The sequence below is a fragment of the Pseudomonas sp. MWU12-2037 genome (genome assembly GCF_023242345.1).
Classification (GTDB): Bacteria; Pseudomonadota; Gammaproteobacteria; order Pseudomonadales; family Pseudomonadaceae; genus Aquipseudomonas; species Aquipseudomonas gingeri_D.
In genome coordinates this window covers 55,178-170,520 of record NZ_JALLIZ010000007.1, presented here as the reverse complement: position 1 = coordinate 170,520, position 115,343 = coordinate 55,178, and the positions used below count along the sequence as shown (strand labels likewise).

At 60.1% G+C, this 115,343-nt stretch carries 95 protein-coding genes (2 of these 95 running past the window's edge); 40 read left to right on the top strand and 55 right to left on the bottom strand.

Features of this window, described 5'->3' with window-relative positions:
• The 3 genes from guaB to M5B42_RS15145 all read left to right on the top strand — a co-directional run.
• Window positions 1–425 carry the 3' end of an IMP dehydrogenase gene (gene guaB, locus M5B42_RS15155; RefSeq protein WP_248746308.1) on the top strand. The gene continues 1,045 nt to the left of window position 1, outside the view, so only the last 425 of its 1,470 coding nucleotides appear in the window; the start codon falls outside the window, past its left edge; the stop codon is at window positions 423–425.
• A 105-nt stretch (window positions 426–530) separates the two neighbouring features.
• Complete coding sequence (gene guaA, locus M5B42_RS15150; RefSeq protein ID WP_152740959.1) at window positions 531–2,108, top strand: glutamine-hydrolyzing GMP synthase; 1,578 nt, start codon at window positions 531–533, stop codon at window positions 2,106–2,108.
• Between the two features lie 204 nt (window positions 2,109–2,312).
• On the top strand, window positions 2,313–3,260 hold the full coding sequence (locus M5B42_RS15145; protein WP_248746307.1) for a hypothetical protein: 948 nt from the start codon (window positions 2,313–2,315) through the stop codon (window positions 3,258–3,260).
• Between the two features lie 57 nt (window positions 3,261–3,317).
• On the opposite strand, the gene M5B42_RS15140 is transcribed toward M5B42_RS15145, so the two are convergent.
• Together M5B42_RS15140 and M5B42_RS15135 are read right to left on the bottom strand one after the other, a co-directional pair.
• A complete protein-coding gene (locus M5B42_RS15140) occupies window positions 3,318–4,148 on the bottom strand; it encodes a class I SAM-dependent methyltransferase (RefSeq protein ID WP_248746306.1) in 831 nt (276 codons plus the stop codon).
• 137 nt (window positions 4,149–4,285) lie between these two features.
• Entirely contained in the window at window positions 4,286–4,579 is a 294-nt protein-coding gene (locus tag M5B42_RS15135; protein WP_248746305.1) for a hypothetical protein, read from the bottom strand.
• 92 nt (window positions 4,580–4,671) lie between these two features.
• Between M5B42_RS15135 and M5B42_RS15130 the strand changes: the two genes are divergently transcribed.
• From M5B42_RS15130 to M5B42_RS15120, 3 genes are all read left to right on the top strand, one after another.
• Window positions 4,672–5,652, top strand: a complete 981-nt coding sequence (locus M5B42_RS15130; protein ID WP_248746304.1) for a helix-turn-helix domain-containing protein — start codon at window positions 4,672–4,674, stop codon at window positions 5,650–5,652.
• A 196-nt stretch (window positions 5,653–5,848) separates the two neighbouring features.
• Complete coding sequence (locus tag M5B42_RS15125; RefSeq protein ID WP_248746303.1) at window positions 5,849–6,127, top strand: hypothetical protein; 279 nt, start codon at window positions 5,849–5,851, stop codon at window positions 6,125–6,127.
• A gap of 4 nt (window positions 6,128–6,131) precedes the next feature.
• On the top strand, window positions 6,132–6,653 hold the full coding sequence (locus M5B42_RS15120; protein WP_248746302.1) for a DNA-binding protein: 522 nt from the start codon (window positions 6,132–6,134) through the stop codon (window positions 6,651–6,653).
• Between the two features lie 19 nt (window positions 6,654–6,672).
• On the opposite strand, the gene treR is transcribed toward M5B42_RS15120, so the two are convergent.
• Window positions 6,673–7,377 carry a trehalose operon repressor gene (treR, locus tag M5B42_RS15115; protein ID WP_152740954.1) on the bottom strand — a complete coding sequence of 235 codons (705 nt, stop codon included), beginning with the start codon at window positions 7,375–7,377 and terminating at the stop codon, window positions 6,673–6,675.
• A gap of 226 nt (window positions 7,378–7,603) precedes the next feature.
• Between treR and treP the strand changes: the two genes are divergently transcribed.
• From treP to tadA, 7 genes are all read left to right on the top strand, one after another.
• Window positions 7,604–9,046, top strand: coding sequence for a PTS system trehalose-specific EIIBC component (gene treP, locus M5B42_RS15110; RefSeq protein ID WP_152740953.1), 1,443 nt, complete (start codon window positions 7,604–7,606; stop codon window positions 9,044–9,046).
• Window positions 9,047–9,128: 82 nt separating this feature from the next.
• Window positions 9,129–10,778, top strand: a complete 1,650-nt coding sequence (gene treC / locus M5B42_RS15105) for an alpha,alpha-phosphotrehalase (protein ID WP_152740952.1) — start codon at window positions 9,129–9,131, stop codon at window positions 10,776–10,778.
• A gap of 100 nt (window positions 10,779–10,878) precedes the next feature.
• Entirely contained in the window at window positions 10,879–12,102 is a 1,224-nt protein-coding gene (locus M5B42_RS15100; protein ID WP_248746301.1) for a carbohydrate porin, read from the top strand.
• A 63-nt stretch (window positions 12,103–12,165) separates the two neighbouring features.
• Window positions 12,166–14,703 carry a phosphoenolpyruvate--protein phosphotransferase gene (gene ptsP / locus M5B42_RS15095; RefSeq protein ID WP_248746300.1) on the top strand — a complete coding sequence of 846 codons (2,538 nt, stop codon included), beginning with the start codon at window positions 12,166–12,168 and terminating at the stop codon, window positions 14,701–14,703.
• Between the two features lie 2 nt (window positions 14,704–14,705).
• On the top strand, window positions 14,706–14,996 hold the full coding sequence (locus tag M5B42_RS15090) for a PTS transporter subunit EIIB (RefSeq protein ID WP_248746299.1): 291 nt from the start codon (window positions 14,706–14,708) through the stop codon (window positions 14,994–14,996).
• 88 nt (window positions 14,997–15,084) lie between these two features.
• Entirely contained in the window at window positions 15,085–16,461 is a 1,377-nt protein-coding gene (locus tag M5B42_RS15085; protein ID WP_248746298.1) for a multicopper oxidase family protein, read from the top strand.
• Entirely contained in the window at window positions 16,461–16,952 is a 492-nt protein-coding gene (tadA, locus tag M5B42_RS15080; protein WP_103498516.1) for a tRNA adenosine(34) deaminase TadA, read from the top strand. The genes M5B42_RS15085 and tadA overlap by 1 nt, the downstream gene beginning before the upstream one ends.
• 12 nt (window positions 16,953–16,964) lie before the next feature.
• Here the strand turns inward: tadA and cmoB are convergent, their stop codons facing one another.
• From cmoB to lon, 5 genes are all read right to left on the bottom strand, one after another.
• On the bottom strand, window positions 16,965–17,921 hold the full coding sequence (gene cmoB / locus M5B42_RS15075) for a tRNA 5-methoxyuridine(34)/uridine 5-oxyacetic acid(34) synthase CmoB (RefSeq protein WP_103498515.1): 957 nt from the start codon (window positions 17,919–17,921) through the stop codon (window positions 16,965–16,967).
• On the bottom strand, window positions 17,918–18,694 hold the full coding sequence (gene cmoA, locus M5B42_RS15070) for a carboxy-S-adenosyl-L-methionine synthase CmoA (protein ID WP_248746409.1): 777 nt from the start codon (window positions 18,692–18,694) through the stop codon (window positions 17,918–17,920). Before cmoA ends, cmoB begins: the two co-directional genes overlap by 4 nt.
• A 214-nt stretch (window positions 18,695–18,908) precedes the next feature.
• A complete protein-coding gene (locus tag M5B42_RS15065; protein WP_103494382.1) occupies window positions 18,909–19,544 on the bottom strand; it encodes a lysoplasmalogenase in 636 nt (211 codons plus the stop codon).
• Between the two features lies 1 nt (window position 19,545).
• Window positions 19,546–19,938 carry a protease inhibitor I42 family protein gene (locus tag M5B42_RS15060; protein WP_103494381.1) on the bottom strand — a complete coding sequence of 131 codons (393 nt, stop codon included), beginning with the start codon at window positions 19,936–19,938 and terminating at the stop codon, window positions 19,546–19,548.
• A 257-nt stretch (window positions 19,939–20,195) separates the two neighbouring features.
• A complete protein-coding gene (gene lon / locus M5B42_RS15055) occupies window positions 20,196–22,628 on the bottom strand; it encodes an endopeptidase La (protein WP_248746297.1) in 2,433 nt (810 codons plus the stop codon).
• Between the two features lie 297 nt (window positions 22,629–22,925).
• Between lon and M5B42_RS15050 the strand changes: the two genes are divergently transcribed.
• From M5B42_RS15050 to M5B42_RS15035, 4 genes are read left to right on the top strand one after another with little or no spacing between them, the layout of a single operon-like run.
• On the top strand, window positions 22,926–23,615 hold the full coding sequence (locus M5B42_RS15050) for a methylamine utilization protein (RefSeq protein ID WP_248746296.1): 690 nt from the start codon (window positions 22,926–22,928) through the stop codon (window positions 23,613–23,615).
• Complete coding sequence (locus M5B42_RS15045) at window positions 23,599–25,956, top strand: EAL domain-containing protein (protein WP_248746295.1); 2,358 nt, start codon at window positions 23,599–23,601, stop codon at window positions 25,954–25,956. The genes M5B42_RS15050 and M5B42_RS15045 overlap by 17 nt, the downstream gene beginning before the upstream one ends.
• 5 nt (window positions 25,957–25,961) lie before the next feature.
• A complete protein-coding gene (locus M5B42_RS15040) occupies window positions 25,962–26,822 on the top strand; it encodes a DUF3034 family protein (RefSeq protein ID WP_248746294.1) in 861 nt (286 codons plus the stop codon).
• The gene (locus M5B42_RS15035) at window positions 26,822–27,244 is read left to right on the top strand and encodes a group 1 truncated hemoglobin (RefSeq protein ID WP_248746293.1); all 423 of its coding nucleotides are present in this window, start codon (window positions 26,822–26,824) and stop codon (window positions 27,242–27,244) included. The genes M5B42_RS15040 and M5B42_RS15035 overlap by 1 nt, the downstream gene beginning before the upstream one ends.
• Before the next feature lie 162 nt (window positions 27,245–27,406).
• Here the strand turns inward: M5B42_RS15035 and M5B42_RS15030 are convergent, their stop codons facing one another.
• A complete protein-coding gene (locus M5B42_RS15030; protein WP_248746292.1) occupies window positions 27,407–27,745 on the bottom strand; it encodes a DUF3077 domain-containing protein in 339 nt (112 codons plus the stop codon).
• Between the two features lie 829 nt (window positions 27,746–28,574).
• On the opposite strand from M5B42_RS15030, the gene M5B42_RS32190 reads away from it, so the two are divergent.
• Window positions 28,575–28,943, top strand: coding sequence for a Pr6Pr family membrane protein (locus tag M5B42_RS32190; RefSeq protein ID WP_349292781.1), 369 nt, complete (start codon window positions 28,575–28,577; stop codon window positions 28,941–28,943).
• Window positions 28,944–29,094: 151 nt separating this feature from the next.
• A complete protein-coding gene (locus tag M5B42_RS15020) occupies window positions 29,095–29,748 on the top strand; it encodes a Pr6Pr family membrane protein (RefSeq protein ID WP_248746291.1) in 654 nt (217 codons plus the stop codon).
• A gap of 208 nt (window positions 29,749–29,956) precedes the next feature.
• Here the strand turns inward: M5B42_RS15020 and M5B42_RS15015 are convergent, their stop codons facing one another.
• The 3 genes from M5B42_RS15015 to M5B42_RS15005 form a co-directional block, all read right to left on the bottom strand.
• The gene (locus M5B42_RS15015; RefSeq protein ID WP_248746290.1) at window positions 29,957–37,360 is read right to left on the bottom strand and encodes an RHS repeat-associated core domain-containing protein; all 7,404 of its coding nucleotides are present in this window, start codon (window positions 37,358–37,360) and stop codon (window positions 29,957–29,959) included.
• Between the two features lie 63 nt (window positions 37,361–37,423).
• Window positions 37,424–40,066: a M60 family metallopeptidase gene (locus M5B42_RS15010; protein WP_248746289.1), complete on the bottom strand. Its 2,643-nt coding sequence runs from the start codon at window positions 40,064–40,066 to the stop codon at window positions 37,424–37,426.
• A gap of 297 nt (window positions 40,067–40,363) precedes the next feature.
• On the bottom strand, window positions 40,364–42,388 hold the full coding sequence (locus tag M5B42_RS15005; protein WP_248746288.1) for a TonB-dependent receptor: 2,025 nt from the start codon (window positions 42,386–42,388) through the stop codon (window positions 40,364–40,366).
• 373 nt (window positions 42,389–42,761) lie between these two features.
• Here M5B42_RS15005 and M5B42_RS15000 point away from each other — a divergent pair, with 373 nt between their 5' ends.
• Together M5B42_RS15000 and M5B42_RS14995 are read left to right on the top strand one after the other, a co-directional pair.
• A complete protein-coding gene (locus tag M5B42_RS15000) occupies window positions 42,762–42,992 on the top strand; it encodes a VF530 family protein (RefSeq protein ID WP_103494373.1) in 231 nt (76 codons plus the stop codon).
• 17 nt (window positions 42,993–43,009) lie between these two features.
• Entirely contained in the window at window positions 43,010–43,663 is a 654-nt protein-coding gene (locus tag M5B42_RS14995; protein WP_248746287.1) for a Pr6Pr family membrane protein, read from the top strand.
• A 134-nt stretch (window positions 43,664–43,797) separates the two neighbouring features.
• Here the strand turns inward: M5B42_RS14995 and M5B42_RS14990 are convergent, their stop codons facing one another.
• Window positions 43,798–44,580: a siderophore-interacting protein gene (locus M5B42_RS14990; RefSeq protein ID WP_103498374.1), complete on the bottom strand. Its 783-nt coding sequence runs from the start codon at window positions 44,578–44,580 to the stop codon at window positions 43,798–43,800.
• Window positions 44,577–45,167, bottom strand: coding sequence for a PadR family transcriptional regulator (locus tag M5B42_RS14985; RefSeq protein WP_248746286.1), 591 nt, complete (start codon window positions 45,165–45,167; stop codon window positions 44,577–44,579). The genes M5B42_RS14990 and M5B42_RS14985 overlap by 4 nt, the downstream gene beginning before the upstream one ends.
• A gap of 233 nt (window positions 45,168–45,400) precedes the next feature.
• Between M5B42_RS14985 and M5B42_RS14980 the strand changes: the two genes are divergently transcribed.
• A complete protein-coding gene (locus M5B42_RS14980; RefSeq protein WP_103498372.1) occupies window positions 45,401–45,922 on the top strand; it encodes a C40 family peptidase in 522 nt (173 codons plus the stop codon).
• A 16-nt stretch (window positions 45,923–45,938) separates the two neighbouring features.
• Here the strand turns inward: M5B42_RS14980 and M5B42_RS14975 are convergent, their stop codons facing one another.
• Together M5B42_RS14975 and M5B42_RS14970 are read right to left on the bottom strand one after the other, a co-directional pair.
• Window positions 45,939–49,040 carry a transglycosylase domain-containing protein gene (locus M5B42_RS14975; protein WP_248746285.1) on the bottom strand — a complete coding sequence of 1,034 codons (3,102 nt, stop codon included), beginning with the start codon at window positions 49,038–49,040 and terminating at the stop codon, window positions 45,939–45,941.
• A 150-nt stretch (window positions 49,041–49,190) separates the two neighbouring features.
• Window positions 49,191–50,315, bottom strand: coding sequence for an OpgC domain-containing protein (locus M5B42_RS14970; protein ID WP_248746284.1), 1,125 nt, complete (start codon window positions 50,313–50,315; stop codon window positions 49,191–49,193).
• Window positions 50,316–50,822: 507 nt separating this feature from the next.
• Between M5B42_RS14970 and M5B42_RS14965 the strand changes: the two genes are divergently transcribed.
• The 4 genes from M5B42_RS14965 to M5B42_RS14950 are packed head-to-tail and all read left to right on the top strand — an operon-like array spanning window position 50,823 to window position 55,255.
• The gene (locus tag M5B42_RS14965) at window positions 50,823–51,203 is read left to right on the top strand and encodes a GtrA family protein (RefSeq protein ID WP_248746283.1); all 381 of its coding nucleotides are present in this window, start codon (window positions 50,823–50,825) and stop codon (window positions 51,201–51,203) included.
• Window positions 51,200–52,162 (top strand): glycosyltransferase family 2 protein, encoded by a 963-nt coding sequence (locus M5B42_RS14960; RefSeq protein ID WP_248746282.1) that lies wholly within the window; start codon window positions 51,200–51,202, stop codon window positions 52,160–52,162. Before M5B42_RS14965 ends, M5B42_RS14960 begins: the two co-directional genes overlap by 4 nt.
• Before the next feature lie 19 nt (window positions 52,163–52,181).
• Entirely contained in the window at window positions 52,182–53,663 is a 1,482-nt protein-coding gene (locus M5B42_RS14955) for a glucosyltransferase domain-containing protein (RefSeq protein WP_177102800.1), read from the top strand.
• A 26-nt stretch (window positions 53,664–53,689) separates the two neighbouring features.
• Window positions 53,690–55,255, top strand: coding sequence for a glycosyltransferase family 39 protein (locus tag M5B42_RS14950; protein WP_248746281.1), 1,566 nt, complete (start codon window positions 53,690–53,692; stop codon window positions 55,253–55,255).
• Window positions 55,256–55,294: 39 nt separating this feature from the next.
• Here M5B42_RS14950 and M5B42_RS14945 read toward each other — a convergent pair whose 3' ends face one another.
• From M5B42_RS14945 to M5B42_RS14930, 4 genes are all read right to left on the bottom strand, one after another.
• Window positions 55,295–56,914, bottom strand: a complete 1,620-nt coding sequence (locus tag M5B42_RS14945; RefSeq protein ID WP_248746280.1) for an FMN-binding glutamate synthase family protein — start codon at window positions 56,912–56,914, stop codon at window positions 55,295–55,297.
• Between the two features lie 88 nt (window positions 56,915–57,002).
• A complete protein-coding gene (locus M5B42_RS14940) occupies window positions 57,003–59,300 on the bottom strand; it encodes a glycoside hydrolase family 3 N-terminal domain-containing protein (RefSeq protein WP_248746279.1) in 2,298 nt (765 codons plus the stop codon).
• Window positions 59,301–59,305: 5 nt separating this feature from the next.
• A complete protein-coding gene (locus M5B42_RS14935) occupies window positions 59,306–60,865 on the bottom strand; it encodes a glucan biosynthesis protein D (protein ID WP_248746408.1) in 1,560 nt (519 codons plus the stop codon).
• Between the two features lie 356 nt (window positions 60,866–61,221).
• Entirely contained in the window at window positions 61,222–62,022 is an 801-nt protein-coding gene (locus M5B42_RS14930; RefSeq protein ID WP_152740927.1) for a LuxR C-terminal-related transcriptional regulator, read from the bottom strand.
• A gap of 152 nt (window positions 62,023–62,174) precedes the next feature.
• On the opposite strand from M5B42_RS14930, the gene M5B42_RS14925 reads away from it, so the two are divergent.
• Together M5B42_RS14925 and M5B42_RS14920 are read left to right on the top strand one after the other, a co-directional pair.
• Window positions 62,175–62,996 (top strand): carbon-nitrogen hydrolase family protein, encoded by an 822-nt coding sequence (locus M5B42_RS14925; protein WP_248746278.1) that lies wholly within the window; start codon window positions 62,175–62,177, stop codon window positions 62,994–62,996.
• A 226-nt stretch (window positions 62,997–63,222) separates the two neighbouring features.
• Window positions 63,223–64,548 (top strand): APC family permease, encoded by a 1,326-nt coding sequence (locus tag M5B42_RS14920; protein ID WP_152740925.1) that lies wholly within the window; start codon window positions 63,223–63,225, stop codon window positions 64,546–64,548.
• Window positions 64,549–64,607: 59 nt separating this feature from the next.
• On the opposite strand, the gene M5B42_RS14915 is transcribed toward M5B42_RS14920, so the two are convergent.
• From M5B42_RS14915 to M5B42_RS14895, 5 genes are all read right to left on the bottom strand, one after another.
• Complete coding sequence (locus tag M5B42_RS14915; RefSeq protein ID WP_248746277.1) at window positions 64,608–66,014, bottom strand: ATP-binding protein; 1,407 nt, start codon at window positions 66,012–66,014, stop codon at window positions 64,608–64,610.
• A complete protein-coding gene (locus tag M5B42_RS14910; RefSeq protein WP_152740923.1) occupies window positions 66,011–67,825 on the bottom strand; it encodes a DAHL domain-containing protein in 1,815 nt (604 codons plus the stop codon). The genes M5B42_RS14915 and M5B42_RS14910 overlap by 4 nt, the downstream gene beginning before the upstream one ends.
• Entirely contained in the window at window positions 67,822–68,742 is a 921-nt protein-coding gene (locus M5B42_RS14905; protein ID WP_248746407.1) for a cytochrome c peroxidase, read from the bottom strand. Before M5B42_RS14905 ends, M5B42_RS14910 begins: the two co-directional genes overlap by 4 nt.
• An 89-nt stretch (window positions 68,743–68,831) precedes the next feature.
• Window positions 68,832–70,706 carry a GGDEF and EAL domain-containing protein gene (locus M5B42_RS14900; RefSeq protein WP_248746276.1) on the bottom strand — a complete coding sequence of 625 codons (1,875 nt, stop codon included), beginning with the start codon at window positions 70,704–70,706 and terminating at the stop codon, window positions 68,832–68,834.
• A complete protein-coding gene (locus M5B42_RS14895; protein WP_248746275.1) occupies window positions 70,703–72,964 on the bottom strand; it encodes an EAL domain-containing protein in 2,262 nt (753 codons plus the stop codon). The genes M5B42_RS14900 and M5B42_RS14895 overlap by 4 nt, the downstream gene beginning before the upstream one ends.
• A gap of 239 nt (window positions 72,965–73,203) precedes the next feature.
• Here M5B42_RS14895 and M5B42_RS14890 point away from each other — a divergent pair, with 239 nt between their 5' ends.
• Both M5B42_RS14890 and M5B42_RS14885 read left to right on the top strand, forming a co-directional pair.
• Entirely contained in the window at window positions 73,204–74,559 is a 1,356-nt protein-coding gene (locus M5B42_RS14890; RefSeq protein ID WP_177102787.1) for an HD domain-containing phosphohydrolase, read from the top strand.
• Complete coding sequence (locus M5B42_RS14885) at window positions 74,556–74,972, top strand: NUDIX domain-containing protein (protein ID WP_152740919.1); 417 nt, start codon at window positions 74,556–74,558, stop codon at window positions 74,970–74,972. Before M5B42_RS14890 ends, M5B42_RS14885 begins: the two co-directional genes overlap by 4 nt.
• 77 nt (window positions 74,973–75,049) lie before the next feature.
• Here the strand turns inward: M5B42_RS14885 and metR are convergent, their stop codons facing one another.
• Entirely contained in the window at window positions 75,050–75,967 is a 918-nt protein-coding gene (gene metR / locus M5B42_RS14880) for a transcriptional regulator MetR (RefSeq protein WP_248746274.1), read from the bottom strand.
• 212 nt (window positions 75,968–76,179) lie between these two features.
• On the opposite strand from metR, the gene M5B42_RS14875 reads away from it, so the two are divergent.
• A complete protein-coding gene (locus tag M5B42_RS14875) occupies window positions 76,180–77,172 on the top strand; it encodes an alpha/beta hydrolase (protein ID WP_103499385.1) in 993 nt (330 codons plus the stop codon).
• A 3-nt stretch (window positions 77,173–77,175) separates the two neighbouring features.
• Here the strand turns inward: M5B42_RS14875 and M5B42_RS14870 are convergent, their stop codons facing one another.
• The 6 genes from M5B42_RS14870 to M5B42_RS14845 are packed head-to-tail and all read right to left on the bottom strand — an operon-like array spanning window position 77,176 to window position 84,442.
• Window positions 77,176–78,573 carry a sigma-54 dependent transcriptional regulator gene (locus tag M5B42_RS14870; RefSeq protein WP_248746273.1) on the bottom strand — a complete coding sequence of 466 codons (1,398 nt, stop codon included), beginning with the start codon at window positions 78,571–78,573 and terminating at the stop codon, window positions 77,176–77,178.
• On the bottom strand, window positions 78,563–80,353 hold the full coding sequence (locus M5B42_RS14865; protein WP_248746272.1) for an ATP-binding protein: 1,791 nt from the start codon (window positions 80,351–80,353) through the stop codon (window positions 78,563–78,565). The genes M5B42_RS14870 and M5B42_RS14865 overlap by 11 nt, the downstream gene beginning before the upstream one ends.
• A complete protein-coding gene (locus tag M5B42_RS14860) occupies window positions 80,353–81,477 on the bottom strand; it encodes a GNAT family N-acetyltransferase (protein WP_178129945.1) in 1,125 nt (374 codons plus the stop codon). The genes M5B42_RS14865 and M5B42_RS14860 overlap by 1 nt, the downstream gene beginning before the upstream one ends.
• A gap of 10 nt (window positions 81,478–81,487) precedes the next feature.
• Complete coding sequence (locus tag M5B42_RS14855; RefSeq protein ID WP_177102781.1) at window positions 81,488–82,354, bottom strand: alpha/beta fold hydrolase; 867 nt, start codon at window positions 82,352–82,354, stop codon at window positions 81,488–81,490.
• A complete protein-coding gene (locus tag M5B42_RS14850; RefSeq protein WP_177102779.1) occupies window positions 82,351–83,745 on the bottom strand; it encodes an aminotransferase class III-fold pyridoxal phosphate-dependent enzyme in 1,395 nt (464 codons plus the stop codon). The genes M5B42_RS14855 and M5B42_RS14850 overlap by 4 nt, the downstream gene beginning before the upstream one ends.
• A complete protein-coding gene (locus M5B42_RS14845) occupies window positions 83,738–84,442 on the bottom strand; it encodes an HAD-IB family phosphatase (protein ID WP_100944506.1) in 705 nt (234 codons plus the stop codon). The genes M5B42_RS14850 and M5B42_RS14845 overlap by 8 nt, the downstream gene beginning before the upstream one ends.
• A gap of 225 nt (window positions 84,443–84,667) precedes the next feature.
• Here M5B42_RS14845 and M5B42_RS14840 point away from each other — a divergent pair, with 225 nt between their 5' ends.
• Window positions 84,668–85,441 (top strand): MipA/OmpV family protein, encoded by a 774-nt coding sequence (locus M5B42_RS14840; RefSeq protein WP_248746271.1) that lies wholly within the window; start codon window positions 84,668–84,670, stop codon window positions 85,439–85,441.
• A 179-nt stretch (window positions 85,442–85,620) separates the two neighbouring features.
• On the opposite strand, the gene M5B42_RS14835 is transcribed toward M5B42_RS14840, so the two are convergent.
• The 13 genes from M5B42_RS14835 to M5B42_RS14775 all read right to left on the bottom strand — a co-directional run bounded on the left by M5B42_RS14835 (window position 85,621) and on the right by M5B42_RS14775 (window position 99,386).
• A complete protein-coding gene (locus tag M5B42_RS14835; protein ID WP_103494186.1) occupies window positions 85,621–86,022 on the bottom strand; it encodes an EamA family transporter in 402 nt (133 codons plus the stop codon).
• Between the two features lie 31 nt (window positions 86,023–86,053).
• The gene (locus M5B42_RS14830; protein ID WP_103494185.1) at window positions 86,054–86,428 is read right to left on the bottom strand and encodes an EamA family transporter; all 375 of its coding nucleotides are present in this window, start codon (window positions 86,426–86,428) and stop codon (window positions 86,054–86,056) included.
• Between the two features lie 168 nt (window positions 86,429–86,596).
• Window positions 86,597–86,926: a GlpM family protein gene (locus M5B42_RS14825; protein ID WP_177102831.1), complete on the bottom strand. Its 330-nt coding sequence runs from the start codon at window positions 86,924–86,926 to the stop codon at window positions 86,597–86,599.
• Window positions 86,927–86,950: 24 nt separating this feature from the next.
• On the bottom strand, window positions 86,951–88,276 hold the full coding sequence (locus tag M5B42_RS14820; RefSeq protein WP_152740910.1) for a sigma-54 dependent transcriptional regulator: 1,326 nt from the start codon (window positions 88,274–88,276) through the stop codon (window positions 86,951–86,953).
• Entirely contained in the window at window positions 88,273–90,174 is a 1,902-nt protein-coding gene (locus M5B42_RS14815) for an ATP-binding protein (RefSeq protein ID WP_177102777.1), read from the bottom strand. The genes M5B42_RS14820 and M5B42_RS14815 overlap by 4 nt, the downstream gene beginning before the upstream one ends.
• A 171-nt stretch (window positions 90,175–90,345) precedes the next feature.
• The gene (locus tag M5B42_RS14810; RefSeq protein ID WP_103494181.1) at window positions 90,346–91,080 is read right to left on the bottom strand and encodes an amino acid ABC transporter ATP-binding protein; all 735 of its coding nucleotides are present in this window, start codon (window positions 91,078–91,080) and stop codon (window positions 90,346–90,348) included.
• Entirely contained in the window at window positions 91,077–91,748 is a 672-nt protein-coding gene (locus M5B42_RS14805; protein ID WP_103494180.1) for an ABC transporter permease subunit, read from the bottom strand. The genes M5B42_RS14810 and M5B42_RS14805 overlap by 4 nt, the downstream gene beginning before the upstream one ends.
• The gene (locus M5B42_RS14800; RefSeq protein ID WP_121134291.1) at window positions 91,748–92,494 is read right to left on the bottom strand and encodes an amino acid ABC transporter permease; all 747 of its coding nucleotides are present in this window, start codon (window positions 92,492–92,494) and stop codon (window positions 91,748–91,750) included. The genes M5B42_RS14805 and M5B42_RS14800 overlap by 1 nt, the downstream gene beginning before the upstream one ends.
• A 199-nt stretch (window positions 92,495–92,693) precedes the next feature.
• Entirely contained in the window at window positions 92,694–93,608 is a 915-nt protein-coding gene (locus tag M5B42_RS14795) for a glutamate/aspartate ABC transporter substrate-binding protein (RefSeq protein WP_248746270.1), read from the bottom strand.
• Window positions 93,609–94,050: 442 nt separating this feature from the next.
• On the bottom strand, window positions 94,051–95,589 hold the full coding sequence (gene glpD / locus M5B42_RS14790) for a glycerol-3-phosphate dehydrogenase (protein WP_248746269.1): 1,539 nt from the start codon (window positions 95,587–95,589) through the stop codon (window positions 94,051–94,053).
• 299 nt (window positions 95,590–95,888) lie between these two features.
• Complete coding sequence (locus M5B42_RS14785) at window positions 95,889–96,644, bottom strand: DeoR/GlpR family transcriptional regulator (RefSeq protein WP_103494176.1); 756 nt, start codon at window positions 96,642–96,644, stop codon at window positions 95,889–95,891.
• 289 nt (window positions 96,645–96,933) lie between these two features.
• A complete protein-coding gene (glpK, locus tag M5B42_RS14780) occupies window positions 96,934–98,439 on the bottom strand; it encodes a glycerol kinase GlpK (RefSeq protein ID WP_177102772.1) in 1,506 nt (501 codons plus the stop codon).
• A gap of 95 nt (window positions 98,440–98,534) precedes the next feature.
• The gene (locus M5B42_RS14775) at window positions 98,535–99,386 is read right to left on the bottom strand and encodes an MIP/aquaporin family protein (RefSeq protein ID WP_103494174.1); all 852 of its coding nucleotides are present in this window, start codon (window positions 99,384–99,386) and stop codon (window positions 98,535–98,537) included.
• A gap of 372 nt (window positions 99,387–99,758) precedes the next feature.
• Here M5B42_RS14775 and ybaK point away from each other — a divergent pair, with 372 nt between their 5' ends.
• On the top strand, window positions 99,759–100,229 hold the full coding sequence (gene ybaK, locus M5B42_RS14770; RefSeq protein ID WP_103494173.1) for a Cys-tRNA(Pro) deacylase: 471 nt from the start codon (window positions 99,759–99,761) through the stop codon (window positions 100,227–100,229).
• Between the two features lie 13 nt (window positions 100,230–100,242).
• Here the strand turns inward: ybaK and M5B42_RS14765 are convergent, their stop codons facing one another.
• The gene (locus M5B42_RS14765; protein WP_103494172.1) at window positions 100,243–101,292 is read right to left on the bottom strand and encodes an ABC transporter ATP-binding protein; all 1,050 of its coding nucleotides are present in this window, start codon (window positions 101,290–101,292) and stop codon (window positions 100,243–100,245) included.
• The gene (gene argF, locus M5B42_RS14760) at window positions 101,289–102,209 is read right to left on the bottom strand and encodes an ornithine carbamoyltransferase (RefSeq protein ID WP_152740904.1); all 921 of its coding nucleotides are present in this window, start codon (window positions 102,207–102,209) and stop codon (window positions 101,289–101,291) included. Before argF ends, M5B42_RS14765 begins: the two co-directional genes overlap by 4 nt.
• A gap of 419 nt (window positions 102,210–102,628) precedes the next feature.
• On the opposite strand from argF, the gene M5B42_RS14755 reads away from it, so the two are divergent.
• The 3 genes from M5B42_RS14755 (at window position 102,629) to grxD (ending at window position 105,611) form a co-directional block, all read left to right on the top strand.
• Window positions 102,629–102,919: a hypothetical protein gene (locus M5B42_RS14755; RefSeq protein ID WP_103494171.1), complete on the top strand. Its 291-nt coding sequence runs from the start codon at window positions 102,629–102,631 to the stop codon at window positions 102,917–102,919.
• 135 nt (window positions 102,920–103,054) lie between these two features.
• Window positions 103,055–105,160 (top strand): molybdopterin oxidoreductase family protein, encoded by a 2,106-nt coding sequence (locus tag M5B42_RS14750; protein WP_248746268.1) that lies wholly within the window; start codon window positions 103,055–103,057, stop codon window positions 105,158–105,160.
• A 109-nt stretch (window positions 105,161–105,269) separates the two neighbouring features.
• Window positions 105,270–105,611, top strand: coding sequence for a Grx4 family monothiol glutaredoxin (grxD, locus tag M5B42_RS14745; protein ID WP_103494169.1), 342 nt, complete (start codon window positions 105,270–105,272; stop codon window positions 105,609–105,611).
• A 184-nt stretch (window positions 105,612–105,795) separates the two neighbouring features.
• On the opposite strand, the gene bfr is transcribed toward grxD, so the two are convergent.
• Window positions 105,796–106,266 carry a bacterioferritin gene (gene bfr, locus M5B42_RS14740; protein WP_152740902.1) on the bottom strand — a complete coding sequence of 157 codons (471 nt, stop codon included), beginning with the start codon at window positions 106,264–106,266 and terminating at the stop codon, window positions 105,796–105,798.
• Between the two features lie 200 nt (window positions 106,267–106,466).
• Window positions 106,467–106,685, bottom strand: coding sequence for a bacterioferritin-associated ferredoxin (locus tag M5B42_RS14735; RefSeq protein ID WP_103494167.1), 219 nt, complete (start codon window positions 106,683–106,685; stop codon window positions 106,467–106,469).
• Between the two features lie 292 nt (window positions 106,686–106,977).
• On the opposite strand from M5B42_RS14735, the gene M5B42_RS14730 reads away from it, so the two are divergent.
• A complete protein-coding gene (locus tag M5B42_RS14730; RefSeq protein ID WP_248746267.1) occupies window positions 106,978–107,580 on the top strand; it encodes a peroxiredoxin in 603 nt (200 codons plus the stop codon).
• 77 nt (window positions 107,581–107,657) lie between these two features.
• Here the strand turns inward: M5B42_RS14730 and rnt are convergent, their stop codons facing one another.
• Window positions 107,658–108,335 (bottom strand): ribonuclease T, encoded by a 678-nt coding sequence (gene rnt / locus M5B42_RS14725; protein ID WP_103494165.1) that lies wholly within the window; start codon window positions 108,333–108,335, stop codon window positions 107,658–107,660.
• A complete protein-coding gene (gene pyrC, locus M5B42_RS14720) occupies window positions 108,332–109,378 on the bottom strand; it encodes a dihydroorotase (protein WP_248746266.1) in 1,047 nt (348 codons plus the stop codon). Before pyrC ends, rnt begins: the two co-directional genes overlap by 4 nt.
• Before the next feature lie 158 nt (window positions 109,379–109,536).
• Here pyrC and M5B42_RS14715 point away from each other — a divergent pair, with 158 nt between their 5' ends.
• Both M5B42_RS14715 and M5B42_RS14710 read left to right on the top strand, forming a co-directional pair.
• Window positions 109,537–110,460 carry an OmpA family protein gene (locus M5B42_RS14715; protein WP_103494163.1) on the top strand — a complete coding sequence of 308 codons (924 nt, stop codon included), beginning with the start codon at window positions 109,537–109,539 and terminating at the stop codon, window positions 110,458–110,460.
• Window positions 110,461–110,589: 129 nt separating this feature from the next.
• Window positions 110,590–111,807 (top strand): argininosuccinate synthase, encoded by a 1,218-nt coding sequence (locus tag M5B42_RS14710; protein ID WP_100944481.1) that lies wholly within the window; start codon window positions 110,590–110,592, stop codon window positions 111,805–111,807.
• Between the two features lie 63 nt (window positions 111,808–111,870).
• Here the strand turns inward: M5B42_RS14710 and M5B42_RS14705 are convergent, their stop codons facing one another.
• Window positions 111,871–112,413 carry a hypothetical protein gene (locus M5B42_RS14705; protein WP_248746265.1) on the bottom strand — a complete coding sequence of 181 codons (543 nt, stop codon included), beginning with the start codon at window positions 112,411–112,413 and terminating at the stop codon, window positions 111,871–111,873.
• An 891-nt stretch (window positions 112,414–113,304) separates the two neighbouring features.
• Between M5B42_RS14705 and M5B42_RS14700 the strand changes: the two genes are divergently transcribed.
• Entirely contained in the window at window positions 113,305–113,931 is a 627-nt protein-coding gene (locus M5B42_RS14700) for a response regulator transcription factor (protein ID WP_040070340.1), read from the top strand.
• A gap of 187 nt (window positions 113,932–114,118) precedes the next feature.
• Here M5B42_RS14700 and M5B42_RS14695 read toward each other — a convergent pair whose 3' ends face one another.
• The 3 genes from M5B42_RS14695 to M5B42_RS14685 form a co-directional block, all read right to left on the bottom strand.
• Window positions 114,119–114,298, bottom strand: coding sequence for a hypothetical protein (locus tag M5B42_RS14695; RefSeq protein WP_100944479.1), 180 nt, complete (start codon window positions 114,296–114,298; stop codon window positions 114,119–114,121).
• A 107-nt stretch (window positions 114,299–114,405) separates the two neighbouring features.
• Window positions 114,406–115,044 carry an endonuclease III gene (gene nth, locus M5B42_RS14690; protein WP_103494161.1) on the bottom strand — a complete coding sequence of 213 codons (639 nt, stop codon included), beginning with the start codon at window positions 115,042–115,044 and terminating at the stop codon, window positions 114,406–114,408.
• Window positions 115,041–115,343 carry the end of an Rnf-Nqr domain containing protein gene (locus tag M5B42_RS14685; protein ID WP_248746264.1) on the bottom strand. The gene runs 321 nt beyond the window's last position, so the window shows 303 of its 624 coding nt (coding positions 322–624); the start codon falls outside the window, past its right edge — the gene reads right to left on this strand; its stop codon occupies window positions 115,041–115,043. Before M5B42_RS14685 ends, nth begins: the two co-directional genes overlap by 4 nt.

The following is a 115,343-nucleotide window of genomic DNA, read 5'->3' as shown; positions in this document are numbered from 1 at the left end:
CCATCGTCGCCGGTGCTTCCTGCGTGATGATGGGCTCGATGTTCGCCGGTACCGAAGAGGCGCCGGGCGAAATCGAACTGTTCCAGGGCCGTTCCTACAAGGCTTATCGCGGCATGGGTTCGCTGGGTGCGATGTCGCAGTCCCAGGGTTCCTCCGACCGCTACTTCCAGGACTCCTCCGCGGGTGCCGAGAAGCTGGTACCGGAAGGCATCGAAGGGCGCGTTCCCTACAAGGGTTCCCTGACCGCCATCGTCCATCAACTGATGGGCGGCCTGCGCTCCTCGATGGGCTACACCGGTAGCGCCGATATCGAAGAAATGCGCACCAAGCCTGAATTCGTGCGTATCACCGGCGCCGGCATGGCCGAATCTCACGTTCACGACGTGCAGATCACCAAGGAAGCTCCAAACTATCGCGTAGGTTGATAGTGATCGCCTCCTGGCCGAGGTCGGGAGGCGATTGACGAATTTGAACCGGGGCTGTTGATGACAGCCCCGTGTTGTTTCTGATTTCACTGACGAGAATGACTCATGGCCCTCGACATTCACGCCCACCGCATCCTGATCCTCGACTTCGGTTCCCAGTACACCCAGCTGATTGCCCGCCGCGTGCGTGAAATCGGCGTGTACTGCGAACTGCATCCGTTCGACATGGACGACGAAGCGATTCGCGAATTCGCTCCAAAAGGCGTCATCCTCGCCGGCGGTCCCGAGTCCGTGCACGAAGCCAACAGCCCTCGCTGCCCGCAAGCCGTGTTTGACCTGGGCGTTCCGGTCTTCGGTATCTGCTACGGCATGCAGACCATGGCCGAGCAGTTAGGCGGCAAGGTCGAAGGTTCCGAGCTGCGTGAATTCGGTTATGCCCGCGTTGATGTGGTCGGCAAGAGCCTCCTGCTCGAGGGTATCGAAGACCACGTCGACGCCGACGGCCTGTTCGGCCTCGACGTCTGGATGAGCCACGGCGACAAGGTCACCCGGATGCCGGAAGACTTCCACATCCTGGCCAGCACCCCGAGCTGCCCGATTGCCGGCATGTTCAACGACGACCTGCGTTACTACGGCGTGCAGTTCCACCCGGAAGTGACCCACACCAAACAGGGCGGTCGCATCCTGTCGCGCTTCATCCTCGATATCTGCGGCTGCGAAGCACTGTGGACGCCCTCGAAGATTGCCGAAGATGCCATCGCCAACGTTCGTGCCCAGGTCGGCACCGACAACGTCCTGCTGGGCCTGTCCGGCGGTGTTGACTCCTCGGTGGTTGCGGCGCTGCTGCACAAGGCCATCGGCGACCAGCTGACCTGCGTCTTCGTCGACAACGGCCTGCTGCGCCTGCACGAAGGCGAGCAAGTGATGGCCATGTTCGCCGAGAACATGGGCGTCAAGGTGATCCGCGCCAACGCCGAAGAGCAGTTCCTGAACAACCTGGCCGGCGAGTCCGATCCGGAGAAGAAGCGCAAGATCATCGGTCGCACCTTTATCGACGTGTTTGATGCCCAGTCCAACAAACTGGACAACATCAAGTATCTGGCCCAGGGCACCATCTACCCGGACGTGATCGAGTCGGCTGGCGCGAAAAGCGGCAAGGCCCATGTGATCAAGTCCCACCACAACGTCGGTGGCTTGCCGGAAGAGATGAACCTCAAGCTGGTCGAGCCGCTGCGCGAGCTGTTCAAGGATGAGGTCCGTCGCCTTGGCCTGGAGCTCGGCCTGCCGTACGACATGGTCTACCGTCACCCGTTCCCGGGCCCGGGCCTGGGCGTGCGGATTCTCGGTGAAGTGAAGAAGGAATACGCCGACCTGCTGCGTCGCGCCGACCATATCTTTATCGAAGAACTGCGCAAGGCTGACTGGTACCACAAGGTCAGCCAGGCGTTCGTGGTGTTCCAGCCGGTGAAATCGGTGGGTGTGGTCGGTGATGGCCGCCGTTACGCCTGGGTCGTGGCCCTGCGTGCGGTGGAAACCATCGACTTCATGACCGCCCGTTGGGCGCACCTGCCTTACGAGCTGTTGGAAACCGTCAGCGGCCGGATCATCAACGAGATCGAAGGCATCTCCCGCGTTACCTACGACGTGTCGAGCAAGCCGCCGGCGACGATTGAGTGGGAATGATGAACTGATTCCTTGTTTCTGAGGGATGCAAAGGGGCGCTTCGGCGCCCTTTTCTTTGCCGGGAAATCCAGACTGACGCAACTATTAGGGGATTCCTAATAGTTCGTCAGAGGGACGCTTGCCAGGGGCGTGCCGGCGCTGACGGCGTCATAAGGCTTTGGCCTGCTAATCTCTTCTGCTCTGTTCTATTTATTGAAGAGCCCCATGGCAGCGATTCGATTTCCATATCGTCAACTCGGGTTGATTTCTCTCGTCATTTTCCTCTCCGCTTGTGCGACACATCCAGAGATTCCGGCACCCACCGCACCGGCTCCGTACACCCGTCAACTTGACGAAGCAGATGGCATCACCGCTCCGCCACAAAAAGCCTGGCAATGGGACAGCAATCGCTGGTTCACGGCGGAGTTGGACCACCGTTGCATCGGCCCGATAAGATTTGTCGACGAGAGAAACGGCATTGATACCTATGTTGGTCGCTCGCAAGTGCCCAGGATTACTTTCTCCAGCGACGATCCAGACGTGGTACTGGCGATAGTGGCTGGTGGTTATGAGCAACTGGTTTTTTCGACTGATGGCGGCAGGCACTTCGTCCAGGAAGTGAGAGGATTTCCACAGGGGCAGATCACCCAATTCGTCATGGTCAGGAAGGGCCATGTCTACGTGGGAATGGAACTGCTCGGTCAGCATCCAGACGGATACTTCAAATGGCGCCATCCAGGATTTCGCCCGCCTTGGCAGACGGCGCCGCCAGCCGTGGAAGAGCATCAACTTGTCATTCTCGAAGCCCCGCTCGACAAAGTAAAAAACCGTATCGGCTGGTATAGCGTAGTGGCGCCCAAAGATTATCAATTTCGTAGCGAGTACGCGGACCAGGCGCAGCTAGATATCAAGCGCATCGACACTATCGAGTCCTTGGGCTTGCCGCACACGGCAGACGCCGCGCCATCGGATGCGTGTGAAAGGACACTGAAGCTGCCACCCTGGTCATCGATGATGGATAAAGAAGAGCTACTCCAGTTTTACGACTGGTATGCGACCATGAAAGCAACGCATCCTGGATGGGCGGATGCGCAAACCGATAAATTCATAGCCTGGCATCGCAACTGGCATCGCGCCGTGCTGATTCCAGGTGCCGAAACGCCTCGTCGGTGATGTGAGCGACCTCCAATGTTGCTGAGCAAGCGCTGAGTAGCAAAATGATCGCCCACATCAAGCCCTTTCAACGACCGCTTGTATAAGCCCCGCGCGCCCCTCGCGCAAATTGCGCGTGAGATTGTTGCTCATCGTGCCGAAATCCGAACCCATCACGACATGCAGTCCAAGCGCTGGCGATGCGGGTGACTGCATCTGGACCTTCTTCCGTTCTGCAAACCAGGCCGCGCCGGCTTCTGTGCAGTCGATCCAGGAGGTGATCCGGAAACCTTGTTCGATCAAGACACTGCGCATTTCGTCTGCCATGACGAGGAAACTCATCTGTGGACCGGATGCCCAGGGCACCGGGTAGTGCAAGGGCGCATCGGACGCTGCCACGACATCGTAAATAGCCAGGCGGCCACCGGGCCGCAACACCCGAAACGCCTCGGCATACAGTGTGTTGCGGTCGGCAATGTTCATGGCGACGTGCTGGGTCCAGGCCACGTCGAAAGTACCCGTAGCGAATGGCAGGGCGAGGGCGTCCCCTTGTTGATAGGTGACTTTGTCCGCCAGGGAGCATCGCTGCGCGAGAAAGGTTGCCGCATCGACAAACGACCGGCTGAGGTCTATGCCCTGCACTGAGCAGCCATAGGTGGCCGCGAGATAACGCGACGGCCCGCCGAGGCCCGAGCCAATATCGAGAACCTGCATTGTGCTGTCGATCTCAAGCGCACTCGCCAGTTCTACCGTGGCTGCCAGGCCACGGGAGTGAAATTGATCCAGCGAAGCAAGATCCTCGCAAGAGAGTGGTTTCTTGTCGAGCCCATCGGCTTTCAGCGCAATCTGCAGGCGTTCGATCAAGCTCGCCTGCCCGTAATGCTGTGTGATCTCTGTTGTTTCGGCCATCTTCCAATTCCTCCTGATGCCATCTCTTCGGGCTGACTCGCCCCTGAGTGAGAAGCGCCTGCCATGGTGGCCGGTGACGGGGCGGCCGGCGACCGGACGCGCCCCGTGGTTTTCGAAAAATTCGGCGCCGCCTGCGCTTAGCGGCCCTGCAGCAGCAAGCCGAGCGGGGCGAGTGGACCGACGTGCATCAACTCATACTCGGCAAAGCCGCCTGCCGTCAGTGGCAGCGATTCCACCGCCGCTTTGGCCTCTTCGAGGGTTTCGACGTTCATGAGGAAAATCACCCCGGGCTTGTCCTGGCGGAACCAGAATTGTTCGATCTTGCCGTCGAGATAGAGCTTGAGCGTAGCCGGTACTTCACTGGGCATGATCTGTTGGCGCTGTTCTGGGGTGAGTGGCTGGTTGATCGAGGCGATGGCTAGGACTTTCATATGTTTCTCCGATTGGTGTTCATTGCGTTGCGCAATGGAGAGCACAGTAGTCCTCGTGGGCGAAAAACCTTATTATCACAAATGACAACTTTATGGTCATTTACGCCATGCGCATTTCAGTGCTCGCTCTTGATGGGTTATTCGATACCGGGCTGGCGGTGACGCTCGATTCGCTCCGGGCGGCGAATGGGCTTGCGTCCCTCCTGGCGGGCGGAGCACCGCGTTTCGAGGTCTCAATCGTCGGTGTGAACAAAAGGGTGCGTTCCGGCCAGGGCTTCACGATTCCCGTACAGGCCATCACGTCGGACCTGAAGCCGGATTGGGTAATCGTGCCGGCACTGAATACGATCACTCCGGATCGGCTGATCCCCGCCCTTGATCGGGCCGATGTGAAACGGGCCATGGCGCAACTGCGCACCTGGCACGGCGAAGGCGTACGGATTGGCGCTGCCTGTATCGGTACCTTCCTGCTGGCGGAGGCCGGCCTGCTCGACCATCGGGAGGCGACGACCACCTGGTCGCTGGCGCCGCTGTTCCGGCAACGTTATCCACAGGTCCGGCTCGACGAATCGCGCATGCTCGTGCCCACGGACATCGGTGTGACCGCTGGCGCCGCGATGGGCCATCTCGATCTGGTCCTCTGGTTGATCCGCTCGGCGAGCCCGGAATTGTCGGCCCTGGTTTCGCGCTACCTGCTGGCCGATATTCGTTCCCTCCAGGCGCCCTACATCATCCCCAACCATCTGGCCCAGGCCGATCCGTTGATCCAGCTGTTCGAACGCTGGGCCCGCGATCATCTGAGGGCCGGATTTTCGTTGCAGGAAGCGGCGAGTGCGCTGGCGGTCAGCACACGGACGTTGCAGCGCCGTTGCCAGGAAGTGCTGGGCAAGTCACCGCTGGCCTATTTTCAGGATCTGCGGGTCGAACGCGCGCAATCGCTGCTGCATGGCAGTGGGCTCGACATTGAAGCGATTGCCACCGAAGTCGGTTACGAAGACGGAGCCACGCTACGTACGCTCTTGCGCCGACGACTCGGGCGCGGCGTGCGTGAGCTGCGTGCTGATTTGCGCTGACGGCCCGTATACGAAACAGCGTTCATCCGGCCTTCGCAACACCTCGTAAATACCTCGCTGAGCCTTGACGCCATCCCTCCCTACACTCAAGAAACCGGCACTGAATTGAAGTGCCGGGAGTGTCATTTTTTGTCGATAAATGGATTTGGTTGTCAGTTGACAACCATTGCGCATGGCGCAAGACTGGAGGCTATGGATGGCTAGAACAAGACACCCGATCAAGGAGATCGAGAACGTACTGCGTCATGCAGAGGCATTGGGTTGGCGAATCACAGTGGGTGGTTCGCATGCCTGGGGCCGGATGTACTGCCCGCTCAATAGTGAGTTGTGTCGATGCGGCGAGTTTTGCATGACGAGCGTGTATAGCACTCCACGTAACGTATACAAGCATGTCCGTAAATTGCGGCTGGTTGTTGATAACTGCGATCTGAACCGCGCCAGTGATGACCCTCTGATTGAAACGTTTAAGGAGTAGAAGCATGGAGGAGTATGAGTTCACTTTGAGATACCAGCTCTCAGAGCAAAACCGCGATCATGATGTGTTAATCGAGCTTTTGCTGGAGAACGGTTGCGATGATTCGCTGATCGGCTCCGGAATCCCCGGAAGGCTGGCGCTGATGTTCTCTCGGGATGCCGACAGCGCCGCTCAGGCACTGCTCAGTGCTTTGCAAGACGTCAAGCGCGCTATCCCCGATGCTCGACTTATCGAGGTCGTGCCGGATCTGGTCGGCCTTTCGGATATCGCCGATATCGTCGGCGTTTCGCGGCAGAATATGCGCAAGCTCATGCTCAGTCATGGCGCGTCATTTCCGTTGGCGGTCCACGAAGGCAGCGCTTCGGTCTGGCACCTGGCGGAAGTCTTGGGCTGGCTCGAAGGCCGCGGCTATGACCTTCAGCCCTTGATGATTGAAACCGCGCAGGCGGCCCAGGATATCAACCTCACGAAAGCCACCAGCAAGCTCGGCTCGGTGAACCCCGAGTGGCTGGCGCTGGTGCTATGAATCACCCGACATCAGCGGCTCAGCGCCTTGCCACATCCGAGAAGTAGAACTTGTCCAGGGTGTGCCGCGACTCGGTGTATTCGAACTGTCGGCCGTCCTGCAAAAACGTCTGGTTCTTCACCACGATCACATGGCTGGCCCCGTCCAGGTCCAGGTGCAGCACATCGTCCCGGCTGCAACGGGCCGCCTCGATGGTGCGCTGGGCAAAGCTGATGCTCAGTTGCAGGGTTTTCTCGATATAGGCATAGATCGACTGTTCGGCGATCTCCCGGGTCAGGCCGGGGATCAGGTCGGCGACGAAATAGTTGATGTCGAGGATGATCCGCTTGCCGTCGATCCGCCGCACCCGCTTGATGCGAATCACCGAACTGCCCGGTTCGGCATCCAGGCGTTCCTGAAGCGAGCCCTCAAGGGCGATCTCGCTGAACTCCACCACTTCGGTGCCAATATTGCTGCCAAGACTGGAGTGGGCCTCCTGGAAACTGACGATGCCGCCCAATTGAAACTCGATCGGGCTGCGTGACAGCACGAAGGTGCCCTTGCCATGGATCTTCTGGGCGAAACCGCGTTCCTGCAGTTGCTCGATGGCCTTGCGCACGGTGCCGCGGCTGGCCTGGTAGCTGTCCATCAGTTCGGTTTCCGACGGCAGCCGGGCGCCTTTTTCCAATTGCTCTGTGGTAATGCTGGCAAGCAGATCACTGTAGATCTGGTTGTATTTGCTCATGCTGGTCGCTCTGGATCGAAAGTACTCGCCAACAGGGTAGCCGACGCTATGTGCTGTGATCCTGAACCTTAAGGGCAGGCCGAAACTTTGTCCATTTGTCGGATCTTTTACCGATAAACCCATAACTCGTCTGTACGAGTTATTGCTTTAACTCGTACAGACGAGTATTTTTCATTCCTGTGTGCTGCCAACACCCTCCAATAACAAGAAACAGTGGAAGAAAAGCATGAGCCACGACTATCCGAATATTGCCCGCGAGCTGCTGCAAGGCCTCGGTGGCGCTGAAAACCTCGAGCAGGCCGCTCACTGTGTCACCCGTCTGCGCCTGGCCCTCAAGGACCCGAGCCTGGTCGACAAGGCCGCGTTGTCCAATATCGACCTGGTGAAAGGCACCTTCTTCACCGGCGGCTTGTTCCAGATCGTCATCGGTCCGGGGGAAGTGGAGCGGGTCTACGCCGCCTTGCGCGAAATCACCGGGCTGGCCGCCTCGACCATCGCCGACGTCAAGCAGAAGAGCGCCGACAAGATCAACGCGGTACAGCGTCTGGTGCGGGTGTTCTCCGATGTGTTCATGCCGATCCTGCCGGCGCTGATCATTGCCGGCCTGCTGATGGGGGTGAACAACCTCATGGGCGCCAAGGGCATGTTCATCGACGGCAAGACCCTGCTGGAGGCCTACCCGTCCCTGGATGGCGTGTGGAGCCTGATCAATCTGATGGCCAACACCTCCTTCGTGTTCCTCCCGGCCCTGGTCGGCTGGTCGGCGGCCAAGCGGTTTGGCGGCAGTGAAATCCTCGGCATCGTGCTCGGCCTGATGCTGGTGCACCCCGACCTGCTCAATGCCTGGAACTACGGCAAGGCGGTCGCCGGCCTGGACGGCCAGAGCCTGCCGTACTTCAACATCTTCGGCTGGTTCCGGATCGAGAAGGTTGGCTACCAAGGGCAGATCCTGCCGATCCTGATGGCCGCCTATGTCATGAGCGTCATCGAGAAATGGCTGCGGGCGCGGGTGCCGAATGCCATTCAACTGCTGGTGGTGCCGATTACCACCATCGTCGTGACCGGCGTGCTGGCCCTGGCGGTCATCGGTCCGGTGACCCGTCACCTGGGCATCCTGATCACCGAAGGCGTGGTCATGCTGTTCGATGTGGCCCCGGTGCTCGGCGGCGCGATCTTCGGCCTGCTCTACGCGCCACTGGTGATCACCGGCATGCACCACATGTTCCTCGCGGTGGACCTGCAACTGATCGCCACCCAGGGTGGCACCTTCATCTGGCCGATGATCGTCATGTCCAACCTGGCCCAGGGCAGCGCGGCACTGGCGGTGTTCTATATGAGCCGCAATGCACGGGACCGCAGCATGGCGTCGACCTCGGCGATCTCCGCCTACTTCGGCATCACCGAGCCGGCGATGTTCGGCGTCAACCTGCGCTACAAGTTTCCGTTCTATGCCGCGCTGATCGGTTCGGCGCTGGGCAGCATCTTCCTCTCGCTGAACAAGGTCCAGGCCTCGGCCATCGGCGTGGGTGGCCTGCCGGGCTTTATCTCGATCATTCCGCAATACATCCCGATGTTTATCGTCGGCATGGTCATCGCCATGGTCGTGCCGTTCGTGCTGACCTGCGGGTTGAGCCTGAAAATCGTCCGGCCCGGCTACCGCGTCGCCTGATCCGGCAGCGTCAGCGCGAGGGTGCTCGCGCTGACGCCGCAAAACACCACACAGCTACCACTGGCACTACCAAGGAATCCCCATGCAAGACTGGCAGCGTTCGGTGATCTACCAGATCTACCCGAAAAGTTTCTACAGCCACTCAGGCCAGGCCACCGGCGATCTGCTGGGGGTGGTCGACAAGCTCGACTACCTCAAGTGGCTGGGCGTCGATTGCCTGTGGATCACGCCGTTCCTGCGTTCGCCGCAACGTGACAACGGCTACGACATCAGCGACTACTACGCCATCGACCCGAGCTATGGGACCATGGCCGACTGCGACCTGCTGATCGCCGAAGCCGGCAAGCGTGGCATCACGCTGATGCTCGATATCGTGGTCAACCACACCTCCATCGAGCACGAATGGTTCCGCCAGGCCCGCAGCAGCCTCGACAACCCGTACCGGGACTTCTACATCTGGCGCGACCAGCCGAACAACTGGGAGTCGAAGTTCGGCGGCAATGCCTGGGAGTATGAGGCCCAGACCGGCCAGTACTACCTGCACCTGTTCGACCACACCCAGGCCGACCTGAACTGGGACAATCCCCAGGTGCGCCAGGAAGTGTTCAAGATGATGCGCTTCTGGCGCGACAAGGGTGTCGGTGGTTTCCGCCTGGATGTGATCAACCTGATCTCCAAGCCCGCCGACTTTCCCGAGGACGCCAGCGACGGCCGCCGTTTCTACACCGACGGTCCGAACGTGCACGACTACCTGCAGGAAATGCATCGCGAAGTCTTCGAAGGCCATGACCTGATCAATGTCGGCGAAATGTCCTCCACCAGCCTTGCGCACTGCATCCGCTATTCGCATCCGCAGTCCCGCGAGCTGTCGATGACCTTCAATTTCCATCACCTGAAGGTCGATTATCCGAACATGGAAAAATGGGTTCGCGCCGATTTCGATTTCCTCGAACTCAAGCGCATCCTCTCCGACTGGCAGACCGGCATGCAGGCCGGTGGTGGCTGGAATGCGTTGTTCTGGTGTAACCACGACCAGCCGCGGGTGGTCTCGCGCTTCGGTCATGACGGTGAATACCGGGACGTGTCGGCGAAGATGCTCGCCACCGCGTTGCATTTCCTCCAGGGCACGCCGTACATCTATCAAGGCGAAGAGCTGGGCATGACCAATCCGGGCTTCGAGTCCATCGAGCAGTACCGCGATGTCGAGACCCTGAACATCTACCGGCTCAAGCGCGAGGCCGGCGAGTCCGAAGCCCGGAGCATGGCGGCGATCATGCAGAAATCCCGCGACAACAGTCGCACGCCGATGCAATGGAATGCGCAGCCGAACGCCGGTTTCAGCACTGCCCAACCCTGGATCGATGTGCCGCCGAATGCGGCCTGGATCAACGTCGACAAGCAGTTCGACGATGCCGGCTCGGTGCTGCATCACTACCGCGCCCTGGTCGGTTTGCGGCGCAGCGAAGCGCTGATGGTGGACGGCGTCTACCGCCAGTTGTTGCCCGATCATCCACGGGTCTGGGCCTATGTGCGGGAAGGGCAGGGCGAGCGACTGTTGGTGGTGAACAACTTCTATGCCGAGCCTTGCGAAGTGGCGTTGCCCGAAGGCGTTTTCATCGACGGCCAGAGCCAGCGTCTGGTGATCGGCAACTACATCGACGACGTGCCGCGTAGCCGATATCTGTCGCTGAAACCTTACGAATCTTTTGTATTGCACCTGTCAGAAAAGTAAGACGTTTCATTCATTAAATGCCGTTCGCATCAAATCGTGCGCGGGAGAGCCGCGCCCGATAATCAACAAGCACTACACAATAAAAATAATGGGGGAGCCAATGAAAACAACAATAAATCGCGGTCTTGTGGTGTCTTGTGTATGCCTGGGGTTGCCATTCTCGGCCCAGGCCCTGGAGTTCGCCGGTTACTTGCGTAGCGGCCTGGGCGGTTCGACCGGCGGCGGCTCGCAAAGCTGTTTCCATTTGCCTGGTGCGCAATCCAAGTATCGCCTGGGTAACGAGTGTGAACAGTACGGGGAGCTTGAGTTGCGCCAGGACGTGCTGAAACTCGATGACGGGTCGGTGGTCAGCGTCGACGGGATGGCGTCGCTGTACAACAAGTACGATCACAATCCCAGTTTCGACGGTGACAACGGCACGGTGCGGATGCCGCAGATGTTCGCCAAGTGGTCGAACCTGCCCTCGCTCAATGGCGGCTCGGTGTGGGCCGGGCGGCGTTACTACAAGCGTAACGACATCCATATCTCCGACTTCTACTACTGGAACCAGAGCGCCACGGGCGGTGGTATCGAGAATGTGAAGATCGGCGACCTGAAATACAGCTATGCCTTCTCGCGCAAGGACAACCTGTACCAGAAGGACTATATCAATCGTCACGACTTCAACGTCGCCGGCTTCAAGACCAATACCGATGGCGAAGTGGAGCTCGGTGCCAGTTACCTCGATGCACCGAATCGCCGCGACACCCACCAAGGCTGGGCCATCACCGCGCAGCACGTGCAGAAGAACTTCCTCGGCGGCAAGAACAAATTCGCCCTGCAATACGGCGAGGGGCCGGGTACCGGACTGGGCTACACCGGCGATCCGAGCCTGGACACCAGCAACAAGAGCTACCGCGCGGTCGAGTTTTTCGACTGGCAGATCACCCGACAATTCGGCGGGCAGATCGAGGCCGTGTACCAGAAGGACATTCGTCCCGACGGCCAGGGCCAGAACTGGATCTCCCTGGGAGTACGTCCGACCTACGCCATTACCGAGCAGTTCAAGTTGGTGACCGAACTGGGCCATGACCAGATCGAGGCGCCGGGCGGTACCCGCAAGCTCAGCAAGTTTACCTTCGCCCCTACCTGGTCACCCAGAGGTCCGGATTTCTGGACGCGACCGGAGATACGCCTCTACTACACCTATGCCAGTTGGAATGCGGCGGCCCAGCGTGCGGCCAATCAGTTCGATGCGGGGTCGGCGTTGTCCGATACCGGTAGTTTCGGCAGCGCCCTGCATGGCTCCAATTTCGGTGTGCAGGTCGAGTATTGGTGGGAATAAGTCCTATGCTGGCGTGGCCTTCGCCGCGCCGGCGCTTCAAAGAACAATGATAAAGGTGATGTCATGACCGCAACCCCTTCCCTGGAACTGCTCGCGCCCCTGTCCGGGGTGCTGATCGAACTGGATCAGGTGCCTGATCCGGTGTTCTCCAGTCGCATGATCGGCGATGGCCTGTGCATCGACCCGACGTCTTCGGTGCTCTGCGCACCGTTGGCCGGGGTGGTGAGCAATGTCCAGGCCAGCGGCCATGCCATCAGCATTACCGACGACCAGGGTGTGCAGGTGCTGATGCATATCGGCCTGGACACCGTGCAGCTTCAGGGCAAGGGCTTCACCGCCCTGGTCCGCGAAGGTGAGCGGGTGACGGCCGGGCAGGCGTTGATCGAGTTCGATGTCGACTACATCGCCTTGCACGCCCGCAGTCTGTTGACCCTGGTGTTGGTGGTCAGTGGCGAGACGTTCACCCGGCTGGCTCCGGCCAGTGGTTTGATTGAAAGCGGCGCGCCACTGTTGCGGATCGAGCACAACGGCGCATCGGCGGGCCCGGTGGTGGAAGAGGAAGGCGAGGCGTTGTTCTCAAGCCCCGTGACCTTGCCCAACGCCAACGGTCTGCACGCCCGTCCGGCGGCGGTGCTGGCCCAGGCGGCCAAGGGTTTTGCCGCGAGCATCGTGGTGCATCGGCGCCAGGACAGCGCGAATGCCAAGTCCCTGGTGGCGATCATGGCCTTGCAGACGGTGCGTGGCGATGTGTTGCAGGTCAGTGCGGTGGGCGAGGATGCCCAGGCCGCCATCGACGCGTTGGCGGCCTTGCTGGCCGAGGGTTGTGGTGAGTCGGTCGAGCCTGCGGCGGTGATCGATATCCCCGTGGTGGTCGAGGCGTCTTCACCGAGCCTGTTGCGCGGCGTTTGTGCTTCGCCGGGTTCGGCGTTCGGTCGGGTGGTGCAGGTGGCCGAACAGCGGCTGGAAGTTCCGGAATTCGGTTCCGACGAGCCCCATGAGCGCGCATCGCTCGAACGGGCCCTGGACGAGGCGACCCAGGCCTTGCAGCGGCTGCGGGACAACACCGAGGGCAGCGCCCAGGCGCAGATTTTCCGCGCGCATCAGGAATTGCTGGAAGACCCGAGCCTGCTGGAGCAGGCCCGGGTCCTGCTCGCCCAGGGTAAAAGCGCGGCGTTCGCCTGGCGCCAGGTCACCGAGGACACCTGCGCGCTGTTCGAACGCCTGGGCAGCAGCTTGCTGGCGGAGCGCGCGCTGGATTTGAAGGACGTCGGCCAGCGCGTGCTGCGGCTGATTCTCGGGGTCGAGGAGCGGGTCACCGAGATGCCGGACGACGCCATCCTGATTGCCGAGCAACTGACCCCGTCGCAAACGGCCGCACTCGATACCCGTCGGGTCCTCGGCTTCGTCACCGTCGGTGGTGGGGCGACCAGCCATGTGGCGATCCTGGCCCGGGCATTCGGTTTGCCGGCGCTCTGCGGTTTGCCCGCCGAGGTCCTGAAGGTGCCCGCCGGTACCCAGGTGCTGCTCGATGCCGACCTCGGGCGCCTGCACCTGATGCCGGAAGAGGCGGATGTGCAACGCCTGCTGGTCAAGCGCCAGCAGCAACACCAGCGCCACCAGCGCGAGAAGGAACAGGCGTCCGAGGCGGCGCGTACCCGTGACGGTCACCATTTCGAGGTGACCGCCAACGTCGCCTCGCTGCAAGAGGTGGAGCAGTCGTTGACCCTGGGCGGCGAAGGGGTCGGCTTGCTGCGTTCCGAGTTTCTCTATCTGGAGCGTCAGAGCGCGCCGAGTGTCGAGGAGCAGGCCGCGACCTATTCGGCTATTGCCCGGGCTCTGGGGCCGCAGCGCAACCTGGTGGTGCGGACCCTCGACGTCGGCGGCGACAAGCCCCTGGCCTACGTACCTATGGATACTGAAGCCAACCCTTTCCTCGGTATGCGCGGGATTCGCCTGTGCCTGCAACGCCCGGAACTGCTGCGTCAGCAATTGCGGGGGATTCTCGCCTGTGCCGGCCTGACCCAGTTGCATATCATGCTGCCGATGATTACCCAACTGTCCGAGTTGCGGCAGGCACGCCAGTTCCTCGAGGATGAAGCCCTGGCGCTGGGACTCAAGGCGCTGCCGAAGCTGGGCATCATGATCGAAGTGCCGGCGGCGGCCCTGATGGCCGATCTGTTCGCCCCCGAGGTGGACTTCTTTTCCATCGGCACCAATGACCTGACCCAATACACCCTGGCCATGGACCGTGATCACCCGCAACTGGCGAGCCAGGCCGACAGCCTGCACCCGGCGGTATTGCGCCTGATCGCCACCACCGTGAAAGCCGCCCATGCCCATGGCAAGCCGGTCAGCGTGTGTGGCGCGCTGGCCTCCGAGGACTTGGCGGTGCCGGTGTTGCTGGGCCTGGGCGTGGATGAGCTGTCGGTCAGCGTACCGCTGATTCCGGCGATCAAGGCCGCGGTCCGCGAGGTCGAGTTGACGGAATGCCAGGTACTGGCGCAACGGATTCTTGGCCTGGAAAACGCCGGGCAGGTGCGCGAAGCCTTGCTCGATCATCAACACACCACGGCGCTGCAGCCGCGGGTCCTGGAGAACTGAACATGTTCGAGAAATTTCAGCGGGCATTCTGGAAAGCCCTGACGCCGGATCTGGTGGCGGATCAAGCGAGTGCGCCGGTTGCCACGGCAGAAGAGACGTTGCGCCCGGAGATCGTCGCGGCCCTGGGCGGCGAAGGCAATCTCAAGTCTCACCAGCGCGTGGCCCTGACCCGCCTGCGTGTGGCCTTGAATGACAGTGCCCGGATCGATCAGTCGGCATTGCGGGCGGCGGGTGTCGCCGGGGTGATGATATTGGCCGGTGGCGTGACCCATTTGTTGCTGGGCCTGGACTGATTTTCTTACTGTTTCGCAACTGCGGGTGTATCGTATTCGCCTTTTGCGCGCCCTGGTGCGCGGCTGAATAGGTGAGGTGGTTGCGTTCATGTCCTTTACCCGTCGACAGATACTCGGTGGACTGGCCGGTCTTGCAGTGGTGGGCGTTGGCGCCGGCGGTGCATCGCGTTACTGGTTGGGGAAAATGGCCGACGCCGATGCCGGCCATGACTATGAGCTGATCGCCGCGCCCCTGGACGTCGAGCTGGTGGCCGGGCATCAAACCCCGGCCTGGGCCTTCGGCCCGTCGGCGCCGGGCACCGAGTTGCGGGTGCGTCAGGGCGAGTGGCTGCGGGTGCGCTTTATCAACCACCTGCCGGTGGCTACCACCATTCACTGGCACGGTATCCGCCTGCCGCTGGAAATGGACGGCGTGCCCTACGTGTCGCAACTGCCGGTATTACCCGGCGAATACTTCGACTACAAGTTTCGTGTCCCGGATGCCGGCAGCTACTGGTATCACCCCCACGTCAACAGCAGTGAGGAACTGGGGCGCGGGCTGGTCGGCCCGCTGATCGTCGAAGAGCGGGAGCCCAGCGGTTTCCAGCATGAACGCACCTTGAGCCTGAAAAGCTGGCACGTGGATGAAGAGGGGGCCTTCGTGCCTTTCAGCATTCCCCGTGAAGCCGCGCGTGGGGGCACGGCGGGGCGCCTGTCGACCGTCAATGGCGTGTCGCAAGCCGTGGTCGACTTACCGGCCGGACAGATCACTCGGGTTCGCCTGCTCAACCTCGACAACACCCTGACCTATCGGCTCAATATCCCCGGTGTCGAGGCGCGGATCTATGCGCTGGACGGCAATCCGGTGGAGCCGCGTCCGTTGGGCAAGGAATACTGGCTGGGACCGGGGATGCGCATCTGCCTGGCGATCAAGGCGCCGGCGGCTGGTGAAGAGCTATCGCTGCGTAACGGTCCGGTGCGTCTGGCGACCTTTCGTTCTGTGGCCGACAGCGGCATGGCGACCGACTGGCCGAAGGCCTTGCCGGCCAATCCGATAGCCGAGCCGGACCTGGCGAACGCAGAAAAGCTCAACTTCAATTTCGAATGGGTTGGCTCGGTTTCGGTGAACGTCGATAATGGCCAGCCTCCGAGTCTCTGGCAGATCAATGGCAAGGCCTGGGACATCACCGACAAGACCTGCGCCGACCGACCCATCGCCAAGCTGGTGAAGGGCAAGAGCTATATTTTCGAATTGAAGAACATGACCCAGTATCAGCACCCTATCCACTTGCACGGCATGAGCTTCAAGGTCATCGCCTCGAACCGCAAGGCGATCACGCCGTACTTCACCGACACCTACCTGCTGGGCAAGAACGAGCGGGCGCGGGTAGCGTTGGTGGCGGATAACCCGGGGGTGTGGATGTTCCATTGCCATGTGATCGACCATATGGAAACCGGCCTGATGGCCGCCATCGAGGTGGCCTGATGCGTCAGATACGGCCGGCGCCGATCATCGACCGCAGCCGCGACCAGGACTTCATGCGTGAAGCCCTGGCGCTGGCCGCCCAGGGCGCGCTGTTGGGCGAGGTGCCGGTGGGCGCGGTGCTTGTGCAGGACGGCGAGATCATCGGACGCGGTTTCAATTGCCCGATCAGTGGCAGCGATCCGAGCGCCCATGCCGAGATGGTCGCCATCCGCGCCGCCGCCCAGGCGCTCGACAACTACCGGCTGCCGGGCAGCACGCTGTACGTGACCCTGGAACCGTGCAGCATGTGCGCCGGGTTGATCGTGCATTCGCGGATTGCACGGGTGGTCTATGGTGCACTGGAACCCAAGGCCGGGATCGTGCAGAGCCAGGGGCAGTTCTTTACCCAGGACTTTCTCAATCACCGGGTGTTGTTCGAAGGTGGGGTACTGGCCGAGGAGTGCGGGGCGATCCTCAGCGAGTTCTTCAAGGCGCGTAGAAGCAAGTCCTGAGTCGGGCCTGCCTTACTTGCGGGCGACCATCACCGCCCGCATCGGCGCCGGCAGCCCTTCGATGGTCTTGCTGTGATCCTCCGGATCCAGGAAGTCACTCAACGACTGATACTTCATCCACTCGGTCCCGCGCTGTTCCTGCACCGTGGTCACGCTCACATCGACACAGCGCACATCGCTGAACCCGGCGCGCCGCAGCCAGCGTTCCAGCGCCGGCACCGACGGCAGGAACCAGACATTGCGCATCTGCGCATAACGATCTTCCGGCATCAGCACCTGATGCTCGTCACCTTCCACCACCAGGGTTTCCAGCACCAGTTCGCCACCCTTGACCAGGCAGTCCTTGAGCGCCAGCAAATGCTCGATGGGCGAGCGCCGATGGTAGAACACGCCCATGGAAAACACCGTGTCGAAGCCTTCCAGCTCGGCCGGCAGGTCCTCGAAAGGGAACGGCAGGTGCCAGGCCGACGGCTCCGACAAATAGCGTTGCACCGCCTGGAACTGGCAGAAGAACAGCCAGTTCGGATCGACCCCGATCACCGTGTCCGCGCCGGCCCCGAGCATGCGCCACATGTAGTAGCCGTTGCCGCAACCGACATCGAGAATGCGCTTGCCCTTGAGGTCCAGGTGCGGGGCGACCCGCGACCACTTCCAGTCCGAGCGCCATTCGGTGTCGACATGCACGCCGAACAGATCGAACGGGCCTTTGCGCCACGGGCACAAGCCCATCAGCGCCGTGCGCATCTGCGCGCGGGTGGCCTCGTCGCAATCCGTGTCCAGGGTCAGGCCGTTGAGCAGATCGACCTGGGTCGGCTGGATCTTCGGCAGCGCATCGAGCGCACTCTGCCAGCGTTCCAGGTCGCCATGACCTTTTTCCATGCGGGCATCGAGTTGCGCTTGCAGGCCGTTGGCCCATTCGGCCAAAGGGGTGCCAGCCAGACGGCGGGCGAGAGGAGACAGATCGATCATGGCAGGGCAATCAACGAGGCAAAGTTAAGGCATTGGAACCAGGGCACGACTTTCGAGAAACCCGCGGCCAGCAGGCGTTCGCGGTGCTCTTCGAGGCTGTCGGGTTTCATGACGTTTTCGATGGCGCTGCGCTTCTGGGCAATTTCCAGTTCGCTGTAGCCATTGGCGCGCTTGAAGGCGACGTGCAGGTCGGTGAGCAGCGCGTGTTCTTCGGGATCATTGAAGCGCAGTTTCTCCGAGAGAATCAGCGCGCCGCCGGGCAGCAAGGCCTGGCGGATACGCCCGAGCAGGGCCTGGCGCTGTTCGGGAGCGATAAATTGCAGGGTGAAGTTCAGCGCCACCACCGAGGTCGGCTGGAATTCCAGGGCGAGGATATCGCCCTCGATCACGTCCACCGGCAGCAGCTCCTGGAACATCGAGTCCTGGCCGTTGAGGTATTGGCGGCAGCGTTCGACCATGGCCGCGGAGTTATCCACCGCGATCACCCGGCACCCGTCGCGGCGTACGTGACGGCGCAGGGCCTGGGTCACTGCGCCGAGGGAGCTGCCCAGATCGTAGAGCACGCTGTGGGGCTGGGCGAACTGCGCGGCGAGCACGCCGAGGTTCTCGACAATGGTCGGGTAGCCGGGCACCGAGCGCTTGATCATGTCCGGGAAGACCCGCACCACGTCTTCGTTGAAGGCGAAGTCCGGCACCTGGGCCAGGGGCTGGGCGAAAAGGCGATCGGGTTCTTTGCTCACGACGGTTCCGGCGGATGCTGAAAAGGCCGGCATTTTAGCCAAGTTGGCGCCGCGATGCGCGCTTTGTCGGATAAAACGCCAAGCCTGCACGCCCCGAAAACTAAAACTGTAGGAGCGAGCTTGCTCGCGATGGGCGTCAACGATAACGCGGGGTATCTGGATGCCAGTGGTGTCCTTGCGTTCATCGCGAGCAAGCTCGCTCCTACAGAAGGGCAGAAGGGCAGAAGAGTAGAGGAGCAGGCTGCGTTCAGCGCGGCTTCTGGCTGAAGGCCGAGGCCGCAATGCCCCATTGTCCCAGCCAGTAGGCAATGATGATCAGGTAGGGCGCGGCGGCGAACTTGACCACGAAGCGATCAATACCGATCAGGCTGTCGGAGAAGGCGAAGGTCAGGGCGCCGGCCGCCGCCAGCAGGGCGGAGCGCTTGGGCACATCGGTACCCAGTCGGGCCAGGGCGCGCCAGAGCATGGCGCTGATGGCCAGTGCGTAAACCGTGACCGGGATCAGCAGGTCGCCCAGGCCCTTGGACATCAGGATGCCGAGCAACCCGGCGCCGATCAGCAGGGCCAGCAACAAGGGCAATGGCGCCAACCGACGGCAGTCGCCCAGGTAAGCCTTGAGATAAGCCAGGTGCGCGACGAGAAACGCGCCCAGGCCGAACACGAACAGATCGCCCGGCCAGGCCAGCAGCACGTCTCCCAGCAGGGAAAAGATCAAACCCAGGCCGATCCAGCGGCGATAATCGGTCACCGGCGCATCGTGCAACCAGCCGAGCAGGACCAGTACCGGTACCGGCTTGGTCAGCAGGCACAGCATCGGCAGCTCGATGCTCACGCCATAGAGGAACGCGGCAGCCCCCATCAGGGCGAGGATCAGCCAAGGCATGTCAGTTCACCGTGATCGGGCAGTCGAAGCTCTGGGCCGGCGTGGCTTCCGGTTCCCAGGGTTGCTGGTAGGTCAGGCGCAGGCGCCCGGTGCCGGCGGCGAAGGCCTGGAAGCGCCAGGTCGATTGTCCGCCGCTGCCCACCAGGCCGTTGTCGTCGGGATTGTGGTAGACCTCCGGGCCGAGGCTTTTCAGCACGCCGCCCGCCGAGTCCTGGATGGCCCAGCGAAAACCGGTGGTGGGGTTGCTGGGCAGGCTGAGGATCATGTTCTGCCCGGTCTTGAGTTGCATCGGGCAGTCACTTTGTTTTTCCAGCGTCACGTTCTGGCGCGGTTGCTGGGCACAGGCGGCGAGCAAGGCGAGGCTTAACGGCAGCAGCAGGCGAGTCGGGGTCATAGTGTCTCCAGTTGTTACAGCGATGACCGAGCATAACCTGTGGAGCTGGGGTTGCACTAATGCCTGTGAAACAAGACCGAATATGATCCTGTAGGGGCGGTAATTGCCGCCAAAAGCTTCGCGGGCAAGCCCTGCTCCTACAGTTCATCGTCGAACGCAAAACTTGTGCACGACATAATCCTGTAGGAGCAGGGCTTGCCCGCGAAGAGGCCCGTGAGAACGCTGGAAATCTTACGGGCGAGCCAGATGCCTGCTGTTTAGAACAGAATCTTCGCCGCATCCGAGAAACGTTTGGCGAAATGCACGGTAATGCCTTCCTTCAAGTAATCCGGCAACTCCTCGAAGTGCCCACGGTTGGCTTCCGGCAGGATCAGCTCGAACAGCTTCTGCCGCCGCGCCGCAATCACCTTTTCCCGCACCCCGCCAATCGGCAGCACATGCCCGGTCAGCGTCAGCTCACCGGTCATGGCCACGCCCTTTTTCGGCGGCTGGTTGCGCGCCAGGGACAGCAACGCACTGGCCATGGTCACCCCGGCACTCGGACCGTCTTTCGGCGTCGCGCCCTCTGGCACATGCAAATGCACAAAGGCTTTATCGAAAAACTCCGGATCGCCACCAAACTGCTTCAGATGCGAACTGACGTAGCTATAGGCGATCTCCGCCGACTCCTTCATCACCTCACCCAGTTGCCCGGTGAGCTTGAACCCCCGGTTGAGCGTATGAATGCGAGTCGCTTCAATCGGCAAGGTGGCGCCACCCATGCTGGTCCAGGCCAGACCGGTGATCACACCGACCCCGGAGAGCACCTGCTCATTACGGAACACCGGCATGCCCAGCGAGGCTTCGAGATCCTTGTTGCCGATCTTGATCGCCGTGTCCGGTGCGTCCAGCAGCTTGACCACGGCCTTGCGCACCAGTTTGCCCAGTTGTTTCTCCAACTGACGGACCCCGGCTTCCCGGGCGTAGCCGTCGATCACCGCCCGCAAGGCACCGTCGCTGATGCTCAGGCTGCTTTTGCTGACACCGGCTTTTTCCAGCTGCTTGGGCCACAGGTGGCGCTTGGCGATGGCGATTTTTTCCTCGGTGATATAGCCCGACAGGCGAATTACTTCCATCCGGTCCAGCAACGGACCCGGGATCGAATCCAGGGTGTTGGCGGTGCAGATGAACAGCACTTTCGACAGGTCCAGGCGCAGGTCCAGGTAGTGGTCGAGGAAATCCACGTTCTGTTCCGGGTCGAGGGTTTCCAGCAGCGCCGACGCCGGGTCGCCCTGGAAGCTTTGGCCCATCTTGTCGATCTCGTCGAGCATGATCACCGGGTTCATCACCTCGACCTCTTTCAAGGCCTGCACCAGCTTGCCCGGCTGGGCGCCGATATAGGTGCGGCGATGGCCCTTGATCTCGGCTTCATCGCGCATGCCGCCGACGCTGAAGCGATAGAACGGCCGCCCGAGGGATTCGGCGATGGATTTGCCGACGCTGGTCTTGCCCACCCCCGGCGGCCCCACCAACAGCACGATGGAACCGCTGATCTCGCCCTTGTAGGCGCCGACCGCGAGGAATTCGAGGATCCGCGCCTTGATGTCATCCAGGCCGGCATGGTGCTGGTCGAGGACCTTGCGCGCGTGCTTGAGGTCGAGCTTGTCTTCGCCATACACGCCCCAGGGCAGGGCGGTGGCCCACTCCAGGTAATTGCGGGTGACGGCGTACTCCGGCGAGCCGGTCTCGAGGATCGACAGCTTGTTCATTTCCTCGGTGATGCGCTTTTGCGCCTGGGCCGGCAGGACCTTGCCCTGCAAGCGCTGTTCGAACTGTTCGACGTCGGCGCTGCGGTCGTCCTTGGTCAGGCCCAGCTCCTGCTGGATGACCTTGAGCTGCTCCTTGAGGAAGAACTCGCGCTGGTGCTCGCCGATCTTGCGGTTCACCTCGGCGGAGATTTCCTTTTGCAGCCGCGCGACTTCGACTTCCTTGCGCAGCATCGGCAGGACTTTTTCCATGCGCTTGAGCATCGGTACGCAGTCGAGCACTTCCTGCAACTCGTTACCGGTGGCGGAAGTCAGGGCGGCGGCGAAGTCGGTCAGCGGCGACGGGTCGTTGGGGCTGAAACGGTTGAGATAATTCTTCAGCTCTTCGCTGTACAGCGGGTTGAGCGGCAAGAGCTCCTTGATCGCATTGATCAGGGCCATGCCGTAGGCCTTGACCTCATCGGTCGGCTCGCTCGGCTGGTGCGGGTATTCGACTTCCACCAGGTACGGTGGGCGATGGTGCTTGAGCCAGGTGCGGATGCGCACCCGAGTCAGGCCCTGGGCGACAAACTGCAATTTGCCGCCTTCGCGACTGGCGTGGTGGACTTTCACCAGAGTGCCATACTCGGGCAGGGCCTTGGTGTCGAAATGGCGGGTGTCTTCGCTGGGCGTGTCCATGAAGAACAGCGCCAGGGAGTGGTGATCGGACTTGCTCACCAGTTCCAGGGTTTCGGCCCAGGGTTCTTCGTTGACGATCACCGGCAGCACCTGGGCCGGGAAGAACGGGCGGTTGTGGATCGGGATGATATAGACCTTGTCCGGCAGGTTCTGCCCGGGCAGGGCCAGGCCGGTGCCGGAGGCGCTCGCGGCGTGGGCGTCGTCAAGGGTGTGTTCGGTGTCGGCCTCTAGGGTCGGATGTTCAGGGAATTCCTGCTGCTCGCTCATGGGGCACCTGCACAGTGATATATGCCAGTTAGATGGGGCGAGCCGCCGGTGGTTTCAATGGCCGGGAGTATAGCTTTGCGAAAGTCGGCCGATAGTTGATCAATAAGCGTTGTACAGAAGTGTTTTGCATGTAAAGGTTTTGCCGATCAAGCGGTTGTTCGTCGGCTGTGCCAGGATAGTGGCTAATGGCCCCATTTGCCGCGTGCTCTTCTCCGCAACCCCCGGTAATCTGCATTCGCGGAACATTTTCATGCCAAGGTCGGCCCCCACGATCACACACTGATGAGTAGCTGCTGCATGGCCCGCCCAACTTCGTTGACCGGATTGTTTCTGTTTGTTGCATGTCTGCTGTCGAGCGGCCTGGGTGTGGCCGCCGGTTTCCAGGCCGAGATCGTCGATCAGGACGGCAAGCCCTTGCCGAACGCGGTCTTGACCTTGCAGGGCGATGCGCCGCCGCCGATCTTCAGCCTCAAGGCCGACATGGACCAGCGCGACAAACAGTACGCCCCCCATGTGCTGGCGGTACATACCGGTACCCAGATCCGCTTTCCCAACAGTGACAATATCCGCCATCAGGTCTATTCCTTCTCGGCGCCCAAGCGCTTCGAGCTGCGTCTTTACGAAGGCACGCCGTCGGACCCGGTGCTGTTCGACAAGCCGGGTATCGTGGTGTTGGGTTGCAACATCCATGACTGGATGCTTGGCTATGTCTATGTGACCGACGATCCTTGGTTCGCGGTCAGTGATAAAAAGGGCCTGATCCGTTTCGACAAACTGCCCGCCGGCCGCTACCACATAACGCTCTGGCATCCCCAGGTGGCCGATATGCTGCCGCAGCCAGGAGGCGAAATCGGTGTGTCCGCCACGGACCTGAAGCAACGCTTCAGCCTGTCGATCCAACCCCTGTCGCCGGACGAACCCACGGCGCCGGCTCCGAGTGCTTTCGGCGATGCCTTCAATAAAGCTGTCAGTGAAACTGCGAAGTAGCTTTCAGGCGCGGGTCGCCTGCGTCCTGATCCTGCTGTTGCTGGTGGTGGTCGGCGCGCTGTATTTCAGCGTCAAGGCCGCCACCAACAGTGCGATCCGCAGCCAGGCCAGTGAGCAATTGCAGCTCGGTACCCGGGTCTTCGAACGTTTGCTGGATGTCCAGGGCCGGCGCCTGAGCGATGGCGTGCAACTGTTGGCGGCGGATTTCGGCTTTCGCGATGCGGTGGCCAGTGGTGATTCGGCGACCATCCGTTCGGTGCTGATCAACCATGGCAAGCGTATCAACGCCACCGACATGATCCTTTTGAGCATGGACGGCAAGGTCCTCGCCAGTACCCTGGCCGAGGCGCCCGAAGGTTCACGGTTCCGCTATGACCAGGCCTTGCGCGAAGCGCGGCGGGTCAAGCAGTCGACCCTGATCGTGCCGCTGCAGGGCCAGCCGCATCTGTTGGTGGAGGCGCCGGTGCTGGCGCCGTTGCCGATCGCCCGGGTGGTGATGGGCTTTTCCATGGACACCGCGTTTGCCCGCGAGCTGCGTTCGTTGAGCAACCTGGAAGTGTCGTTCCTGACCGTGGACATGCAGCAACCCGGACAACTGGTGAGCACCCAGCCGCCGGCCATGGCGCAAAGCATTGAGCGCCTGATGCTCGCCAACGCCACGAAACACATACAGGAACTGACCGAATATGAGCAGCACAGCTTCCTGAGCAAGACGCTGATGCTGGCCAGCACGACCAACGCAAATGACAACCAGGTCATCGCCTTGCTGCAAAGTCCGCTGGATGCGGCGATGCAGGCGTTCGCGCCCCTCGACCAGAACATTCTGCTGATCGCCCTGATCTCGCTTGTGGCATCCCTGGCCGGTGCCTTGTTGCTGGCGCGCAGTGTATCGCAGCCGGTGCGGGCACTGGCCCAGGCGGCGGAAAGGATCGGCCAGGGCGATTACCAGACCCCGGTGCGGCTCAAGCGCAGTGACGAGCTGGGACTTCTGGCCTCCGCCTTCAACTCCATGCAAAGCGGCATCGCCGAGCGCGAGCAGCAACTGGCGCACAATGCCTTGCACGACGGGCTCACCGGGCTGCCCAACCGGGCGCTGGCCATGGAGCGCCTGGGCAGTGCGATCAGCGCCGGGCGTCCGGTGGCCCTGCTCTACCTGGAGATCGACAACCTGCGGGCGATCGGCGAAGCCGGTGGTCCCGACGCGGTGGACCTGATGCTGCAACAGGTCGGCCAACGCTTGCTGGGGGCCCTGCGTGCCGGCGATACCGTGGCGCACCTGATCGGCAGCGAGTTCCTGCTGTTGCTGCAAGGCACCGCCAGCGACGGCGCGGTTGCCACCGCGGACAAGCTCCAGCAACTGTTGCTCAAGCCCCAGCGGATTGCCGGGCATGACGTGGCCCTGGATTGCCGGATGGGGATTGCCGCCTTTCCGGGGGATGGCCTGTCCGCGGAGGAACTGCTCAGCCGCGCCGCCATCGCCATGAAAGATGCCGAACAGATTCCGGGCCGCATTCAGATTTACGAGCAAGGACGCGACCTCGCGCACCGCCGCCAGGTCACCCTGATTCGTGACCTGCGCCATGCCGCCGCCAACGGCGAGCTGCTGTTGCATTACCAACCCAAGCTGGATATCCGTGAGGGGCGCGTGCGTCAGGCCGAAGCCCTGTTGCGCTGGCAACACCCGCAGTTCGGCATGGTCTCGCCGGCGGAGTTCATCGTCCTGGCCGAACGCACCGGCAGCATCCAGATCCTCACCCACTGGGTGATCGAGGAGGGCATACGCCAGTTGTCGGAGTGGAACCAGCGTGGCCTGCGCCTGCAATTGTCGTTGAATATTTCGGCGGAGGACCTGCTCGGCCCCGACCTGACCGACCGGGTCTCGGCGTTGCTCAAGCAATACCGGTTGCCGGCCGAACAATTGATTTTCGAGATCACCGAAAGCGCCGTGATGCGCGAGCCCGAGCAGGCCCTGAAGGTCCTGCACCGGCTGCGCGAGTGCGGCATCAGCCTGTCGGTGGATGACTTCGGCACCGGTTACTCGTCGCTGGCCCACCTCAAGCGCCTGCCGGTGCAGGAACTGAAGATCGACCAATCCTTTGTCCGCGACCTGGATGAAACCAGCGAGGATGCGGTGATCGTTCGTTCGACCATCGAAATGAGCCACAACCTGGGGCTGAAGGTGGTCGCCGAGGGCGTCGAATATGCGCACAGCTTGCGTCTGCTGGAGCGCTGGCATTGCGACACCGCCCAGGGTTACCTGATCAGCCGCCCGTTGACCGCGGCAGCGTTCGAGGCCTGGGTTGCCTTACCTTTGGGTTCACCGTCCGTTGTGGTTCATTGACGGCCATGAAGCGTTTATCTCTCTTGCTCTGCGGCCTGGCCTGCCTGGGTGCGCAACCGGTTCTGGCCGACAACGGCCGTTTGATCGCCACGGGCGGGGCCAGCAGCCTCGAAGGCCCGGCGGGCGGCGGGATCACGCCCTGGGCGGTGCTGACCGGCTATGGCGAGCAGAACGAGTGGAGCGCCACCGCGTTCGCCACTACGGTCAATCTCCCGGATTATCGGCTCGATGTGGCCGGGGTCGCGGCGTCCTACGACAACCGCGTGGAGGTTTCCTTTGCCCGCCAGCGCTTCGACCTCGGGTCGCTGGTCAGCAAGCTGAGCCTGCCGGAAGATCATCTGGGGCAGGACATCCTTGGCCTGAAGGTGCGTCTCTTCGGTGACGTGATCTACGACCGCTTGCCCCAGGTATCCCTGGGGCTTGAGTACAAGCACCAGACCAACTTCGAGATTCCGCAACTGGTGGGCGCCAAGCGTGACCAGGATGTGGAGGGCTACCTGGCCGCCAGCCGCCTGTTCATGGGCGCGGCCTTCGGTTACAACCTGCTGGTCAACGGCGGCGTGCGCTACAGTCGGGCCAACGAGCTGGGGCTGATGGGCTTCGGCGGCGATCGGCGCGATACCCGCAGCCTGCTCAAGGAAGGCTCGGTGGCGGTGCTGTTCAACCCGCGCTGGGCCATGGGCGTGGAGTATCGGCAGAAGCCGGACAACCTGTCGTTCTCCGGCGAGAGCGATTGGGCTGACCTGTTTATCGGCTACTTCCCCAACAAGCATGTGTCCTTTGTCCTGGCTTACGCCAAGCTCGGAGAGATCGCGACCCTGGATAACCAGAACGGCACCTATCTGTCCGTGCAGGGGAGTTTCTGATGAGGGGACTGAAACTGCTGCTGGTGGTTCTGCTGCTGGCCGGTTGTGCCCAGCCGCCGCCCAAGGATGACAGCCTCTATCGTGACCTGGGCGAGCGGGCGGGGATTAACCGGATTGTCGAAGGCATGCTGCTGAACATTGCCCATGATCCGCGGATCGTCGAGCGTTTTCGCAAGATCGATATCCAGCGTTTGCGGGACAAGTTGGTCGAGCAGTTCTGCGTGGAGGCGGGTGGGCCTTGCGTGTACACCGGGGATACCATGGCCGAGAGCCACAAGGGCCAGAACGTCAGTCGCAGTGATTTTAATGCGCTGGTGGAGGACCTGATCGCGGCGATGGATACCCAGGGTATTCCGGTGCCGGTGCAGAATCGTTTGATTGCACGGCTGGCGCCGATGCGGGGTGAGGTTATTCAGCACTAGGGTGAGTCGCTGCGGTTGAATTTTGCATAAGGGCTACTGACCTCTTCGCGGGCAAGCTCCGCTCCCACAGTATTTGCGTTGAGCCTGGATGTTGTGCACGACACAAATCCAATGTGGGAGCGGAGCTTGCCCGCGAAGAGGCCGGCCCAGACACTACAAATCTTATGGGTGCTCTACGGCACGCTCATTCAACGCCGAATCCACCAACGCCTTCGCCAACTCGATCAGGTGCACCACGCCCAGCACCACCTTGCGGTTGGCGCCGCTCAGGTTTTCCACGGATTCATAGGCCGTCGCGGCGGCCGATTCGAGCAACTCATAGGCGGCGGTCAGCGACTCTTCCGAGCGCACATCCGTGCGGATCCGATACAGGCTTTCCGGCAGTTTGTAAGGTTCGGGCGGTTCCAGCGGCGGCAGGTTGTAATGGGCGAATACCCGGTCGCTGGTCTTGTCGTGCTTGTACAGCGGGTTGACGGGGGGATCGGGGGTAATTTTCGACATAGGTCTAGCTCTCTCAACATGGGTTGAACTGCTACCGAGTCGCGACTAAACGATGGGGGTGGCAGCTGTACGCAGGTTAGTCGACCGGCGAGCTAAGGAACCGGCGCGCCCGAGGGCGCCCTGCGCACAGCCACCATAAAGTGCAGGCAACAAAAAAGCGCCTGAACAGGACGATGGCGCTATGCGCCTTAACTCAACAGTGGGCGACTAAACCCGATCACCGAATTGGCAGTGACCAACGAAGACTAGCCACGTGTTTTGGCAGGCGCAAGCGGTCAGGATTTTCTAGGAAACTTCATACGAATGAAAGAGCAAAGTCGCATTCGGGGGTTGATCTATCAAGCCTTCCAGGGACCGCTAACGCGCTGCACCAGCCTCATCAGTCGGTAGCGCTTTTCCAAAACCCCTGCGAGCGGGTCTGCCGTTGGTCAGGACTGTCATTTCTGACAGTAGAGCCTTATCTCGCGTTCTTCTAGGGTCATGCTCAAAGGCACTGTGTTGTATCGAGTGCTCGGCCGACGGGGATCTTTGGGATCGCAAAGGTTGCGAGAGTCAGGAACCAAGCTCATGAGCGATGGCAGGGGTTGGGCTGGGATTGCCCTGAAGGGCGCGGCACTGCTGGGCTGGGCGACATTGGGCATCCAGCTCTACCAGAACTGTCAGGCCGCGGGGAGCCTGTTGGGTGGACTGGATGACTTCTTCAGTTATCTCACGGTGCTTATCAATATCCTGGCGGCGCTGGTGTTGACCTGCGTGGCAACCTCGGGAGATTCGACCCTGCGGCGTTTCTTTCTCCAGCCCTCGGTTCAGGGGGGGCGCGGCGGTCGGCATGATTCTGGTCGCCCTGGTGTACAACCTGCTGTTGCGCGTTCCATTGAGTTTCCAAGAGTTCCAGTGGGTCCCCGATGAGTTGATGCACGACGTGATGCCGATGCTGTTTTTGCTCTATTGGTGGTTCTGTGCGCCAAGGGGGGGCTTGTTATGGCGGGATGCGCTGCCGTGGCTGATCTATCTGCTGGTCTACTGCGTTTACCTCCTGGTGCGCGGATACCTGATCGGCGCCTACCCTTATGACTTCATCGATGTGGGGGAGCTGGGTTATCCCCGGATGTTTATCAATGCCGGGCTGGTGGTGTTGGTATTCGTGCTGCTGTCGGTGCTGCTGATTGCCGTGGATCGCTGGCGAGGCAGACGTTGAGCGACGATGACCGCTGGTCAGGACTGTCATTTCTGACAGTAGAGCCTTGCTCCACTTTCTTCTAGGGTCTTGCTCAACAGACAGCCTGTTTATAAGCGTCCAATCGATGGGGCTTTGCCGTCGCAGGTGCCGCGTAGCCAGGAGATAGGTTATGAGCAACGAAATGGTGTTAACGCAGAGCACGGGGGGCATTGCCGTGAAAATCGCGGCACTGCTGGGATGGTTTGCATTAGCCCTCCAGCTCTACCTGATCCTGATGTCGCGCTGGCAGGGCGACAAAAGCCTGTTGGGCGGGGTGGATATCTTTTTCAGCTATTTCACGGTGCTGACCAATATCCTGGTGGCGGTGGTGCTGACCTGCGCGGCCATATCAGGGGATTCGCCGTTTCGGCGGTTCTTTCTCAACCCCAAGGTCCAGGGCGGTGTGACCGCCGCCATCGTGCTGGTCGGGCTGGCGTACAACCTGCTGTTGCGCCATACGTGGAACCCCCAGGGCCTGCAGTGGGTGGCCGATGAATTGCTCCACGACGTGATGCCGGTGCTGTTTGTGATCTATTGGTGGTTCTGCGTGCCCAAGGGCACCCTGCAATGGCGGGATTTCTGGCCGTGGCTGATCTATCCGGCGCTCTACTTCGTTTACGCCCTGGTGCGTGGCTACTTTGTCGGCTCTTACCCCTATCCCTTTATCGACGTGGGCCAGCTGGGTTATCCCCAGGTGTTTATCAATGCCGTGATGGTGCTGGTGGCGTTTGTGGTGATATCGCTGGTGGTGATTGCCGTGGATCGGTGGCGTGGCAAGCACTGATCGGGTGATCGTGCTTGTTGCAGGTTTTTTTTTTCAATAGACAAGGCGTGTCATGAGTTCTCAAAGACTAATCAGCTTCTCCATGGTTTAGCTGGATGGGGTGGTGTGGATGTCATAAGCGTGGAGTGGTCGTTGGGGGGCTCTGTAGCAGTAGTCGCCGGTAAAAATAGACGCGCCCGGAAACCCGGGCGCGGAGCGCTAAGAGTGATTAACGCGGGAAGAAATTTACACGAATGCTGTTGTATTCATCAGTGTTTCCAAAGGCGAAACTACCTTGTTCATTGAAGCCGATTATTTTTTTGTGAGTGGGGGTGACGATTTCATATTTTTTTCCTATATACATTGCCAGTCTCTCCTGACGATTGGAGTGTTTTCCAACCTCGTCTGCCACCCACGATACGTCTATTTTGCCGATAAAAGCCTTCACCGGTTTTCTGGTGAGGGTTGAAAGGGTTTGAGCGAACGAGGCATTTCCGCCGTCGGCTGAATGGCACATTATTAGACGAACGTAATCATAGTTTTTAATGTCATAGCCAAGATTTCTTGCCAGATCTATAGCTTCAGCCGGGCCGATAAAGTTTTCTCCAACACGCATGAGCGCAGATTCTTCTCCCGGAGGAATAGCACCGTGAGCGTTGAACGTTAACCGTTTTCCTCCTTTGAACGATTCTTGGGTTAATGTAAGATTTCCTTCGTGTAGCTTTATTTTTTCTATCGGGCCTCCCATTGTTTGAGTTATTTTTTTTGCCTGCCCAAGGTGTTCGGTTGATAAAGAGGCCGCTCGTCTGAAATCACTGGCGGCGGAATAGATGGTTTTTCCGGCGCGAAATGAACCATAAGCAATACTCGAAAGTCCTAAACCAAGAGAAGCCCAGCCTAGTTGCTCTGAAAGTTTCGGGTTGCTCCTTTCGGTCAGCGCACTGGCTATACCAAATGAAGTGGCCACGATCTCTGTCCCGAGCAGCGCGCCGCCCAACAGAAGAGAGGTGCCTCCTGTCGGTATGGCCGCCATAATTGCCACACCTCCCCAGAGAATCGTACTGATTAAACTGCCATGATTGATTGAAGATTTGTGATAGTATCTTGGGTTAATCCTATAACTGGCATGTCCGGTGGGGTCGCTGTAGTTGATGGGGTCTGAGCAGTAACTGTAACTATTTATTCCTCCCGCGCCAAAAGGGCTTTGGCTATCGGGTAAATGAAAATGCAGGGTGATGGGGTTGTAGGCTCGATAACCATTGCCCAGGTGGTAGAGGCCTGTTACCGAATCCATGGGTTCGCCATTGAATCCAAGAAAAGAGCGGTTGTTATTGTTAAGTGGCCTGTAGCCGTGGGGAGTATAAGAGAAGTAAGAGGCTGTTTTGTTGGTGATATCATAGCTGGCAATGAGTGAGCCGTGTGGGTCTTTTAATTCCATAAAGCGGACGGTTTGGGTAACGCCGGTAGTGTAATCCAGGTCGGATTTAACCTGAGCGCAGCAGGCGTTACTTGAGTTGAGTTGACTGTTGGTTATAGAGTGTGTTTTTCCCTGGTTGACCGAAAATATACTTTCGGATTGTGCGAAGATAGACGAGCCTTTATAGAAAAAATTCTGTGTGCGAAGAGCGCTTTTTGTTCCTGCTATCCGGTTGTAGGCATCATAGGTATAGGTGAGTGCGATACCTTGATTAGCCGAAAAAATTTCTTTCAATTGTCCAAGGCTGTCGTAGCTGAGGGTTCGTCCTGCCTCGTCTTTAGTTACCCGGCCGGCACTGTCATATTCAAGGATGATTTGGTTGGGGTAGGTAGGGTGCGTATTGGTGATGGAACTTAACTGGGTTTTGTCATAGGGGTTGTCATAATGATATGAAGCAATGTTTGTCTTGGTGCCAAATTGGCTGGTGCAGGTTAATATGTTATCCAGCTGGTCATAAGTGAAGGACTGGGCGGTGAGGGCGTTTCCCCAAGGATCCACCGGACATTCAGTTCCGGAGTAAGAGCAGGCTTGCAGTTGCCCTGACGGTAGATAGGTGAAGACCTCCTTGCGGATTAAGGCGTTGTCTCTGCTGAATGTGATGTCACTGATTGACCAGTCGGATTGATAGTTGTAGGCTATTTTTAATGTTGGGAATCCTGCGCTAGAAAAAACACGGCTTGTTTCACGATGGTTTTCATCGTACGTGTAGGCGATTGTCATTGTCGTGCCAGATTCAGCGTCGTTCACCTCTTCTTTTATTAAAAGCCCCGAGTTGTCATGAGACAGCCGTACAGTGATCGTTGGGCTGGATGAACCTATGTAACGGCCATTCTGGTTGTAGTGATAAGTGGTTTTGTTTCCAAAAAAATCGGTTTCCGATGTTAATAGACCATTTAGGGAGTATTGATAGGTTGAGGATTTGTCAGTGTCAGTATTTAGGTTTGACAGTTTTTCTGTTAAGAGGAATCCATTCGCATTGTAGTTGCGGTTTACAAAGGTACCTGGTGTCCTGGAGGCTGTTTCAAAAGGGTTTCCGACTGTTTGATACGTATATGCTTGCTGCTGCCCGCTGGACCTCACGCTCTGCTTTATCAATTTGTTGTTGAGCTCTGCCTGGTATTCGAAGCTGATTTCTCGAGCATCGGGCAGAGTAGCCGTGGTGGCTGAATTTGACGAGGTTGCATAGGTGAAGGTATAGGTTCTTCCTCCACTGGCTGAACGGATGAGTCGATTTAGGCTGTCGTAATTTTGCTGCCCGAGGCTATAGGAAGAACGATTAGATTGATCGAGTATTGAAATTTCAGCGACTACGTTTTCTGCTGTGTGATTTGGATAGCTGTACGTGATGGTTTTGTTTCCGGAGGTTATGGTGCTGGGTCTGCCAAAATTATCATAGGTATAGGTGGTGTCGAGGGAGTTTGAGAGCGAGCGGGTTTTGTTAGTTTGAGCGGTGAGTCTTTGAAAATTGTCATATTGATAGCTTTGGCTTGCTTGTATGTTTCCTGATATGTCGGCGTTGGTGACGAGGGTTATTTCCCCGCTCGGGTTGTAAGTCGTTAGGGTTTTTCCGCAGGGAGTGCCTCCGAATTCTATCCAGTTCTCCAGTGTGTTGCTTATGGGGTCGTAGTTCGAATAGATGGTTTTTTCATTGTTGACAATTGATTTGTTTGGGTTTCCCCAGTTGTCATAGTGTGTTTCTGTCCAGGAGCTGAGCACCGAACCATTTGCAAGGTAGTCATAGAGGACCGTTTTCTCCTCTCGACCGAGAGCATCATACTGGGTAGATGTAACGGTCAGCCATTGAGAAAAGCCGGTGATATCTGTCCATATTTCTGTGCTGATAGGGCGTTGTAGCGCGTCGCTTTTTATCCATTGTTTGACTCCGGTATTGCTGGTGGTCACGACGGAGGGGCCTGTGGATGTCTGGATGTATTGGTAATCCGTTGTTTGACGGTATTGGTTGTTTTGTGAGTTTTGAGTTTTTCTGAGGGTTCGGCCAAGAGAGTCGTATATGTATTCCGTTGTATTTTTCAGCGTGTCGACCAGTTTTATGAGTCGTCCACTAAAAATGGAGGTTGTCTCTTCAGTGGTATTCGAGATGCCTTCTGATGACACGACTTCTGTTGTTTTTTTAAGGTAAGCGTCTGTAATATCGTAGGAGAAACGGGTGATGTATTTTGAGTTGGGGACAGTGTTTCCGCGGGCATCTAGGATTTCAGTGCTCATGGATTGTACCCGACCGTGATGGGGGGAAGAGGGATCTTTGATATACTCTATTTTTTCAAGAATCATAGAGCCATTTTTCCATTTGCCCAGAGAGGAACCTCCACTTGAGTCCGGGGTGTATATCGTTAGGCATAATGAAGGGCGAAGATTTCCCGCCGTTAATGAGGGCTGTTTTTTCGGTAAACGAGTATAGCTGTAAAATTTCCTAATCAGGTCAGGGAAAGAACCGTTGGGGGAGGTACGGTAGGAGTACTCCGATTCTATATGCCTTTCGGATGCATTGAATACTACATTGCTATACAGGGGTGAGTCGGAGGGTATATTATCGCTATAGTCGCCAAACGGGATAGGGTATTCTATAATAACTGGTAAGTTAAAACGTTGACTGGTGCTGGATGTGCTTGCACTTGCGTATGTCCAACGAGTGGGCGTGCCGTCTGTGTCGCTATAAATTACATTGCCGTCTGGTGAGAAGAGTGATTGTTTGGTCGGGCCTTGCCTGAAGGCTCCCGTGGTTTTGTTTTCGTAGCGGGTTTTATTAAGGTAAGGTGCAGAGCCTCGATATTCATATGTCATTGTAGCGCTGCACTCGTTAATGGTTTGGGCTTCTGAGATAAGGAGATTTTTTTCGAAGCTAAAGGTCTTGACGATGACCTGCTCGGATGTGCGGTTTGTTGAGGTTGTAATGTATGAGTCACTTGATGTTTTGGTGTAATTATAGGTCGTGATTATTTCGGGTTGCCTGCCTCCCGGAGTCAAAGTATGCTGGGTTACCCAAGGGAGTGTCTTATTATTGACAGTTACTCCGGAGCTATTATAGATAACATTCTCTCTCAGCCCTGAAGAACTGGTCACTGTGGTGAGAATAGAACCTAGCGTCGGATTGGGCTCGTAGTAAAAGCTTTGGTTGGAGGGCGTAGATGAGTCAGGGAAGGTGACAGAGCTTAATGTGTTTGATGCAGTGTTGAAATTTAAAACTACACTGTATTGTTCTGGGGTATTTGGCCATACGGTGAAAATTGCATCGTTCTCATGATAGCTTACATCGAGTAATAGGTTTTTTTCATCGCGGATGGACATGATTCTGGTTGCAATGCCTTGGTTGGTTCGTTGGTTCTCCCAGTGGATGTAAAGTGTGAAGCCGTGTGTTGTTATTATTTGGGAGGGTAATAGCACGTTGTTGTAGCCTTGGAAGTTTAACTTTTCGATACTTCCATCTTTATGGTATATCTGGATTGCTTGGGGTTGTCCGTATTCATTGTTTTCGTCGGCTGTTCCGAGTATAAAACCATATTTTCTTAAGGTCTCTCGAGGGTCTATGTCATTTGGCTTGGCAATGGACACGCCTGTCGAAAGAGTCAGGGTTTTATATAATAAGTTATAACTTGATAGGCGAAGCTTCCAACCCACGCCTATGCCCATTGCATTAAATGAGTAGGGACGGTAGAAAAAGTCAATATCTAGGTTTGGTCCTTGAGCAGCATTGGCGGTCAAGGAAGCGATAGAGAAATAGGCATTGAATAGCCCCGTTCTTGGGTCTACATAGTTTTCTTTTTTGTTTGTCGTATTGACGATTTCATTTTTCAGGAGGCTATCGTAATCAATGTCGGGCCCGGGCTGGGCGATGTACTCCTGCACGGTAAATGAAAAGTCTCGCCACTCGGAAGTCATATTGCCGAGTACCTGGCGGATGGAGACAGTAAAGGTCGTGGTGCCCTGTGCCAGATCGGCGAGTGTGATTCTCCAGCGGTTGTTGTTCTGAACCGATCCTTGGGCCAGTAGGCTGCTGTTCTTTTGCCAGATCTCGACTGTTGCACCGGGAAAGCCGGTGCCCGAGAGCGAGGGGGTCTGCCTGGTCAGGGGGCAGCCGGGGGGCGGAGTGTCTATGACGGCCACGTCCGAGGTTTTCATGGCGGGGGTGTCAGCCACTACGGTGAATGAAAAGTCCCGCCACTCGGAGACGACATTGCCGAGTACTTGGCGCACGGAGACGGTGAGGGTCGTAGTGCCCGGTGCCAGATCGGCGAGTGTGATTCTCCAGCGGTTGTTCTGAACCAGCCCTTGGGCCAGTCGGCTGCCGTTCTTTTGCCAGATCTCGACTGTTGCACCTGGAAAGCCGGTGCCCGAGAGCGAGGGTTGCTGCCCGGGTAAGTTGCTGCCAGGGGGCGGAGTATCGATAACGGCCACGTCCGAGGTTCTCATGTCAGCCACGGTGAATGAAAAGTCCCGCCACTCGGAGATGAGATTGCCGAGTACCTGGCGGACGGAGACGGTGAGAGTAGTGGTGCCCGGTGCCAGATCGGCGAGTGTGATTCTCCAGCGGTTGTTCTGAACTAGCTCTTGGGCCAGTCGGCTGCCGCTCTTTTGCCAGATCTGGACCGTTGCACCGGAGAAGCCTGTGCCCGAGAGTGAGGGCGCCTGCCTGGGTAGTGTGCTGCCTGGGATCGGAGTGTCGATGACAGCCACATCCGAAGTTTTCATGGTGGAGGTGTCAGCTACGGAGAACGAAAAGTCCCGCCACTCGGAGGTTACCGCACCAAAAATCTGGCGGACGGAGAAAGTGAAAGTAGTGGTGCCCGGCGCTAGATCGGCAAGTGGGATGGTCCAGCGATTGTTGTTCTGAACCGGCCCTTGGCCCAGTCGGCTGCCGCTCTTTTGCCAGACCTCGACCGTTGCACCGAAGAAGCCGGTGCCCGAGAGCGAGGGTCTCTGCCGGGGGAGGGTGCTGCCTGGGGGCGGAGTGTCGATGACGGCCACGTCCGAAGTTTTCATGACGGGGGTATCAACCACGGTGAATGAAAAGTCACGCCACTCAGAGGTTACCGCCCCCAAAATCTGGCGAACGGAGAAGGCAAAGGTAGTGGTGCCCGGTGCCAGATCGGCAAGTGGGATGGTCCAGCGATTGTTCTGAACCAATCCTTGGCCCAGTCGGCCACCGTTCTTTTGCCAGATCTCGACCATTGCACCGGGAAAGCCCGTGCCCGAGAGCAAGGGTGCCTGCCTGGATAGGTTACTGCCTAGGGTCGGGGTGTCGATGATGGCCACGTCCGAAGTTTTCATGGTGGGGGTGTCAACCACGGCAAATGAAAAGTCGCGCCACTCGGAGATCACCCCACCCAAAATCTGGTGGACGGAGACGGTGAGGGTCGTGGTGCCCGCTGCTAGATCGGCGAGTGGGATGGTCCAGCGATTGTTGTTTTGAACAGGTCCTTGTCCCAGTCGGCTGCCGCTCTTTTGCCAGATCTCGACCATTGCCCCGGGGAAGCCTGTGCCCGAGAGCAAGGGTGTCTGCCTGGGGAGGTTGCTGTCTGGGGCCGGAGTGTCGATGACGGCCACGTCCGTGGTTTTCATGGCCGGGGGGTCAACCACGGTGAATGAAAAGTCCCGCCACTCGGAGATGACATTGCCAAAAATCTGGCGGACGGAGACGGTGAAGGTCGTGAGTCCCGCTGCTATGTCGGCGAATGGGAGGCTCCAACGGTTGTTCTGAACCGGTCCTTGGGCCAATAGGCTGCCGCTCTTTTGCCATATCTCGACCTTTGCGCCGGAGAAACCGGTGCCTGAGAGCGAGGGGGCTTGCCGGGGTAGGTTGCTGCCAGGGGGAGGACTGTCGATGACAGCCACGTCCGAAGCTTTCATGGTGGGGGTGTCAACCACGATGAATGAAAAGTCCCGCCACTCGGAAGTTACCCCCCCCAGAGTCTGGCGGACGGAGACGGCGAAGGTAGTGGTACCCGCTGCTATATCGGTGAGTGGGATGCTCCAGCGGTTGTTCTGAACGGATACTGGCTGCCCCAGTAGGCTGCCGTTCTTTTGCCAGACCTCGACCATTGCACCGGAGAAGCCGGTGCCCGAGAACGAAGGTTGCTGTCTGGGCAGGTTGCTGCCAGGGGTTGGACTGTCGATGACGGCAATGTCTGAGGTATTCATTCTTTTTCTCCTGCAATCAGGTTGAATGAGAACAGTGCTTCATACTTCAACAACAAGCGCCCTTTAGAATTCTCTCTGGCCGAGAAGATTCATGGGGGCGGAAGGTAAACTCAGTGCAGCAATACGTTGTTGCCCGCTGGGTGTGAGAGGAATACCCCAGGCGGCAAAGAATGAGCGCAGGTCGACATTGGCGACACTGCTGGCGCACAACGCCAAATTGTCGAATGCCTGTGGGTCTGGTGGCGTACTGCCATTAGAGGGAAGGTTTTCCCGGGCGTACTTGTTCAAGCGGGGCCAGAAATCATCACCAAAAGCGAGTCTCAATTGTTCAAGAGGGCAAAGTTGTTCCACTCCCCCAAGATCGGTTACATAGTTGAGCCCCGGTCTGTTGATGTTCTCAAAAGCCACTTTCCAGTGGTCGATACCATCGAGTATCAGCAGGCGAGAACGAATACCGAAGGCTCGTTCCTGGGCTAGTGCGGGCAGGTTATTGGACACTTCATTAAAAATGTAGGCTTCGTAACACAGCATCTGGTGCTGGTGGCCAAGTTCATGAGAGACGCCCCAGGATTTTTTTAAATCGTTGGAATTAAGCAATATTTTATCATAGTAAAGTGGGTACACTGTTGCACCGTGCCAGGCGTAGCATTCCCCCGTTTTTGTGTAGTTGCCCATTATCAGATGGCGGGATAACTGAGGTGGGGCGTGTAGGGGCGTGGAGTTGTCCAGTCCGATAGTCATGTCTTGAATGTTGGATATTTTACTGTAGGTTTCCATTAACTGGTTTTGATCTGCGTCTTGATGTAATAACGCCGCCTCCCGTGTCACTGTCACCAGCAGGCGATAAGCTCTTAGTTCAACGTGTGGAGATTGTGTGTAGGTGTTGAGCGCCTGACGATATTCCGCGAGCGTGGTTTGCCCGTATATGAAGGTGGGTGCACGTACGGCTCCGCTGATGAAATTGACCTTTATACGATTGCCGACTCCGCTCAGCTTGAGGTAAAGCATCCCGCCGGCAGGGTCGGTCACCACGTTTCTACCATCGTTCAAGGGGTATTCCCGTGGATCTTTAAAACGAATGTCCGGGTTGCTATCCAACGCGCCAACAAGAAGTGTTGCTTGAGGATTGCCGATACGGCTGATGAACGTCAGGTCCAGTGTCAGTGCGGTATTGGCTGCCAGGTAAAGGCCAGTAGGTTGCCGGTCGCTGTCAGCAAGTCGCTTACCGATTCTCAGGCGTTCCTCTGTAGGGTCAATGGTTCCATCGAACTGAAACAGACCATCTGCGGCGATCACAACGAATGTCCGATTCGGTGCCCATTGTGACCATTCGGTGTTTTTAGTCTGTCTGGCTGTAATCAGGTAGGTATCAGCGGGTTGTGTAACGTTCTCGATGGTCCAGTCACCATTGTCGTTGGCGGTGGTGTCGCCAAAATGGATTCCCCCGCCTGCTCGATAGACTGAGACGGTCGCGCCAGGGGTGGCTTTTCCGGAAATTCTGAAGGGGGGGGAGAGCGTGCCGTTTGGTGCGATGATCTGAGGTGCGGCATTGATGGGGAATGAGGATTTCACGACGTTGAAAGCAAAATTTCGCCATTCGGACGTTACGCCTCCGAGAGTCTGGCGGACGGAGAACGTGTAGAGATTGAGTGGCAGATCATCGGCGAGTATCAGGTTCCAGCGTCGGTTTTGATTAACCGCTCCTTGGGCGAGCAAGCCGCCGTTTTGTTGCCAGAGCTCAACTATCGCACCGGGAAAACCGGTCCCGGAGAGCGAGGCGTTTTCCCTGGGCAGGTCGGTATTTGGTACAGGGGTATCGATGACGGCAACATCCGAGGTTTTCATGCTGGTGACGTCAGTCACGGTGAATGAAAAGTCTTGCCACTCGGAGGTTACATTGCCGAGCACCTGATGGACGGAGAAGGTGACGCTATTGGTGCCCGGTGCCAGGTCGGCGAGTGGGATGCTCCAGCGGTTGTTCTGAACCGTTCCTTGGGCCATCAGGCCGCCGTTCTTTTGCCAGATCTCGACCCTCGCACCGGAGAAGCCGGTGCCCGAGAGCGAGGGGACCTGCCTGGGTAGGTTGCCGCCAGGGGGTGGGGTGTCGATGACGGCCACGTCCGAGGTTGTCATGGCGGGGGGCCCTGACACGGTGAATGAGAAGTCCCGCCACTCGGAGATGGCACCGCCGAATACCTGGCGAACGGAGAAGGTGACGTTATTGGTGTCCGGTGCCAGATCGGGGAGTGGGGTGCTCCAGCGGTTGTTCTGAACCGTGTCCCGGTACATCAGGCCGCCGTTCTTTTGCCAGATCTCGACCGTTGCACCGGAGAAACCGCTGCCCGAGAGCAAGGGTTTTTGCCAGGGTAGGTTGCCGCCGGGGGGCGGAGTATCGATGACGGCCACGTCCGAGGTTTTCATGTCCGCCACGGCGAATGAAAAGTCCCGCCACTCGGAGACTACATTGCCGAGTATCTGATGGACGGAGAAGGTGAAGTTATTGGTGCCCGGTGCCAGATCGGCGAGTGTGATGGTCCAGCGAGTGTTCTGAACCGTTCCCTGGGCCATCAGGCCGCCGTTCTTTTGCCAGACCTCGACCGTTGCACCGGAAAAGCCACTGCCCGAGAGCGAGGGTTGCTGCCTGGGGAGGGGGAGATTGCTGTTTGGGATTGGAGTGTCGATGACGGCGACGTCTGAGGTGTTCATGCTATTTCCCCCTCAATCAGGTTGAATGGGAGTAGCGCTCGGCACTTCAGAAACACGAGCGTTTCCGGGAGTGGACGGGAGCGGGCGCCGATGCCGTGCGCCTTTTACCGTCCGGTATGGAAGCGATGCTAGGAGTCGATCAATTCAGCGGCTACTGTCAGAAATGACAGTAGCGACCAACGGTTGTCCGAACCGAGGACGTGGATTGGTTTTCAACATCTCTCTTTTATCGAGGCATTTCCCACCCAAGCCCACACGAGAGTGCGCTTGAGTGAGCCCGAAGCAGCAGGGTCGTTTCTAGAATGTGGTACGCAACCCAAATTCCACGCTGCGCCCCGGTGCCGGTGCGATATCCCGCAGGATCGAACTGGCGTAGCGCACGGTCTGGTTGGTCAGGTTGTCTCCCTTGACGAAGGCCAGCCACTGGCTGCTGCCAATGTCGAAGTGATAACCGGCGCTGGCGCCGAATGTGGTGTATCCCGAAGTGCCGGTCTCGTTGGCCGGCACCCGCCCTTGTCCCGCCGCATGCTCGACGTCGATCCGCGCTTGCCAGCGATCCAGCTCCCACAGCAGGCCGCTGTTCAGGCGCAACGGAGCGATCCGTGGCAGCGCCTCGCCGGTGTCGAGGTTGGTGGCTCGGGTGTAGTCTCCGGACAGTTCCAGAGCCAACTTGCCATAGGCGCTTTCGCCAAGTTTCCAGTGATCCTGCGCCTCGAAACCAGCGAAGCGTGCGCGTACCCCGGAGTAGCGGTATTCGGGAATCCCGGCGGGGTCATCCTGGCCTTCGTCGTTGAGGGTGCGACCGGTGCCCAGCAGGCCGATGTAGTTAGAGAAGTGGCTGTAGAACACGCCGAAGCTACCTTTGTGGGTGCCGTTGTCGAAGCGCAGGGCCAGGTCGCTGGACACGGCTTTTTCCTTCGACAGGTTGGCATCGCCCAGTTCATAGGTGCCGGTCGCCACATGGGCACCGTTGGCGTACAGCTCGTAGAAGGTCGGTGCGCGTTCGGTGTAGTTCAGGGTCGCGGCCACGGACCAGATCGGCGTCAGGCTGTAGATCGCGCCCGATGACAGGCTGCCGGCGGTGAAGTTGCTGGAACGGTCGGCGGCGGCGAAGCGTTCGTTGCCCTGGGCGTTGGGGTCGATGCTCGTATGTTCCAGGCGGCCGCCGAGGCTGAAGGTCAGGCGCTCGTTGGCCTTGAGTTCCTCCAGCAGAAACAGCGCACCGCTGTTGGTGTCGGTCTGTGGGACGAAGGCTTCTTCGCCCAGCGCCGAGAACTCGTTGCGGCTGACCTGCGCGCCGATCACCCCGTTGAACGAACCGACAGGCAGGTGCCGGGCTTCGACCCGCGCTTCGTAACCCTTGTTCTTGAAGGTGGTGCCGACTTGCCCGTCTTCGATCTCGCTGTGCTTGTACTCGGTGTAGCCGGCATCGAGTTTCACCGAGCTGAAGGGGCCTTGCAGGTTGCGTATTTCTGAGGCGAAGGCGTAATGGTCCTGCTGCATGCGAATACGCACGTCCTGCTCGGCAGGGGAGCCGTAGTTGGAGTCGTAGTTGCTGTAGGACAAGCCGGCATAGCCATCGTCCCAGGTGTAGGAACCGCCGATTGCGCCGCCATCCTGGCGTCCGTCGCTGTTGCCCAGGCGCCCCTTGCGTTGATCGGCCTCTTCGTTGGCTGGTGCGTTGCGGTCGCGGGCGAAGCCTGGAATGCGCAGGTCGTTGAACTCGCGGGCACTGGCATCCAGGTGCAAGGCGAAGGTGCCGTCACCGGTTTCCAGTTTGCCGGCGCTGCTGCGGGTGGTGTCGGCACCGCCGTAGCGCAATTCCCCGGCGCCGTGGATACCGTCGATGGCAGTGGTGGGGATGCGGTTGTCGAAGGTGTTGACCACGCCGCCGATGGCGCTGCCGCCGTAAAGCAGGGCGGCCGGGCCGCGGACGATTTCAATCCGTTCGACATTGACCGGGTCCAGTGGCACGGCGTGGTCGTAGGACAGCGCCGAGGCATCCAGCGCGCCGACGCCATTGCGCAGCAGGCGGATGCGATCGCCGTCCTGGCCACGAATGATCGGCCGGCTGGCCCCCGGGCCGAAATACGAGGACGACACGCCGAGTTGCTTGTTCAGGGTTTCGCCGAGGCTGCCTTGCTGTTGCAGGGTCAGGTCATCGCCTTCCAGTACGGTGCTGGGGGAGGCGAGTTGCTGGCTGCCCAATGGGTTGCCGGTGATGACCTGGGGTTGCAAGTCCAGGGCGTAGGCCGGGGAGACCATCAGCAAGGCGGCGGCCAGCGGTGTCAGGTGAGAACGCAGGGGAGAGGAGAGGGACATCGGTGCTTCCTTGGCAAGCGGGGCGCGAAATAGAGCGCCTTGAGTCAGATGAAAGGCTGGAACGGTAGGTGGGTGTGATTGTTAATATTTCTCATATGTTATGACATAACATATCTTTTTTATCAGGAAAACAAAACCCCGAGGGTTTCCGGTGGCAGCGCTAGACTTGAGATAGGGGGCGTTCTTGCGTTTGATCGCCAGCAAGCTGGCTCCTACAGGGACTGTGCTCGGTCGCCAGTCGTGCGTCTTGCCAGATAAGTCTTACAGTTATTTCAGATGCGGGATGCCTTGTCTTCGCCCGTGGCTCTTCCCCCCGCCCCAAGGCTCGGCTAAGGTGCGCGGCTTCTTCCATTTCCTGACCTGAAGGCCTGGCATGACGGCATCGAACAACAACCCTTTGCACGGCGTGACCCTGGAGCAGATCCTCACGGCCCTGGTGACCCATTACGAATGGGAAGGGTTGGCGCAACGCATCGATATCCGTTGCTTCAAGAGTGACCCGAGCATCAAGTCGAGCCTGACGTTCCTGCGCAAGACCCCCTGGGCGCGGGAGAAGGTCGAGGCTCTCTATATCAAGCTGGCGCGTACCAAGCGCGAGCTGTGAATACGGAAAGCGCAGCGATGCATGGCGCAGTGCAAACCTCGGGCGGTTTGCGTCGGCTGCTGTTGCTGGGCGCGGCGTTCCTGGGCTGGGGCGGACTGGCGATCCAGCTCTATCTGCTGCTGATTTTTCGCTGGCAGGTGGAGGCCAGCCTGATCGGCGGGGTGGTGAGCTTCTTCAGTTTTTTCACCGTGCTGACCAATGCCCTGGCGGCGACGGTGCTGACCTGTGCGGTGACTTCGCGGGATTCAGCGGGCAGGCGCTGGTTTCTCAAACCGGCGGTGCAGACGGGGGTGACGGCGAGCATCGTGGTGGTCGGGCTGGCCTACAACCTGTTGTTGCGCCATCTGTGGCATCCCCAGGGGTTTCAGTGGTTGGCCGATGAGTTGATGCACGACGTGATGCCGGTGCTGTTTGTGGTCTATTGGTGGTGTTGCGTGAGGAAGGGCACTTTGCGGTTGTGGGATGGAGTGCCCTGGGCGATCTATCCCGTGGTCTATTTCGCTTATGTGCTGCTGCGCGGGCATCTGATCGGGGTGTACCCGTATCCCTTTTTTGATGTGGATAAGTTGGGTTATCCACAGGTGTTTATCAATGCCGGGCAGATTCTGCTGGGTTTTTTGTTGGTGTCGGGGGTGTTGATCGGGGTGGATCGGTGGCGGGGTGGCAGGTAGAGCTGTGGTGTCCGGGTTGACGCCTTCGCGGGCAAGCCCTGCTCCTACAGTTTCGCGGCGTCCGCTGACCTTGTGTACGACACAACCCTGTAGGAGCAGGGCTTGCCCGCGAAGAGGCCCTCCCTAGCGACGAATTACTCCTCGGCGCTGTCGTCCAGTTTCCAGTAGCCGACCGCCTTGAGGAATTCCTCGTTCAAACCATGGCTGCCCAGTAGCACCTTGCGGATCTTGCGCGATAGCGCCGCTTCGGTCGCCACCCAGGCATACAGGCTGCCTTCGGGGATATTCAGCTGTTCGACGGTGCGCAGCAGATCCTGCTCCGGCGCATCGCGTCGTACCCAGGTCACCTCGACCTGTGCCGGGCTCTGCAGCACCTGCTGTTCCCCGGCATTCTCCACCTCGATCACCACCCGAGCCCGTCGATTGGCCGCCAGCCCTTCCAGGCGCCGAGCAATGGCTGGCAACGCGGTTTCATCGCCGATCAGCAGGTAGCTGTCGAAGATATCCGGGACCACCATCGAACCCCGAGGGCCGCCGATATTGAGGAACTGACCGGGCGCCGCCTGGGCCGCCCAGGTCGCGGCGGGGCCGTCGCCATGCAGCACGAAGTCGATATCCAGCTCGCCGCTTTCCAGGTCATAACGCCGTGGGGTGTAGTCACGCATGGCGGGCATCGGGCCATTGTCCTTGGCCCCCAGCACCATCGTTTCCAGCGCGGCCTGTTCGGCGGCGTTCTGTGGGAAAAACACCTTTACATGGTCGTCCGTGCCCAGGCTGATAAAGCCCGCCAGCTCCGGCCCGCCCAGGGTGATGCGGCGCATGCGCGGGGTGAGGTCGACGACCCGCAACACTTCCAGGCGGCGTCGTTTGATCTCGTGCATGACACGGTGAATCCCTTGTTGATTGACTGCATTCATTCCGGTTTCTCCGAGCAGGATGGAGCGGATACTGGCCCATCGACGATGGCCTTGGCGGTGTTGTTCAGCAGGTCGCGAACCCGAAGGATTTCTTCCGGGCTCCAGCGACCGTTGTGCAGTTGCAGGGCGTGGCGCAGGTTGTGCACTGCCTCGTGGATTTCCAGCGGCCGTTCATGGCCGCGCAGCGAACGCTTGCTGACATCGATGCGCATGCGTACGCCATCGAGGGCCACGGCCTGTTCGACCAGGGACTGACGTCCGGCGTCGGTCACGCTGTAGCTCTTTTTCCCGGCAGCCGCGTCGCCGAGGATCATTTCGCTTTCTTCGAGGAAGGTCAGGGTCGGGTAGATCACGCCGGGGCTCGGGCTGTAGGCACCGTCGAACATGCCTTCGATCTGGCGGATCAGGTCGTAGCCGTGGCACGGCTGTTCGGCAATCAACGCCAGCAGCAACAGCTTCAGGTCGCCGGGGGCGAAGACCCGGGGGCCGCGGCCGCCGCGTTCGCGACCGGGGCGACGTTCGAAGCCGTCATGGCCATCGCCGAATTCCCGGGGATGGTGACGATGGTGGGGATGTTCCTCTCTCATTTCTCTTTCTCCTGTCTAGTTAAGATATACCTTAAGATATATCTTAAGCGCTCGGCAAGAAAAAGTGACGAACGGACTCGCGGCCCGTTTGTGCTTATACGTCTCTCAGGGGGCGGTTGTGTTTTCTGTGTCGACTTGGAGTTTTTCCCTACGCCAATTGGAGAAAAGCACTCTAAGCAAGGCTGGAACAGCTCTTTACCATGCCGTCTTGTGTCAAAAAGGCGGGATTTATCATGCCCAGTTTCTTGTTCGGCGCGCTGCTGTGGGTGTCACCGGGCCTGTTCCTGTCGGCTCACGCCACCCTCGATGTGGCGAAACCTGTTTCATCGGCCAAGGTCCTGAAGGGGCTGCGGCCCAAGGCCGCGCCAGCGCCCATCGACAATGTCGTGGGCCGTGCCCATGAGTTGATCGGCACGCCCTATCGGTGGGGCGGGATGTCGGTCAACGGCTTTGATTGCAGCGGCTTGCTGGTCTATCTGTTTCAGCAGGAAGCCGATATCAAGCTGCCGCGCACCACCGTTGCCATGCGCCGCTCCAACGCCAAGACCATCGAACGGAAAAACCTCAAGCCCGGCGATGCGGTGTTCTTCCGGCGTAATGGGCAGAACACCGTCAATCATGTCGGGCTCTATATTGGCGGAGACAAATTCATTCACTCGCCGCGCAGCGGCAAGACGGTACGCATCGATTCGCTGAGCAATAGCTACTGGAAAAAGAGCTACACCCTCGCCAAGCGATTTCACACGACCCGCTGAGGTTTTTCTCCTGTCGTCAGGGCGTTTGCGCGACCTTCTGTGCGGTGCACAAGGTGTTGCTGCCCGGTTGCAGGTAAGGCGTCAGGATCGGCGCCATGCCCTTGAGCACCTGTACCGGCAACGCCGAGGTGAACTTGAACGACTCGGCCGAGCGCCCCGGCACGAACGCGGTCAGGGTGCCGAAGTGATGATCGCCGATGTAGAACACAAAGGTCGCCGTGCGGTTGATCGACTTCGAACTCAAGACCCGCCCGCCGGCACCGATGGCTTCGATGCGGTTGTCGCCGGTACCGGTTTTCCCACCCATGGCCAGCGGTGTGCCGTCCGGCTGTTTGAAGCTGCCGGAAACCCGTCGTGCGGTGCCCGCATCCACCACTTGTGACAAGGCTTCGCGCAGGGCCGTGGCGACCTCCGACGGCATCACCCGTTTGCCTTTGTCCGGGTCGTTGACCAGGCGGGTTTCGTAAGGTGTACCGGCGGCGAAGTGCAGGCTGTCGATGCGCAATGTCGGCATGCGCACGCCGTCGTTGAGGATGATCCCCACCAATTCGGCCAGCGCCGCCGGACGGTCGCCGGAACTGCCGATGGCGGTGGCCAGCGATGGTACCAGGTGATCGAAGGGGTAGCCGACCTGTTGCCAGCGCTGATGGATATCGAGGAAGGCTTCGATCTCCAGCATCACCCGGATCCGGCTGTCGCGGGCACTCTTGTGCTTGCTCTTGAACAGCCAGCCATAGACTTCCTGGCGTTCGAATTCGCTGGCGGCCACCACCTGGCTGAAGTGCGCCTGGGGGTTATTCAACAGGTAGCCGAGCAACCACAGGTCCAGCGGGTGAACCTTGGCGATAAAGCCCTGGTCGGGCAGGTCGAAGGTGCCGGGGCCGTAGGTCTTGTAGAGTTTGGCCAGGCGTTCGTCGGTGACTTTCTCGGTTTTCAGGTGGGCCCGGACAAAGGTATTGAAAACCGCTTGCGGAGCGTTCGGCAGCAGGTAGCGATGCACGGCGGCGAGGCGAATCGGCGTCGGGTGCATGCCGTCGAGGAAGGTGTCCAGGCGCTCCTGGGACGTCTTGTTCTGGTACTTCTTCCAGAAGCGCAGCATAAAGGCCGTGCCCTCGCGGTCGGCAAAGCGGGCCAGGTATTCCTGGCGGCGCGGCTCGTTGTCGTCCTTGAGCAATTCGGCGCTGTTGTTCGGGCCCTGGTAGGTGCTGTAGCGCACCAGGTCGCGCATCAGGCGGATAAACGGCAGGTTGATCGACTCGCGCAGGGCTTCGCGCAAGGTCGGGCTGCGGCCGTTGTCTTCCTTGCGGAAGTTGTGGAAGTGATGCAAACCGCCGCCGGTGAAGAAGCTTTCGCCGGGGTTGGCCGAGTATTGCCGGCTGAGGGCCGCGTCGAGCATTTTCGGCAAGGAGCGGTCGCTGTTTTGCGCCAGGTAGTCCACCGCCCAGCGGGTGATCGGGTCCTGGGCGTCATTCGCCACTTTTTTCAGTTCGGCGGGTGACTGGTTGCCATAACGGTCGTGCAGTTCGGAAATGATCTGCAGGTAGCTGGTCAGCACCCTCAGTTTCGCGGTGGAGCCCAGTTCGAGCTTGCTGCCTTCGTTGATGTCGAAGGGCTGGTCGGTGCTGTCGGTCTGCACTCGCACCCGCGCGCTGTCGGGCGTGAGCTCGAAAAGAGTGAAGCTGTAGCGCACCTGTTGCGTGCTGGTGGGGGTCAGCAGGTGTTCGCCCAACAGGCCCAGGGACTTGGCGAACTCAGGGTCGGCCAGGCGCTTGAGGTAGTCGCTGGCCTGGCTTTGCAGGTCCGATTGCAAGGTGCTGGTGGCCGAGAGATCAAGGCGGTCGAGGTCGTAGAGTGGGCGGTCGAGCATGGCCGACAGGCGGCTGCGGGCCACGCTGATGCCCTTGTTCGACTCCACCGGCTGGATCGTCGGTTCCTGCTGCCAGTCGCGATAGGTCACTTTGCTGGCCAGCGCGGCGGTGGCCAGGGGACCGTCGATCACCGCGTTCTGGGCCAGCAGGCGGATATGGCTGTCGGTCAGTTCGGCCAATTCGTCGCGGCCGCGGGCCAGGTAATGGGAGGGCCGGCGTTGGGCAATCATCAGCGACAGCACTTCACGCAGGGCCAGGCCGCGTTGTGACAGGCTCAGGGGATCGCTGGCCACGCTGTTCAGGCGGGCGTTGACCTGGGCGAAATCCGCGCCATACCAGACCCGCAAGCCTTCCGCCATGCCATGCACTTCGCCATGCCCGGGCACGGCGGACAACGGCACGCTGTTGAGGTAGTCGCGGACCACATCCTTGCGCGCTTCCAGGGTTTGCGGCCCGCCCTGATAAGCGCGCACGCTGGCGGAAATCATCTGGCGGATTTTTTCACCGCCGGAGAGGGTCAGGCCGTCCGGCGAGTGCCGGTATTTTTCCAATTGGGTCGCCAGGGTGCTGCCGCCGGCGGTCTGGCCGCCCATGTGCAGGACCTTGGCAATCTGCGACAGCACCGCCTTGCCGAAGCGTGGCCAGTCCACGGCGGGGTTGGCCTGGGGCTGCTTCGGGTCGAGCAGGTCACGGTTCTCGATAAACAGCAGGCTATTGACCACCAACGGCGGAATGGCTTCGAAGCTGGCATAGAGTTGTTGTGGGTAGTCGTAATGGTAGACATCGCCCCCGCGGCAATCGGTGATCGAGAGTCCGGCCTGGATTTTCTCCTTGTATGGTACGAAAAAGCCTTCCTGGCTGTAGTCCAGTAGTGCCGGGGAGAAGCGGGCCTGGGCCTCGATCCGATAATTGCGTTTCAACAGGCGCGGCAGGAATTCACCGAGGGCGCTGTAGCCCAGACGCTTGTCGAAAGGCCCGTCGCCGGGATAGAGAATCGAGTCACTGGGCCCGGGCTCCAGCGAATAACCGAGGTCGGCGGCGAGACGGCTGAACTCCCGTGCCTGGATCTTGGAGCTGCGCATTTCCCGCGAGGCGGCAAACCCCAGCAATCCCAGGGCAATCAGCAGCACGAGCCAGAACAGCCGCCACCACAGCCTGCGCTTACGCGGTTTTTTCGGTAAAGGCGCTTCATCCTCCCTGTTGGCTGGCGCCACAGTGTTGCTCGAATCGGATTGCCATAAAGCGCCCATAGTCGATTCATCCATTCACGCAGATTGATCGCACTTGCCTGAAGCTTAGACGCTGCTTGGAGGCGGCGAAAAATATGTGAAGTGGGTCAGGTTTTCTGGCCGGTCATCAGGGCTGGGGGGCATGACTGCCGTAATGGCGAATGATTCGTATCAGGCGACCGCTACTGGCGCGGGCCGGCCCAGGCGTTTGTTGAGGTCCAGCCATCCCGCCAGCGCCGCCATCAAGGCCACGCCCAGCAGTGCACTGAACACCCGCACCGGCCAGCCATCCCCGGCCTGGGCATTGAGCATGTCCGCCAGCGGCGCCAGCAGCACGCCGAAGCAGAACACCTCCAGCGAGTAACGGCCCATCCGGCAACTCTGTCGGGGCAACCAGTGATCCAGCCAGCGTCCATTGGGCAACAGCTTCGCGACCACATAGGCCAGCGCCAGGAAATGCAGCAGGCGCGCCGGCGACAGGTTGGTCTTGCTGATCGGGTAGAGCCACTCGCCCAACAGCTTGGGCATGAAGGCGTCGTGTATCTGCGGCCATTTCCATGACAAGGCGATCACCGCGCAGGCCAGCAGATAGGCCGCAGAGGTGACGAACAACGGCTGCCGCGACAGCGGGCGGAGTTCCGGGAGCTTTTCCCGCTGTCCATGGATCGCCGCCGCGCCACCGAGCACGAACAGCAGCTGCCAGGCCATGGGGTTGAAGAACCACACGCCACCCTCCTGGGCGGCCAGGTTCCACTGGAACCAGGGCGCCAGCAGGTACAGCAGCACCGACACCCCGACCACGTATTCGGCTTTGCGCAGCAGCATCGGCAGGATCAGCGGCAGGCCGAGCAGCAACAGGATATACAGCGGCAGGGGGTCCATCAGGTTGGGTTTGAAGCGCAGCAGCAGTTCGTCCATCAGCGCCTGTTGTGGGTGTGTGAGGAAGTACTGCAAGCCCATTTCCTGCACCAGGTCACGGGTTTCCACCTGGCTGTTGGCAAAGAACACGATGCCCATCAGCAACGCCAGCAGGAAGATATGCACCACATAAAGCACCCAGGCCCGGCGCAGGATACGCACGCTGGCCACCAGAAAACCGTCGCGGCGGGCGATCTTGCCGTAGGCCAGTATCGCGGCGTAACCGGCGAGAAAGACAAAGATCTCCGCCGCGTCGCTGAAACCGAAATTGCGCACGGTGAGGCTGGCGAGGGGGTTCTGCGGCACGTGATCCCAGAAAATGAAGATCAGCGCCAACCCGCGGAAAAAGTCGATGCGATGATCGCGTCCGTTGGACATCACGGGAAAACTCTTGGGCGAATGTTGAATAGGGCTGTTATTGCTGTAAGAAATTGCACGCGCGCAGCGGCGGTGTGCAGGTTGGCGTGAGTCGGAGGGAATTGCAAAGGCGGGGGTATTACTGAATGTCACAATTTTGTGTCGAGGGTTGCCTGCCAGCAGAGGTGTTTTTCAGACAGGCAGAGCAGGCGGGAAGGAGCTTCCTCATGCCGTTTCTTGGCGTCCATGTTTTTATGGCAACGGATATCCACGGGGCAGGAACTTGACACTAGAGTGTCCCGACAGACCTGCCTACTGTCAGAAATAACAGGTGTGTACGGGTCGGAAGTGGCGGCGCAGTGCTCAGGCCATAAGGGGACTCGCTTGTACCTGTGATTTCTGACAGTAGACAGACCTGTTGATGCGGCCTAGTGTTGAACTATCACCACGCTGGCGTTTCGTTGTACGTGGAAGCGCCCCTCGGCTCTTATCGGGCGGGTATTTCTTTCCGGCTGCGGAATCAAGGACATGGCCGTGTGTGTGTTGCCCAAGCATTTTTCGATCTACGTTTATATTGGCGTTCTTAATACGTTGATCCACTGGGGCGTCTTCCTGACGCTGCACAGCGTCCTGTCGGTTGGTCAGCTTGTCAGTAATGTCTGTGCCTTTGCAGTGGCAGCGACCTTCTCCTTTTATGCCAACTCGCGATATAACTTCAAGCGCGCTGCATCCTGGGCGCGCTATCTGTCGTTTATCGGTTTCATGGCTTTTTTGAGTCTGGCAATCGGCTGGCTTGGGGATGAGTTGGCCATGCCCGGCATCGTGACATTGTTCGTCTTTTCAGGCGTCAGCTTGGTGGTGGGCTACTTTTATGCCAGCTACGTGGTCTTTCGGGGCACGGCGACGTGAAAATTTCTTTGGTGGTTCCGCTGTTCAATGAAGAACAGACCATTGAGCTTTTTTACCAGACCGTCAGACAAGAGCCTGGATTGAATCATTACCAGATCGAAATTGTTTTTATCAATGACGGTAGTTTAGATGCTACGGAAAACATCGCTCGTGCGTTGACACTGATGGACGACGATGTGGTGCTGGTCAATTTTTCACGAAACTTCGGTAAAGAGCCGGCCTTGTTCGCCGGCCTTGAGTTTGCCAGCGGTGAGGCGGTCATCCCCATCGATGTTGACCTGCAGGATCCGATCAAGGTTGTCCCCCGATTGCTCCAGGCCTGGCAAAACGGCGCTGATGTGGTGTTGGCCAAGCGTCGGGATCGTTCCAGTGATGGTTACCTCAAGCGACACAGTGCCTCGCTCTTCTACCGCCTGCTCAAGCACATCGCCTACACCCATATCGAGGAAAATGTGGGCGATTTCCGCCTGATGGACCGCAAGGTGGTGGACGTGATCAAGGCGTTACCTGAACAGCCACTGTTCATGAAAGGCGTGCTGTCGTGGGCCGGTTTCACGGTCGCCATTATTGAATACGATCGCGCGTCCCGTGTCGGCGGCCGGAGCAAGTTCAATGCCTGGAAGTTATGGAACCTGGCACTCGACGGGGTCACCTCGTTCAGTACCCTGCCGTTGCGTCTGTGGAGTTATATCGGCGGCGGGGTTTCAGTGTTGGCGTTGCTATATGCCGGTTATATGGCGTTGGACAAGATACTGTTTGGTAATGATGTGCCGGGGTACCCGTCGTTGATGACGGCGATTTTGTTTTTGGGCGGTGTGCAACTGATCGGGATTGGGGTGCTGGGGGAGTATATAGGGCGAATTTACATGGAGTCTAAACATCGGCCCAGATATGTTGTCAAAGATGTGGTTTCAGGGAAGCCTGGTGGTTTGCTTTCTCGGCAGTCGAGCGTGAAATAAAAAGGGGCAGTGGTGGGCTATGAAGTTTGATGTTCTAAAGAAGCAGCTGTCGCAAGGTGAGGCGGTAGCTTTTTACCTGATTGTCAGTTTTTTATATGTGCTCCCCTTTATATTGTCAGACTATCTCTATATTGATGATGGTTGGCGTTCTGTATTTGCCAGGGCAGACTTTTCCGACGAGGGACGAGTTCTGACGGATATTCTGTATGGGCTATTATCGTTAAGTCATGCCGCGCCTAATATGTTTCCGTTAGCCCTCCTGCTGGCGATCACAGTATTGGCATTGGCTTTGGCCCGTCTCTCCAGGCATTATTTTACTGACTTGACATACAGCCGTTGTCTAGTCGTCTTGCCCTTGCTGTATTGTCCATTCTTCCTGCAAAATCTGACTTATCAGTATGATGGGCCGTCAATGATACTCGGTATTGTTGCGAGCATCCTGGCGGTGACCTACCAAGAGCAGGTGTTCTGGAAACGAACGGCGATACCGGCTTTACTGGTGGCTGTGCTCACGGCTTTCTATCAGCCTATGATCAACGTATTTGTGGGATTGTGTTGTATTGAGGTGTTCAGGTTGCTGGAGAGGGGCGAGCCTCTTGAGCGTATCTTCAGGGTAACAGGTGATAAACTGCTTCAGTTAGGGATTGGTGTCGTTATTTATTATGTAACGGCCTACCCTTTAATGGGCGATGAACGTAAGACACTGATTAAGTTGGACGCCTCCGCGATCGCGGAAATCGGTTCGAGAATCATGTTGTTTTTCGACGGAATCCCGGAGGCGTTCGTCGGCGCAAGCTATGGGCTTGTTCTGTGCCTGTCAGGGGTGGCAGCAGTCGGCTATTGCTGGGTGATTGTTGAAATGCTCAGATCTGATATTCGGGTTCGAGAAAAATTAATAAGAGTCTTATTGTACAGTGTGTTGCTGGGTGTGCTGGGGCTGTCCATTCACGGGATCATGCTCGTGTTCGAACCTTTTAATTTGGGGGCGCGGACACTGGTTGGGGCTTCGGTACTTCTGATGTTCTTGTTTTATCTAAGTGCTTCGGTGTTGGTGAGGTGTCATCCACAAGCCGGGGTTTTGCTAGCGGTGCCGTTGCTGTACATGTTGTCCTTTTCCTACGCCTATGGGCGGGTACTGATGATGAGGCAGGAGATGGAAAAGACAATTTCATTTAATCTGAGTTACGATGTTTTCAGCCGTGTGGAACTCAGAAAGGTCAAAAAATTTCACTTGCAGGATGACGATTCAGGTTGGGTACCGGCCGCTCAAGGCACGCTGGCGGTAATGCCCGGTATTGACGATATCATGGGGCAGGGTGCGGCAGTCAGTTCAGCGGCTCTTTTAAGAGTGGGTATGGATAATGTCGAGGGCGCTGATGAGTCGTATCTCAGTAAAGATAAACTCGATGACTTCGGTATGCCGGTGGTGAATAATAAGTTCTATGACATTTATCTTAGTGGGGAAGAAGGACTTATCATGATGAAACGGATCAAGCCGTAGGCTGAACGTCCAGGAGTGGTGGCGTCATGAGTGATATCCCATCAATTGCCGTGACGGCCCCGCGTTCACATGCCATCGGGTGGTGGGTTTTCGCGATTATTAGCGTGTCGACAGTGCTGCGTTTTTATCTGTTGAGCAACGCCTCCATATGGTCCGATGAAGGTTTTACTCTGGAGTTGATTGCCTATCCGCTGGCTGATATCTGGACGTTAAGTGGCCGCGATGTACATCCCCCTCTTTTTTATATGCTCCTGCATGGGCTGATCGCACTGACCGACAGCAATGCGTTGATCTGGACGAGAGGCTTCAGTGCCGTGCTTGGCGTCGTCAACGTCGGACTTGGCATTTGGCTGGTGCGGATGGTTTCAACACCGCGAGCGGCAATAACGGCGGGCTTGTTGCTGGCGTTGTTACCTATCGCGGTTCGCTACAGCCAGGATGTGCGCATGTATGCGCTGATGGGCGCCGAACTGACGGGCGCCACCCTTGCGTTGGTGTACTGGGTGCTCAAACCGCAAAAAAGTAGCTACCTGGTGATGTATGTTTTATTGATGGTGAGTGGACTTTATACCCATTATTTTTCGATTTTCTGCGCGCTTTCCCATTGGCTGTACCTGCTGTTGATCCGTCTACCGGCTTATGGGCGGCATCGAGGCATAGAGAGGCCTCAGTGGTGGCTGGCGAACGGAGTGATTGTCCTGCTTTACTTACCATGGCTGTCAAGTGTTTTTACCCAGTTGAACACCTTTGGCGTGAGTTGGATTCAGCCCGTTTCCGGTTATAGCCTGCCATCGGCGATATGGAGATTCTTGATCGTTAACGATGGGCGTGGTTGCAATGCATTTATTTACTGGCTGGTGCCGATCGTGTATGTGGCGACCGGAGGTATCGTGGTGTGGCAAGACCGCAGTCGGTACGCTGTGCAAACGCTGATTGTCATATGCGGTTTTTTAACGGTGATGGTCGTTTTTTTATTCTCTTTCTATATACCTGTGTTTGTAGAACGCTATTTGTTTTTTTCTGCGGTGATGATGCCTCTTCTTGTGGCGATAGCGCTGGATAAGCTGCGTAATAGATGGGGGTTTGTCATGGCGTTGGGCGTATGCTTAGCGGTAGAGGTTTTCGGCCTGAGTCATGTTTATAGTCAACAACATACAATGAACAACCCTTACCGGATGGCTGACGATAGGCTGGCTGAGCTGATGGAGGATTTTAACGTCAAGTCAATGAGCGGTGATGTATTGGTGGTGAGCGATGCCTATCTCTTTTACGCTGGGCATTTTTACAACGATAAACACCGGAAGCTGTTGTTGCACTTTTCGTCGTCATCAGGCCATCGGCCCATCGCGTCAGGCTTTTCTGCCCCGATGATGAAATATGGCGATGACACTTATGTTGAGTCTCTCGATCGTCTTGAAACGGCAACAGGTCGAGTATGGTGGCTGGACTACGCCTATAAAAAGCCGGGTGACGAGGTTGATCTTCCCCGTCGCTGGCATTCGATCACGCAAACAGTGATGGGCGATAATGTTCTGGGGTTGTATGAGATCTGTGGGAGTGTGCCAGGCGATAACCCCGTCAGGTGTGAATAAAGACGCCTGGCTCTTGGCGGCCAGGCGCTCTTACTCTTTTTACGCGACGGCCATTTCATTGGGCTCGAAGCTGTCTGCCCGTGCCATCTGCCACATCCGTGAATAGAACTCGCCATTGACCTCACCGGTCAGCAACTCCCCCGGCTTGAGGAACACATGCAACTGCGAGAACAGCTTGATCTCGGTCGCCGACATCCGCCGTACCAGATGCTTGGCTTCCAGCTGCGCCGGATGCTCCAGCCCCGCCGCCGCGAGCATTTCGGCCAGTGCCTTCAAGGTATTGCGGTGGAAGTTGAACACCCGCTGGGCCTTGTCCGGCACCACCAGGGCGCGTTGACGCAAGGTGTCCTGGGTCGCCACACCGGTCGGGCACTTGTTGGTATGGCAACTCTGCGACTGGATGCAGCCGATGGCGAACATGAAGCCCCGCGCCGAGTTGGCCCAGTCGGCGCCGATGGCCAGCACGCTGGCGATATCGAAGGCGCTGACGATCTTGCCGCTGGCGCCGAGCTTGATCTTGTCCCGCAGGTTCAGGCCCACCAGGGTGTTGTGGACGAACAGCAGGCCGTCGCGCATCGGTACGCCGATATGGTCGGTGAACTCCACCGGTGCCGCGCCGGTGCCGCCTTCCTTGCCGTCGACCACGATAAAGTCCGGGAGGATGCCGGTTTCCAGCATGGCCTTGGCAATGCCCATGAATTCCCACGGGTGGCCCAGGCAGAACTTGAAGCCCACCGGCTTGCCGCCGGACAGCTCACGCAACTGGGCGATGAAATGCATCATCTCGACCGGTGTGGAAAACGCACTGTGCCGTGATGGCGATACGCAGTCTTCGCCCATCATGATGCCGCGGGTTTCAGCGATTTCCTTGGTTACCTTGTGCTTGGGCAGGATGCCGCCATGGCCGGGCTTGGCGCCCTGGCTCATCTTGATTTCGATCATCCGCACCTGCGGGGTCTGGGCCTGGGCGGCGAAGCGTTCCGGGTCGAAGCGACCATCGGCGGTGCGGCAGCCGAAATAACCGCTGCCCAGTTCCCAGGTCAGGTCGCCGCCATTCTCGCGGTGGTAGGGGCTGATGCTGCCTTCGCCGGTATCATGGGCGAAGTTGCCGAGCTTGGCACCCTGGTTCAGGGCGCGGATGGCGTTGGCGCTCAGGGAGCCGAAGCTCATCGCCGAGATATTGAACACCGAGGCCGAGTACGGTTGCTTGCACTGCGGGCCGCCGACGATGACGCGAAAGCTGCTCGGGTCGCTCAGCGGCGCCGGGCGCATGGAGTGGCCGATAAATTCGAAACCGCCCTGGTACACGTCGATCAGGGTGCCGAAGGGCTTGTCGGCGCTTTCGTTCTTGGCCCGCGAATACACCAGCGAGCGTTGGGAACGGGAGAAGGGCAGGGCATCGCTGTCGGATTCCAGCAGGTACTGGCGGATTTCCGGGCGGATGCCTTCCACCAGGTAACGGATATTGCCCAGGATCGGGTAGTTGCGGCGTACCGCGTGGGGACTTTGCAGCAGGTCAAACAGGCCCAGCAGGCTCAGGCAGCCGGTCAGCAGGGTGAACGGCCACAGCCAGTCATACGCCAGGAACGGCAAGCTGGCGAGGGTGAAGATCACACAACCGGCAAAGAAGGCGTAGCGGCTCAGAAGGGACAGGCTCATACGGTTTCCTTTGGTTCGGACTCGTCGGGAGGTCTGGCATTCTGCACCTCTCGGGAAAGCGATACAAAGTGTGTCACCGAAATCCCTGTCACTCGTGGGGTGTGTTCGCGGGTGTGCGCAGCATGCGCGGGATAGCCGAGCCGAGGCCGACCACCCGGGCCAGGCGGGTCACTTCGAAGCTTGCCTGATTGTCGGTGGCGGAACTGCCCCCGATGTAGACGGTAAACGTACCAGGCTCCACCCGTCGCAGATAGTAGTTGTCCAGAAAGGCAAAGTCGTCCTTGTCGAGCAGGAAGTCCAGTGTACGGGCCTCGCCCGGCTTCAGTTTCACCCGGGTAAAGCCGCGCAGGGCGCGTACCGGGCGGGTCACGCTGGCGACATTGTCGCGCAGGTAGAGTTGCACGATTTCTTCACCCTCGCGCTCCCCGGTGTTATGGACCGTGACCTTGACTTGCAAGGTGTCATCGGCGGTCAGTCGGGTGCTGCTGAGCTGGGGTGGGTCGTAGGCGAAGCTCGTGTAGCTCAGTCCATGACCGAAGGGATAGAGCGGTTTCCAGGACTGGTCAATATAGGTCGATGTGTAGGGCTCTTCGTCACTGGGTGGTCGTCCGGTATTCTTGTGGCCGTAGTAGATGGGTACTTGTCCTACCGTGCGTGGAAAGGTGATGGGCAGTTTGCCGCTGGGGTTGACGTCGCCGAACAGGACATCGGCCACGGCGTTGCCCATTTCGCTGCCCAGGAACCAGGCCTCGAGAATCGCCGGGACCTGTGCATCCATCCTGGGAATGGCCAGCGGGCGACCGTTCATGAGGATGACCACCAAGGGCTTGCCGGTTTCGACCAGTTGGGCCAGCAGGGCATCCTGGGCCCCGGGTAAACCGAGGGAGGAGCGACTGTGGGCTTCTCCGCTCATGTCCGCGCGCTCGCCGAGCACGGCAATCACCACATCGGCATCGGCGGCCGCTTGCTGCGCCTTGTCGATGCCGGAGAGGTCGGCGTCATCGGGCGACGCCCCCGGCAGGTAGACCACCCGCGTGGCGGGCGAAACCGCCTGTTTGATGCCTTGCAGAATACTGATCGATTCTTCGGCGCGCCCATCTCCTGACCAGGGGCCGAGGGTGGAGAGTCTGTCGTCGGCAAGCGCGCCTACCACCAGGAGTTTTGCCAGGTCCTTGTGCAAGGGCAACAAGGCCCCGTCGTTTTTCAACAACACCATGGATTTCTGGGCGGCCTCCCTGGCCAGGGCGCGTGTTGAGGGGGTCAGCAGACTGGATTTTTCACGATCTGCATTGCTGTAACGATAAGGATCCTCGAACAACCCAAGCCGTTGCTTGGCCTCCAGTACACGGCGTACGGCATCGTCCAGGGCACGTTGCGGGATTTGGCCGCTGCGCACCATGGCCGGTAACTCCCGGGCGTAGAGACCGCTGACCATATCGATATCCACCGTGGCCGCGAAGGCGAGTTTGACCGCCGCCGTCGGTGTGGCGGCGATACCGTGCTGCATCAGTTCCCGCACACCGGTGAAGTCGCTGACCACGATGCCGTTAAAGCCCCACTGCTCACGTAGCCTGTCCTTGAGCAAGGGACCATTGGCGTGCATGGGGACGCCGGCCAACTCGTTGAATCCAGGCATGATGGCGTCCACCCCGGCTTGCACGGCGGCGCGAAAGGGTGGGAGGTAGGTTTCGAGCAGGGTGCGTTCTGAGAGATCGCTGGTGTTGTAGTCTCGCCCGCCCTCGGCGGCACCGTAACCGACGAAATGCTTGGCGGTGCTCAGCAAGGTGGACGGGTCGGGTGGCCCGTTCCCGTGAAAGCCGCGCACCCGTGCAACGGCCAGTGCGGCACCGAGGAAGGGGTCTTCTCCGGCCCCTTCCACGACGCGTCCCCAACGGGGATCTCGGGCAATATCGACCATGGGGGCGTAGGTCCAGTGTACGCCGCTGGCACTGGCTTCAATGGCGGCGGCACGGGCGGTGCGTTGTGCCAGATCCGGGTCCCAGGCCGAGGCTTCGGCCAGCGGCACGGGGAAAATCGTGCGAAAACCATGGATCACATCGAACGTGAACAACAGGGGGATATGCAGGCGCGATTGTTCCACGGCCAGGCGTTGTAACTGGCGGGTGTCCCGCACGCCGTAGGCCCCGAGCAGGGAACCGACCCCGGGACTGCGTATCGCCTCTTCGCCGCCGTCTTCCACGACCGGGCCGGTGGGGTGTTTCTGTACGCCCAGTTGGGTGAGTTGCCCGGCTTTTTCTTCGAATGTCATCTGCGTGAGCAATTGTTCAATAAACTGCTGCTTGTCGGACAACGACTCGGCCCGCGCATAAGCGCCCACGATGCAGGCTACTGATAGCGCTGCCAGGATCAAGCGAAAGAGACTCATGACATTCAGACCCTGTGCCCGGGCAGTGCCGTGATTCCCGACGCCTGTCGTGCAATCGCCCCGGGCCGGGAGTCGAACGGGTGGTACTGATAGAGCCAGGTTTCCGACAGTGTCTTGTCGTCCAGGCGCAGGAACAGGCGCATTTCCACCGGGTCCTGCCCTTCGACGCTCAAATCGAACTCGGCCCGCCAGTGGCCGATCACGCCATCCGGCACCGCTTCGGTGAACACATTGGAAAAGGTCCCTCTCGATGATCCGAGCACGGCTTCGGGCTTGACTCCCGAAGCCAGTTTTTCCAACGGCGCGCCCTTGAACTCGACGACGAATTTGCGCACACCCTTGGGTCGCGGTTGACCGGGCTGACCGCCGTTGCCCAGGCGCGTCGCCACACACCGGGCGAGGGGGGAGGGATAGGGTTCGTCCGCCAGCCAGTGCAGGCGATAGCTCAAACGGTAGCGATTACCCGCCTCGGCAGGCTCCTTGGGGACCCACATGGCAACGATATTGTCGTGAATCTCGTCGTCGGTGGGGATCTCCACCAGTTGTACGCTGCCCTCGCCCCAGTCGCCGAGCGGTTCGACCCAAAGGCTGGGGCGCCGCTCGTAATGCACGCCGTCCAGATAGTGGTCGAAGTTGCGGTCGCGCTGGAGCAGGCCGAAGCCCTTGGGGTGCTGGTCGCTGAAGGCCGAGGCCATGGTGCGCGGCGGATTGTTCAGCGGGCGCCAGATACGCTCGCCGCTGCCGGTCCAGAGCGCGAGGCCGTCGGAGTCATGGACTTCGGGACGCCAGTCGGCGGCGGTCGGTTTGGCGGCTTCGCTGAACCAGTGCATGGAGGTCAACGGGGCGATACCGAAGCGGCCGACGTTCTGGCGCAGGAACAGCGCCGTCTCGATATCCATGACCACTCCTTTGTCGCGCTGGATCACGAACCGATACGCGCCGCAAATGCTCGGGCCCTCGAGCAGCGCGTAAAGGGTCATGCTCCGGCTGTGGTCATCGCTCGGGGACTCGAACCAGATATTCGAGAAGTTGGGAAACTCTTCGGCAGTGCTGGCCTGTGCGACCTCCAGCGCGATGCCGCGCGCCGAAAGGCCGTATTGGTACAACTCGCCAATCGCGCGGAAATACGAGGCGCCCAGAAATGCCAGCCAATCGTTCTGTTGCCAGTCGAGGTTTTTCTCATGACCCAGCCGGCTTTCCTGGATACGAAAGCCGGCAAACCCGCTGTTGGCCGGGAGCTGTCGCGCGGGGCTGTCGGCGGGCATATCGAAATACGCTTCGTCGTAGAGGATTTCCTGTGCGTTGCCTTGCTTGACGACGTGCATCCGCACGGGAAAACGAAAAAACGTCCCCAGGTGGAAGAAGGTCACTGGAAATTGTCCGGGGCCGCGGGCAAACAGCGCATGGTCCGGATTGAATCTGATTTTGCCGTGGGCTTCGTAGTCGATTCTGGACAGCAGTTGTTCCGGCACCGTGGGTGTCAGGACATAAGGTTTCAGGGCGGTTTCTTCGGCGCGTTTGATCAGGCTGTCGAAGGAGAAGGGGGCCGGGTCGCCCAATTTCAGCGGTTCATCGGCCAATGCCGACTGTCGTGGACCCAGTGCGGCGAACAAGGGGGAAAGTGCTGCAAATGCCAGGAAAGAGCGACGTGTAAACATGGTGGCCCGCCGACAATGATCAGTGAAAACGCAAGCGTCAACGCTCGAATTCACTGGCTCCCCTGTCCCTGGCGGGGACCGCTCCCATGGGGATCGGTCCTGGCGTCTTTTCCTTTCGTACAGGCAAGCAGTCGGCGTACAGCAACTCCATCAGTTCGTGAGGGAAGTGTTCGATCAGGACCGGCCGGTTGTCTACTGTCAGAAATGACAGGTCGTGATCATTTCTGACCGGCGGTTATCCAGCCATTGAGCTATTGGATGGCTCAGGCCCGCTGGGCCTGCAGGAATATCGAGAACAGCTCCGACTGGGATTTGATCCCCAATTTGCTGTACATGTGCTTCTTGTGGACCTTGACGGTCTCGATGGAAATTTCCAGCTTGCGGGCGATTTCCTTGCTTGAACAACCGCTGAGCATCAACCGCCCGACATCCAGTTCACGGGCAGTCAGTTGCGCGCCCTTGAGCTGTTGCACCGAGGCTTCCAGTTGTGTGCGCCAGTCGACTTGCCCGGCGGTGTTCGGTTGGGTCACGGCTTCGTGGGTTTCGTAGGGCAGGCGTTGGCGCAGCAGCGCCAGGACCCAGGGCTGGATCAAGGAGAGCAGGGCGATCTGCTCGGCGCTGAAAGGCGTGGTGGAACCCAGCGACAGGCACAAGGTACGGTCGCCGTCGAGCTGGCAGTTGAACTGGATTTCATCGGCCACCACATTCAGGCGGAAGTAGCGCTGGTAGTACTCGGTCAGTTCGAAATGCTCCGGCGCGACCTCCGGCAGGCGGTACAGGCCGGTGCGTTGCTGTTCGCGGCTGGCGATGTAGAAGGGATCGAGCAGGTACAGGCCGCGCAGGTAATCCTGGAACAACTGATCCGGGCCGCCGTCCTCGCCCGGGCATTCGGCGAACACTTCCGGGTGCCGGCCGTTGCTGAACAGCAGCACCACCCAGCTGTCGAAGGTCACGTACTGGTCGAGCAGGCGCACCAGTTGCGTCCAGAAATTCGGCCTGTCGAGGGCCTCGATCATTTGCCCCATCGCACGGTGCCAGGCGATGTCGTCCAGGATCAGTGTCATTCATCTACCCCTATCAGGTTACCCCGGCCGCGTAATTCCCACGGCCCACCCCCGGTGCGCATACTGGACCCACACACAATGGCCGGGCACTCATTCTGCCAGCTCGGCGCCGTCATTGAGCCTGGCCGGCTATAGAAAACAAGGAAAAATCCATGAAGGTCGAATTTGCCCAGCTTGCGGGCCGGGACAACGATACCGCCTACAACCTCGGGCGCGCCCTGGCGGCCATCGCGGCCTGCGCCGCCGATACGCAGTTGATCGTGTTCCCGGAAACCCACCTGATGGGCTTTCCGTCCGCCGAGACCGTGGCCGCTGTCGCCGAGCCGCTGAATGGCCCGACCGTTCAGGCCGTGCAGCAGGCCGCTCGGGAACGCAACCTGGCCGTGGTGATTGGCATCGCCGAGAGCGACGCCGGGCAGTTCTACAACAGCACCTTGCTGATCACCCCCGAAGGCATTGCCCTGCGCTATCGCAAGACCCATCTGTGGGCCTCGGATCGTGGCGTATTCACCGCTGGCGATCGCTACGTCACCACTGAGTGGAACGGCATCCGCGTCGGCCTGTTGATCTGCTACGACATCGAGTTCCCGGAAACCGCCCGCGCCCTGGCGCAGTTGGGCGCCGAGTTGTTGATCGTCACCAACGGCAACATGGACCCCTACGGCCCGACCCATCGCACCGCGATCATGGCCCGTGCCCAGGAAAACCAGGCGTTCGCGCTGATGGTCAACCGGGTGGAGGAGGGCGACGGCGGCTTGTTGTTCGCCGGTGGCAGCGCGCTGGTGGATCCGTTTGGCAGCCTGCTGTTCGAAGCCGGACGTGAGGAAGGGCAATTCACGGTGCAACTGGACCTGAGCCAACTGGCGGCGGCGCGGCGTGACTATCGCTATCTGGATGACCAGCGCCTGCGTTTGCCGGGCGAGGTCATCGAGCATGCCAACGGGGCGAGGGAGTTGCTGATTCCCAAGGATTGACTGACTCCGCCTGGAAATCCGGACTTCCAGGCGCATAGGACTGTAGGAGCAGAGCTTGCTCGCGAAGAGGCCCTTGAGACCGCTAAAAGCTTCGCGGGCAAGCCCTGCTCCTACAGGTTCCCGGTGTTCTCAGGGGTTTTTTCAAAACAAGAATTTCGTAGTACCGCTCCAACCTTGCCGAACTCGGCTCTGCCATAAATCCAATAACATTCGGAGTAGTCGCCTCATGGCTCGTTTGCAACGCACCCTTTCGCTGGGGTCGGTGGTGCTGTTCGGCATCGCCTATATGACGCCGATCATTGTCCTCGGCACTTTCGGCATTCTTGCCCAGTCCACGGCCGGCATGGTTCCGGCCGCTTATCTCGCCGCGCTGGTGGCGATGTTCTTCACCGCCATGAGCTACGGGCGCATGGCCGCCGCCTTTCCGGTGGCCGGCTCGGCCTACAGCTATGTGCGCAAGGCCATCAGCCCCAAACTGGGCTTTATTGCCGGCTGGGCGGTGTTGCTCGATTACCTGTTCCTGCCCATGGCGATCTGGTTGATCGGCGCGGCGTACCTCAATTCGGCATTCCCCTCGGTGCCGCAAGCGGTCTGGGTGCTGGCCTTTATCGGCATCACCAGCGTGATCAATATTGTCGGCCTGCGCCTGGCCAACGGTATCAATGCCTTGCTGATGCTGGTGCAGTTCCTGGTGCTGGTGGCCTTTGTCGCCCTGGCGATCCACTACATCGGCGGTGACGCCAGCAAGCCGTTGTGGACGATGGCACCGTTTCTCAGCGGCGATATGCAGATGCCCCTGATCATGAGCGGCGCGGCGATTGCCTGCTATTCATTCCTGGGCTTCGATGCGGTGAGTACCCTGACCGAAGAAACCCGCGATCCGCGCCGGACCATTCCGCGGGCGATCATGCTGATCACCCTGATCGGCGGCCTGATCTTCGTTGGGGTGTCGTACTTCGTGCAGTTGGCTCATCCGTCGTTCGTGTTCGACAACGTCGATTCGGCTGCCTATGAAATCGCCCGCAATATTGGTGGTGATCTGTTTGTCACGATCTTCCTGATCGGCCTGATCGTCGGTCAGTTCGCCTCGGGTCTGTCGGCCCAGGCCAGCGGTTCGCGCCTGCTGTATGCAATGGGCCGTGACGGGGTGTTGCCGAAGTCGTTCTTCGGCACCTTGCATGAGCGTTTCGGTACGCCGGTCAACAGCATCCTGCTGTGTGCGGTGGTGGCCTTGCTGGCGCTGAAATTGGACGTGACCACCTCCACCTCGTTCATCAACTTCGGTGCGTTCCTGGCCTTCAGCCTGGTGAACCTGTCGGTGATTTTCCACTACTGGATCGGTGGCGAAAAACGTGGACCGCGTGAGCTGCTGCTGTTCCTGGTGTGCCCGCTGATCGGCCTGGTGGCGGATCTGTGGCTGATGATCAGCCTCGATCACCTGGCGATCTACCTGGGCCTGAGCTGGCTGGCGGCCGGCCTGGTGTACCTGGGCTTCCTGACCGGTGGTTTCCGCAAACAGCCGCCGGAAATGGATTTCCAGGAAGCAGCCTGATGCCTTGAGGGCTGCGTTGGCCGAGCGGACGCTATCGCCAGCAAGCCGGCTCCTACAGGTCAAGCAGCCTTGTTCTGGCGGATCGGCAATTCGATCCTGAACGTGGTGCCCACGCCCACCTCGCTGCGCACGGTGATCTGCCCGGCATGCTTCTGCACGATGCCATAGGACAGTGACAAGCCCAGGCCCGTGCCCTGGCCGATGGGTTTGGTGGTGAAGAACGGGTCGAAGATCTTCTGCACGGTCTCGGGCGCCATGCCCGAGCCGGTGTCGGCCACTTCCAGCCAGATCCTTTCGCCGAGGCTGCCGCCCCGCAGGGTGATGGTGCCGCGCTCCGGCCCCATGGCCTGGGCGGCGTTGACCACCAGGTTCATGATCACCTGGTTGATCTGCGACGCCAGGCACTCGATCTCCGGCAGCGCGGCGTAGTCCTTGACCACATCGGCCTTGTACTTGAGTTCGTTGGCGACAATGTTCAGGGTCGATTCGATGCCCTGTTGCAGATTGCTCCATTGCCACTCCTGGTTCGAATCGACCCGGGAGAAGTTCTTCAGGTCCTTGACGATCTGCCCGACCCGGCCGATGCCTTCCTTGGATTCCTTGATCAGCAATGGAATATCCTCTTCGAGGAAATCCAGCTCGACTCGTTCGCGCAGCTCTTTCAAGCGTGCCCGCAACTCGGGGGCGGCGACCCCTTCCTCGGCGTTCTGATAGGCTTGGAGCATTTCCAGCAACTTGCCGAAATAGCCCTCCAGGGTCCCCAGGTTTGAGGAAATGAAACCGATGGGGTTGTTGATTTCGTGAGCGACGCCGGCGGCCAGTTGGCCGAGGGAGGCGAGCTTTTCCGATTGCACCAGCTGCCCTTCCAACTGCTTGCGTTCGTCGATCTCATGCTGCAAGGCCAGGCTGGTCTTCTTGAGCGCCTGGGTCCGTTCTTCGACCAACTCTTCCAGCCGGTGCATCTGCAGGTTGGCGCGTTCGGTCATTTCCCATTTATTGGTCAGGGTATTGGCCAATTGCTGGACTTCGATATTGTCGAAGGGCTTTTTCAGGATCACCAGCCGGTCGTGACCGTGCAGGCGTTCCAGCAGGTCTTCCCAGGAGTAGTCGGTGTAGGCGGTGCAGACCACCACTTGCAGGTTGGGATCGACCTGCCACAGGTGCTCGATGGTTTCGGCACCGTCCCAGCCCTGGGGCATGCGCATATCGACGAAGGCCAGGGCGTACGGCTTTCCACAAGCCACCGACTGCTCGACCTTCTGCAGGCCTTCCTGGCCCTGATAGGCCGAGTCGAGTTCGAACGGCAGGACGCTGCTGGTCTTGACCTCCTGGCCGAACAGCGCGGCTTCCATCAGGTCCAGATCCGGCGACTCGTCGACCAGGGGGGTGAGAATCTTGCGAAAGTCCTCGTGGATCGACGGGGTGTCGTCGACCAGCAGGATACGGCGGTTGCGGAGTGTGTTCATACAGCCCCCACGGCGGTTTTCAAGGGCAATTCGAGGGTAAAGACGGCGCCTTTTCCAGGGCCGTCGCTGTGGGCGGTCAGGTGCCCTTTCATTTCGATCGCGGCCAGGGCGCAGCTGTGCAGGCCGAAGCCATGGCCGTCCTTGCGGGTGGTGAAGCCATGGGCAAAGATCCGCGTCATGTTTTCCGGCAGGATACCTTCGCCGGCGTCCTTGACGCTGATGCGCAAGGTGTTGTCCTCGATCGCCCGGACTTGCAGGGTGATTTCCCGCGGACGGTCGGCGAGGTTGGCCATGGCCTGCTTGGCGTTGCTGATCAGGTTGATCAGGATCAGCAGCAAGCGGTGCTTGTCGGCCATCACCCGGGGCACGTCCTCGTATTCTCGGATCACCGTGACGTTATGCCGGCTCAGGGCTCCGGAGTTCATGCGCAGCGCGTCCTCGAGCAGATCGCGGATATGCAGCGGCTCCTCCATGGTCGAGACACCGGCATAGGATTGCTGGGTCGAGACGATGTCCTTGATATGGTCGACGCTCTTGCTCAACTGGGTCAGTTCGTCGCCCATGCTCTGTTGTTCCGCGGCAATGACCTCGACCAGTTGGTTGAGATACCCGGGCAACAGCTTGCCACGTTCGTCGCTGGTAATGAACTCGCCGAGATCGTGCTTGTGCTCGTTGATCATCGTCACCGCCTTGGCCAGGCCCTGGGCCTTGCTGCTGCGCAACTTGCGTGCCACCAGGTCGGCGGAGATGTTCACGCTGTTGAGCACGTTGCCGACGTTGTGCAGCACGTTGGTGGCGATCTCGGCCATGCCGGCCAGGCGCGCGCTTTCCATCAGTTCGCTCTGGGCCTCGCGCAGGCTTTGGGTACGTCGCTCGACGCGTTGCTCAAGATCGGTGTTGGCGACTTGCAGGGCGCGGTTGACCCGGTTGATTTCGGCATAACTGCGGATCAGGCGGCTGGCGAGGTACAGCAGCAGGACGAGCAGCAGGGCCGAGAAAATCAACAGGTACAAATGATGGCGCTGGTTGATCTGATCGGCCTTTTGCTGCTCCTGGTTCAGTTGGTCGGTGATGGCGTCCAGGCTTTCGGAGACCGGCACGGCGTCGATCTCTTCGATCAGTGTGTTGACCTTGGGTTGTTCGCGCAGGATCAGGTTGACGTGGTTGAGCAGGATTTGCACCGGCTCATTGAACGAGGGCGGCAGGCGTTGTGTGTCGATCATCACTTGATTGAGCCCCAGTTCGATACTGTGGGCGCGTTCATCGGTGGTGGTCTGGGCGAACTCCAGGGCGCTGAGCAGCAGGTCGTAGATGTCGTTGGACATGTCCTGGAGCATCAGTTTGTCCTGGTCCTGCAGTTCGCTGAGCTGGTGCTGGATATCGTCTTCGGCGGTCGGCAGGAAGGCCAGGGAGTTGCGCAGTATCGCATTGCGGGATTTGAACTGTTCGACCAGTCGGGCTTTTTCGTCGAGCGCCTGGGCCAGGGTGTCCCGGCGGTCCTTCCAGGCTTCGGCGGCTTTATGTTCCTGGCCGGGATCGATGGGCGTGAATGTTTGCAGGAGTTGGCGCATTTCCTGCGGGGGCTTGACCAGCGGATCGTAATTACGCGCCACCGCGATCCGGGCCTTGAGGATTTCGGCGTCCCATTGTGCATCCAGCTGTTTGACCCGGCTGATCAGGTCACGGCAACGGGCATAGTCCAGGGTCGCGTCGGTGTCGGCCATGATGTATAGAAGCCCCAGCATCGCCACGAGCAGAAGGGCCAGGCGCGGCAGGAGGACCCGGTTCAGGAAGCCGCTGGTCTGCGTCATAGCGGTTTACCTCCCAGTTCGCCGGTCAGGGTCTTGAGAAACAGCACGATCAGGCGGATGTCCTCGGTGGACGGGACACGTCCCAGTTGGTAAGTGAACATGATATGGACGGCGTCTTCCAGGGTCTTGGCCGAGGCATCGTGAAAATACGGCGCGGTCAGTGCGACGTTGCGCAGGCTGGGGACCTTGAACACGTTGCGGTCGTCTTCTTCCCCGGTTGCCAGGAAGCGCCCCAGGTCGGCCTCGGTAGGGTTGCCCCGGGCCTTGAAGTAGTCGCCCATCACGCCGAACTTCTGGAACATGTTGCCGCCGATATTGACCCCCTGGTGGCAGGCGATGCAGCCGTAGTCCTTGAAACGCTGATAACCGTATTTCTCGTCGAGGGTCAGGATGTCGGTATTGCCCTTGAGGTACTGGTCGAAGCGCGAGTTGGGGGTCAGCAGGCTGCGCTCGTAGCTGGCCAGGGCATTCTGCACGTTGGTGATGGTCACGCCATCCTTGTACGCCTCGCTGAAGGCCTCCTTGTAACTCTGGGTCTGGTTAAGGGTCTCGACCACATGGGGCCAGGTATTGCCCATTTCTATCGGGCTTTTCACCACCTCTTCGATCTGCGCCTCCAGGGTTTCGGAGCGACCGTTCCAGAACTGCTTGAAGTTCAGCGCGGCGTTGAGCACGGTCGGGGTGTTGATGCCCAGGCTGCCGCCCTGGAAACCGATGGAAAAGGGTTTGTCGTCCGCCCCGCCTTGCTCCAGGTGATGGCAAGTGGCGCAGGACGTGGTGTTATTGATCGACAGTTGCTTTTCATTGAACAACTGGCGCCCCAGCTCGACTTTGCGCGGGTCCTGCACCGGGATATCCGGCAATGGCTTGAGCGGTTCGTCCAGCGGCGCGGCGACCAGGGGTGTGCAGAGCAACATCCCGCAGCAGGCGAGCGATCTCGCCAGCAACGACAGCGGTGCGCGAGGCATCATGGGCATGTCCTTGGCAAAAGAGGCGGATTCCGGGGTCAGGTCTGTGCCGGTCGTTCGAAGCGCTTGTCCTGCAACAGGCTCAGGAACGTCTTGGCTTCGACCGCCTTGCTGAAGTAGTAACCCTGGCCTTCCTCGCAGTCATGGGCCTTGAGGAAGGACAACTGGTCCTGGGTTTCCACGCCTTCGGCGATGACGTTCAGGTGCAGGCTCTTGCCCAGGCTGATGATCGCGCTCACCAGCGCGGCGTCGTTGCTGTCGCCATTGAGATCGCGGACGAACGACTGGTCGATCTTCAGTACATCGATGGGGAAACGTTGCAGGTAGCTGAGGCTCGAATAGCCGGTGCCGAAATCGTCGATGGCCAGGCGGATACCCAGGGCCTTGATGGCTTTCAGGGTTGCAATGGTGTGGTCGACATTCTGCATCAACACGCTTTCGGTGATTTCCAGCTCCAGCCGGGTCGGCTCCATGCCGGTTTCTTCCAGGATCTGGCGGATACTGTCGAGGAAATCGCGCTGGCGGAAGTCCATTGCCGAGATATTGAGCGACAGGATCAGCGGTTCGCTGATCTGATCCTGCCAGGCCCGACCTTGCAGGCAGACCTGGCGCAACACCCAACTGCTCAATGGGACGATCAGGCCACTGTCTTCGGCCACCGGGATGAAATCCGCGGGGTAGAGCAGGCCGCGTTCGGGATGCTGCCAGCGGATCAGCGCCTCGGCACCAACCACCTTGGCGGTCTTTAGGTCCAGCTTGGGTTGGTAGTGCAGCACGAACTCGTTACGCTCCAGGGCCAGGCGAATACCGGACTCGATGGATTGATGCTCGCGGGCCCGCAGGTTCAGGTCCTCGATGAAAAAGCCGAAGTTGTTGGCGCCCTGTTCCTTGACGTTGCGCATGGCGGCTTCGGCTTTCTTGACCAGTACCAGCGGGTCCTCGCCATCGTCGGGGTAGAGGCTGATACCCAGGCTCGCGGTCACGCGCAGGCCATGGCCGGCGACTTCATGGGGCGTATTGATTGCCGCGAGGGCTTTCTCGGCGGTGCCACGGGTCTGTTGCGGGTGGAGGAACTCGGGCAGCACCAGGACAAACTCATCGGAGCGGTAACGAAACACCGAGTCTGATCGGCGCAACGCCCCGACCAGGCAGTCGGCGACATGCTTGAGCATTTCATCACCCGCCGGATAGCCCAGGGCATTGTTGATGCGTTTGAAGCGATCCAGCCCGATAAACATCACCGCCACCTGTTCGCCGTGCCGTTTGGCCAGGGCGATGGCCTGGCCCAGGCGGTCGCCGAGCAGGGTGCTGTTGGGCAGTTCGGTGAGCACATCGAATTGCAGCAACCGGGAAACCTGCAGCAGTTCCTGGACCCGCTCCTCGACGGTTCGCTCCAGAGTGGCCATCTTCAAGGCCATGTCCCGCGCCAGTTGCCACTTCCAGGTCAGGGCACTGGCCATCTGACGAATTTCCAGGGCGTCGAAAGGTTTTTTCAGGATCAGCAGTTGGTCACCGAAGGCGACGCGTTCGTCCATGGACTCCCAGGAGTAATCCGAGTAGGCGGTGCACAGGGCGATTTGCAACTCCGGGTCGACGGCCCACAGTTGCTCGATGGTTTCCAGGCCATCCCAGCCCGGTGGCATGCGCATGTCGAGAAAGGCCATGGCATAGGGGTTCTCGGCGGCCAGGGCCAGCTTCACCAGCTCCAGCGCCTCCTGCCCCTGATAGGCGGAATCGATCTCGAAGCTTTGGCGCTGTGGGCGAGTGGTGCCGAACAGCAGGTGTTCGGTGGAGTCCAGGCTCAGTTCGTCCTCCTGCTCGGGCCCGAGGATCTTGCGAAAGTCCTGATGGATCGACGCGGTATCGTCGATGATCAGGATGCGCTTGTTGGCGGCACCGGCTGCGCGGTTCATAGGCGGATCTCCGGCATTGGGCAAGGAGCGATATGACCGGCGTGCAGCAGCTCGCTGGCACGTTGGCTATCGACGGCCTTGCTGAAGTAATAGCCCTGGGCCGTCATCGGTGAGCCAGCGGCCATCAATGAATGGCGTTGCTCCTGGGTTTCCACGCCTTCGGCGATGATGCCGATCCCCACTTCGCGGGCAAAGTTGATGATTGCCCGCAAGGTGGTAGCGCTTTCCACGTCCTGGCTCGCGTGGTTGATCAGCGACTGGGCCAGCTTCAGGTGGTTGACGCGGTAGGTCTTGAGGTAGTCGAAGGACGAGTAGTCGGTGCCGAAATCGTCGATGGCGATCTTCACGCCGAGTTCGCGCAGCTTGGGCAGTACGTCGTTCTTTGTCCATTTGGTGTGGGCCAGGGTCGCTTCGGTGACGTCGAACTGCAGGTCCGCGGGCGACAACCCCCATTTGCCGGTGGTCTCGAGCACGTCCCGAATCAGTTCGCCGCCACTTTTGAGCTGGGCCAGCGACAGGTTGATGGCAATCACCGGCGGTGCCATGCCGTCCCTGCGCCATTGGTGCATCTGCCGGCAAGCCTGTTCCAGTACCCAGCGCCCCAAGGCGACAATGGTGCCGGTCTTTTCCGCAGCGGGGATGAACTGGTCGGCGCCGAGTATGCCGCGCTCGGGGTGGTTCCAGCGCACCAGCGCCTCCATGCCGAGGATCTTGCCGCTGCCCAGGTCGACTTCCGGCAGGTAGTGCAGTTCCAGTTCGTTCTGTTCGATGGCCTTTTTCAGGTCCTGGGTGATGGCGATCCGGTCGATGACTTCCTGGTTGATCTCCTCGGAATGGAAATGGTACTGGTTGCGCCCGCTGTCCTTGGAGCGATACAGCGCCATGTCGGCCTGGACCAGCATGCTGTCGGCGCTTTCGCTGTCCTGGGCATAGGTGCTGATGCCGACGCTGGCCGAAATCCGCACTTCATTGCCTTCCAGTTGGTAAGGCTCCACCAGGGCCTTGAGGATCTTGCTCGCCAGGGCGCCGGATTGCGCCGGGTCGAGCATTTCCATCTGCAACACCGCGAACTCATCGCCACCCAGGCGCGCCACCACATCGTTTTCCCGGGTGCAGGCCAGGATGCGTCGAGAGACTTCCTGCAGCAGCAGGTCGCCCACCGGATGCCCGAGGGTGTCGTTGATGCGCTTGAAGTGATCCAGGTCCAGGTAGAACACCGCGAACGACGAGGCGCCACGCCGGGCGCCGGCAAAGCTCTGGTGCAGGCGCTCGATCAGGGTCGAGCGGTTGGCCAGCCCGGTGAGCCCGTCGGTGCGGGCGAGCAGGGCGATTTTCTCTTCGGCGAGCTTGTGTTCGGTGATGTCGATGATGATGCCTTCGACTTCCAGCAGGCGTCCTTCCGGGTCGCGGACCGGTACGTAGCGGTTTTCCACCCAGCGCAACTGACCGTCACCGGTACGCAGGCGAAACTCGATGGAAGCCCCCTCGGCGTCCTTGTCGAGGACCTTGGCCATGGCCGCGTCGACCTTCTCCTGGTCGTCGCCGTGGATCAACTCCGCGGCCCAGTCGGCCGAGGCCAGCAGGCCTTCGGCCGAATGCCCGAACTTGGTGATGTTGTGGGAGATGTACATCAGCGGGAACGACGGCTCGCCGCGCAGGCGATAGAGCAGGGTCGGGCTGTTCTGCACGATGATGTTGGCGTCGGACAGCTCGCGGGTGCGTTCTTCGACGGCCTGTTCGAGCTGGTCCATTTTCAGCGCGGCGTCTTCGGTCATCTGCCATTTGACGGTCAGGGTGCTGGCCAGTTGGCGAATCTCGATGGCGTCGAAAGGTTTCTTCAGGATCAGCAGGCGATCGCCCATCTCGACCCGTTCGTTCATCTCTTCCAGGGAGTAATCGGAATAGGCGGTGCACAGCGCGACTTGCAACTTGGGGTCGACCTGCCAGAGCCGTTCGAGGGTTTGCAGGCCGTCCCAGCCCGGCGGCATGCGCATGTCGATAAAAGCCATGGCGTAAGGCTGCCCTTGCAGCAGGGCCTGCTCGACCTTGGCCAGGCCTTCCTGGCCCTGGAAGGCCGAATCGAGCTCGAAACACTTGACCTTGCGGGCGACGGCGTCGCCGAACAAGACTTGCTCAGCCATTTGCAAATGGTCTTCGACTTCTTCCGGGCAGAGGGTCTTGCGAAAGTCTTCGTGGATCGACGGCGTGTCGTCGATGATCAGGATGCGGCGATTGGCGCCCCCCCGGGGGCTGCTCATCGCAAGGCTCCGGACACATTGACAGCAGGATGTACCGAGTTCATGCGGAGTTCCTTTCCTGATAACCACGCTGGCTTGTGGCGCGCTGGATTGCTTGCAGCATAGATCGGCTTGAGCTGATTTGCTGATAAACATGATGCCAATTGATGGTCGAACATCTACCCTTAGCGCAAAAGACAGGGACCGTCGGCTGTTCAAGGGGCCCTGGATAGAAGCCACACGCAGACATGAGGTGCTCCATGGATGAATCCGCAGTTGAAGTCGTGATCAAACCCCGTGTCCTGCTGGTCGACGATGAAGAGTCGATCCTCAACAGCCTGCGCCGTTTGCTGCGCAGCCAGGGTTATGAACTGTTCCTCGCCGACAGCGGCGCCCGTGCCTTGGAAATCATGGCCGAGCAGCCCATCGACCTGGTGATCAGCGATGCGCGCATGCCGAATATGGATGGTGCCACCCTGCTGGCGCGGATTCATGAGCTGTATCCGGCCTGCCTGCGGATCCTGCTGACCGGTTATGCCGACCTGGACATGATCGCCAAGGCGATCAACGAAGGGCGGATCTACCGTTACCTGAGTAAACCCTGGAACGATGAAGAGCTGTTGATGACCCTCACCCAGGGCCTGGCCTTCCAGCATTCGGAGCGTGAGCGCCAGCGCCTGCAGCTGTTGGTCCGCGAGCAGAACCGGCAGCTGCAGTCGCTCAATTCGACCCTGGAAAAGCGCGTGATCGCGCGCACCAGCGAAGTCCAGCAGACCGCCGACATGCTTGACCTGGCCTATGAAGAACTCAAGCGCAGCTACGCCGTCACGGCCGAGGTGTTCTCGCGGATGGTCGAGTGGCGCCTGCCCAAGGACAAGCAGACCAACCGGGCGATCATCGATCTGGTCAAGGTCTACTGCAAGGTCCATGTCATGAATGAGGCGACCAGCCGCGACCTGGCCATGGCCGCGGCCCTGCACAATATCGGCAAGATGAGTTGGACCGACAGCATGATGGGCGCGCCGGCCGACCTGTTGCACCACACTGATCGCGAGCGTTATCGCGGTTATCCGAAGCAGAGCGAGTCGCTGTTGATGACCCTGGAGCCGATGCAGGATGCGGCCCGGCTGATTCTGCATCATCAGGAGCGCTGGGACGGCACGGGGTTTCCCGACCACCTCAGGGGCGAGGCTATTCCCCTCGGGTCGCGGGTGTTGAAGCTGGCGGTGGACTTTATCGAGTTGCAGCGTGGCCTGATTCTCGAACGGCAGATGAACAGCGACGAGGCACTGCTCTTTATTCGCAAGTACGCCGGCAAACTCTACGATCCGGGCCTGGTCGAGGACTTCGTCAAGGTCTGTGCCGAGTACCTGAACGATGTGACCCTGGGCGACCCGTCGGTCAAGGTCCTGAGCACCCGCGAACTGGTGGCCGGGATGATCCTGGCGCGCAACCTCAATGCCGACAACGGCATGCTGCTGCTCAACGCCGGCAAGCTCCTCAGCGCGGCGCTGGTGGAGAAGCTGATTGCCTTCGAATCCATGGAGGGCGCCAAGTACAGTGTGTTCGTCAAGATTCCGGAAGAAATCCAGGCGCTGCTGGAACAGGCTGAATGACCTGCAAGACTATCCGCATTGCCGCCGCCCTGTTGATCGGTCCCGATGGCCGTACCCTGTTGGTGCGCAAACGCGGTACCCAGGCCTTCATGCAGCCGGGCGGCAAGATCGAAGCCCACGAGCAACCGGTCAATGCCCTGGCCCGTGAACTTGAGGAAGAGTTGGGGTTGGTCATCGACACGGCCGCCGCCACCTACCTCGGCCGGTTCGCAGCTCAGGCGGCCAATGAGCCGGGTCACGAGGTGGTTGCCGAGTTGTTCCGGGTGGATACCGGCATGGCGCCGGAGCCCGCCGCCGAGATCGAAGAAGTGGTCTGGATCGACCCCGCTGGCGATGGCGGCTTGTTTCTCGCGCCGTTGACACGGGATCTGATCCTGCCGTTTTATCGTGCTTCGCGGGTGCCCGGCGCCTGATGTTTCATGGCGCCGCGGTGGCTGCTGGAACCGCGCCGCGGCGGGTGACGCACGAGCGCCGATGACGCTGCGGGGCTTCAGCGTACCGCGCTGACCCCATCGAGGGTCGAGAACGAAGTGTCCTTGGCCGTCAGCAGGAAGTCGCGCATGTAGGGCGCATCGAGCATGTCGGTGCGGACCGCCGCATACAGCGTGGCAAACAGGCCTTTCTCGCCCAGCCGCTTGGCCTTGACGTAGCCCCGCGAGCTGTATTCGTGCAGCGCCCAGTGCGGCATGCCGCAGACACCACGGCCGCTGGCCACCAATTGCATCATCATCACCGTCAGCTCGGAGGTGCGCACCTGCGCCGGCTCGACGTCGGCCGGTTCCAGGAAGCGGGTGAAGATATCCAGCCGATCGCGTTCCACCGGGTAGGTGATCAGGGTTTCCTTGAGCAGGTCATCGGGCACGATATAGGGTTTGTTGGCCAGGGCATGCTGGTTGGCCACCGCCAGCATGGCTTCGTAGGTGAACAGTGGCACGTAGGTGATGCCCGCCAGTTCCAGCGGATCGGAGGTCACCACCAGGTCCAGGTCGCCACGGGCCAGGGCCGGCAACGGGGCGAAGGAAAATCCAGAGGCCAGGTCCAGTTCCACTTCCGGCCAGGCATCACGGAACTGGTCGATGGTCGGCATCAGCCACTGGAAACAACTGTGGCATTCGATCGCCATGTGCAGGCGGCCGGCGGTGCCGCCGGCCAGGCGCGCGATATCCCGCTCCGCCCCGCGCAGCAGCGGCAGGGTGGCGTCGGCCAGTTGCAGCAGGCGCAGTCCGGCGCTGGTGAAGCGCACCGGTTTGGTCTTGCGCACGAACAACGGCATGCCCAGGCGCTCTTCCAGTTCCTTGAACTGGTGGGACAGGGCCGACTGGGTCAGGTGCAGGCGTTCGGCGGCCTCTACCAGGCTGTCGGCTTCGCGCAGCGCGTGAAGGGTTTTCAAGTGACGGATTTCCAGCACCTGGGGCTCCATGAGTAGATTTTGTGAGTGGCGGGCAGGGTATGAGTTTGTCTCATGTTGCCCTGGCTGTCGACAGGAGCGCTGTCGCCGGTAAGCCTACCTCCGGGTGCCACTCGGCAATCTTCATCAAACTGTCACTGAACTGTGGCAGCGCCGTTGAACAAATAACATCAAACTCGCGCCTCAATGGGGTTCTGCGTTTCGGTGTTTTCATGCGTGTAGTAATTTTCCTGGCCGCACTACTGTTCGGCCTGCCGTCTTTTGCGGCTTCAAGATGTGATGTCAATGTTCCGACCCAACAGGTCGAACTGGAAAAGGTCAGCCTGGCCTACCAGAGTATCGGGCGTGCCTCGGATCCGGCCTTGCTGCTGGTGATGGGGCTGGGCGGGCAACTGATCCACTGGCCGGACGAGGTGGTGGTCGCGCTCTGTCAGCAAGGGTTCCGGGTGATTCGCTATGACAATCGCGATGTCGGCCTGTCCACCTGGCGCCAGGCGCCGGCCAGCGCCAACCTGACCTTCGAGGTGTTGCGCTACAAGCTCGGCTTGCCGGTGGCGGCGCCTTATACCCTGACCGACATGGCCGGCGATGCCCTGGGCCTGATGGATGCGTTGCAGATCCAGCAGTTCCATGTGCTCGGTGCGAGCATGGGCGGGATGATCGCCCAGCACGTGGCGGCGATGGCGCCAGAGCGGGTCGAGAGCCTGACCCTGGTGATGAGCAGTTCCGGTGCCGAGGGCTTGCCGGCGCCCAGTGCGGCGCTGGTGCAGTTGCTCTCGCGGCGCAGCGCGCCGAACCGTGAGGTGGCGATCGAGCAGCAGGCCGATCTGCTGGCCGCCCTGGGCAGCCCGGAGGTGCGTGACGACCGCAACAAGCTGTTGCAGCAGGCGGCGGCCTCCTATGACCGTGCCTTCAATCCGGAAGGGGTGAAGCGCCAGATCATGGCGATTCTCGCCGAGCCGAGCCGGGTGCCGTTGCTCAATCAACTGCGGGTGCCGACCCTGGTGGTCCATGGCACGGCCGATCCGTTGCTGCCGGTGATGCACGGCGTGCACCTGGCGGCGCATATCCAGGGCAGTCGACTGGTGTTGGTGCCGGGGATGGCCCATCGTTTCCAGGAGGCGTTCAAGGCGCCGTTGCTGGCGGCGGTGCTGCCATACCTGCGTCTGCATCAGGCAGATGTCAGTCGCTGGGCACAGCTCTGAAATTCAGCGGATGATCTTGTCGACGTGGATCGCCAGCTTCTTCAGGCGATACCAGAAGCTGCGTTCGGAAATCCCGATCAACTGCGCCGCGGCCGCCTGCACTCCATTGCTTTCCTGCAGGGCCGCGAGGATATAAGCCTTCTCCACGTCCGCCAGGGCCGCGTCGAGGTCCTTCGGCAGGCCGGGAGCGACGCCGGGCAGTGGATTGGCACTGCTCTGGGGCGGTGTCGACTCGAACAGGTAAGCCGGCAGGTCGCTCTCTTCGATCACGTGCCCGGCCGCGACGATGGTCGCTCGTTCCACACAGTTCTGCAGTTCGCGGATATTCCCTGGCCACGGGTAGTTGAGCATCGCCTGCAAGGCCTGCGCGCTGAAACCGTCGATGCGCTTGCCGGCCGTGGCGCCCAGGGTATGGGCGAAATGCCGGGCCAGCGGGGCGATGTCCTCGACCCGGTCACGCAGGGCGGGCAGGGGAATCGGGAAGACGTTCAGGCGGTAATACAGGTCTTCGCGAAACTCCTTGTCGGCCACCGCTTGCAGCAGGTTCTTGTTGGTCGCGGCAATCACTCGCACGTCGACCTTGCGCTCGCGCGGATCGCCCACCGGCTCGATGATCCGCTCTTGCAGCGCACGGAGGATCTTGGCTTGCAACGCCAGCGGCATATCGCCGATCTCATCGAGAAACAGCGTGCCCTTGTCGGCCTGCATAAAGCGTCCGACACGGTCCGCGACGGCCCCGGTAAAGGCGCCCTTGCGATGGCCGAACATCTCGCTTTCCAGCAAGCCTTCGGGAATCGCCGCGCAGTTGACCGCGACAAACGGCATGTCGGCGCGGTTGCCATGCTTGTGGATGGCCCGGGCGACCATTTCCTTGCCGGTGCCGCTTTCGCCGGTCAGCAGGATCGTGGCGTTGCTCTCGCGCACCGAGTCCACGGCTTGCAGGACCCGGCGGAAGGTCGGGCTGTCGCCCACCAGGCTGTCGATCTGCTGGTGTTCGTCGAGCTCGGCGCGCAGGCGCGCATTGTCCCGCAGGATGTCGCGAAATTGCAGGGCCTTGTTGACGGTGATGTCCAGCTCGTCGATGTCGAACGGCTTGGCGATATAGTCGAAGGCGCCGTTGCGCATCGATTGCACGGCATTCTTCACGGTGCTGTAGGCGGTCATCACGATGACCGGCAACTGCGGGTAGCGCAGCTTGACCTCCGAGAGCAATTGCGGCCCGTCCATGCCGGGCATCCGCCAGTCGCTGATGACCAGGTCGATTTCTTCCTGTTCCAGCACTACCAGGGCTTCCAGGCCGTTGCCGGCGGTGAAGACCCGGATATCGTTCTGGCTCAGTGCCGAGCTCAGCAGGTCGCAGAGTTTGGGCTCGTCATCGACCACCAGAACGTTATGCGTCATCGTCTTCTTCCTCATCCTCGTGGTCCAGGTCGCCACCATGGGCCGGAATGTACAGGTTGAAGGTCGCGCCGGCATCTTTTTCGCTGATGCACTCGATGCGCCCGTCATGGTTCTCCATGATCGAATAGACCTTCGCCAGGCCCAGGCCGGTGCCCGAGGCCTTGGTGGTGACGAACGGCGTGAAAATGCGCTCGATCATGTCCGGCTCGATGCCCTGCCCGGTATCGGTGACACTGATGATGGTATAGCGCGGGTCTTTGGCAATGCCAATGGTCAGGCGCCCGCCCTTGGGCATGGCGTCGATGGCATTGAGGATCAGGTTCAGGCAGGCCTGTTTCAACTGCCGGGAGTCGGCATACAGGGTGGCGCCGGGCGCCTGGTCGTCGATCTGCGCGTCGATATTGTGGATCGCCAGTTCCGGAGCGCAGAAACCGAGGATTTCCTCGGCCAGCTCGCGGGCCGGGTAGAGCGCGCGAATCGGTGCGCTGGGCTTGGCGAAATCGAGGAATTCGGTGATCAGGTCGTTGATCCGCGAGACCTCGCTGATCACGTATTCCAGGTGCCGCTTGTCGGTGTCCGGCAGGTTGGCGCGGCGGTGCAGCAACTGCGTGGCGGTCTTGATGATGCCCAGCGGGTTGCGGATTTCGTGGGCCAGGCCCATGGCGACTTCGCCCAGGGCGTGCAAGCGGTCGCGGCGGCGCAGCTGGGCTTCGAGGTGATGCAGCTCGCCCAGGCGTTCGGTCATGTGGTTGAAGGTGTTGCTCAGTTCCGACAGCTCGTCGCTGCCGGTCACCGGGATACGCTTGCTGTAGTCGCCGGAAATCACCGCGCTGACGCCTTCGGCCAGGCCGCGCAAGGGCAGGGTCAGGCGCCGCGAGACCAGCCAGCCGACACTCAGCGATAGCACCGAACCCAGCATGAAGATCAGGATGAACAGGTTGCTCTGGTTGACCAGGCCCACCAGGCTGGTATGGCGCAGCAGGCCGCTGAAAATCACCCCCTGCAGGTCGCCGGTGTCGTTGAAGATCGGCCAGTACAGGCCGCTGTAGCGGTTGGTGAAGACTTCACTGGGCTGGCGGGTGTCGCGCAGAACGTCGGTGATGCTGTCAGGCACGTTGCTGGGGTGATCTTCGAAGCGCTGGGTGGAGAATATCTCGGAAAAACCCTGGGGGTTGGCCAGGTACAGGCGCAGATCCAGGGAGTGCACATCGGCGACGCTGTTGAGGAAACTGCTGTCCAGGTAGGTGGCGATGACCATCTGGTAGTCGACGCCGTCCTGGGTGGTGTCGAAGGTCGAGACCACCACGCCGGTGGTCACGCCAGCGATCTGAATGGTCTGCAACACCGCGTTGGGCGCGGTACTGATCTGCGAGACGATATCATCCGGCTGGGTGGTGAAGACCACCTTGTGGTCCTGGTTGCGCACCAGCGCCACCAGGTCGATGCCCATGGCGTCGGCGATGTCGGCGGTCAGCTTGTCGTGCTTGGCGGCGCGGTGCGAACTGGGCGGCCGGGTGTAGAGCAGGAACAACTGCGCGACGCGGGCGTTGGAACGCTTGATCTCGCTGATCTCGTCCTTGACCACCTTGGTCGACTCTTGCAGCCAGATGCGCACGTTACTGTCGAAAATCTGCGACAGCGTCGTGGCCGCCAGTTCCGCGGCAATCATGGTCGGCACTACGCTGACCAGCCAGAACGCCAGCAGCAACTTGCGTTGCACGCTCCAGCGCGAGATCGAGAGGGGGCGTCGTTTTCGGCGGCGTTCTGGCGTGTTGGTCATCAGGTTTCGCTTATCGCAGCAGACATGGCAGGGTCGAATCGATCCGGGCGAACCAACAGTTTGACCCCTCTGAGGACATTGTTGACCAGCCAGTTGCGATGGTGGAAAAACATATTATTGCCCTGGAAGCTGCAGCCCAGGCGAATCTTGCTGGCATAACCGGCTTGCCCGGACTCGTAGACCGGGATCTGGTGGCGAATGCAGTAATCGACATTGGCCAGCCAATTGCGGAAATAGAGATTGGGTTCGCGGCTTTGGTTCACCTCATGACCGAAAAACTTGTCGATCAGGCGGTCGCCGTCGAACAGCACCAGGTTGAACGCCACGAGGCGCTCGCCGGCCCAGTACAGGACACAGGCCGCGCGTTCGTCCATGTGTTCGAGTACATGGGTGAAGTAACCCGCCGGCAGCCGCTCGAATTGCAACTCGCTGCGCGCCAACGTGGCCTGGTACAGCTCCATGATCCGTGGCAGCACATCGTCGATATTGTGTCGCCATTCGATTCGCGGTCCGGGCGCCCGCAGTTTGCGCCGCAGGTCCTTGCGGGTTGCCTTGTCCAGGGTCCCCAGGTAGGCGTCGATGGAGCCGAACGGGATCGGCAGCAGCGCGTTGGGCAGGCTGGGCATGGCCTGGTAGCCGGCGGCCTTGCAGCTGCGGCGCCAGTCGTTGTCGTCGCTGGGGGCGTCCTTGACGGCGATCAGGCGGATACCCAATTGCCGGGCGTCAGCGTGGGCCAGGGCGAGCAGCTGTTCGAGCAGGGCCTGGCGCCGTGCCGGCGGTACATGGCTGGCCGTTCCGGCCGTGCAGCGCTCCGCCACCGGCGAGCCGATGGCGTAGAGCGGAAATTTCAGCAATCCCGGCAGGAATCGATTGATCCAGCCGGTGATGCGTTTGACCAAACCCTGCACCGTGGTGTCGAGTTTGTAGGAAGTCAGGAAGGCGGGGGCGACGGCCAGCAAACGGTCGTCTTCGAACAGCGCCAGGTAGCGCCATTCAAAGTCTTCGATGCCGGCTTTCTCCACCGCCAGGTAATACTCCCAATTCTCCAGGACGCCGACAAAGCAATCGTTCCAGGCGTTACGGTCGATAGCCTCGATGGTCGAGAAGGCTTGGGCGCTGATCACGGGTCTTTCCTTAGGCCTGTTGCCGCTGTGCTTCAGGCTCGCTCGAGATGCCGCTCAAACGCTCGACGTAGTCGGCGCTCAGCTCGATCACTTCCTTGTATTGCAGATCGACGGTGATCATGTGATAGCAGTTGTCGAGCATGACCTTGGTCACCGGACCGCCCAGGTGACGCTCGACGTAGTCGGCGTTCCATGGGCTGGTGATGTCGTCCTCGATGGAGTGGATCACCAGGGCCGGGGTCTTGATCGACGGCATGCGGCGCATGACCACGGCGTTCATCCGGTGCAGTTCGCGCACGGTGATGCCTTCCATGGTCAACAGCCCGGCATCGCTGCTCTGGCCGGCTTTCATCTGGCGCTCGACGATGGCCCGCAGGCGTTCGTTCTTGATGCCATAGGGCGGCTTTTCCTCGAAACGGCAGATGTGCACGCCGAACGGAATCTTCATCAGCAACGGCGTCAGGAATGCCAGCTTGTGAATGCTCCAGCCGTCGTAGCGCAGGGTCGTCGAGTACATCAGCAGCCCGGCGATCTGGCCCGGGTGTTCGGAGGCCATGTACATGGACATCACCGCGCCCATGGACAGACCGCCGACGAAAACCTGTTCGTGGCGCTCTTTCACCGCCACGAATGTCTTGCGTACGCCTTCATACCAGTCCAGCCAGCCGGTGGCCTGCAGGTCTTCGTTACCGCCGCAGTGCCCGGCCAGGGTCGGCACGTAAACCGTGCAGTTGCCCTTCTTGGCCAGGCCCTGGGCCACCCGACGGAGTTCCGTCGGGGTGCCGGTCAGGCCGTGGATCAACAAGATCCCGACCGGACCCGAGCCGAGTACGAAGCCAGCATCACCTTCGCCCAGATCGATAGGTGTCATGTTCACCGCTTCATGGCTCGGTTCAGCAGCTGCTCGAGCAGTTTCAGACCCAGGTCGATTTCCGGGTAGCTGATTTCCAGCGACGGTGCCAGGGTGATCACGTTCTTGTAGTAGCCGCCGACGTCGAGGATCAGGCCGAGTTTCTGACCGTCAACCACCATGTCGCCCTTCATGCCTTCCTCGACCATGTAGTCCAGGGTGGCCTTGTCCGGGGTGAAGCCGTCGGTGGTGCAGATTTCGCAGCGCAGGGCCAGGCCCAGGCCATCGACGTCGCCGATGATCGGGAAGCGTTTCTGCAGCTCTTGCAGGCCTTCGAGGAAGTACTTGCCCTTGGCCATGACCATCGCGCCGTAGTCGACTTCGCTGGTCATTTTGAACATTTCCAAGCCAACGGCCGTACCCAGTGGGTTCGAGGCGAAGGTGGAGTGGGTGGAGCCTGGTGGGAAGATCTTCGGGTTGATCAGCTCTTCACGGGCCCAGATGCCGCCCAGCGGGTTCAGGCCGTTGGTCAGCGCCTTGCCGAAGACGATCACGTCCGGCTTGACGTCGAAGTGTTCGATCGACCACAGCTTGCCGGTACGCCAGAAACCCATCTGGATTTCGTCGACGACCATCAGGATGCCGTGCTGGTCGAGGACCTGCTTCAGCTCGCTGTAGAAGTTCATCGGCGGGATCACGTAGCCGCCGGTGCCCTGGATCGGCTCGACGTAGAACGCGGCGTATTCGCTGCTACCGACTTTCGGGTCCCAGACACCGTTGTATTCGGTTTCGAACAGGCGGGCGAACTGCTGCACGCAGTGGCTGCCGTATTCTTCCTTGGTCATGCCTTTCGGGCCGCGGAAGTGGTACGGGAACGGGATGAACTGTGCGCGCTCGCCGAAGTGGCCGTAGCGGCGACGGTAGCGGTAGCTCGAAGTGATCGAGGACGCGCCCAGGGTCCGGCCGTGGTAGCCGCCTTCGAAGGCGAACATCAGGCTCTTGCCGTTGGTGGCGTTACGCACGACTTTCAGCGAGTCTTCGATGGACTGCGAACCACCGACGTTGAAGTGCACGCGACCGTCGAGGCCGAACTTGTTCTTGGCGTCGACCGCGATCATTTCCGACAGTTCGATCTTGCCTTTGTGCAAGTACTGGCTGGCGATCTGCGGCAGGGTGTCGATCTGCTTTTTCAGGGCGTTGTTCAGACGTGGGTTGGCGTAGCCGAAGTTGACCGCCGAGTACCACATTTGCAGGTCGAGGTAAGCTTGGTCTTCGGTGTCCCAGACGTAGGAACCTTCGCAGCGGCTGAAAATGCGCGGTGGTTCGATGTAGTGAACTGTATCGCCGTAGGAGCAATATTTGGCTTCTTTTTCCAGAAGCACCTGGTCTTCGGCTGTAGCGATACGAATATCAGACATGGTGGAAGAGTTCCTGTTGTTCAAGATCGATAGAGTAGTTGCCGGCGTTCGCCGCGATGTCGTTCGGCAGCAGGGCCAGCATGGCCGGCAGCTCGGCGAAGGAGTCGAAGCGCGCGTAAGGAATGTTGTTGCGTTCGCAATGCTCGGCCAGGCGGCCCTTGGCGAAAACGAAGTCGGCGGTGCCGGCCACGCACATGTCCGATTGACCGTCACCGATCACCAGGATGCGTTTGCCCTTGGGCGCGGACTTGCATTTGCAGTTGCCGGAGGCGGCGCGGCAGGCGTCGCTGGAATACGGGAAATCGATGCGCCAGCTATTGTGGTCGACCTGGCGCAGGCGGTTGGCGAGGATCGGCAGCAAGGTCACGTAGTTGCGCGAGAGGATCCGCGCGATGCCTTGTTCGATGCCGTCGCTGACCACTTCGATGGAAGCGCCCAGGCCCATGACATGATCGACGAAGTCCGGGAAGTCCGGGTCGATATCGATGGTGTCGAAGTACGCCAGCAAGTCAGCCGGCGAAGCCTTGACCAGCGCCAGTTGGCGGCTGAGGCATTCACGCGAACCGATATGACCGTCCAGCCACTCTTGCTCGATGCTTTCCCAGCTCGGGTCGGCGAAACGCTCAAGGATGTTGTCGATCGCGTCGGTGCGGGAGATGGTCCCATCGAAATCACACACGATATGCCAGTGCATCATCTACTTGTACCTGTTGAATAAGAGCGCACACTGCGCATGCCCTACGCAGAGCACGGAGTGTGCCAAGTGCTCAAATCCGGTATTCTCGTGGAATATATCCGTTATATGTATCGGGTTTCGTACATGGAGCTACAAAAATTGTAGCTTCCTACAAACAACATCAGTGCTCGCCTACAAAAAGTCGTGTTTGTGAACGCGAAGGCATGTATCTACAAGGACACTTTCATGATTCGTCTCTCCTCCTCATTGCTGCTGGCCGGCCTTTTTTCCCTGGCTGGCTGGAGCCACGTGGCCCTGGCTGATGAAGGTCCGACCGGGCAAGTGGGGGTTGGGGTGGGCTATCAGCCCTATGATCCGTCGGGCAGCCGTTATGAAGTGACGCCACTGCCTTATGTGGACCTGGACTGGGGCAATGTCAGCCTCAGTGGTGATGACGGCCTGACCTGGGACGCGTTCAAGGCCAACGGTTTCAGCATCGGGCCTTTCGCCAATTACGTGCCCGGGCGCAACTCCAACGGCTCGTTGCGCGGTTTGCGCGATGTGCCGGACATGGGCGTGGTGGGTGGTTTCGTGGAATACGCACCGGCCGACTTCTGGCGGTTGTTCGCCGAGCTGGGCAGTGCCGTCGGCGGCGGTAGCGGCCAGGGCGGCCTGCTCGGGCGTTTGGGTGGAGAGCTGGGCTATCCGTTGGGCATGGGGATTATCGGCCGGAGCAATTTCACCGCGCACTATGCCGATGAGCGCCAGGCACAGACGTTCTTCGGTGTGAGTGCCCAGGAGGCGCAGGACTCGGGGATCCGCCAGTATCACGCCGGCGGTGGTTTCCAGAACCTGACCCTGACCCAGAGCTTTGCCATCCCCCTGGGCGGCAACTGGTCGCTGATGACCAGTGCCAGCTGGATTCACCTGGTGGGCTCGGCGGCCGACAGCAGCATCGTCAAGCAGAAGGGCGACAGCGACCAGGGGCAGATCCAGACGGCGATCAGCTACAAGTTCTGAGGCCTGACCTTCTTTTGTAGGCGCTGGCGCCGGGATGGCGATGTCATATTCAATGACGCCATCGCCAGCAAGCTGGCTCCTACAGGGTTTTGGGCACGACGCATAATATGCGGCGTGACTCGGATCTGTAGGAGCCAGCTTGCTGGCGATAGCGCTGCGACATTCACCGCCATTTCCGGCTAGTTTTTCTCACCTTCTGCCAGCAACGCAATCCCGCCGATAATCACCGCCACACCGATCCAGTGCAGCAGGCTGATCTGCTCGTTCAGCCCCAGCCAGGACGCCAGCAGCACCGCGACAAACACCAGCGAACTCAGCGGAAACGCCAACGACAGCGTGCTGCGTCGCAGAATCAGCATCCAGACGAAAAACGCCCCGATATAACAGGCTACCGCCACCCAGACACCCGGGTTGAGCAGTACCGCGTGCAGCCATTGCAAACTGAAATCGGTCTGCCCGAGTTGATCGCCGCCGACTTTGGTGGCGATCTGTCCGCCGCTTTCGCAAGCGATCAGCAAGGCCCAGAGCACGATGGTGCCGAAGCGCCCGTGCAGCCAATCAATGTGTTTTGAACCGCTCATCAACAATTTCCTTCGAACATGAATGGAGCCCTCAAGCGCCGGAAATGGCCACCAGCATCACGCCGGCGGTGATCACCAGCGTGCCGAGCCAGCGGCGGCGGCTGACGGTCTCGCCCAGCACCATCTTGCCGGCCAGCACCACGCCGCAATAGGCCAGGGCCCCGATGGGAAACACCAGGCTCAAGGGTGCCCGGGACAGGGCTTCGATCCAGACAAAAAACTCGATGACATAAGAACCGATCCCGCACCACAGCAGGGGGGCGTTGAACACCTGGCCCCAGAAGGCTTTCAGCCTGAAGCCACCCTCCAGCTCCGGCAGACGGTCCAGGCCCATCTTGAAACAGAGCTGGCCGATCACGTCCAGGACAACGGAAAAAAGTACCAGCAAAAAAACGCCAAGGGTCACGGAAACAGCTCCTAGAACAGCAGGGTCAACGCTTTATGGCGCGCCGGATTGCACAGTCGCTCGGCTTCGCTGCAGCGTCCATGAAGGCGCACAGCGTAAGGGCTTTGCCGGCAAATGCAAAGGACAGGCCAGCACAAAGCGGATGGGGCGCCGGGCGAGGGCGGCGGATCAGCCGTGAAAACGCAGCCAGAGGCTGACCAGCACACTGGCCGCCAGCAACCAGGCGAGTACCGCCAGGGCCAGCGATGTCTCCAGGCGCAGCCGGTCCACCAGCACATACAGGGTCGCCAGGTAGATGAAGTAGGGAATGATCGACCACATGCCGAACAGGATGGTGGTTTTCAGATCATCGATCGAACGACCCTTGCCGACGATGTAGTGCGCGATCAGGGCAAAGGTCGGGAACAACGGCACCAGCCCGGCAATGTAGTAATTGCGGGTTTTCGACAGGGCGGCGAGTAGTACCACGACCAGGGCGCCGAGGGCGGCTTTCAACAGTAAATCCATCTTGCTTGCTCGCCGTCAGTGACTCAAACCGTACTTCTTGACCTTGTCGAACAAGGTGGTCTTGGCCATGCCCAGTTCGTGGCTGGCCTGGCTCAGGTTGCCGCCGCTGCGCTGCAGGGCCTCGTTGAGCAGGTTACGCTCGAAGGCTTCCACCGCTTCGGCAAAGCCCAGCCCGCCGCCGCTTTGCGCGCCGGCTTTCTTGAAGGGCGGCAGGCCGAGGGCGAAGCGCTCGGCGACGTTGCGCAGTTCGCGCACATTGCCCGGCCAGTCGTGGCTCATGAGGCTGGACAAGGTCTGGTTGTCCAGCTCCGGCGCGATACGGTCGAAACGCAGGGAGGACTGCTGCAGGAAGTGTTCGAACAATTGCAGGATGTCTTCGCGCCGCTCGCGCAGGGGCGGTAGCTCCAGGGTCACCACGTTCAGCCGGTAATACAGGTCGCTGCGAAACTCGCCGGCGCGGCCCCTTTCGTCGAGGTCGAACTTGGTGGCGGCGATAACGCGGCAATCGACGGCCACGCTCTGGTTCGAGCCCAGGCGTTCCAGGGTGCGCTCCTGCAAGACCCGCAGCAGTTTGATCTGCATGGGGATCGGCATGCTTTCCACTTCGTCGAGGAACAGCGTACCGCCATGGGCGTGCTCGATTTTGCCGATGCGGCGTTTGCCGGCACCGGTGAAGGCATTGGCCTCGTGGCCGAAGATTTCACTTTCGAACAGGTTCTCCGGCAGCCCGCCGCAGTTGAGCGCGACGAACTGTTGCGACTTGCGCCGGCTGAAGTCATGCAGGCAGCGGGCAACCAGTTCCTTGCCGGTGCCGGTCTCGCCTTCGATCAGCACGTTGGCCGAGGTATCGGCGACATTGGCGATCAGTTCCCGCAGGTTCTGCATGGCCGGCGAGCGGCCAATGATCCGGCCCTCCAGCGAGTCGCGCTCGGCCAGTTGCCGGCGCAACGACCAGACTTCCCGGGCCAGGCCGCGTTGCTCCAGGGCACGGCGGGCGACGTCCACCAGGCGCTCGGGGGAAAAGGGCTTTTCCATGAAGTCATAGGCGCCGTTGCGCATGGCGCCGACAGCCATGGAGATATCGCCGTGGCCGGTAATCAGCACCACCGGCAGGCTGCTGTCGCGAGCCTTGAGCCGGGTCAACAGCTCCAGGCCGTCGATGCCCGGCAGGCGGATGTCGCTGATGACGATTCCGGGGAAGTTGTCGCCGATCCGTGCCAGGGCTTCCTCGGCACTGCCGACGCCTTCGCTGGGGATATCTTCCAGGGACAGCGCCTGCTGGCAGCCGAGCAGGACATGGGGGTCGTCCTCGACAATCAGGACAGTGAGGTCGTTGTTCATATCGGCTCGGCCTTGGCAGGGTTGACCCGCGGTAAAGTGAGGACGAAGGCGGTACCGCCCGTGAGGGGGTGTTCGACCCCGAGGTGGCCGCCGGCCGCCGCCGCGAGGCTGGCGGAGAGGGTCAGGCCGAGGCCGAGGCCCTGTTCTCCCGGCTTGGTGGTGAAGAAGGGTTCGAACAGGTGCTTGCGCGCCTCAGGCTCGATGCCATGGCCGTTGTCGCGTACCAGCAGGCGGTATTTGCCTTCGACGAAGTCGCCTTCCAGCCACAGTTCCGGCAGCGGTTGGGCCTGCATGGCGTCGAGGGCGTTGCCGACCAGGTTGACCAGGATCTGCTCCAGGCGGGTCTGGTCGATGGCCAGTTGCACGTCGTCGAAGTCGCGATGGACTTCCAGGTGCAGGGTTTCGACCCGGCTGCCGAGGACCTGCAGGGAGGCGTCGACGGCCTTGGCCAGGCTCGACTCGCCCTTGTCGTCACCGCGCCGGGCAAAGGCGCGCAGGCTGGCGGTGATCCGGCCCATGCGGTCGATCAGGTCGTTGATGGTGCGCAGGTTGGTGCTGGCGGTGTCCAGTTCGCCGCGTTCGAGGAAACGCACGGTATTGCCGGACAGGGTGCGCAACGCGGCCAGCGGCTGGTTGAGTTCATGGGCGATGCTGGTGGACATCTGGCCGATGGCGGCCAGCTTGCCGGCCTGGACCAGTTCGTCCTGGGCGCGGCGCAGGGTTTCCTCGGCCTGGCGCCGTTCGCGGATCTGGTCCTTGAGCCGATCATTGCTGGCGCGCAGGTCGACCGTGCGCTCGGCGATCCGTCGTTCCAGCTGGCTGTTGGCTTCCTGCAGGGCTTCGCGGGCGGCCAGGCGGGTGGCGATGACCTTGCGCCGTTCGTTCCAGGCGATCAGCAGGAAGGCCACCAGGGCAAAGGCCACGGCCACCAGCATGCCCTGGTTGGCGGCTTCGCGGCGCAGGTCCTGCAAGGGGGTGAGCAGGGTGAGATGCCAGGGCGTGTCGCTCAGGCGCCGGGTCTGGGCCAGGTAGCTGACGCTGTCGCCGTCCTTGGCCAGCTCGGTGTTGGCCGGGAAGGTCAGGGTTTCGACGCCCTCGGCCAGGCGTTCGCGGGCCAGGGGTTGCAGTTCGTTCAGCGGCCACCAGTAATATTGCAGGCTGCGGGCCAGGCGTTCCTTGATCTCCGGGGTCAGCGGGCGCACGGACTTGAGGCGTCGGGCCGGGTCGCTGGAGAGGATGATGATGCCGTTCTCGTCCGTGACAAAAGCTTCCAGGCGGGCCCGTTGCCAGCGCTCTTCAAGGGCTTCGAGACGGACCTTGATCACGGCTACGCCGATGATCTTGCCTTGTTCTTCCAGGCCGTGGGCCAGGTAATAGCCGGGTTCGCCGCTGGTGCTGCCGATCCCGTAGAAACGCCCCGGCAGACCGCGCACGGCGTCCTGGAAATAGGCGCGAAAGGACAGGTCTTCACCGAGGTAACTGTCGGCATCGCGCCAGTTGCTGGTGGCCAATACCCGACCGCTGGTGTCCATGACATAGATGGCCCGACTGCGGCTGCGCCGGTTCAGGCCTTCGAGGTAGGCGTTGACCGCCTGGCGGTGTTCGGCGTCGGGCTCCTTGAGCAGGGCCGAGACGCTGGATTCAAGCTCCAGCAGGCTGGGCAGGTAGGTGTACTTGCTGATCTCGCTTTCGACGGTGCGGGCGTGCAGCTCCAGCTGGCGTTCGCCGTTTTCGCTGAGGGTGCGGATGCCATAGTGTTCGCTGATGCGATAGCCGGCGTAGCCCAGGCCGATCATCAGCAGGATGATCAGGGGCGGCAGGAACAGTTGGCGGATCAGGCGGGGTTTCACTGCGAATGAGGGCGGCGTCGCGCGATAGAGGTTGGGGTCGCATTTCATCACGTTTGCCTTGGGTCAACCAGACCGCGTGTCTGCACGGCCATCACCTGAACCCTGTAGGAGCGAGCTTGCTCGCGATGGTGGAGCAGGCGCCATGGGGCATCAGGTACCCCGTGTTATCGTTGACGTCCATCGCGAGCAAGCTCGACTCCTACAGGGGGGGCTGGGGTTTTAGTGCTGCAGGATCTTCTCGAGGAAATGCTGCGCACGTTCCGAACGGGCACTGATGTCGCCGAAGAACTCGTCCTTGTTGCAGTCCTCGATGATCTTGCCCTGGTCCATGAAGATCACACGGCTGGCGACCTTGCGGGCAAAGCCCATTTCGTGGGTCACGCACATCATGGTCATGCCTTCCTGGGCCAGTTGCACCATCACGTCGAGCACTTCGTTGACCATTTCCGGGTCGAGGGCCGAGGTCGGTTCGTCGAACAGCATCACCACCGGGTCCATCGCCAGGGCACGGGCAATCGCCACGCGCTGTTGCTGGCCGCCGGAGAGTTGCCCCGGGTGCTTGTGGGCGTGGGCCGACAGACCGACGCGATCCAGCAGTTGCAGGCCTTTGCTGGTCGCTTCTTCCTTGCTGCGGCCGAGGACCTTGATCTGCGCGATGGTCAGGTTTTCGGTGATGGTCAGGTGCGGGAACAGCTCGAAATGCTGGAACACCATGCCGACCCGCGAACGCAGCTTCGGCAGGTTGGTCTTCGGGTCGGCGATGGAGGTGCCGTCGACCACGATGTCGCCTTTCTGGAAGGGTTCCAGGGCGTTCACGCATTTGATCAGGGTGGACTTGCCCGAGCCCGAAGGACCGCAGACCACCACCACTTCACCCTTGCTGACCTCGGTGCTGCAATCGGTCAGCACCTGGAAGTCGCCATACCACTTGTTGATGTTCTTGATAGAGATCATACGGCAAACCTTTTTTGCAGACGCTTGACCAGCAGCGAGGCGGCAAAGCTGATTGTGAAGTAGACCAGACCTGCGAAGATCAGGAATTCATTGGAACGGCCGATGATGTCGCCGCTCGAGCGCGAGGCGTTGAGGAAATCCACCAGGCCAACGGTGTAGACCAGCGACGTGTCCTGGAACAGGATGATGCTCTGCTGCAACAGCAGCGGGGTCATCTTGCGGAACGCCTGGGGCAGGATGATCAGGCGCATGGTCTGGCCATAGCTCATGCCCAGGGCCTGGGCGGCGCCCATCTGGCCCTTGGCGATCGACTGCACGCCGGCGCGGACGATTTCGCAGAAGTACGCCGCTTCGAACATCATGAAGGCCACGATGCAAGAGGCGAACGCGCCGATCGGCGTGTCTTCTCCGGTGATCCAGCGCAGGACGAAGGGTACCGCCAGGTAGAACCAGGTGATCACCAGCAGCAGCGGGATCGAGCGGAAGTAGTTGACGTAGGCACCGGCGACGTTGGCCAGCAACTTGTTCGAAGACAAGCGCATCAAGGCCAGGAGCGTACCGATGACCAGGCCGCCGACGACACCCAGCACCATCAGTTGCAGGGTCATCAGCATGCCGTTCCAGAGACCCGGAATGGCCGGGACGATGCCACTGAAATCGAAGTCCATTATTTACCCCCCACGGAGATCAGGCCGGGCACCGCGACTTTCTTCTCGACCAGGCGCATCAGCAACATCAGGCTCATGTTCAGGGTGAAGTAGATCAGCGTCGCCAGGGTGAAGGCTTCGAACAGGTTGGCGGAGAACTCGGCGGTCTGCTTGGTCTGCGCGAGCAGTTCCATCAAGCCGATCAGCGAGGCCACGGAGGAGTTCTTGAAGACGTTGAGGAATTCCGAGGTGAGCGGCGGAATGATGATCCGGTAGGCTTGCGGCAGCAGCACGTTCCAGTAGATCTGCGGCAGCTTGAAACCCATGGCGCGGGCCGCCGATTCCTGGCCGCGAGGCAGCGCCTGGATGCCGGTGCGGACTTGTTCGCAGACCCGGGCGGCGGTGAACAGGCCCAGGCAGACGACGACGCTCAGGTAGGCCGAGGTGGTCGGATTGAGGTCCTGTTTGTACCAGTCCTGCAGGTTTTGCGGCAGCAGATCGGGTATCAGGAAGTACCAGATGAACAGTTGCACCAGCAGCGGCACGTTGCGGAAGATTTCCACGTAGACCGTGGCAATGCCCGATACCACGCGGTTCGGTACGGTACGCATCACGCCCAGCAGCGAGCCGAGGATCAGTGCAACGATCCAGGCCACCACGGCGATGGCGATGGTCCAGCCCAGTCCGGAGATGAACCAGTCGAGATAGGTCTCGCTGCCCACTCCGGTGGACTTGAAGAACACGCCCCAGTCCCAGTTGTAATTCATTCGGGTCTCCCCTCGGATCAATCAGTGGTCACGCACGTGCTTCCCGGGACTCCGCCCCGCCTGACGTGCTTCGTCAGGCACACACGTTCCGCTCGCGGTCCGAGTGTCTTTCCCATCTCAATAGAAGAAGCCAGTACAGCAGGTATCAACAAACTCCCGGATATGCGTTCGTGCCACCGGGAGTTCGCTCAGAGGTGCATCAGATCTTTTTGTCCGGTGCTGGCTTGTCGTTCGGATTGGCCAGCAGGGCCTTGAGCTCTTCGCTCATCGGGAAGTTCAGGTTCAGGCCTTTTGGTGGAATCGGCTGGGTGAACCACTTGGCGTAGATCTTGTTGATCTCGCCGGACTTGTAGGTTGCAACGATGGCGTCATCCACGGCTTTCTTGAAGGCCGGGTCGTCCTTGCGGACCATGCAACCATAGATTTCGTAGGACTGTGGGGTACCGGTCACGGCCCAGTCATCAGGCTTCTTGGCCTTGGCCATTTCCCCTGCGAGCAATGCGTCGTCCATCATGAAGGCCACGGCGCGGCCGCTTTCGAGCATGTTGAAGGCTTCGCCATGGTCCTTGGCGGAGATAACGTTCATGCCCATCTGCTTGTCGGCGTTCATCGCCTTGATGATGCGCTCGGACGTGGTGCCGGCGGTGGTCACGACGTTCTTGCCCTTGAGGTCGGCGAAGTCCTTGTAGGTGGAGTCTTTCTTCGACAGCAGGCGGGTGCCGATTTCGAAGATGCCGACCGAGAAGTCCACTTGCTGGCCGCGTTCGGCGTTGTTGGTGGTGGAACCACACTCGACGTCGACGGTGCCGTTCTGCACCAGCGGGATACGGGTTTGGGAAGTGACCAGGTTGTACTTGACCTTGAGGTCTGGCATGTCGAGGTCTTTCTTGATGCCTTCGACGATGGCCAGCTGGATATCGTGGGAGTAGCCCACTGGCTTGCCGGACGCATCCGCGATGTAGGAGAACGGAATGGAGCTGTCGCGATGCCCGAGGGTGATGGTGCCGGACTCTTTGATCTTCTTCAGGGTGCCGGTCAGTTCAGCGGCGAAAACTGGAGTACTGATCAGAGCAACAGCGATAGCTGCGCCCAGAAGCTGGGGAACGATGCGCATCAGATGGTTTCCTCGAGATTGTTTTTCTTATGGAGTCGGTCAGCCGACTCTCGGGTACTTCGAAGCGCTCATCCGACCCCAAGGGCGGCCTGAGCATTCGGTATCGAGTGTAGAGCACGACTCATGCCAGGCTTGGGGGTGAGGTTTTAGTCATTGATTTTAAAGGGGAATCTGATTGTTTCGAGAGGTTTCGGAGCGTCTGGCGTCCGGTTTGCCGAATGGTTGGCGAAGGGCTGTTCGGAAAACCGAATGGGAAGGGGCTGTAGGAAGGGGCTTGTTTTTGAGGGGGTTGGTGATCGCAAGGGCCTCTTCGCGGGCAAGCCCTGCTCCTACAATGTGGTGTCGTACACAAAATGGGTGAACGACGATGAACTGTAGGAGCAGGGCTTGGTCCGGGCGGCGTTCCGACGAAGCTCTTGGCGGCTTTGAGACGTGCCCGAAATCAGGCCGCTTCGATCTTGCCGCGGTGCTGCTCGACCTTGTCCAGATAGTGCTGCAACTGTTGCTGCTCGGCCGCCGTGGTGAACAGGCCCAGCTTGCTGCGCCGCCACAGGATATCCACGGCCGCGCAGGCCCACTCTTCGCTGCACAGGTAATCGACTTCGCGGGTATAGAGGCCGCCACCCAGGTGTTCGCCCAGGTCGCTCAGGTTCTGCACGCCCTCCAGCAGGCGCCAGGTGCGGCTGCCGTAGGTGCTCGCCCAGCGCCGGGCGATCTCGGTTGGAATCCAGTCGAAGCGGGTACGGATCTCGTGGCTCAGGGCCTGGCGCGTGGTCATGTCTTCGCCGCCGGGCAAGGTCGAGGTGGCGGTCCAGCTCGGTTTCATGTTCTTGAAGAACGGCGCCAGCTGGGCCAGCGCCGATTCGGCGAGCTTGCGGTAGGTGGTCAGCTTGCCGCCGAACACCGACAGCAGCGGGGCTTCATCGTTGCCGCCGGAGAGCGCCAGGGTGTAATCGCGAGTCACCGCCGAAGGGTTGTCGGACTCGTCGTTGCACAACGGCCGGACGCCGGAATAGCTGTGCAGGATATCGCTACGGGCCAGCTGCTTCTTGAAGTGTGCGTTGACCACCTTGAGCAGGTAGTCGGTTTCGGCTTCGGTGATACTGACCTTGGCCGGGTCGCCCTGGTATTCGCGGTCGGTGGTGCCGATCAGGGTGAAACGGTCCAGGTACGGAATGGTGAAGACGATGCGCTGGTCCTCGTTCTGCAGGATGTGCGCGTGTTCGCCTTCGTACAGCCGGGGCACGATCAGGTGGCTGCCCTGGATCAGGCGGATGCCGTAGGGCGATTCCAGCTTCAGGTCGTCCTTGATGAACTTGGCGACCCAGGGGCCGGCCGCGTTGACCAGGGCCTTGGCCTGGATCGAGAAACGCATGCCATTGCCGTGTTCCATCTCCAGATGCCACAGGCCATTGCCGCGACGGGCGCTGACGCAGCGGGTGCGGGTGTGCACATGGGCGCCGTTCTCCCGCGCGGCCATGGCATTGAGCACCACCAGGCGCGCGTCGTCGACCCAGCAATCGGAGTATTCGAAACCCTTGGTGATTTCCGCCTTGAGCGCACTGTCGGCGCCGAACTTCAGGCTTTTCGAACCGGCGAGTTTCTCGCGCTTGCCCAGGTGGTCATACAGGAACAGGCCGGCACGAATCATCCAGGCCGGACGCAGGTGCGGACGATGGGGCAGGACGAAACGCATCGGCTTGACGATATGCGGGGCCTTGGCGAGCAGCACCTCACGTTCGGCCAGGGCTTCGCGCACCAGGCGGAATTCGTAGTGTTCCAGGTAGCGCAGGCCACCGTGGATCAGCTTGCTGCTGGCCGAGGAGGTGTGGCTGGCCAGGTCGTCCTTTTCGCAAAGGAACACCGAGAGACCGCGACCGGCTGCGTCCGCGGCAATCCCGACACCATTGATACCACCGCCAATCACGGCGATGTCATAGAGCTCGGCAAGGGGTGGGGCAGGCAAGGTGCTGGGGTTCATCGGTGAGCCTCGCAGGGTCTTCTCTATATTTGGATTCGAACATTTATGTTCACTTTCGAAAATAGTAGCGGATAAACGTGCTCACGACCAGTCAACTCTGATTGAAAAAATCCATCAGGATAGGTGGAAAGGAAAATTATCGAACATTGTAGGGCGAGAGAGGTGGTGCGCCCTTGTTACTGTAGGAGCGGCCGGTCGACGCTCGATTGCTCGCGATGGTCGCCAACGCCAACGCGGGGTATCTGAATAATCGCGGTGTCTTTACGTCCATCGCGAGCAAGCTCGCTCCTACAAGGGGGTCAGACCACTTCCAGGCGGATCTTGTGCTGCTGCAGCAGTTGGGCCAGCGCGGGTACAGGCGCCTGGTCGGTCACCAGGGCGTCGATCAGGGTGATGGGCCCCAGGCGAACCATGGCATTGCGCCCGAACTTGCTGGAGTCCGCGGCCAGGATGACCTTGCGCGCATTGGCGATGATCGCCTGGGAAACCCGCACTTCCTGGTAATCGAAGTCCAGCAGGCTGCCGTCTTCGTCGATGCCGCTGATGCCCACCAGGGCAAAGTCGACCTTGAACTGGTTGATGAAGTCGACGCTGGCCTGGCCCACTACACCGCCGTCACGGCGCACGTTACCGCCGGCCAGCTGGACTTCGAAATCATCCTTGGCGCTGAGGATCGAGGCCACGTGCAGGTTGTTGGTGATGATCTTCAAGTGGTTGTGATTGAGCAGCGCCCGGGCGATGGATTCGGTGGTGGTGCCGATATTGATGAACAGCGAGGCATGATCGGGGATATGGGCGGCGATGGCTTCGGCTATGCGTTGTTTTTCATCGCGCATCTGGTCGGCGCGCATGGCGTAGGCGGTGTTTTCCACGCTGGAGTCGTAGGCCGCGCCACCGTGGTAGCGACGGAGCAGATTGGAGTCCGCCAGTTGGTTGATATCGCGGCGGATGGTTTGCGGGGTCACGACAAAAAGCTGGGCCATTTCCTCGATGCTGACATAACCGCGTTCGCGGACCAGTTCGAGGATTTGTTGCTGGCGGGGAGGCAGATTCATTGGGCGTCCTTTGGGCTGCCGTACAAATTCTTCCATCATGCCGCAGGAAGGACCTGTCTGCCACTTGCGGGGCCAATCAATCGCGGATGTGCGGTGGGGGTGTCGTACGTTGTTGCTGTTGAGGTCGCTCTTGTTTCAGCGGCCTGTTGAGCGTCGTCCGATCTCGGGAGCGCCACAAAACCTGTAGGAGCCTGGCTTGCCAGCGAAGCTTTTGGCGTCTTCAAGGACGCCTTCGCGGGCAAGCCCTGCTCCTACAGGGCCGTGTTCAGCCTAATGAACAGCGTTCGGCTTAGTTGCTGTCTTCGTGCGGTTCCCAATCGCGGGTACGGCTAACCGCTTTCTGCCAGCCGGCGTAGAGTTTTTCCTTCTCGGCTTCAGGACGCTGCGGCTCGAACTCGCGCTCGATCACCGCCTTGCCCCGCAGCTCTTCCAGACTGCCCCAGAAACCGCACGCCAGGCCGGCCAGGTAGGCCGCGCCGAGTGCCGTGGTTTCGCGCATTTGCGGGCGCTCGACCTGGGTCCCGAGAATGTCGGCCTGGAACTGCATCAGGAAGTTGTTGGCCACCGCGCCGCCGTCCACGCGCAGGGCCTTGAGGCGTTCGCCCGAGTCCTGTTGCATGGCGTCCAGCACGTCGCGGGTCTGGTAGGCGATCGACTCCAGGGCGGCACGAATGATGTGATCCACCTTCACCCCACGGGTCAGGCCGAACAGTGCGCCACGGGCATAGGGGTCCCAGTACGGAGCGCCCAGGCCGGTGAAGGCCGGTACCAGGTACACGCCGTTGCTGTCCTTGACCTTGCTGGCGAAGTATTCGGTATCGAAGGCGTCGTTGATCAGCTTCAGTTCGTCACGCAGCCATTGGATGGTCGAGCCACCGTTGAATACCGCGCCTTCCAGGGCGTAAGCCACTTCGCCGCGAGGGCCGCAGGCGATGGTGGTGAGCATGCCGTGCTTGGAGCGGACGGCCTTGGTGCCGGTGTTCATCAGCAGGAAGCAGCCAGTGCCGTAGGTGTTTTTCGCCTGGCCCGGCTCCACGCACATCTGGCCGAACAGGGCCGCTTGTTGGTCGCCGGCGATACCGCCGATGGCGATGCCGCTCTTGGTGTGGCCGTAGATTTCCGAGGATGACTTCACTTCCGGAAGCATTTCCCGGGGAATGTCGAGGATCTCCAGCATCTTCGCATCCCATTCCAGGGAGTGGATGTTGAAGAGCATGGTGCGCGAGGCGTTGGTGTAGTCGGTGACGTGGGTCTTGCCGCCGGTGAATTTCCAGATCAGCCAGCTGTCGATGGTGCCGAACAGCAGCTCGCCGCTGCGTGCGCGTTCACGGCTGCCTTCGACGTTGTCGAGGATCCACTTCAGCTTGGTGCCGGAGAAGTACGGGTCGGTGACCAGGCCGGTGGTTTCGCGGATGTACTCTTCGTGACCGTCGCGCTTGAGCTGTTGGCAGATCTCGGTGCTGCGACGGCACTGCCAGACGATGGCGTTGTAGATCGGACGGCCGCTGACCTTGTCCCAGACCACGGTGGTTTCACGCTGGTTGGTGATGCCGATGGCGGCGACCTGGTCGTGGTGCAGGCCGGCTTGCGCCAGGGCTTCAACCATGACCGCGCTCTGGGTGGCGAAGATTTCCATCGGGTCGTGTTCGACCCAGCCGGCTTGTGGATAGTGCTGCTGGAATTCGCGCTGGGCGGTGCCGACCACATTGGCGTCGCGATCGAAGATGATCGCCCGCGAGCTGGTCGTACCCTGGTCGAGGGCAATGATGTAGTTCTTATTCTGAGTGTCGGTCATTTTCGATTGCCTTGATGAATATAGGGAAAAAAAGTGCCGGGATGAGTGCCCTCAGGGAGAAGGGCGCTCACAGGGAGTGGCATCTTGCAGGTGTTTCAGGAAGCCTGGACCTTTTTGGCCGCGGTCGCGGGTTCTTCCTGTAGCGCGGGTTGGGCGCTGGGCAGATGGCGGGCAATCATCCCGCGATACAGCACGGCGCCCAGGCAGGCACCGACAATCGGTGCAAAGATCGGAATCAGGAAGTACGGAATGTCGCGTCCGCCGGTGAAGGCGATATCACCCCAGCCGAAGAGGAAGGTCATCAGCTTGGGGCCGAAATCCCGCGCAGGGTTCATCGCAAAACCGGTCAACGGACCCATCGCGCTGCCGATCACGGCGATCAGCAGGCCGATCAGCAGTGGGGCCAACGGGCCATTGGGCAGGCCGTTGTTGTCGTCGGTCAGGGACATGATCACGCCCATCAGGATCGCGGTGATCACCACTTCCACCAGGAACGCCTGGGCAGTGCTCAGGGCCGGGTTGGGGTAGGTGGAAAACACCGATGCCAGTTCCAGGCTGGCCTGGGAGCCGCGGATCATATGGTGGGTTTGTTCGAAATCGAAGAACAGGTTGCTGTAGAGCGTGTAAACCAACGCGGCGGCACAGAAGGCCCCGGCGACCTGGGCAAGGATGTAGAACGGCAGTTTGCGTTTATCGAAATCGGCGAACAGGCACAGCGCAATGCTCACGGCCGGGTTCAGGTGAGCGCCGGAAACGCCGGCGGTCAGGTAGATCGCCATGCTCACGCCCATGCCCCAGATGATGCTGATTTCCCACAGGCCAAAGGTGGCACCCGCGACCTTGAGCGCGGCAACACAGCCGGTGCCGAAAAAGATCAACAGCGCGGTGCCGAGGAATTCGGCGATGCATTGGCCCGAGAGCGATGGTTGTTTCAAAGCGGTACTCATTGGACACCTCGATTTTTGTTGTTGTTAGACGTCCGTCCCAATGACGGACGTGGACTTGCACCGAAGCTCAGGAATCCCCATCTCTGATTTCGGCTTACCGCTCGTTGCTGCTGAGTGTAGGACTGTAATCTTCAGTTTCGAAAAAATATAGACAAGAAACGCTGATGTCAAAGGTCGAAAATGAACGATAGTCCACTTTTTGAGGAATCGCTGCGTGAATGAGGATGATTTGTATGTAGGACTCAGGTGCTTTTTGCGCGCTCATTGGCTCTGTCGATGATGGGAAAAGCTTTGGGGTTGGCCTGTCATAGAGCCTTTTCGTTGCGAATAGCCTAAAATCCGCCCTTGTCTTTCGAGCCGACTGGACCTGCCATGACCCCCGCATTGGACCTGCTGAAAAAAGTTCGTGCCGAACATCGCGTACACAGTTATGAACACGATCCGAAAGCCGCTTCTTATGGTCTGGAGGCCGCGGAAAAACTGGGATTGGCTCCGGCGCAGGTATTCAAGACGCTGCTCGCCAGTACGGAAAAGGCCGAATTGCTGGTGGCGGTAGTGCCGGTTGTCGGAAGTCTGGACCTGAAGGCACTGGCCCAGGCGGCGGGGGCCAAGAAGGTCGAGATGGCGGATCCGGCGGCGGCCCAGCGGGCCACCGGCTATCTGCTGGGTGGGATCAGCCCGCTCGGGCAGAAGAAGCGCTTGCGCACGTTTATCGACCAGAGCGCGCAGCCCTTCGCGAGTATTTTTGTCAGTGCCGGCCGTCGTGGCCTGGAAGTTGAGTTGGCGCCGGCGGTGCTGGCCGAGCATACCCAGGCGAAGTTCGCCGATATCGGCCGCGCCTGATCCCGCTCACGGTCTACGCGGCGGGCTGGAACAGCACCAGATGCTCGGCTGTCACGCGAATACCTACCGATGTTCCCGGCAGGTGATCGACGTGACTGGGGAAAATCGATTCCAGCTGGCTGCCGCTGGGCAGTTGCAGGCGATACAGGGTCGAGGCGCCGAGGAAGGTCTTGCCGAGGACCGTGGCCTTCAGCGCGCTGTCCGGGGCATGGACGATGTCATCCGGCCGTAGCAGCACATCCACTGCACCGCCCAGCGGCCAGGCGTAGGCCCGATTGCCGCGCAGCACGCCCAGTTCGGTCTGCACTGACTCCTGGCTGCTCAGCTGCCCACGAATGAAGTAGCCCTGGCCGATAAAGCTCGCGACGAAAGGCGTCTGCGGTTGGTGATAAAGGTTGTAGGGCGTATCCCACTGTTCCAGACGGCCCTCCTTGAACACACCGACCTGGTCGCTGACGGCGAAGGCTTCTTCCTGGTCGTGGGTCACCAGGATCGCGCTGGTGCCGCGCTGCTTGAGGATATCCCGGACTTCCTGGCTGAGCTTGCGCCGCAACTCCACATCGAGGTTGGAAAACGGCTCGTCGAGCAACAGCAGTTGCGGCTCCGGCGCCAGGGCGCGGGCCAGGGCCACCCGTTGCTGCTGGCCGCCGGACAGTTCATGGGGATAACGCTTGCCCAGTCCCTTGAGGTTGACCAGCTCGAGCATTTCCTCGGTGATCCGAGTCTTGCGCGGGTGCAGGCGAATGCCGAAGGCGATGTTGTCGGCGACGCTCAGGTGCGGAAACAGCGCGTAGTCCTGGAACACCATGCCGATCCGGCGTTTCTCCGGCGCGAGGGTGAAACCGGCGCGGGAGATGACGTCGCCCGCCAGCTGGATTTCGCCCTCGTGCACCGGCTCGAAACCGGCAATGGCTCGCAGGGTGGTGGTCTTGCCGCACCCGGACGCACCGAGCAGGCAACCGATGTCCCCGCTGTTGAGGTGCAGGTTGAGGTTCTGCACGACCCGTTGCGCTTGATAGCCGCAGGCCAGGTCATGCAGGTTCAACAGCGGCGAATGACTCATGCAGGGCGATACGCCGGCGCAACCAGGAATTCGAGCAGGGCCTTTTGTGCATGCAGGCGGTTCTCGGCCTGGTCCCAGGCGACCGAACGCGGGTCGTCGAGCAGGTCGAGGCTGATTTCCTCACCCCGGTGGGCCGGCAGGCAGTGCAGGAACAGCACGTCGGGCGCGGCCAGGTCGAGCAGTTCGCGGGTGACTTGCAGGGGCGCGAACAGGGCCAGGCGCTTGGCGGTTTCTTCTTCCTGGCCCATGGAAGTCCAGACATCGGTGCTCACCAGGTGCGCGCCGCGTACCGCTTCACGTGGATCGCGGACCAGTCGGACCCGCTCGCCGGCCTGGGCCAGCAGCGCCGGGCTGGGGTCATAACCTTCGGGGCAACTGACCCGCAGCTGGAAGTCGAACTGGATGGCCGCCTCGATATAGCTGTTGCACATGTTGTTGCCGTCGCCGATCCAGGTCACGGTCTTGCCCTGGATCGAGCCGCGATGTTCGAGGAACGTCTGCATGTCGGCGAGCAACTGGCAGGGATGCAGGTCATCGGACAGGCCGTTGATCACCGGGACCCGGGAGTTGGCGGCGAACTCGGTCAGGGTGCTGTGCTTGAAGGTGCGGAGCATGACCACATCAAGCATGCGTGACAGGACGATGGCGCTGTCGCCGATCGGCTCGCCCCGGCCCAGTTGGGTGTCGCGCGGCGAGAGGAAAATCGCCTGGCCGCCCAGCTGGATCATGCCGGCTTCGAAGGAGACGCGGGTGCGCGTCGAGGATTTCTCGAAAATCATCCCGAGAATCCGACCCTTGAGTGGCTCGAAGAGTACGCCGCGGTCACGCAGGTCCTTCAGCTCGATGCCTCGACGAATCACGCTGACCAGCTCTTCGGGCGTGCAATCCATCAGGGAGAGAAAGTGCCTTGCGCTCATCATTAACTACCTTTTTGCAACAGACCGCAGATACTCAAAGCCGGGTTTTACGGAAAAACGGGCGAGACCTGCGGCGTAAGCCGCACGGGGCGACGAAATAGGGGAAGACGCGATCGTATAAGAAAATGTCGCGTGTTACCAATAGGAGGCTTAGTTTAAGGGCGGTTGAGGTCTGCATCGTCTTGCTGGGCATGACCTTTTCCCTGTCCGATACACGCCGGCCCACTGGCGACAGCGGGTCTTTGTACACTGTGCCCGGAACCCTTGGCAATCGAGGGCGACGGGCGCAGGCGGGTCCTGGTCGCTTTCTGACTGTCCGGGCGGGGTATTGGCGTGCAAGATGGCCGGTGTGGAAACATTTCCTAAACTAATCCGCTAGGTTGTAAAATGTGTCACCGCGGACACATGGAGGCTTTGGAATGGAATCGAAAGAGCAACAATTGATGGAATTGCTGAAGCTGACGGCGCAGGCACTGACCCATATGACCGCCTCCGTGACCTCGATGTCGTTCGAGTTGTTGCGCAGCGAAGATGAAGTGACCCGGGCGGCCGGTCGTCGGATGATCGATCGCATGGCGACCATCAGTTCCGGTCTCGACGAGCATTGGCGCCTGATCGGCGAGCTGACCGGGGTCCATATGGGCCAGGAGCAGCTCGAGACGATTGAGGAGATCCAGTTGCAACCTGCTCCCATGCTGCCCTCGGCCTGATTTCAGGGCTGCCATCGGCAGGCCTGATGCCCCCCGATTCACAAGATGAACGTCGCTGGCATGCTGCCCGGCGTAGGGCCATAGTTTTGTTCTCGCAACCGATCCGGGTTGCCTTGAACAAGACAGAGACTGGCCATGACCAAGACTCTCCACCACCGTGCCTGCCACCTGTGCGAGGCCATCTGCGGCCTGACCATCGAAACCACCACCACCGAAGCGTCGGTGCAGATCACCTCGATCAAGGGCGATCCGCTCGATACCTTCAGTCGCGGGCATATCTGTCCCAAGGCGGTGGCGCTGCAGGATATCCAGAACGATCCGGATCGTCTGCGCCAGCCGATGCGTCGAGTGGGCAGCGAATGGTTGCCGATCGAGTGGGATGAGGCCTTTGCCTTGGTGGCCGAACGCCTGTCGGCGATCCAGGCCCGGCATGGCCAGAATGCCGTGGCGATCTATCAGGGCAACCCCAGTGTGCACAACTATGGGTTGATGACCCACAGCAACTACTTTCTCGGCCTGTTGAAAACCCGCAATCGTTTTTCCGCGACCTCCGTCGATCAATTGCCGCACCACCTGAGCAGCCACCTGATGTATGGCCATGGCCTGTTGCTGCCGATTCCGGATATCGATCACACCGATTTCATGTTGATCCTGGGCGGCAATCCACTGGCTTCCAACGGCAGCATCATGACCGTGCCGGATGTGGAAAAGCGCCTGAAGGCGATCCAGGCCCGGGGCGGCAAAGTCGTGGTGGTCGATCCTCGGCGCAGCGAAACGGCGGCCATGGCCGACCAGCACCTGTTCGTGCGTCCGGGCGGGGATGCGGCCTTGCTGTTCGGCCTGCTCAATACCTTGTTCGCTGAAGGGCTGACGCGTGCCAGCCATTTGCCGGTGGACGGCCTCGATGAAGTGCGCCAGGCCGTGGCCGGTTTCAGCGCCGAATCCATGAGCCCGCTGTGTGCGGTGCCAGCGGCGCAGATCCGCCAGTTGGCCCGGGACTTCGCCGCGGCGGACAAGGCGGTCTGCTATGGACGGATGGGCGTCTCGACCCAGTCGTTCGGCACCTTGTGTCACTGGCTGGTGCAGTTGATCAACCTGGTGAGCGGCAATCTCGATCGGGTCGGCGGGGCCTTGTGCACCGAGCCTGCGGTGGACCTGGTGGCCTCGACCTCCGGCGGCCATTTCAATCGCTGGCAGAGCCGGGTGTCCGGGCTGCCGGAGTACAGTGGCGAACTGCCGGTGTCGGCCCTGGCCGAGGAGATGCTCAGCGAAGGGGAAGGGCAGGTGCGGGCCCTGGTGACGATCGCCGGCAACCCGGTGTTGTCCACGCCCAATGGCCGGCAACTGGAGCAGGCACTGGACGGCCTGGAGTTCATGGTCAGTATCGACCTGTACATCAACGAAACCACCCGTTATGCCGACCTGATCCTGCCGTCGACCTCGGCCCTGGAAAACGATCACTACGACACCACCTTCAATATGTTCGCGGTGCGTAACGTCAGCCGTTTCAACAAGGCGATCCTGGCCAAGCCTGCCGGTGCGTTGCACGACTGGGAGATTTTTGTCGGCCTGGCCAAGGCGTTTTCCAGCCTGACCGGCCAGGTGCTCAAGCCGACCATGGCCCCGGCGCAGATGATCGACATGGGCTTGCGCATGGGGCTGTATGGCGATGCCTCGTCGCACCAGCTGTCGCTCAAGACCCTGGAGGACTTTCCCCATGGCGTCGATCTCGGCGCGCTCAAGCCGAACCTGGCGCCACGCCTCAAGACGCCCGGGCAGCGGGTCCAGGCGGCGCCGGCGGTGATCCTCGCCGACCTCGCTCGCTTCGCCGCGCAACAGGCACCACAAGTCGGGGAGTTGCTGATGATCGGCCGCCGGCATGTACGTAGCAATAATTCGTGGATGCACAACTATCACCGCCTGGTGAAGGGCAAGCCGCGCCATCAACTGCTGATGCACCCCGATGACCTGGCCAGCCGCAGTCTCGAGGATGGGCAGCGGGTGCAGGTCAGCTCGCGGGTCGGCATGATCGAGGTGGAGGTGCTCGCCAGCCTGGAGATGATGCCTGGCGTTGTGAGCCTGCCCCATGGTTGGGGGCATGCGCGGCCCGGGGTGAAGATGGCGATTGCCAGTGGCCAGCCGGGCTCCAGCGCCAACGACCTGACCGATGAACGCCAATTGGACGTCTTGTCGGGCAATGCGGCGCTGAACGGCGTGCCAGTCACGGTGGCGGCGGCCTGACAACGGCCATGGTGGTGGATATCGGGCAGACCGAGCACCACGCTCGGCTTTCCGTTACAATGCCTCACCGTGCCGACAACAGAGTCGGAAAGTTCAGAAGAGGTGCCTTGTGGATATCATCGAAACGATTAAAGAGCAGATTGCCAACAACACCATTCTGCTTTACATGAAAGGCTCGCCGAATGCTCCACAGTGCGGCTTTTCCGCCAAGGCCGCGCAGGCCGTGATGGGCTGTGGCGAGAAGTTCGCCTACGTGGACATCCTGCAGAATCCGGAAATCCGCGCCAACCTGCCGAAGTACGCCAACTGGCCGACGTTCCCACAACTGTGGGTCGGTGGCGAACTGGTCGGCGGCAGCGACATCATGGCGGAAATGTTCGCCAACGGTGAGTTGCAGGCCCTGGTCAAGGATGCAGCGACCAAAGCGGCAGCGGCCAAGACCGAAGCCTGAGTCGATTGCACGCAATCCTGTAGGAGCCGGCTTGCCGGCGATGGCGTCCGCAAGATCGATACAAGACTTACGGGCCTCATCGCCGGCAAGCCAGCGCCTACAGAGATAGGTGTTTGTTTATTCGGCACCTGTAAAAAAGCCCCGCACTCTGAACAAGAAGGCGGGGCTTTTTAATGGGCGCTGTTTATTCGCCCATTTGCGACTGCAGGTAGTTCTCGAGACCGACTTTGTCGATCAGGCCCAGTTGGGTTTCCAGCCAGTCGATATGCTCTTCCTCGGATTCGAGGATATCTTCCAGCAGTTCGCGGCTGCCGAAGTCGCCGGTGGCTTCACAGTGGGCAATGGCCACTTTCAGGTCGGCATGGCCGCTGCGTTCGATGCGCAGGTCGCACTCGAGCATTTCCTTGGTGTGTTCGCCGATGTGCAGCTTGCCCAGGTCCTGCACGTTGGGCAGGCCCTCGAGGAACAGGATGCGCTTGATCAGCTTGTCCGCGTGCTTCATCTCGTCGATGGACTCGTGGTACTCGTGCTTGCCCAGCTTGTTCAGGCCCCAGTCTTCATACATGCGTGCGTGCAGGAAGTATTGGTTGATCGCGACCAGCTCATTGGCAAGGATCTTGTTGAGATGCTGGATGACCGTGATATCGCCTTTCATGGTGTGGACCTGTCCTGTAATAACTGACTATAAGGCAGAGTTTGATCCCGGCAACTTCGAGTGTCAAACCTAAGTTGTTGAATCATATATAAAAATTAATCGGAATAAGAATGTTTGTGTTCCGCGTCTTAGTCCTAAGCGATTGAATTACAGGCATAAAAAAACCGGACGCGAGGTCCGGCTCTTTTAAAGTTCGTTCTTTACGCGGCGGAAAATTCTACCGGGTAAGGGATCGCCGCCTGCTGGCTTTGCAGCTCGGTCAGGGTCTCGCGCACCACCTGCTTGGCCAGGCACGCACATTTGCCGCATTGGCTGGCCACGCCGGTGGCTTGTCGCACTTCGCGATAGCTGCAGCAACCTTCATAAATCGCTTCGCGGATTTGCCCATCGGTGACGCCAGTGCAGAGGCAGACATACATAAGGTGAGAACCATCGCTGATTAAGGCTCGATTGCGCTGGATCTTAATGTTAACGAGAATGATTGTCAAAGTGCTTTCGGTAAAGCTTTTGTCAGTGCGCTGCTTGTCTGACGAACGGTGTCACCGCCTTGGCGGGCGAGTTTGTAAAAAGCGTTGGGGACAGTGGAAAAACGCGGTGTATGATGGTCGGTCCTTAGGAAGGTAGGTCACGTCACAGTCTTGTCGTCTGCTTATGGCAGGCTGGGCTGGGCTGGACCTTGTTCTTTACCGCATCAACACCAGGAGATATCCAATGAGCGTACTCGTAGGCAAACAAGCCCCCGACTTCACCGTCCCTGCCGTACTGGGCAATGGCGAAATCGTTGAAAGCTTCACCCTGTCCTCGGCCATCAAAGGCAAATACGGCCTGGTGTTCTTCTACCCGCTGGACTTCACCTTCGTCTGCCCGTCCGAGCTGATCGCCCTGGACCACCGCATGGACGATTTCAAGGCGCGCAACGTTGAAGTCGTGGCCGTTTCGATCGACTCGCATTTCACCCACAACGCCTGGCGCAACACCGCCATCAATGACGGCGGCATCGGCAAAGTCAAATACACCATGGCTGCCGACATGAAGCACGACATCGCCAAGGCCTACGACGTTGAGTCCGAAGGCGGCGTGGCCTTCCGTGGCGCGTTCCTGATCGACGACAAGGGCGTTGTCCGCTCGCAGATCATCAACGACCTGCCGCTGGGCCGTAACATGGAAGAACTGATTCGTCTGGTCGACGCCCTGCAATTCCACGAAGAGCACGGCGAAGTCTGCCCAGCCAACTGGAAAAAAGGCGACAAGGGCATGGACGCTTCGCCAGAAGGCGTTGCCAAGTACCTGGCCGAGAACGCCGACAAGCTGTAAGCACCTGGCTTCACGCATAAAAAAACCGGTCTTGATGACCGGTTTTTTTATGGGCGGGGATTGCTTCGTCGACCGGATCAGTCGTTGTAGTCTTCCCAGCCGCCCATTTGCTTCCAGCGGTTGACGATGCCGCAGAACAGATCGGCGGTCTTCTCGGTGTCGTAGCGGGCCGAGTGGGCTTCGCGTCCGTCAAAGTCGATATCGGCCGCCTGGCAGGCCTTGGCCAATACGGTCTGACCGTAGGCGAGGCCGGCGAGGGTGGCGGTGTCGAAGCTGGAGAACGGGTGGAACGGGTTGCGCTTCATGTCCAGCCGCGCCACGGCGGCGTTAAGGAAGCCCAGGTCGAAGCTGCTGTTGTGACCAACCAGGATCGCGCGTTTGCAACCGTTGGCCTTCAGGGCCTTGCGCACACCACGGAAAATGTCGGTCAGTGCGGCTTCTTCGCTGACCGCCATGCGCAGTGGGTGATCGAGCTTGATCCCGGTGAACTCCAGGGCAGCGGCTTCGATATTGGCGCCTTCGAACGGCTCGACGCGGAAGAAATAGGTGTGCTCCGGGAACACAAAGCCTTTTTCGTCCATGCCGATGGTGGTCGCGGCGATTTCCAGCAGGGCGTCGGTGGCGGCGTTGAAACCTCCGGTCTCGACATCGACGACAACCGGCAGGTAGCCACGAAAGCGTGCGGCCATCGGGTGCCGGGAACCGGTACCGCCGCCATTGCCTTCTTGTTCGTCGTCGAAATGCTCTTCACTCACAGCGTTTTCTCCAGCAGGCGCCAGCGCAGTTTTTCACCGGCGCGCAGCGGGATGACTGACAGCTCGCCAAATGGCAGGCTGGTCGGGGCGGTCCATTCTTCACGGACCAGGGTGATCTGTTCGGTGTTCGCCGGCAGGCCGTAGAAGCGCGGGCCATGCAGGCTGGCGAAACCTTCGAGCTTGTCCAGCGCATTGCGCTGTTCGAAGGCTTCGGCATACAACTCGATCGCGGCATAGGCGGTGTAGCAGCCGGCGCAACCGCAGGCGGCTTCCTTGGCGTGCTGGGCATGGGGCGCCGAGTCGGTGCCGAGGAAAAACTTCGGATTGCCGCTGGTCGCCGCCGTCAGCAGGGCTTCCTGGTGCGTGCCGCGCTTGAGGATCGGCAGGCAGTAGAAGTGCGGACGGATACCGCCCACCAGCATGTGGTTGCGGTTGTACAGCAGGTGATGCGCGGTGATGGTCGCGCCGACGTTGGCCGGGGCCTCGCTGACAAACTGCACCGCATCCGCCGTGGTGATGTGTTCGAACACCACCCTCAGGCTCGGGAAACGCTCGACGACGCGGCGCATATGCTCGTCGATGAAGAGTTTTTCGCGGTCGAACACGTCGACCTCGCCACGGGTGACTTCACCGTGGATCAACAGCGGCATGCCGACTTCGGCCATGGCTTCCAGGACCGGGAAGATCGTGTCGATGCGGGTCACGCCGGAGTCCGAGTTGGTGGTCGCGCCGGCCGGGTAGAGCTTGGCGGCGTGGACGAAACCACTGGCCTTGGCGGCGCGGATGTCCTCGGGCTGGGTCCGGTCGGTGAGGTAGAGCACCATCAACGGTTCGAAGCGGCTGCCGGCCGGGCGCGCGGCGAGAATACGCTGGCGATAGGCGTCGGCTTCCGCGGCGTTGCGCACCGGTGGCACCAGGTTTGGCATGATGATGGCGCGGCCGAAGGTGCGCGCAACATCCGCGACAGTGTGGGGTAACGCAGCACCATCGCGAAGATGAATATGCCAGTCGTCGGGACGCAGCAGGGTCAGGCGGTCGGACATTGGGGATTCCAGGCGGGTCGAACTGAAGGGAATGCTACCGGAAAAGACGGCCTCAGGCACTCGCTATCAAGTTTTGCCACGGGCAACCGATACCACAGAGGTAGGGCGTGGAATCGGCATGCCTGTCTTGACGATGTAGACATTCAGTGGAGCCTCCCGTGCGCCAGCGTTATTTAGCCTTGCTCAGTATGTTCGCCAGCCTGCCTGCCATGGCCATGACTTTCCAGACCCGTCTGGAGAGCATCGAGTGGAAGGTGGAAGGGGACAAGTTCGAGTGTCGGCTGAGCCAGCCGATCACCGACTTCGGTGCCGGTGAGTTCGTGCGCCGGGCCGGCGAGCAGGTGACCTTTCGCCTGAAATCCTACAACCACGTACTCGGTGGCGGTTCGGCGACCCTGCTGGCCGCTGCGGCACCGTGGCAGCCGGGGCGCGGCGACATCAACCTGGGCTCGGTGCAGATCGGCAGTGGCGATGTGCTGTTTAACAGCTCCCAGGGCCAGGCCGGGCGTCTGGTCAGTGGCCTGATGGAAGGCCGCAGCCCGTTGGTTCGTCACTACTCCAGAGACGGTGGCGTTTCGGAAATACGCCTGCTGCCGGTGAAGTTCAGCAAGGCCTACAGCGACTACCAGGAGTGCACCGCGAAACTGCTGCCGAAGAATTTCGAGCAAGTGAAACAGGCGCAGATCGGTTTTCCCGGCACCGGCGTCGACCTCGATGCCCAGGCCAAGGCCGAGTTGCAGGTGATGCTCGACTTCATCAAGGCCGACCCGACCGTCAACCATATCGAACTCGACGGGCACTCCGACAATGCCGGCAATCGCCTGGCCAACCGTGACCTGTCACGCCGCCGGGCGCTGGCGGTGATGGACTTCTTCAAGGCCAATGGCATCCCCGAATCGGAGATTGTCATGCGCTTCCACGGCGAACGTTATCCGCTGGTGCCGAACAACAGTGCGGCCAACCGGGCGAAGAATCGCCGGGTCAATATCCATCTGGAGCGTGTCCCGGTCGCCGAGAAGTCCGCGCCGGCTCCTGCTCCCGCGCCTGTCGCCAATGCGGCGAGTGCGGCGAAGACCTCCTGAAGCGGCTGTTTTCGTCGCCGCCTCGACATTATCTGTCGCTTTGCCGTCCTAAGCTGTCGCGCCTCTGTAAATCCACCGGTTTGAGCGTTAGAATCGACGCCTTTCCGTACAACCCCGTGGAGTGATGGCATGGCCGACGTAAACAAGGTCGTTCTGGCGTATTCCGGCGGCCTGGACACTTCGGTGATCCTCAAGTGGCTGCAGGATACTTATAACTGTGAAGTGGTGACCTTCACCGCTGACCTGGGTCAGGGCGAAGAGGTCGAACCTGCACGTGCCAAGGCGCAAGCCATGGGCGTGAAAGAGATCTACATCGACGACCTGCGCGAAGAGTTCGTGCGCGATTTCGTGTTCCCGATGTTTCGTGCCAATACCGTCTACGAAGGCGAGTACCTGCTGGGTACTTCCATTGCGCGTCCGCTGATCGCCAAGCGCCTGATCGAAATCGCCAACGAAACCGGCGCCGACGCCATTTCCCACGGCGCTACCGGCAAGGGCAACGACCAGGTCCGTTTCGAACTGGGTGCCTACGCCCTCAAGCCCGGCGTGAAAGTCATTGCTCCGTGGCGTGAATGGGACCTGCTGTCCCGTGAAAAGCTGATGGATTACGCTGAAAAGCACAACATCCCGATCGAGCGTCACGGCAAGAAAAAATCCCCGTACTCGATGGATGCCAACCTGCTGCACATCTCCTATGAAGGCGGCGTGCTGGAAGACACCTGGACCGAGCACGAAGAAGACATGTGGCGTTGGACCGTCTCCCCGGAGAACGCGCCTGACAAGCCGCAGTACCTGGAACTGACCTACCGCAACGGCGATATCGTCGCGCTGGACGGCGTCGAAATGACCCCGGCCACCGTGCTGGCGACCCTGAACCGTATCGGTGGCGAACACGGTATCGGTCGTCTGGACATCGTCGAGAACCGTTATGTGGGCATGAAGTCCCGCGGCTGCTACGAAACCCCGGGCGGCACCATCATGCTGCGCGCGCACCGGGCGATCGAGTCGATCACCCTGGACCGTGAAGTCGCTCACCTGAAAGACGAGCTGATGCCCAAGTACGCCAGCCTGATCTACACCGGCTACTGGTGGAGCCCTGAGCGTCTGATGCTGCAGCAGATGATCGATGCGTCCCAGGCACACGTGAACGGTGTGGTTCGCCTGAAGCTGTACAAGGGCAACGTCATCGTCACCGGCCGCAAGTCCGACGAGTCGCTGTTCGATGCCAACATCGCCACCTTCGAAGAAGACGGCGGCGCCTACAACCAGGCCGACGCGGCCGGCTTCATCAAGCTCAATGCGCTGCGCATGCGCATTGCGGCGAACAAAGGCCGTCGCTTGTTCTGATCGGTTGTTGCCCTGAAAAGCCCCGGCCACTGGCCGGGGCTTTTTTTTGCCGTCGGGACGGTATTATTCATCCCGATTGTCGTTGCGGTGGTTGAGTTCGAAGCGGTAGTTTTTCCCGAGTTCGCAGACCTGGCGCACGGTCAGGTCGAGTTTTTGTGCGATTTCGATGGCGGTGTAACCGAGCGCGCAATAGTGCATGGCATGTCCGGCTATCGCATCCTGGGTGAACTCCGCGGTGGCGGAGTGCGACGCCCGGCATTTTCGAGTGAGGTGCAGCGAGCGGCTCTGGACGATCTTCAGACCGTTTTCCCGGGCCATGCGCTTTATCTCGTTCTTGTTCATCTTGAGCGAGTACTGCAGGGCGCAGATGCCCGCTCCTTTGGTAATCAGCTCGCGCAGCAGTTCGGTTTTGCGGGCTCTTTCCTGTTCCTCTTCCTCCGATGTGGGGGCGTGATCACCAGTGTCCGGCGGTGCTTGCTCGCAGACCGGGCCCTGCACGCGATCAATGGTGCCGCCGCGTTTGAGGAAGTCGTCTATGGCCAGATCCAGGTCAAGATCCAGAGGTTTGTGTGGGCTGAGATGCTTTTTGAAGGTGTGGTCGTTCATTATATATGGCCTGCTCGTCCGAGTCGTAGGATAGACCTTTGCTAATGTCATTCGATGTTAGGAATTGAATAAACGATTGGGTGGTGTTCGAAGGTCTTGAAGTGAGTCAGCAAGTATCGAGTTTGCAGCCCGCCAGGAAAGGATCAAGTCAGAGGGGGTTGCTTTCGGGCGATGCTTGTAGAATTGAAGGTAAGCGTTCTTGGCGGGGTGTAGTCCATTTCCTGTTCTTTTTATCGGTTGTGGATTGGCGTTTTTAAAGTGTGAGGTTTTACGGCTGTTAATGCTGAGGGCCGGGCGATATGGAGGTTGAACGACTCGGGGCAGATTGTGTAGGGGCGCGCGAAGAGCGCATGCAAGTTGTCAAACGTTTCTGATGACTGAATCTTAGAATAAACATCTTTTTGATAATGCGGTCTTTACTTATGTGTATGCCGGAGCGTTTTATGGCCACTTCCCGAGCCTGGCCCCGTGTGGCCCATGGACACGGGTGTCACCTGTCCAGGCAACGAGCGCGGGCTCGCGGCCAGGGCAGGGCTTGCCACACAGGGATGCATTATTTCTTGTTGCAGAAATCCATTAGACACACCATCGCCTTGCGTTCTAATGTTTGAAACCGGCAAAACGAAGCAAGAGGATGTCGTTCTGCTGGGGCCATAATGAAACTCTTCCGGGGAGGGGTGTTTATCATGGACTGTATGGCGCCCGGACGACTGGTTGTCCTCTGAGGCGTTGCACTTTTTATGATGGTGCTTTTTTTGTAGGGCAAATCTCTGTTGTTTGTAGGGAATGTCTTTGGCTGGTACTGCCCGGTGGAGGCGCTATGCCCAGGAGGGTATGACTAGGCTATTGTGCTGACTCTGAAAATTCGAACAGCGAAAATTGGACTTGCCCATGAATAAAGTGCTGATCGTGGATGATCATCCCGTCATTCGTCTTGCTGTACGTATGCTGATGGAACGTCATGGCTACGAAGTCATTGCGGAGACGGATAACGGTGTAGATGCTTTACAGCTGGCGCGGGAACATGCGCCGGACATTGTTATACTCGATATCGGGATCCCCAAACTGGACGGGCTGGAAGTCATTGCCCGTTTAACGTCTATGGGACTTTCTTTCAAAGTTCTGGTGTTGACCTCGCAGGCCCCGGGGCATTTCTCCATGCGTTGCATGCAGGCCGGCGCTGCGGGTTATGTGTGTAAACAGCAGGACCTGACTGAAATGCTCAGTGCCATCAAGGCGGTGCTATCCGGCTACAGCTATTTCCCCAACCAGGCCTTGCACACGGTGCGCTCCAGCCTGGGGAATGCCAGCGAGGCCGATATGGTCAACCGGCTTTCCGGCCGTGAAATGATGGTGTTGCAGCAATTGGCCAGAGGGAAGAGCAACAAGGAAATTGCCGATGGCATGTTCTTGAGCAACAAGACCGTCAGTACCTACAAAACGCGTTTATTGCTCAAGCTCAATGCCCGCTCGCTGGTTGACCTGATCGAGCTGGCACAGCGCAACGGCCTGGTTTAACGGCTGGCATTTGGCAGAGGACGCTTGGAGAAGGGGGAAGGCAGCAGGGAAGACAAGGAGAGCCCCTGGTATTTAGCCGGCAGGAGAGGGCCGCCGGTGCGGCATCGATGATGCTCCGTGTGAACAACGACACCTCTATAAACCGAAAAGCCTCCGCAAAGGAGGCTTTTGAGTGGGCGCATGTTAATTACAAGTCGAAATCATAATCTGCCAATTGCCTTTTCAGGCGGCGCTCTTCCAGCAGGTTATCGATGGTGCGGCGCTTGCTGAGGTTGGTTTTGGCGACTTCCACCACGGGTTCGCTGTCCTCGGTTTCGGCAGCGATGAAGTCGTCTTCTACGTCCAGTTGCTCTTTGTCGGTGCTCATAAACATAACTCCGGGCTAAGACTGCCGTTGGCGCCCCTTATATCGATAAATGCCCGTCTGGTAAAAAAGATTTTTTCAATCGCCTCATCAATAAAACCAATAGCGCCTCAATCGTCCGAGGTCTTGTCCTTGTAATCGCACAGGTCTTCGATCCGGCAACTGCCACAACGCGGTTTGCGCGCCTGGCAGACGTAACGCCCGTGGAGGATCAACCAGTGGTGGGCGTCGAGCAGGTAAGGCTTGGGTACAAACTTCATCAATTGCTTCTCGACCGCCACCACATCTTTGCCTGGCGCCAGGCCGGTGCGATTGCTGACCCGGAAAATATGCGTGTCGACGGCCATGGTCAGCTGCCGGAACGCGGTGTTGAGCACCACATTGGCGGTCTTGCGGCCGACGCCGGGCAGGGCTTCCAGGGCCTCGCGGGTTTGCGGCACTTCGCCGCCGTGGTTTTCCACCAACAGACGGCAGGTCTCGATCACGTTCTTGGCCTTGCTGTTGAACAGGCCGATGGTCTTGATATACGCCGACAGCCCTTCGACCCCGAGGGCGTGGATGGCTTGTGGGGTGTTGGCCACGGGATAGAGCTTGGCGGTCGCCTTGTTCACGCTGACGTCGGTGGCCTGGGCGGAGAGAATCACCGCGATCAACAGTTCAAAGGGGCTCGAGTAAGCCAGCTCGGTCTTGGGATCGGGATTGTCTTCGTGGAATCTGCGAAAGATCTCCAGGCGTTTGGCGGCGTTCATGGGGCGGTGGATTCCTTTGAAATTGAGGTTGGGCCCGGCTTGGCTGGCTGGCGCTGGCTCCAGGCCTGCCTGGCGGCCAGCAGCAGGCCCAGAAGGATAAAGGCCCCCGGCGTCAGGCTGGCCAGGTGCAGCCCGTCCTGGGTGGCCCACAGGCGTGGCAGCTCGCTCGCGCTCGGGACCAGCCAGCGCATATGATCCAGCAAGGTGCCGTTACCCAGCAGTTCTCGTAGCGTTCCCATGAGCAGCAGGCCAACCCCGAGGCTGGCGAGCAGGGTGGCGCTGGTCGTCAGGTGACGGCG

Coding starts and splice junctions, on each gene's coding strand:
- M5B42_RS15140 (WP_248746306.1), bottom strand. CDS start 4,148: ATGGCCGAAACAACAGAGATCACACAGCATTACGGGCAGGCGAGCTTG.
- M5B42_RS14970 (WP_248746284.1), bottom strand. CDS start 50,315: ATGTCCAACGGACGCGATCATCGCATCGACTTTTTCCGCGGGTTGGCG.
- treP (WP_152740953.1), top strand. CDS start 7,604: ATGAGCCACGACTATCCGAATATTGCCCGCGAGCTGCTGCAAGGCCTC.
- M5B42_RS14795 (WP_248746270.1), bottom strand. CDS start 93,608: ATGCGCATCGTTCCCCAGCTTCTGGGCGCAGCTATCGCTGTTGCTCTG.
- glpD (WP_248746269.1), bottom strand. CDS start 95,589: ATGAACCCCAGCACCTTGCCTGCCCCACCCCTTGCCGAGCTCTATGAC.
- M5B42_RS15010 (WP_248746289.1), bottom strand. CDS start 40,066: ATGAACACCTCAGACGTCGCCGTCATCGACACTCCAATCCCAAACAGC.
- M5B42_RS14800 (WP_121134291.1), bottom strand. CDS start 92,494: ATGAATTACAACTGGGACTGGGGCGTGTTCTTCAAGTCCACCGGAGTG.
- M5B42_RS15000 (WP_103494373.1), top strand. CDS start 42,762: ATGACGGCATCGAACAACAACCCTTTGCACGGCGTGACCCTGGAGCAG.
- M5B42_RS14925 (WP_248746278.1), top strand. CDS start 62,175: ATGAAGGTCGAATTTGCCCAGCTTGCGGGCCGGGACAACGATACCGCC.
- M5B42_RS14955 (WP_177102800.1), top strand. CDS start 52,182: ATGAAGTTTGATGTTCTAAAGAAGCAGCTGTCGCAAGGTGAGGCGGTA.
- M5B42_RS14815 (WP_177102777.1), bottom strand. CDS start 90,174: ATGAAATGCGACCCCAACCTCTATCGCGCGACGCCGCCCTCATTCGCA.
- cmoB (WP_103498515.1), bottom strand. CDS start 17,921: ATGATCGATCTGTCTCCTCTCGCCCGCCGTCTGGCTGGCACCCCTTTG.
- M5B42_RS14700 (WP_040070340.1), top strand. CDS start 113,305: ATGAATAAAGTGCTGATCGTGGATGATCATCCCGTCATTCGTCTTGCT.
- M5B42_RS15060 (WP_103494381.1), bottom strand. CDS start 19,938: ATGACCCCGACTCGCCTGCTGCTGCCGTTAAGCCTCGCCTTGCTCGCC.
- treC (WP_152740952.1), top strand. CDS start 9,129: ATGCAAGACTGGCAGCGTTCGGTGATCTACCAGATCTACCCGAAAAGT.
- M5B42_RS15020 (WP_248746291.1), top strand. CDS start 29,095: ATGAGCAACGAAATGGTGTTAACGCAGAGCACGGGGGGCATTGCCGTG.
- cmoA (WP_248746409.1), bottom strand. CDS start 18,694: ATGCCGGCCTTTTCAGCATCCGCCGGAACCGTCGTGAGCAAAGAACCC.
- M5B42_RS14735 (WP_103494167.1), bottom strand. CDS start 106,685: ATGTATGTCTGCCTCTGCACTGGCGTCACCGATGGGCAAATCCGCGAA.
- treR (WP_152740954.1), bottom strand. CDS start 7,377: ATGAGCAAATACAACCAGATCTACAGTGATCTGCTTGCCAGCATTACC.
- M5B42_RS14705 (WP_248746265.1), bottom strand. CDS start 112,413: ATGAACGACCACACCTTCAAAAAGCATCTCAGCCCACACAAACCTCTG.
- lon (WP_248746297.1), bottom strand. CDS start 22,628: ATGAGCGAGCAGCAGGAATTCCCTGAACATCCGACCCTAGAGGCCGAC.
- M5B42_RS14920 (WP_152740925.1), top strand. CDS start 63,223: ATGGCTCGTTTGCAACGCACCCTTTCGCTGGGGTCGGTGGTGCTGTTC.
- M5B42_RS15145 (WP_248746307.1), top strand. CDS start 2,313: ATGGCAGCGATTCGATTTCCATATCGTCAACTCGGGTTGATTTCTCTC.
- guaA (WP_152740959.1), top strand. CDS start 531: ATGGCCCTCGACATTCACGCCCACCGCATCCTGATCCTCGACTTCGGT.
- M5B42_RS14870 (WP_248746273.1), bottom strand. CDS start 78,573: ATGACGCATAACGTTCTGGTGGTCGATGACGAGCCCAAACTCTGCGAC.
- M5B42_RS14695 (WP_100944479.1), bottom strand. CDS start 114,298: ATGAGCACCGACAAAGAGCAACTGGACGTAGAAGACGACTTCATCGCT.
- M5B42_RS14840 (WP_248746271.1), top strand. CDS start 84,668: ATGATTCGTCTCTCCTCCTCATTGCTGCTGGCCGGCCTTTTTTCCCTG.
- M5B42_RS14915 (WP_248746277.1), bottom strand. CDS start 66,014: ATGAACACACTCCGCAACCGCCGTATCCTGCTGGTCGACGACACCCCG.
- M5B42_RS15100 (WP_248746301.1), top strand. CDS start 10,879: ATGAAAACAACAATAAATCGCGGTCTTGTGGTGTCTTGTGTATGCCTG.
- M5B42_RS14975 (WP_248746285.1), bottom strand. CDS start 49,040: ATGGGCGCTTTATGGCAATCCGATTCGAGCAACACTGTGGCGCCAGCC.
- M5B42_RS14850 (WP_177102779.1), bottom strand. CDS start 83,745: ATGTCTGATATTCGTATCGCTACAGCCGAAGACCAGGTGCTTCTGGAA.
- M5B42_RS14965 (WP_248746283.1), top strand. CDS start 50,823: ATGGCCGTGTGTGTGTTGCCCAAGCATTTTTCGATCTACGTTTATATT.
- M5B42_RS14895 (WP_248746275.1), bottom strand. CDS start 72,964: ATGAGCAGCCCCCGGGGGGGCGCCAATCGCCGCATCCTGATCATCGAC.
- bfr (WP_152740902.1), bottom strand. CDS start 106,266: ATGAAAGGCGATATCACGGTCATCCAGCATCTCAACAAGATCCTTGCC.
- M5B42_RS14940 (WP_248746279.1), bottom strand. CDS start 59,300: ATGAGTCTCTTTCGCTTGATCCTGGCAGCGCTATCAGTAGCCTGCATC.
- pyrC (WP_248746266.1), bottom strand. CDS start 109,378: ATGTCCGACCGCCTGACCCTGCTGCGTCCCGACGACTGGCATATTCAT.
- M5B42_RS14835 (WP_103494186.1), bottom strand. CDS start 86,022: ATGAGCGGTTCAAAACACATTGATTGGCTGCACGGGCGCTTCGGCACC.
- M5B42_RS14785 (WP_103494176.1), bottom strand. CDS start 96,644: ATGAATCTGCCTCCCCGCCAGCAACAAATCCTCGAACTGGTCCGCGAA.
- M5B42_RS14750 (WP_248746268.1), top strand. CDS start 103,055: ATGACCAAGACTCTCCACCACCGTGCCTGCCACCTGTGCGAGGCCATC.
- M5B42_RS14805 (WP_103494180.1), bottom strand. CDS start 91,748: ATGGACTTCGATTTCAGTGGCATCGTCCCGGCCATTCCGGGTCTCTGG.
- M5B42_RS14865 (WP_248746272.1), bottom strand. CDS start 80,353: ATGACCAACACGCCAGAACGCCGCCGAAAACGACGCCCCCTCTCGATC.
- M5B42_RS14810 (WP_103494181.1), bottom strand. CDS start 91,080: ATGATCTCTATCAAGAACATCAACAAGTGGTATGGCGACTTCCAGGTG.
- M5B42_RS15130 (WP_248746304.1), top strand. CDS start 4,672: ATGGTCATTTACGCCATGCGCATTTCAGTGCTCGCTCTTGATGGGTTA.
- tadA (WP_103498516.1), top strand. CDS start 16,461: ATGCGTCAGATACGGCCGGCGCCGATCATCGACCGCAGCCGCGACCAG.
- M5B42_RS15035 (WP_248746293.1), top strand. CDS start 26,822: ATGAGGGGACTGAAACTGCTGCTGGTGGTTCTGCTGCTGGCCGGTTGT.
- M5B42_RS14905 (WP_248746407.1), bottom strand. CDS start 68,742: ATGTTGCTCTGCACACCCCTGGTCGCCGCGCCGCTGGACGAACCGCTC.
- M5B42_RS14890 (WP_177102787.1), top strand. CDS start 73,204: ATGGATGAATCCGCAGTTGAAGTCGTGATCAAACCCCGTGTCCTGCTG.
- M5B42_RS15015 (WP_248746290.1), bottom strand. CDS start 37,360: ATGAATACCTCAGACATTGCCGTCATCGACAGTCCAACCCCTGGCAGC.
- M5B42_RS14710 (WP_100944481.1), top strand. CDS start 110,590: ATGGCCGACGTAAACAAGGTCGTTCTGGCGTATTCCGGCGGCCTGGAC.
- M5B42_RS14930 (WP_152740927.1), bottom strand. CDS start 62,022: ATGACACTGATCCTGGACGACATCGCCTGGCACCGTGCGATGGGGCAA.
- M5B42_RS15005 (WP_248746288.1), bottom strand. CDS start 42,388: ATGTCCCTCTCCTCTCCCCTGCGTTCTCACCTGACACCGCTGGCCGCC.
- M5B42_RS15125 (WP_248746303.1), top strand. CDS start 5,849: ATGGCTAGAACAAGACACCCGATCAAGGAGATCGAGAACGTACTGCGT.
- glpK (WP_177102772.1), bottom strand. CDS start 98,439: ATGACCGACACTCAGAATAAGAACTACATCATTGCCCTCGACCAGGGT.
- nth (WP_103494161.1), bottom strand. CDS start 115,044: ATGAACGCCGCCAAACGCCTGGAGATCTTTCGCAGATTCCACGAAGAC.
- M5B42_RS32190 (WP_349292781.1), top strand. CDS start 28,575: ATGATTCTGGTCGCCCTGGTGTACAACCTGCTGTTGCGCGTTCCATTG.
- ybaK (WP_103494173.1), top strand. CDS start 99,759: ATGACCCCCGCATTGGACCTGCTGAAAAAAGTTCGTGCCGAACATCGC.
- M5B42_RS15065 (WP_103494382.1), bottom strand. CDS start 19,544: ATGCCTTGGCTGATCCTCGCCCTGATGGGGGCTGCCGCGTTCCTCTAT.
- M5B42_RS14990 (WP_103498374.1), bottom strand. CDS start 44,580: ATGAATGCAGTCAATCAACAAGGGATTCACCGTGTCATGCACGAGATC.
- argF (WP_152740904.1), bottom strand. CDS start 102,209: ATGAGCGCAAGGCACTTTCTCTCCCTGATGGATTGCACGCCCGAAGAG.
- M5B42_RS14945 (WP_248746280.1), bottom strand. CDS start 56,914: ATGAGCCTGTCCCTTCTGAGCCGCTACGCCTTCTTTGCCGGTTGTGTG.
- M5B42_RS15030 (WP_248746292.1), bottom strand. CDS start 27,745: ATGTCGAAAATTACCCCCGATCCCCCCGTCAACCCGCTGTACAAGCAC.
- M5B42_RS15090 (WP_248746299.1), top strand. CDS start 14,706: ATGTTCGAGAAATTTCAGCGGGCATTCTGGAAAGCCCTGACGCCGGAT.
- M5B42_RS14995 (WP_248746287.1), top strand. CDS start 43,010: ATGCATGGCGCAGTGCAAACCTCGGGCGGTTTGCGTCGGCTGCTGTTG.
- M5B42_RS15040 (WP_248746294.1), top strand. CDS start 25,962: ATGAAGCGTTTATCTCTCTTGCTCTGCGGCCTGGCCTGCCTGGGTGCG.
- M5B42_RS14980 (WP_103498372.1), top strand. CDS start 45,401: ATGCCCAGTTTCTTGTTCGGCGCGCTGCTGTGGGTGTCACCGGGCCTG.
- M5B42_RS14765 (WP_103494172.1), bottom strand. CDS start 101,292: ATGAGTCATTCGCCGCTGTTGAACCTGCATGACCTGGCCTGCGGCTAT.
- M5B42_RS14885 (WP_152740919.1), top strand. CDS start 74,556: ATGACCTGCAAGACTATCCGCATTGCCGCCGCCCTGTTGATCGGTCCC.
- M5B42_RS14730 (WP_248746267.1), top strand. CDS start 106,978: ATGAGCGTACTCGTAGGCAAACAAGCCCCCGACTTCACCGTCCCTGCC.
- M5B42_RS14900 (WP_248746276.1), bottom strand. CDS start 70,706: ATGAACCGCGCAGCCGGTGCCGCCAACAAGCGCATCCTGATCATCGAC.
- M5B42_RS15085 (WP_248746298.1), top strand. CDS start 15,085: ATGTCCTTTACCCGTCGACAGATACTCGGTGGACTGGCCGGTCTTGCA.
- M5B42_RS14950 (WP_248746281.1), top strand. CDS start 53,690: ATGAGTGATATCCCATCAATTGCCGTGACGGCCCCGCGTTCACATGCC.
- M5B42_RS15120 (WP_248746302.1), top strand. CDS start 6,132: ATGGAGGAGTATGAGTTCACTTTGAGATACCAGCTCTCAGAGCAAAAC.
- M5B42_RS14910 (WP_152740923.1), bottom strand. CDS start 67,825: ATGACGCAGACCAGCGGCTTCCTGAACCGGGTCCTCCTGCCGCGCCTG.
- M5B42_RS14775 (WP_103494174.1), bottom strand. CDS start 99,386: ATGAGTACCGCTTTGAAACAACCATCGCTCTCGGGCCAATGCATCGCC.
- M5B42_RS14755 (WP_103494171.1), top strand. CDS start 102,629: ATGGAATCGAAAGAGCAACAATTGATGGAATTGCTGAAGCTGACGGCG.
- M5B42_RS14985 (WP_248746286.1), bottom strand. CDS start 45,167: ATGAGAGAGGAACATCCCCACCATCGTCACCATCCCCGGGAATTCGGC.
- M5B42_RS14875 (WP_103499385.1), top strand. CDS start 76,180: ATGCGTGTAGTAATTTTCCTGGCCGCACTACTGTTCGGCCTGCCGTCT.
- M5B42_RS15050 (WP_248746296.1), top strand. CDS start 22,926: ATGGCCCGCCCAACTTCGTTGACCGGATTGTTTCTGTTTGTTGCATGT.
- M5B42_RS15135 (WP_248746305.1), bottom strand. CDS start 4,579: ATGAAAGTCCTAGCCATCGCCTCGATCAACCAGCCACTCACCCCAGAA.
- M5B42_RS14845 (WP_100944506.1), bottom strand. CDS start 84,442: ATGATGCACTGGCATATCGTGTGTGATTTCGATGGGACCATCTCCCGC.
- ptsP (WP_248746300.1), top strand. CDS start 12,166: ATGACCGCAACCCCTTCCCTGGAACTGCTCGCGCCCCTGTCCGGGGTG.
- M5B42_RS14820 (WP_152740910.1), bottom strand. CDS start 88,276: ATGAACAACGACCTCACTGTCCTGATTGTCGAGGACGACCCCCATGTC.